The 104970-nt window shown below is 72.0% G+C and carries 91 protein-coding genes and 2 pseudogenes (1 of these 93 running past the window's edge); 29 read left to right on the top strand and 64 right to left on the bottom strand.

Annotation, left to right across the window (positions count from 1 at the left end):
* Positions 1-104: 104 nt before the first annotated feature.
* On the top strand, positions 105-422 hold the full coding sequence (locus BUE41_RS21475; RefSeq protein WP_268794522.1) for an SDR family oxidoreductase: 318 nt from the start codon (positions 105-107) through the stop codon (positions 420-422).
* 174 nt (positions 423-596) lie between these two features.
* Here BUE41_RS21475 and BUE41_RS21470 read toward each other — a convergent pair whose 3' ends face one another.
* The 4 genes from BUE41_RS21470 to BUE41_RS21455 are packed head-to-tail and all read right to left on the bottom strand — an operon-like array spanning position 597 to position 6042.
* Complete coding sequence (locus BUE41_RS21470; protein WP_084755551.1) at positions 597-1538, bottom strand: SMP-30/gluconolactonase/LRE family protein; 942 nt, start codon at positions 1536-1538, stop codon at positions 597-599.
* On the bottom strand, positions 1535-2716 hold the full coding sequence (locus tag BUE41_RS21465; protein WP_073458944.1) for an acyl-CoA dehydrogenase family protein: 1182 nt from the start codon (positions 2714-2716) through the stop codon (positions 1535-1537). The genes BUE41_RS21470 and BUE41_RS21465 overlap by 4 nt, the downstream gene beginning before the upstream one ends.
* A gap of 12 nt (positions 2717-2728) precedes the next feature.
* Positions 2729-4849: a CoA transferase gene (locus tag BUE41_RS21460; RefSeq protein ID WP_143172282.1), complete on the bottom strand. Its 2121-nt coding sequence runs from the start codon at positions 4847-4849 to the stop codon at positions 2729-2731.
* A gap of 14 nt (positions 4850-4863) precedes the next feature.
* Positions 4864-6042 (bottom strand): acyl-CoA dehydrogenase family protein, encoded by a 1179-nt coding sequence (locus BUE41_RS21455; protein ID WP_073458942.1) that lies wholly within the window; start codon positions 6040-6042, stop codon positions 4864-4866.
* Positions 6043-6574: 532 nt separating this feature from the next.
* Here BUE41_RS21455 and BUE41_RS21450 point away from each other — a divergent pair.
* The 5 genes from BUE41_RS21450 to BUE41_RS21430 all read left to right on the top strand — a co-directional run bounded on the left by BUE41_RS21450 (position 6575) and on the right by BUE41_RS21430 (position 12028).
* Positions 6575-8185, top strand: a complete 1611-nt coding sequence (locus BUE41_RS21450) for an ABC transporter substrate-binding protein (RefSeq protein WP_073458941.1) — start codon at positions 6575-6577, stop codon at positions 8183-8185.
* Positions 8186-8251: 66 nt separating this feature from the next.
* The gene (locus tag BUE41_RS21445; protein ID WP_073458940.1) at positions 8252-9193 is read left to right on the top strand and encodes an ABC transporter permease; all 942 of its coding nucleotides are present in this window, start codon (positions 8252-8254) and stop codon (positions 9191-9193) included.
* The gene (locus tag BUE41_RS21440; RefSeq protein ID WP_073458939.1) at positions 9190-10095 is read left to right on the top strand and encodes an ABC transporter permease; all 906 of its coding nucleotides are present in this window, start codon (positions 9190-9192) and stop codon (positions 10093-10095) included. The genes BUE41_RS21445 and BUE41_RS21440 overlap by 4 nt, the downstream gene beginning before the upstream one ends.
* Positions 10092-11162 (top strand): ABC transporter ATP-binding protein, encoded by a 1071-nt coding sequence (locus tag BUE41_RS21435; protein WP_234997462.1) that lies wholly within the window; start codon positions 10092-10094, stop codon positions 11160-11162. Before BUE41_RS21440 ends, BUE41_RS21435 begins: the two co-directional genes overlap by 4 nt.
* The gene (locus BUE41_RS21430; protein WP_073458938.1) at positions 11159-12028 is read left to right on the top strand and encodes an ATP-binding cassette domain-containing protein; all 870 of its coding nucleotides are present in this window, start codon (positions 11159-11161) and stop codon (positions 12026-12028) included. The genes BUE41_RS21435 and BUE41_RS21430 overlap by 4 nt, the downstream gene beginning before the upstream one ends.
* Before the next feature lie 28 nt (positions 12029-12056).
* On the opposite strand, the gene BUE41_RS21425 is transcribed toward BUE41_RS21430, so the two are convergent.
* The 14 genes and pseudogenes from BUE41_RS21425 to BUE41_RS21355 all read right to left on the bottom strand — a co-directional run bounded on the left by BUE41_RS21425 (position 12057) and on the right by BUE41_RS21355 (position 26387).
* Complete coding sequence (locus BUE41_RS21425; RefSeq protein ID WP_084755547.1) at positions 12057-14258, bottom strand: molybdopterin-containing oxidoreductase family protein; 2202 nt, start codon at positions 14256-14258, stop codon at positions 12057-12059.
* Positions 14259-14271: 13 nt separating this feature from the next.
* The gene (locus BUE41_RS21420) at positions 14272-15486 is read right to left on the bottom strand and encodes a cytochrome P450 (protein ID WP_084755546.1); all 1215 of its coding nucleotides are present in this window, start codon (positions 15484-15486) and stop codon (positions 14272-14274) included.
* 84 nt (positions 15487-15570) lie between these two features.
* Entirely contained in the window at positions 15571-16008 is a 438-nt protein-coding gene (locus BUE41_RS21415; RefSeq protein ID WP_073458936.1) for a Zn-ribbon domain-containing OB-fold protein, read from the bottom strand.
* Between the two features lie 2 nt (positions 16009-16010).
* The gene (locus BUE41_RS21410) at positions 16011-17165 is read right to left on the bottom strand and encodes a thiolase domain-containing protein (RefSeq protein ID WP_073458935.1); all 1155 of its coding nucleotides are present in this window, start codon (positions 17163-17165) and stop codon (positions 16011-16013) included.
* A 22-nt stretch (positions 17166-17187) separates the two neighbouring features.
* On the bottom strand, positions 17188-18147 hold the full coding sequence (locus BUE41_RS21405) for an SDR family NAD(P)-dependent oxidoreductase (RefSeq protein WP_084755544.1): 960 nt from the start codon (positions 18145-18147) through the stop codon (positions 17188-17190).
* 22 nt (positions 18148-18169) lie between these two features.
* Positions 18170-19435, bottom strand: coding sequence for an amidohydrolase family protein (locus BUE41_RS21400; RefSeq protein WP_084755540.1), 1266 nt, complete (start codon positions 19433-19435; stop codon positions 18170-18172).
* A 45-nt stretch (positions 19436-19480) separates the two neighbouring features.
* The gene (locus BUE41_RS21395; RefSeq protein ID WP_073458933.1) at positions 19481-20590 is read right to left on the bottom strand and encodes an alcohol dehydrogenase catalytic domain-containing protein; all 1110 of its coding nucleotides are present in this window, start codon (positions 20588-20590) and stop codon (positions 19481-19483) included.
* A 19-nt stretch (positions 20591-20609) separates the two neighbouring features.
* A complete protein-coding gene (locus BUE41_RS21390; RefSeq protein WP_073458932.1) occupies positions 20610-21551 on the bottom strand; it encodes an amidohydrolase family protein in 942 nt (313 codons plus the stop codon).
* A complete protein-coding gene (locus BUE41_RS32480) occupies positions 21544-23052 on the bottom strand; it encodes an aldehyde dehydrogenase family protein (protein ID WP_268794521.1) in 1509 nt (502 codons plus the stop codon). The genes BUE41_RS21390 and BUE41_RS32480 overlap by 8 nt, the downstream gene beginning before the upstream one ends.
* 100 nt (positions 23053-23152) lie before the next feature.
* A pseudogene (locus tag BUE41_RS32475) lies at positions 23153-23509 on the bottom strand (aldehyde dehydrogenase family protein); the annotation flags it as partial.
* Between the two features lie 337 nt (positions 23510-23846).
* Positions 23847-23954: pseudogene (locus BUE41_RS32115) on the bottom strand (hypothetical protein); the annotation flags it as partial.
* Positions 23955-23966: 12 nt separating this feature from the next.
* The gene (locus tag BUE41_RS21365) at positions 23967-25076 is read right to left on the bottom strand and encodes an NDMA-dependent alcohol dehydrogenase (RefSeq protein ID WP_073458931.1); all 1110 of its coding nucleotides are present in this window, start codon (positions 25074-25076) and stop codon (positions 23967-23969) included.
* Positions 25073-25897 (bottom strand): enoyl-CoA hydratase-related protein, encoded by an 825-nt coding sequence (locus BUE41_RS21360; protein WP_073458930.1) that lies wholly within the window; start codon positions 25895-25897, stop codon positions 25073-25075. Before BUE41_RS21360 ends, BUE41_RS21365 begins: the two co-directional genes overlap by 4 nt.
* 49 nt (positions 25898-25946) lie before the next feature.
* Positions 25947-26387 (bottom strand): cupin domain-containing protein, encoded by a 441-nt coding sequence (locus tag BUE41_RS21355; RefSeq protein WP_143172281.1) that lies wholly within the window; start codon positions 26385-26387, stop codon positions 25947-25949.
* Between the two features lie 285 nt (positions 26388-26672).
* Here BUE41_RS21355 and BUE41_RS21350 point away from each other — a divergent pair, with 285 nt between their 5' ends.
* Positions 26673-27359: a TetR/AcrR family transcriptional regulator gene (locus tag BUE41_RS21350; RefSeq protein ID WP_084755538.1), complete on the top strand. Its 687-nt coding sequence runs from the start codon at positions 26673-26675 to the stop codon at positions 27357-27359.
* On the opposite strand, the gene BUE41_RS21345 is transcribed toward BUE41_RS21350, so the two are convergent.
* On the bottom strand, positions 27350-29149 hold the full coding sequence (locus tag BUE41_RS21345; RefSeq protein ID WP_073458927.1) for a flavin-containing monooxygenase: 1800 nt from the start codon (positions 29147-29149) through the stop codon (positions 27350-27352). The genes BUE41_RS21350 and BUE41_RS21345 overlap by 10 nt on opposite strands.
* Positions 29150-29158: 9 nt before the next feature.
* The gene (locus BUE41_RS21340) at positions 29159-30778 is read right to left on the bottom strand and encodes a flavin-containing monooxygenase (protein ID WP_084755536.1); all 1620 of its coding nucleotides are present in this window, start codon (positions 30776-30778) and stop codon (positions 29159-29161) included.
* Positions 30779-31169: 391 nt separating this feature from the next.
* On the opposite strand from BUE41_RS21340, the gene BUE41_RS21335 reads away from it, so the two are divergent.
* The 4 genes from BUE41_RS21335 to BUE41_RS21320 are packed head-to-tail and all read left to right on the top strand — an operon-like array spanning position 31170 to position 35150.
* The gene (locus BUE41_RS21335) at positions 31170-32159 is read left to right on the top strand and encodes an LLM class flavin-dependent oxidoreductase (protein WP_073458925.1); all 990 of its coding nucleotides are present in this window, start codon (positions 31170-31172) and stop codon (positions 32157-32159) included.
* On the top strand, positions 32156-33115 hold the full coding sequence (locus tag BUE41_RS21330) for a cyclase family protein (RefSeq protein ID WP_073458924.1): 960 nt from the start codon (positions 32156-32158) through the stop codon (positions 33113-33115). Before BUE41_RS21335 ends, BUE41_RS21330 begins: the two co-directional genes overlap by 4 nt.
* Positions 33116-33127: 12 nt before the next feature.
* The gene (locus BUE41_RS21325; protein ID WP_073458923.1) at positions 33128-34135 is read left to right on the top strand and encodes an alpha/beta hydrolase; all 1008 of its coding nucleotides are present in this window, start codon (positions 33128-33130) and stop codon (positions 34133-34135) included.
* A 16-nt stretch (positions 34136-34151) separates the two neighbouring features.
* Positions 34152-35150 carry a TIGR03619 family F420-dependent LLM class oxidoreductase gene (locus BUE41_RS21320; RefSeq protein ID WP_073458922.1) on the top strand — a complete coding sequence of 333 codons (999 nt, stop codon included), beginning with the start codon at positions 34152-34154 and terminating at the stop codon, positions 35148-35150.
* Here the strand turns inward: BUE41_RS21320 and BUE41_RS21315 are convergent.
* Genes BUE41_RS21315 through BUE41_RS21265 form a run of 11 tightly spaced genes read right to left on the bottom strand, consistent with a single transcriptional unit; the run spans position 35113 to position 47142 of the window.
* The gene (locus tag BUE41_RS21315; RefSeq protein ID WP_200804051.1) at positions 35113-36801 is read right to left on the bottom strand and encodes a flavin-containing monooxygenase; all 1689 of its coding nucleotides are present in this window, start codon (positions 36799-36801) and stop codon (positions 35113-35115) included. The two genes, BUE41_RS21320 and BUE41_RS21315, sit on opposite strands and share 38 nt — an antisense overlap.
* A 20-nt stretch (positions 36802-36821) precedes the next feature.
* On the bottom strand, positions 36822-37835 hold the full coding sequence (locus BUE41_RS21310; protein WP_234997461.1) for a cyclase family protein: 1014 nt from the start codon (positions 37833-37835) through the stop codon (positions 36822-36824).
* Positions 37832-38668, bottom strand: coding sequence for a coniferyl-alcohol dehydrogenase (locus BUE41_RS21305; RefSeq protein ID WP_073458920.1), 837 nt, complete (start codon positions 38666-38668; stop codon positions 37832-37834). The genes BUE41_RS21310 and BUE41_RS21305 overlap by 4 nt, the downstream gene beginning before the upstream one ends.
* Positions 38665-39324 (bottom strand): SRPBCC domain-containing protein, encoded by a 660-nt coding sequence (locus tag BUE41_RS21300; protein WP_073458919.1) that lies wholly within the window; start codon positions 39322-39324, stop codon positions 38665-38667. Before BUE41_RS21300 ends, BUE41_RS21305 begins: the two co-directional genes overlap by 4 nt.
* 46 nt (positions 39325-39370) lie before the next feature.
* Positions 39371-41005 (bottom strand): class I adenylate-forming enzyme family protein, encoded by a 1635-nt coding sequence (locus BUE41_RS21295; protein WP_073458918.1) that lies wholly within the window; start codon positions 41003-41005, stop codon positions 39371-39373.
* Positions 40992-41852 carry an enoyl-CoA hydratase-related protein gene (locus tag BUE41_RS21290; RefSeq protein WP_073458917.1) on the bottom strand — a complete coding sequence of 287 codons (861 nt, stop codon included), beginning with the start codon at positions 41850-41852 and terminating at the stop codon, positions 40992-40994. The genes BUE41_RS21295 and BUE41_RS21290 overlap by 14 nt, the downstream gene beginning before the upstream one ends.
* A 42-nt stretch (positions 41853-41894) precedes the next feature.
* The gene (locus tag BUE41_RS21285; RefSeq protein WP_073458967.1) at positions 41895-42707 is read right to left on the bottom strand and encodes an enoyl-CoA hydratase-related protein; all 813 of its coding nucleotides are present in this window, start codon (positions 42705-42707) and stop codon (positions 41895-41897) included.
* An 11-nt stretch (positions 42708-42718) separates the two neighbouring features.
* On the bottom strand, positions 42719-44323 hold the full coding sequence (locus tag BUE41_RS21280) for an FAD-binding protein (RefSeq protein ID WP_073458916.1): 1605 nt from the start codon (positions 44321-44323) through the stop codon (positions 42719-42721).
* A gap of 56 nt (positions 44324-44379) precedes the next feature.
* Positions 44380-45588, bottom strand: coding sequence for a CaiB/BaiF CoA transferase family protein (locus tag BUE41_RS21275; RefSeq protein WP_073458915.1), 1209 nt, complete (start codon positions 45586-45588; stop codon positions 44380-44382).
* Positions 45589-45634: 46 nt separating this feature from the next.
* Positions 45635-46774: a thiolase family protein gene (locus BUE41_RS21270; protein ID WP_073458914.1), complete on the bottom strand. Its 1140-nt coding sequence runs from the start codon at positions 46772-46774 to the stop codon at positions 45635-45637.
* Positions 46774-47142 carry a Zn-ribbon domain-containing OB-fold protein gene (locus BUE41_RS21265; protein ID WP_159444944.1) on the bottom strand — a complete coding sequence of 123 codons (369 nt, stop codon included), beginning with the start codon at positions 47140-47142 and terminating at the stop codon, positions 46774-46776. Before BUE41_RS21265 ends, BUE41_RS21270 begins: the two co-directional genes overlap by 1 nt.
* A 354-nt stretch (positions 47143-47496) precedes the next feature.
* Here BUE41_RS21265 and BUE41_RS21260 point away from each other — a divergent pair, with 354 nt between their 5' ends.
* Complete coding sequence (locus BUE41_RS21260) at positions 47497-48990, top strand: aldehyde dehydrogenase (RefSeq protein ID WP_143172280.1); 1494 nt, start codon at positions 47497-47499, stop codon at positions 48988-48990.
* 73 nt (positions 48991-49063) lie between these two features.
* Here BUE41_RS21260 and BUE41_RS21255 read toward each other — a convergent pair whose 3' ends face one another.
* Both BUE41_RS21255 and BUE41_RS21250 read right to left on the bottom strand, forming a co-directional pair.
* On the bottom strand, positions 49064-49627 hold the full coding sequence (locus BUE41_RS21255) for a nuclear transport factor 2 family protein (RefSeq protein ID WP_073458912.1): 564 nt from the start codon (positions 49625-49627) through the stop codon (positions 49064-49066).
* Positions 49628-49678: 51 nt separating this feature from the next.
* Positions 49679-51007, bottom strand: coding sequence for an MFS transporter (locus BUE41_RS21250; protein ID WP_073458911.1), 1329 nt, complete (start codon positions 51005-51007; stop codon positions 49679-49681).
* Between the two features lie 152 nt (positions 51008-51159).
* Here BUE41_RS21250 and BUE41_RS21245 point away from each other — a divergent pair, with 152 nt between their 5' ends.
* The 6 genes from BUE41_RS21245 (at position 51160) to BUE41_RS21220 (ending at position 58979) form a co-directional block, all read left to right on the top strand.
* Positions 51160-52674: a flavin-containing monooxygenase gene (locus BUE41_RS21245; protein WP_084755526.1), complete on the top strand. Its 1515-nt coding sequence runs from the start codon at positions 51160-51162 to the stop codon at positions 52672-52674.
* Entirely contained in the window at positions 52671-53426 is a 756-nt protein-coding gene (locus BUE41_RS21240) for an SDR family oxidoreductase (RefSeq protein ID WP_073458910.1), read from the top strand. The genes BUE41_RS21245 and BUE41_RS21240 overlap by 4 nt, the downstream gene beginning before the upstream one ends.
* Before the next feature lie 27 nt (positions 53427-53453).
* Positions 53454-54335, top strand: a complete 882-nt coding sequence (locus BUE41_RS21235; RefSeq protein WP_073458909.1) for an SDR family NAD(P)-dependent oxidoreductase — start codon at positions 53454-53456, stop codon at positions 54333-54335.
* 16 nt (positions 54336-54351) lie between these two features.
* Entirely contained in the window at positions 54352-55932 is a 1581-nt protein-coding gene (locus BUE41_RS21230; RefSeq protein WP_073458908.1) for an ABC transporter substrate-binding protein, read from the top strand.
* Between the two features lie 96 nt (positions 55933-56028).
* Positions 56029-57999, top strand: a complete 1971-nt coding sequence (locus BUE41_RS21225) for a TRAP transporter permease (RefSeq protein ID WP_073458907.1) — start codon at positions 56029-56031, stop codon at positions 57997-57999.
* The gene (locus tag BUE41_RS21220) at positions 57996-58979 is read left to right on the top strand and encodes a TAXI family TRAP transporter solute-binding subunit (protein ID WP_073458906.1); all 984 of its coding nucleotides are present in this window, start codon (positions 57996-57998) and stop codon (positions 58977-58979) included. The genes BUE41_RS21225 and BUE41_RS21220 overlap by 4 nt, the downstream gene beginning before the upstream one ends.
* Positions 58980-59087: 108 nt before the next feature.
* Here BUE41_RS21220 and BUE41_RS32110 read toward each other — a convergent pair whose 3' ends face one another.
* From BUE41_RS32110 to BUE41_RS32100, 3 genes are read right to left on the bottom strand one after another with little or no spacing between them, the layout of a single operon-like run.
* On the bottom strand, positions 59088-59588 hold the full coding sequence (locus BUE41_RS32110; protein WP_234997459.1) for a transposase: 501 nt from the start codon (positions 59586-59588) through the stop codon (positions 59088-59090).
* Between the two features lie 44 nt (positions 59589-59632).
* Complete coding sequence (locus tag BUE41_RS32105; RefSeq protein ID WP_234997457.1) at positions 59633-59908, bottom strand: IS110 family transposase; 276 nt, start codon at positions 59906-59908, stop codon at positions 59633-59635.
* The gene (locus tag BUE41_RS32100; RefSeq protein ID WP_234997456.1) at positions 59909-60142 is read right to left on the bottom strand and encodes a hypothetical protein; all 234 of its coding nucleotides are present in this window, start codon (positions 60140-60142) and stop codon (positions 59909-59911) included. It lies immediately after the preceding gene.
* 585 nt (positions 60143-60727) lie between these two features.
* Here BUE41_RS32100 and BUE41_RS30885 point away from each other — a divergent pair.
* Both BUE41_RS30885 and BUE41_RS21210 read left to right on the top strand, forming a co-directional pair.
* The gene (locus BUE41_RS30885) at positions 60728-60895 is read left to right on the top strand and encodes a hypothetical protein (protein WP_159444943.1); all 168 of its coding nucleotides are present in this window, start codon (positions 60728-60730) and stop codon (positions 60893-60895) included.
* Between the two features lie 213 nt (positions 60896-61108).
* On the top strand, positions 61109-61312 hold the full coding sequence (locus tag BUE41_RS21210; RefSeq protein ID WP_073458905.1) for a DUF1918 domain-containing protein: 204 nt from the start codon (positions 61109-61111) through the stop codon (positions 61310-61312).
* A gap of 3 nt (positions 61313-61315) precedes the next feature.
* Here the strand turns inward: BUE41_RS21210 and BUE41_RS21205 are convergent, their stop codons facing one another.
* Positions 61316-62458 carry a site-2 protease family protein gene (locus BUE41_RS21205; protein ID WP_073458904.1) on the bottom strand — a complete coding sequence of 381 codons (1143 nt, stop codon included), beginning with the start codon at positions 62456-62458 and terminating at the stop codon, positions 61316-61318.
* 93 nt (positions 62459-62551) lie between these two features.
* Positions 62552-63064: a GAF domain-containing protein gene (locus BUE41_RS21200; RefSeq protein WP_073458903.1), complete on the bottom strand. Its 513-nt coding sequence runs from the start codon at positions 63062-63064 to the stop codon at positions 62552-62554.
* A gap of 230 nt (positions 63065-63294) precedes the next feature.
* On the opposite strand from BUE41_RS21200, the gene BUE41_RS21195 reads away from it, so the two are divergent.
* Positions 63295-63573 carry a DUF1876 domain-containing protein gene (locus tag BUE41_RS21195; protein ID WP_073458902.1) on the top strand — a complete coding sequence of 93 codons (279 nt, stop codon included), beginning with the start codon at positions 63295-63297 and terminating at the stop codon, positions 63571-63573.
* Between the two features lie 14 nt (positions 63574-63587).
* On the opposite strand, the gene BUE41_RS21190 is transcribed toward BUE41_RS21195, so the two are convergent.
* The gene (locus BUE41_RS21190; RefSeq protein WP_073458901.1) at positions 63588-64250 is read right to left on the bottom strand and encodes a phosphoribosyltransferase; all 663 of its coding nucleotides are present in this window, start codon (positions 64248-64250) and stop codon (positions 63588-63590) included.
* 201 nt (positions 64251-64451) lie between these two features.
* On the opposite strand from BUE41_RS21190, the gene BUE41_RS21185 reads away from it, so the two are divergent.
* Genes BUE41_RS21185 through BUE41_RS21175 form a run of 3 tightly spaced genes read left to right on the top strand, consistent with a single transcriptional unit; the run spans position 64452 to position 69363 of the window.
* On the top strand, positions 64452-67073 hold the full coding sequence (locus BUE41_RS21185; RefSeq protein WP_234997454.1) for a cation-translocating P-type ATPase: 2622 nt from the start codon (positions 64452-64454) through the stop codon (positions 67071-67073).
* On the top strand, positions 67073-68314 hold the full coding sequence (locus BUE41_RS21180) for an acyltransferase family protein (RefSeq protein ID WP_073458899.1): 1242 nt from the start codon (positions 67073-67075) through the stop codon (positions 68312-68314). The genes BUE41_RS21185 and BUE41_RS21180 overlap by 1 nt, the downstream gene beginning before the upstream one ends.
* A 2-nt stretch (positions 68315-68316) precedes the next feature.
* Entirely contained in the window at positions 68317-69363 is a 1047-nt protein-coding gene (locus tag BUE41_RS21175) for an NAD(P)-dependent alcohol dehydrogenase (protein WP_073458964.1), read from the top strand.
* An 847-nt stretch (positions 69364-70210) separates the two neighbouring features.
* Here the strand turns inward: BUE41_RS21175 and BUE41_RS21170 are convergent.
* The 25 genes from BUE41_RS21170 to BUE41_RS21050 form a co-directional block, all read right to left on the bottom strand.
* A complete protein-coding gene (locus tag BUE41_RS21170; protein WP_073458898.1) occupies positions 70211-70579 on the bottom strand; it encodes a spore germination protein GerW family protein in 369 nt (122 codons plus the stop codon).
* Positions 70580-70667: 88 nt separating this feature from the next.
* The gene (locus BUE41_RS21165; protein ID WP_084755520.1) at positions 70668-71969 is read right to left on the bottom strand and encodes an acyl-CoA dehydrogenase family protein; all 1302 of its coding nucleotides are present in this window, start codon (positions 71967-71969) and stop codon (positions 70668-70670) included.
* Between the two features lie 502 nt (positions 71970-72471).
* Positions 72472-72990, bottom strand: a complete 519-nt coding sequence (locus BUE41_RS21160) for a peptidoglycan-binding domain-containing protein (protein ID WP_143172279.1) — start codon at positions 72988-72990, stop codon at positions 72472-72474.
* A 240-nt stretch (positions 72991-73230) separates the two neighbouring features.
* The gene (locus BUE41_RS21155; protein ID WP_073458896.1) at positions 73231-75171 is read right to left on the bottom strand and encodes a primary-amine oxidase; all 1941 of its coding nucleotides are present in this window, start codon (positions 75169-75171) and stop codon (positions 73231-73233) included.
* 58 nt (positions 75172-75229) lie between these two features.
* Positions 75230-76474 carry an aminotransferase class V-fold PLP-dependent enzyme gene (locus tag BUE41_RS21150; RefSeq protein WP_159444942.1) on the bottom strand — a complete coding sequence of 415 codons (1245 nt, stop codon included), beginning with the start codon at positions 76472-76474 and terminating at the stop codon, positions 75230-75232.
* A gap of 93 nt (positions 76475-76567) precedes the next feature.
* Positions 76568-78028 carry an aldehyde dehydrogenase family protein gene (locus BUE41_RS21145; RefSeq protein ID WP_073458895.1) on the bottom strand — a complete coding sequence of 487 codons (1461 nt, stop codon included), beginning with the start codon at positions 78026-78028 and terminating at the stop codon, positions 76568-76570.
* A gap of 36 nt (positions 78029-78064) precedes the next feature.
* Entirely contained in the window at positions 78065-79567 is a 1503-nt protein-coding gene (locus BUE41_RS21140) for an amidohydrolase (protein ID WP_073458894.1), read from the bottom strand.
* Positions 79564-81066: a gamma-glutamyltransferase gene (locus tag BUE41_RS21135; protein WP_073458893.1), complete on the bottom strand. Its 1503-nt coding sequence runs from the start codon at positions 81064-81066 to the stop codon at positions 79564-79566. Before BUE41_RS21135 ends, BUE41_RS21140 begins: the two co-directional genes overlap by 4 nt.
* A gap of 3 nt (positions 81067-81069) precedes the next feature.
* Positions 81070-81708: a cyclase family protein gene (locus BUE41_RS21130; RefSeq protein WP_073458961.1), complete on the bottom strand. Its 639-nt coding sequence runs from the start codon at positions 81706-81708 to the stop codon at positions 81070-81072.
* Between the two features lie 17 nt (positions 81709-81725).
* On the bottom strand, positions 81726-82526 hold the full coding sequence (locus BUE41_RS21125; RefSeq protein WP_073458892.1) for a creatininase family protein: 801 nt from the start codon (positions 82524-82526) through the stop codon (positions 81726-81728).
* Between the two features lie 26 nt (positions 82527-82552).
* The gene (locus BUE41_RS21120) at positions 82553-83014 is read right to left on the bottom strand and encodes a cytidine/deoxycytidylate deaminase family protein (protein WP_200804050.1); all 462 of its coding nucleotides are present in this window, start codon (positions 83012-83014) and stop codon (positions 82553-82555) included.
* Complete coding sequence (locus BUE41_RS21115) at positions 83011-83775, bottom strand: amidohydrolase family protein (protein WP_073458891.1); 765 nt, start codon at positions 83773-83775, stop codon at positions 83011-83013. Before BUE41_RS21115 ends, BUE41_RS21120 begins: the two co-directional genes overlap by 4 nt.
* A complete protein-coding gene (locus tag BUE41_RS21110) occupies positions 83772-84764 on the bottom strand; it encodes an ABC transporter ATP-binding protein (RefSeq protein ID WP_084755513.1) in 993 nt (330 codons plus the stop codon). Before BUE41_RS21110 ends, BUE41_RS21115 begins: the two co-directional genes overlap by 4 nt.
* Positions 84761-85795: an ABC transporter ATP-binding protein gene (locus tag BUE41_RS21105; protein ID WP_200804049.1), complete on the bottom strand. Its 1035-nt coding sequence runs from the start codon at positions 85793-85795 to the stop codon at positions 84761-84763. The genes BUE41_RS21110 and BUE41_RS21105 overlap by 4 nt, the downstream gene beginning before the upstream one ends.
* The gene (locus BUE41_RS21100) at positions 85792-86541 is read right to left on the bottom strand and encodes an alpha/beta fold hydrolase (RefSeq protein ID WP_073458890.1); all 750 of its coding nucleotides are present in this window, start codon (positions 86539-86541) and stop codon (positions 85792-85794) included. The genes BUE41_RS21105 and BUE41_RS21100 overlap by 4 nt, the downstream gene beginning before the upstream one ends.
* Positions 86538-87566 (bottom strand): ABC transporter permease, encoded by a 1029-nt coding sequence (locus BUE41_RS21095; RefSeq protein WP_073458889.1) that lies wholly within the window; start codon positions 87564-87566, stop codon positions 86538-86540. The genes BUE41_RS21100 and BUE41_RS21095 overlap by 4 nt, the downstream gene beginning before the upstream one ends.
* Positions 87563-88456 carry an ABC transporter permease gene (locus BUE41_RS21090; RefSeq protein WP_073458888.1) on the bottom strand — a complete coding sequence of 298 codons (894 nt, stop codon included), beginning with the start codon at positions 88454-88456 and terminating at the stop codon, positions 87563-87565. The genes BUE41_RS21095 and BUE41_RS21090 overlap by 4 nt, the downstream gene beginning before the upstream one ends.
* The gene (locus tag BUE41_RS21085) at positions 88449-90023 is read right to left on the bottom strand and encodes an ABC transporter substrate-binding protein (RefSeq protein ID WP_200804048.1); all 1575 of its coding nucleotides are present in this window, start codon (positions 90021-90023) and stop codon (positions 88449-88451) included. The genes BUE41_RS21090 and BUE41_RS21085 overlap by 8 nt, the downstream gene beginning before the upstream one ends.
* A 403-nt stretch (positions 90024-90426) precedes the next feature.
* A complete protein-coding gene (locus tag BUE41_RS21080) occupies positions 90427-91368 on the bottom strand; it encodes an NAD(P)-dependent oxidoreductase (protein ID WP_073458886.1) in 942 nt (313 codons plus the stop codon).
* Positions 91365-92399, bottom strand: coding sequence for an ABC transporter permease (locus tag BUE41_RS21075; RefSeq protein ID WP_084755512.1), 1035 nt, complete (start codon positions 92397-92399; stop codon positions 91365-91367). The genes BUE41_RS21080 and BUE41_RS21075 overlap by 4 nt, the downstream gene beginning before the upstream one ends.
* Positions 92386-94026 (bottom strand): sugar ABC transporter ATP-binding protein, encoded by a 1641-nt coding sequence (locus BUE41_RS21070; RefSeq protein ID WP_084755510.1) that lies wholly within the window; start codon positions 94024-94026, stop codon positions 92386-92388. Before BUE41_RS21070 ends, BUE41_RS21075 begins: the two co-directional genes overlap by 14 nt.
* A 16-nt stretch (positions 94027-94042) precedes the next feature.
* On the bottom strand, positions 94043-95026 hold the full coding sequence (locus BUE41_RS21065) for a sugar ABC transporter substrate-binding protein (protein ID WP_084755508.1): 984 nt from the start codon (positions 95024-95026) through the stop codon (positions 94043-94045).
* 3 nt (positions 95027-95029) lie between these two features.
* The gene (locus tag BUE41_RS21060; protein WP_234997452.1) at positions 95030-96421 is read right to left on the bottom strand and encodes a M24 family metallopeptidase; all 1392 of its coding nucleotides are present in this window, start codon (positions 96419-96421) and stop codon (positions 95030-95032) included.
* 51 nt (positions 96422-96472) lie between these two features.
* Complete coding sequence (locus BUE41_RS21055) at positions 96473-97507, bottom strand: transketolase family protein (RefSeq protein ID WP_073458883.1); 1035 nt, start codon at positions 97505-97507, stop codon at positions 96473-96475.
* The gene (locus BUE41_RS21050; protein WP_073458955.1) at positions 97504-98334 is read right to left on the bottom strand and encodes a transketolase; all 831 of its coding nucleotides are present in this window, start codon (positions 98332-98334) and stop codon (positions 97504-97506) included. Before BUE41_RS21050 ends, BUE41_RS21055 begins: the two co-directional genes overlap by 4 nt.
* A 335-nt stretch (positions 98335-98669) precedes the next feature.
* Between BUE41_RS21050 and BUE41_RS21045 the strand changes: the two genes are divergently transcribed.
* The 5 genes from BUE41_RS21045 to BUE41_RS21025 form a co-directional block, all read left to right on the top strand.
* Positions 98670-99518 (top strand): LLM class flavin-dependent oxidoreductase, encoded by an 849-nt coding sequence (locus BUE41_RS21045; protein ID WP_073458882.1) that lies wholly within the window; start codon positions 98670-98672, stop codon positions 99516-99518.
* 28 nt (positions 99519-99546) lie between these two features.
* Positions 99547-100974 carry an aldehyde dehydrogenase family protein gene (locus BUE41_RS21040; RefSeq protein ID WP_073458881.1) on the top strand — a complete coding sequence of 476 codons (1428 nt, stop codon included), beginning with the start codon at positions 99547-99549 and terminating at the stop codon, positions 100972-100974.
* Positions 100975-101054: 80 nt separating this feature from the next.
* Positions 101055-101843 (top strand): FadR/GntR family transcriptional regulator, encoded by a 789-nt coding sequence (locus tag BUE41_RS21035; RefSeq protein WP_073458880.1) that lies wholly within the window; start codon positions 101055-101057, stop codon positions 101841-101843.
* A 164-nt stretch (positions 101844-102007) separates the two neighbouring features.
* Positions 102008-103465, top strand: coding sequence for a GntP family permease (locus BUE41_RS21030; RefSeq protein WP_073458879.1), 1458 nt, complete (start codon positions 102008-102010; stop codon positions 103463-103465).
* Between the two features lie 386 nt (positions 103466-103851).
* A protein-coding gene (locus tag BUE41_RS21025) for a PAS domain-containing protein (protein ID WP_073458878.1) crosses the window boundary here: on the top strand, positions 103852-104970 show its 5' portion. The gene runs 252 nt beyond the window's last position; only the first 1119 of its 1371 coding nucleotides appear in the window; its start codon is at positions 103852-103854; its stop codon lies off the right edge, out of view.

Genomic DNA, 104970 nt, shown 5'->3' with positions numbered 1-104970 from the left:
ACACCCATAGAGTGGGAAGTCATGTATAGTGACACCATCGCCCAACGGGGCGAGGTGGCCTGAACCTCAGCCTCTCGCGAACCCAGGACGGTTCACCGCTCTCGGTGGCCGACCCCCAGCCACCCGACTCGCCGCCTAACTGTCAACAACCTCCCGGGTCAGTACACCTAGGCCCACAGGTGCGGGTCAACGCCCTCGCCCCGGGTGGCATCGAGACGCCGATGTGGCCGAAGGACTCCGCCGCGCTGCGCGCGTCTGTCTCCGCCCGGACCATCCTCGCCCGGCCCGGACTGCCGGATGAGGTCGCCGATGTGTGTCTGTTCCTCGCCACGGCGACGTACGTGACCGGCCAGGTGCTCGCCGTCGACGGCGGGCTGACCGTGAAGGTGCTGCGGGACGTCACCGCGCGGACCGCGGTCTGAGGAGCACCTCCGCGCTCCCCGCGACCGTCGGGCTCGCGGCCTGCACGAACAGGGATCGCGCGACCACGCAGAGTGATCACGGGTGCGGTCGGACATGGACCGCGGCCGCCCGGTGATGCCGTCGAGGATCTGCTCGTGAGTCCCGGCCCCGACGCAGGGCCGGGACCCACGGCGTCAGGCCTGGAACGGAAGCCGCAGCCCCGGCCGGGGCCAGCGGCACGAGATCACCCGCCCGGTCAACGACAGCGTCAGGTACGCGGTGGTCATGCCGGGGCCGCCGAAGCAGATGTTGGTGACGGCACCGTCGGCGAGGGCGGGCGGTAGCAGGTGCTTCTCCAGGACGGTGCCGTCCGGATCCACGACGGTGATGCCCGACTCCAGCAGGGTCCCGACGCACACCGCGCCGCCCTCCTCGATGGCGAGCGAGTCCAGCTCCTGACCGTTGGGCAGGCCCACCACCAGCCCGTCCTCGTCCGAGCCGCCCTTGCGGATCAGGGGCGCGATTCCGTAGCCCGGGGACGGGACCAGGACGCCGGGTGCGGCGAGCCGGCGGCGCATGACCTGCCGGGTCTGGGTCTGCGCCCAGTACAGCGAGCTCCCGTCGGGCGAGATCCCGACCCCGTTGGGGGTGATCGCGTCGTCGATCATCCGCTCCACCCGGCTGCCGTCCGGCAGCGCGTAGTACAGCGCGCCGCCGCCGAGATCGGTGAACCAGAACCCGCCCGCGGCGTCGAAGACCAGGTCGTTCGGCGAGACGAACGGCTCGCCTGCGCACTCGGTGTAGAGCTCTTCGACGCTGCCCCGCGCGATGTCCACGCGCTGGATCCCCGCGGGTGCACCGTGTCCTCGGTTGCACAGGTAGAGCGCGCCGTCCGGGCCCAGCGCGGCCCCGTTCGGCTCCCCCGGGACCTCGGCCAGCGTCGACAGGGTGCCGTCCGGGGCGACCCGGGACACGCACCCACCGCGCAGCTGCACGAAGGCCACCGATCCGTCGTCCAGCACGACCGGGCCCTCCGGGAACGCCAGCCCCTCGGCGAGCACCCGGACGTCGCGCAGCTCGAGGAACTCCGGCGGTGCCGGCCACGGCCGCACCGGGCTCGGCGCGGCGGCGCTCATCCGGCCACCCGCAGCGCACCGCCGGCACGCCCGCCCGCGTTGATGATCGCGTGCTGGCAGACGCGGACGCGCTGCTCGGTCGGTGACCCGAAGATCTGGGCCGATGCCGCCCAGCGCTTGAACGCGAGGTGCACCGGGTTCTCCCAGGTGAACCCGATGGCGCCGTACACGTGGATGCAGGTCTCGGAGGCCTCGCCGAGCGCGTCGCTCGCCGCCGCCTTCGCCATCCGCGCCATCGGCTCGACGTCGTCGATCCGCGCCGTCCCGCGGGTCATGGCGGCGAACCCGGCCGCCGCCCGGTAGGTCATCGCCCGCGCGGCCTCCCACGCGACGAGCGCGTCCACGATCTGGTGGCGCAGCGCCTGGAAGGAGCCGATGGTCCGGCCGAACTGCTCCCGCTGCCCGGCGTAGGTCGCCATCCGCTCGATGCACGAGCGAGCCGCACCGATCATCTCGGCAGCGAGGACGATCGCCCCCAACGCGACGGTCTCGGTGAACACCCGCTGGGGCTCGGCGAGCCCCACCCACTCCCCCGTCGGGCCCGCCACGGTCAGCCCCCCGAGCGGCCGCAACACGTCCGCACCCTTCGCCGGGTGCAGCTCGACACCCGAGCCTTCCCGGGACAGGTCGAGCAGCAGCAGGCCGAATTCGGCGCCGCGGCGGGCGGGCACCAGGAGCAGCGCGGCGTCGAGCGCCTCGGCGACGTACCGGAACCGCCCGCTCGCGCCCGCACCGGTGATCTCGACGGGATGGATCTGGTGCAGGTCCCACGTCGCGTCCTGCGCCGGCCACACGACCGCCGCCGGCACGCCGTCCTCGACCACTCGGCGCAGCCGCCGGTGGAGCTCAGCGTCCCCGCTCGTCGCCAGCAGGTGGGCGGACATCGCGTCGCCGAGCAGGCGGGACGGCGCCGAAGCGGCGCCGAGCTCCTCGGCGGCGACGGCCGCCTCCACACACCCGCCGCCGTGACCGCCCAGCTCCTCGGGCACCAGCAGCGCCCCGAGGGCGATGTCGTGTTCGAGCACCGCGGCGAGCTTCGCGCCGGTGGTGCGGTCGCCGTCGGCCAGCTCACGGGCGTGGTCGTCGCTCCACAGCCGCGTGAGCAGCCGGCGCAGCTCCATGCGCAGGTCACGCTGCTCGTCCGTGCGGTCCTCACCGCCGAGTGCGATGTGCGGCACGTCTCCTCCACTTCACGGTCGCGCGGATGCGCGACGGTCGGCGGTGTGCGTCAGTTCCTCAGCCATCCACCGGTCGTCCTGGCCGAGCAGGGGGGCCGCCCGGTATCCGGTGCGCGGCCGGAGGGCCCGTTTCCACGGCAACGCGAAGATCGTGGCGGTGCCGATCTCGGCGTGATCGAGCCCGAGGAAGAACTCCCGAGCGGCGAGCTGCTCGTCGGTGATCACCTCGGTGGGCACGAGCGCTCGGCAGGCGGTCGCGAACCGGGCCGCCGCGGCGAGCACGTCGGCCGACTGCGGTGCGGTGCCGTCACGGACATCGAGGACGAACGCGTCGGCGGAGCGCACGATCGACAGCGCACCGACGTCCAGTCCGAGCTCGGCAGCGGCAGTCCGCACGTCGGTGGGTGCGGTGGTGGCGAGGGCGACGTCGCCGTCGGCGCAGCGCACCAGGAACTCGCGGCCGCGGACCGCACCCGCCTCGGCGGGGGGCACGGGGCGCGGTGGGGTGACGTCGTCCACCTTGGCGGCCACCACCTCCGCCATGGCGATGTCGAAGTCGCACGCCTCGCCGGGGTCGCCGAGCCACCACGCGGCGGCGAGCAGTGCGCCCCACACCGACGCGCAGTAGTCGGCGAACGACGTCAACACCCGCGCCTCGGGCCCGGCCGAGATCCGCACCGCCTCGAGGAACCCACCGAAGGCGTGCACGTTGGGGGCGTACGCCTTGTACGCCGCGCACGGGCCCGTGTGGCCGAAGCCGGAGACCGCCACCCGCGCCTTGCCCGCGTCGAGAAACATCTCGTCCGGCCGGATCGCCAGCTGGCCGAGGCGCCGCGCTCCGACGTTCTCCAGGAGCAGATCGGCCCATCCGCAGATCCGCCTCACCAGGCCGGGGTCGGAGCCGATCCCGGCGGACACGCTGCGCTTGTTGTAGTTGGCCATCGCGAAGTACGCCGCCCGCTCCGGCCCGGCTACCCCGCCGGCGAACGGCCCGTTGCGCCGATAGATGTCGAGGCGCTCCGCGTCCTCCAGCCGGACGACCTCGGCCCCCATCGCCCCGAGGATCGCCCCGGCAAGCGGACCGGCCAGCACCCCGGTGACCTCGGCGACCCGCAGGTCGCGCAGTGAACCGGGGCGGTCCGCCCACCGCTGCGGCGCCGGACGACGGGTCACGGCGGCTGGCAGCACGTGCGTGCGCGGGCAGTCGTCCGTGCTCCCGGTGGTCACGAAGCCGCGCACGCGGAACTGCTCGAGCGCGCGCGCTTCCTCCGGCGTGCGCAGCGCCACGGCGGCCACCCCGGCCTCCTGCAGCAGTCGCTCGCACTCGAGCTTCGACCGCCCGGCGGTCCACTCGCGCATCACCTGGTCGATGACGGGCCGGTTGGCCAGCCGCGCGGCCGGGGACGGGTACTGCTCGGCCAACTCCGGTCTGCCGAGTACCCCGGCGACCCGGACCCACTGGTGATCGTCGAGCACGACGATGCCCAGCTCTCCGTCGGTGCAGGAGAACAACCCGGACGGCGTCGCGTACCGGGCGGCGCCGGCCGGACCGCCGCATTCGTAGAGATGATGAGAGACCTCCTGCTGGATGGAGCAGAAGGCGGCAGCCTCCTGCACCGAGAGATCCAGGTGCAGCGCCGGCTCCCCGGCTCTCAGCTCGGACACGCCGTGCATGACCGCCAGCGCCGCCGTCTCGCCCGCGACCTTGAGCGCCTGCCGCCCCGGCATGGGGTGGTATCGGCCGGGAGGTCCGGACACGGTTGAGAGCAGCCCGCTGGCGGCGGCGCAGACCAGGTCCGAGCCGGGCCTGCCGCCGAGCGGCCCGTCGAGCCCGAACGCCGAGATCGTGATCCACAGCCCGGCCGCGCGTTCGGCGACGTCGGCGGCGAAGTGCTCCGGCACCCCGCAGTCGACGACGTCGCAGAGGACGATCGGGGCGTCGTCGAAGGCGCGGACGTCGATGCTCCCCCTCCCGGCGTCGACGGCCCGCACCGTCGCACCCAGTGCGCGCAGGATCCGCGTGGCGGTCGCGGCGGCCGCACCCGACCCGATCACGGTGATCTCGTCGAGCGTGCCGAGGAGATCGGCGCAGCGGTCGGTGGCCCGCTCGGGCACGGCTGCGGAGCTGCTCATCGTCGTACGGCTCGTCATCGCTCCAGCCCGAGGTACCTGGTCCCGATGATGTCGTGGTGGATCTCGGTGCTCCCACCGCCGAGGCGCGAGACCGGGGAGAAGAGGAACTCCTGGTAGAAGTCCCAGTTGGCGTCGTCGGCGCGGTAGCTGCAGACGTCGAGGCCGAGCAGGTCCACCGCGAGCCGGGTCAGGTCCCCGCCGAGCCGCGAGTTGAGGATCTTGGTGACCGACGGGGCGTGCGGGGCGAATCGGCCGGTCTCGCTGAGCTCGGTCGCGATGTCGTAGGTCAGGGCGCGTGCGCACTCGACCCGTTCGATCATGTGCCCCAGCGCCGCCTGGGTGGCGCGGTCGACGACGTCGCGGGCCACGACGGCCTCGACGAGATCGTCGACGTCGCGCCGGTAGAGCGCGGAGTTGGCGGCCCGGACCCGCTCGTGCTCCAGCAGCCGCTGCGAGGCCCGCCAGCCCTCGTGCTCGGGGCCGACGAGGTTCTCCACGGGCACCCGGGCGTCGGTGAAGAACTCCTGGCAGAACGTCACCGCACCGGTCATGGAGCGGATCGGGTGGATCTCGACGCCGGGGGTGTTCCGAAGATCGACCATCAACAGGCTCAGCCCGCGGCTGCCGCGCGACTCCGGGTCGGTCCGGGCGAGCAGGATCATCCACTCCGCCCGCATCGCGTGCCCCGTCCAGATCTTGCTGCCGTTCACGACGTAGTGGTCGCCGTCCCGGATCGCCGTCGTGCGCAGCGAGGTGAGGTCCGATCCCGCCTCCGGCTCGGAGAAGCCCTGGCACCAGTGCTCCTCCATCAGCGCGATCTTGCGCAGGTGGGCGTCCTTCTGCTCCTTCGTGCCGAGCTGGAGCAGGATCGGCGCGAGCATGTCGAGGCCGTTGGCGTTGCAGATGGGGACGCGGCGGTAGGACAACTGCTCGCGGACGAGCATGTTGTCCATCGGCGTCAGCCCGCGCCCGCCGTACTCCTCCGGCCAGTGGACAGTCAGCCACCCGTCCCGGGCCAGCCGGGCGTTGAACCGCCGGTTCCACTCGTACTCCTCGTCGGAGTCCCATTCGGGGGTGGAGCCGGACGGCCCTTCGTGTTCCGGCGGGAAGTGCTCGTCGAGGTAGCGGTTCAGCTCGTCGAGCATCTCGGCCTGCTGCGCCGTGAGGGCCAGTCCGGTGGTCAGGCTCCTCATGAGGCACGAACCTCGGGTTGGGTCGTCAACGTCGCTTCCTCACCTGGACGTCGCCGGGGGCCGCCGCACCAACCGGCATCTCGTTCCGTGATACGGAACACGTGTTCACCGATGAGAATGCTAGCCCCACCTGAGGTGATGTCAACCGCCTCGGATCAGAACCTCGCTGAGACCTGGGCCATCTCCTTGACAAGGCACACTCCGCCGACAACTATGTCTCAGAACACTTGTTCCGGTCGACGGAACACCGGGTTGGGAGCCGCTACGGCGAGACCCGGGGATCGGGTCAGACGGACGGTTCGCCCGGAGGGAACAACGATGATCCCGCATTCCACCGTCGATGGACGAGCACCGCGGTCACGAGGCGGCAGACCTCCCCGGACCGAGAACACAGTTCCTCGTACTCCCCTGCCGCCCCGGGGCGGGGCGTCCTGATCGCCCGCCCGCGACGCACGGCCCTCGTCGAGCCGGAACCCGGCACGAACCCTCATCGGCTGCCCACCCCGTTCTCGGGACGAAAAGGAACGTCGTCATGAGCACATCTCGATCCGGCCGCCGGTCCGACCGGCAGCCGTCGCGCCGCACGCGGATCCGCGCGGGCATCGTCCTGGCCGCGGCAGCGGCGCTGACGGTGGCGTGCTCCTCGTCCGGACCAGCGAGCACCCCGGAGACCAGCGCCGTGGACACCGAGGCGACGCTGCGCATCGGCTACGTCGGCCCGGTCCCGTCGCTCGATCCCACCCAGCAGCGGCTCGGTGGCGAGCAGGGCGCGACGTTCCTGCTCTACGACCGGCTCATGCAGCTGGGGAACGACTTCGAGGTGAAGCCCATGCTGGCGACCTCGTGGGAGTTCGCGCCCGACGGGTCGTACCTGGAGCTGAAACTGCGGGAGGGCATCACCTTCCACGACGGCACCCCGGTGGACGCCACCGCCGTCAAGGCGAGCCTGGAGCGCAGCAAGACCGCCCCCGGCAGCACCGTCGCGCAGAGCCTCTCCGACATCAAGTCGGTGGAGGTCATCGACCCGACCACCGTCCGCCTCGTGCTGGAGCCCGGCCGCGGCGCCGGCCTGCCCACGATCCTCACCTCGAACGCCGGCGAGATCATGAGCGCGAAGGCGATCGCCGACGGGCGCGACCTGGCGCTGGCCCCCGGGGACGCCGGCTCCGGCCCCTACCTGGTCAGCGAGTTCAAGCCGAACGAGATCGTGGTCTTCGAGCGGGCCCCGCGCCCGTACTGGGACTCCGACGCGGCGAAGATCAAGCGGATCGAGATCCGCTACATGCCGCAGGCCTCGGTCGGGCTCAACGCGCTGCGTTCCGGGCAGCTCGACATGGTCCTGACGACGGCGGCCGACGTGCAGTCGGTCCAGAAGCTCGCCGAGACCGGCGCGGTGAACAAGAGCGAGTTCAGCCTGCTCACCCCGTCGCACGCGCTGTTCATGCACACCGACCACCCGGCGTTCAGCGACCCGCAGGTCCGCGCCGCGATCAGCCAGGCCATCGACCGCGAGGCGATCTGCCGCGACCTGCTCGCCGGCAACTGCGACCCGCGGATCCAGCCCTACGCGAGCAACCACTGGGCGTACGTGAAGGAGCTCGACGAGCAGCTGACGTTCACCCCGGAGCAGGCCCAGCAGACGCTCGCCGACGCCGGCGTTGCCGGCGTCCGCTTCCCGCTCGTGTTCACCGCCGGGTCGTCGTACGAGTCGGTCGCGCAGGTCGTGCAGAGCCAGCTCGCCCAGGCCGGGATCACCGTCGACCTGATGCCGCTGCCCTCGGCCGAGGCCTTCACCGGCTTCCGCGAGGGCCGCTACCCCGCCTACCTCACAACGGTGACCGCGTCCGCCGAGCCCTCGCAGCTGATGGACACCCAGTTCCTGGGCGGTTACAACGCGGCCGACGCGATCCGCGACGTGGTGACGCCGATCGCCGAGCAGGCGGACAAGCCGGGACTGTCGCGGGAGGAGCGGGCGAAGCTCTACGGTCAGATCTGGGCCGAGGTCAACAAGGCGACCACGCTGATCCCGATCATCTCCAACAAGGTGGCGTGGGCGTACTCGCCGAAGGTGCACGGCGTCGACGAGATGCCGTGGTCCTGGTCAGGCGGGTTCGAGCTGCGCTACCTCACGGTGACCCGATGACCTCCTGACCCACCGCGGGGCTCGCCTCGTGCCCACCGTCAGCCACCGAGAGGAAGGAGGTCCGGCGTGGTCCCGCTCGTCGCGCGCCGCGTCCTGATCACCGTCCCACTGGTCGTCGTGGTGTCGTTCCTGGTCTTCCTGATGATCGACCTCGTCCCCGGCGATCCTGCCGTCAAGCTGGCCGGGGAGAACGCGAGCGCCGAGCGGATCGAGGCGATCCGTGAGCAGCTCCACCTCGCCGATCCACTGCTGACCCGCTACCTGACCTGGCTGGGCGGTTCGGTCACGGGCGACCTCGGACGGTCGTTCGTCACCAACCAGGAGGTGGGGGGGCTGCTCTGGACCGCGCTCGGGGCGACCGCCTCGCTCGTTCTGGTCACGGCGGTGCTGATGGTGGTCATCGGGCTCGTCCTGGGTATCACGGCCGCCGTCAACCACGGGCGCGCCGCGGACCGGATCGTCGTCGCCCTCTGCTCCGTGCTGGTGGCGACGCCGTCGTTCTGGCTGGCGCTGCTGCTGGTCGTGTTCTTCGCCGTCGACTACGCGATCTTCCCCGCGATCGGTTTCGTACCGCTCACCGAGGATCCCGCGCGGTGGCTCTACCACCTCGTCCTCCCGGGGCTCGCCCTGTCCGCGCGGCCGTCGGCGGAGCTCACCCTCCAGCTGCGGGCGGCGCTGACCGAGGTCCTCCAGCGCGACTTCGTCACGGCCGCCTCGGCGCGCGGCCTCACCCGGGCGCAGATCGTGGGTAAGCACGCGCTGAAGAACGCCGCCGTTCCCGCGGTGACCGTGCTCGGCTTCCGGCTGGCGGAGATCATCGGTGGCGCGGTCGTGATCGAGACCGTGTTCTCCCTGCCCGGCCTGGGTCCGCTCATGGTGCAGAGCGTGCTGGGCGGCGACGTGCCGGTGATCCTCGGGATCGTCGTGCTGACGATGCTCTGGGTCGCCCTCTTCAACCTGCTGACCGACCTGTCGTACCTCTACCTCAACCCGAAGGCCCGCACATGACCGGCACAGCAACCCCTGCAGCGGCCCGGACCACCCCGGAACCGGCCGCGCAGAGCCACCGGGTGTCGACGATGCGGCGGTTCCTCAGCGACCGCATGGCCGTCGCAGCCGTCGTCTACCTGGTCCTGCTGATCCTCGCCGCGGTCTTCGCGCCGGTGCTCGCCCCGGCCGACCCGATCGCCCAGGACTTGGCGAAACGGCTGACCCCGCCCGACGGAACGTACCTGCTCGGCACCGATGACCTCGGCCGTGACCAGCTGAGCCGCCTGCTGTACGGCGCGCGGGTGTCGCTGCTGGCCGCACTGGAGGCGGTGGCGGTCGGCGTGGTCGTCGGCGTGCCGCTGGGAGCGCTGGCCGGGTACGTCGGTGGCCGGGTCGACACGGTCATCGGCCGGGTCATGGACTCGATCATGAGCATCCCCGGGATCATGCTGGCGCTCACCGCGGTGGCCGTGCTGGGGCGCGACATCACGATCGCGATGATGGCCATCGGCGTGGTGCTGGTGCCGCAGTTCCAGCGCCTGGTCCGAGCGTCGACGCAGGCCCTGCGCAACGAGACGTTCGTCGAGGCGAGCCGCACCATCGGCTGCTCGCGCAGCCGGATCCTCCTGCGCCACATCCTGCCCAACGTCCTGCCGGTGCTCGTCGTCCAGATGTCCGTCATGCTCGGCGTCGCAGTCACCGCGGAGGCCAGCCTGAGCTTCCTCGGCGTCGGGGTGCAGCCACCCGCCCCGAGCTGGGGCTCGATGCTCAACAACGCCGTCGCCAACACGTTCACCGCGCCGTACCTCATCTACCCGCCGGGCCTGGCGATCACGCTGACCGTGCTCGCGCTGGCCCTGGTCGGCGACGGGCTGCGCAAGGCGACGAGCATCCGCCGGCGCTCCGGGGAGGGACGGTGACCCGCGGGATGAAGATCCTCCACGACACCGCGGCCGCCGGCGGGCACCCGGCGGACCCGAAGAGCCCCCTGTTCAGCGTCGAAGGGCTCAGCGTCGAGTTCGGCCCCCGACGCGCCCCCGTCCGGGTCCTCGACGACGTGTCCTTCGCGGTCGGCCACAACGAGACGGTCGGCCTGGTGGGCGAGTCCGGCTCCGGCAAGACCATGAGCTGCATGGCCGCGCTCGGGCTGGTGGAGGCCCAGGGCGGACGGCGCACGAGCGGCACGGTCCGGCTAGGCGACACCGAGCTGTCCGCGCTGTCGGACCGGCAGATGCGCCAGATCCTCGGCAACCGGGTCGGGATGATCTTCCAGCAACCGACCCGCAGCCTGGATCCGGCCTTCACCGTGGGCGACCACATCGTCGAGACGCTGCGCCGGCACCGCCGGGTCGACCGGCGCACCGCGCGCCGACGCGCCGTCGAGCTGCTCGACCGGGTGCGCATCGCGAACGCCGAGCGCCGCCTCGACGACTACCCGCACCAGTTCAGCGGCGGGATGTGCCAGCGGGTGATGATCGCCGTGGCCCTCGCCTGCGATCCTGAGCTGCTGATCGCGGACGAACCGACGACCGCGCTCGACGTCACCGTGCAGGCGCGCATCCTGGCCCTGCTCCGGGAGATCCGCGAGGACACGGGCATCTCGGTCGTCCTGGTCAGCCACGACCTCGGAGTGATCGCCGAGGTGTGCGACCGCGTCGTGGTCATGTACGCGGGACAGGTGGTGGAGCGGGCCACGGTGGAGGATCTGTTCCGCTGGCCGCTGCACCCCTACACCGCGGGCTTGATGGCGTCCATCCCGCACATCGGGCACGTGCGCATCAGGCGGAGCCGACGGCTCGAGGCGATCCCCGGCCGCGTGCCGGAGCCCGGCGCGATGCCGCCGGACTGCCGCTTCCACGACAGGTGCCCGCACTACACGGCGGACACCTGTGACGCACCGCCTGTTCTCGAACCCGTCGCGGGGGGCCGGGGGGTGCGGTGCCACCGCGCTGGAACATTGAGCCTGGAAGGAGTGCGGACCCGATGACCGAGCCCGCCGTCCGGACCGCTTCAGTCTCCGACGCAGCGCAGCACACCCTGCTGGACGTGCGCGGACTGGAGAAGTCGTTCGTCCGCTCCCGCAACTTCTTCGGCCGGGCCACCGCGCACCACGCGGCGGTGCGCGACGTGTCCTTCTCCCTCGCCAAGGGCGAGACGCTCGCGCTGGTGGGCGAGTCCGGCGCCGGCAAGTCCACGGTCGGCAGGCTCGTCCTGCGGTTGATCGAGCCGGACGCCGGCAGTGTCGTCTTCGACGGCACGGACGTCTCCACGCTGGACCGGCGCGACCTCGTCCGATTCCGGCGCCGCACGCAGATGATCTTCCAGGACCCGTACGGCTCCCTCGATCCGCGCATCGACGTGGGCACCTCGGTCGGCGAGCCGCTCCTGATCCACGACAAGCTGCCGCGCGCCGAGCGGGACCGGCGCGCCGAGGAGCTGCTGGACAAGGTCGGGCTCTCCCGGCGGACGGCCGCGGCCCACCCGAGCGAGCTGTCCGGTGGGCAGCTGCAGCGGGTGGCGATCGCGCGTGCTCTCGCGCTGGAACCCGACCTGATCGTCTGCGACGAGCCGGTGGCCGCGCTGGACGTGTCCGTGCGGGCGCAGGTGCTCAACCTGATGACCGACCTGCAGGAAGAGCTCGGGCTGTCCTACCTGTTCATCTCGCACGACCTCGCACTGGTCGAGGTGATCGCCGACCGCGTCGCGGTGATGCGCCAGGGCGAGATCGTGGAGATCGGCCCGGCGGAGCAGCTCTACAGCGCGCCGCGGCACGAGTACACGCGCGAGCTGCTCGCGGCGGTTCCGGTGCCGGTACCGCCGTCGCTGCGGACCGGCCGGGTCGCGCGGGCCTGACCCTCCCTGACCCTCCGTCGGGCCCCGTTCACCGCACCCGGGGCCGCTTCCGCCGGATGATCGTCACCTCGACGTTGCCGATCCGCGGCATCCCGACGTAGGGATCGGCCAGATCGGCGGCGTCCAGCAGCCGCCCGGTGCACGCGCCCATGCGCGGGTACTCGCTGTCCCGCTCCGGTGCGCCGCCGAAGCCGTGGGCCATGCCGACCAGCCCGCGGCGCAGCGTCGGATCGGCCCGGACCACCGCCGGGATGCCGGCCCGGGCCGAGCGCACCACGATCTCGTCGCCGTCGCGCAGCCCCAGCATCGCCAGGTCCTCCGGATGGAGGTGGGCCGGGTTGAACCTCGGGTGACGCAGTGCGGGCGGCGCCGGCTCCACACCGGTGGAGTTGTAGGTGTGCTGGACCCGCCGGTGCACGAGGCGGAACCCCGAGCCGTCCGGTCGCGGCCCGCCGCCGGTCGCCGCCGCGCGGACCTCGCGGTCCCACACCTCGCCCAGGTGACGCACCATCTGCTGATGGGCCACCTGCATGCGGTGGGTCACGCCGGGATCGGGTTCCTCGACGTACACCGCGGGCTCCGGGAACACGGCACCGTGCGGATGCCGCTTGACCTCGTCGAGCGGCACGCGGCCGCCGGCGGCGAGCACCTCGATCAGCTCCTCCGACGTCGGCTTGTGCTCCAGGTCGATCCGCCACGGCTCGACCTCGGCGGCGAACATGGCCGAGAGGTGCAGCTGCAGGCCCATCCGTCGGGCCAGCCCGTGGAAGAACTCCCACTCCTCGATGACGTCGGCGCCCGCCGGCGGTTCGGCCACGGCGGGCGTGTACTGGGCGTACGAGCGCTCCGGCCCGTACCAGGTCGGCATCAGCATCATCATGTCGGTCGGGAAGGTTGCCGACGCGACCTCGTAGAACATCTTGGGCGCAAGGACGTAGTCGGCCAGCCGCGCGGTCGCCGACATCCACGGGTCGATCTGCACGAGCAGGTCGAGCCGGTCGAGCGCCTCGATCACCTTCTGCTGGTCGGGCCACGCGGACACCGGGTTCCCCCCGCAGCTGATCAGCGCCCGCACGCGGTCCTCGCCGTCGAGCAGCATCTCGTCGGCGAGCACCCCCGTCGGCAGCCCGGCCGCGGTGGCCCCCAAGCCCGTCGCGCGCATCCGCACCCCGAACCCGTAGGCCGGCCGCGGCCCCGAGGGCTGGGCGACATAGCGCGGCGCCGCAACGAGCGTGGGTGCGCGCTCGACCCGCTCCCCCGCCCGCAGCCAGTGCCCGCACAGCGTCTCGAGCACCAGCACGAGGTACTCCACGAGCGTCGAGGAGTCGGCGAACCCTGGGCCCACACCGGCGGCGGCGTAGCCACGCCCGGCGGTCGCGAAGATGCGGGCGGCCTCGACGATCCGGTCGGCCGGGATCCCCGCCCACCTCCCGACGACGGCCGGCGTGAACGGGTCGACGGCCGCCCGCAGTTCCTCGACGCCGCCGACGTACCGGTCCACGAACTCCCGGTCACCGAGCCCCTCGACGAGGACGACGCGGATCATCGCCGCGAGGATCGCGACGTCGTGCCCGGGCATCGGCTGCAGGTGCAGCGTCGCCCGCCGCGCCAGCTCGGTCTCCCGGGGATCGATCACGATCAGCTGCATGCCGGCGCGTAGGCGTTCGCCGAGCCAGGTCGAGGGGGCACCGCACGGCACGCCGTAGTGGCTCTGGGCCGGATTGAGCCCGATCAGCAGGGCGACGTCCGCGCGGTCGTAGCCCTGCAGCGGCGCCTGCCAGGCGCCGAGCAGCGCGGCCGCGATCGGTTTGCCCGGCTTGTCCAGGGTCCCCGGATGGAAGGTCAGCGGGGACCCGAGCGCCTGCATGAACGCCAGCTGGACCGGCTGCGTGAGCGGGTTCGTGATGATCATCGAACCGAAGTACGACGCGACTGCACGCGGCCCGTGGTCGGCCACGATCGCCTGCAGGCGCTCGGCGATCTCGTCCATGGCGGTCTCGGAGGAGATCGGCAGGTAACGCCCGTCGGGCAGGCGTTTCCGCGGCGTCAGCAACCGGTCGGGATGGTTGTGGTAGTACGGCTGGGACCGCCCCTTGACGCAGGTGTAGCCGCGGAAGACCGGGTTGTCCCGGTCCCCCGCCACCGACACCAGCCGACCGTCCACCACCTCGACGACGGTCGGGCACATGTTCACGCACGCGCGGCATGTCGACGTGTGAGTCGCCACCATCTCCCCCGATCCGCTAGCCGAGGCGGACCGGCAGAGTCTGCACGTTGACCCCGACGTTGTTCACCGGCCCGACGCTGATGCGTGTCGGCTCCCCGACGATCTCGATGTCGGAGAACCGGTCGATCAACTGGTCGAACATCACGCTGATCTCCGACTTGGCCAGGTTCGCACCGAGGCAGTAGTGCGGGCCGCCGCCGCCGAACGTCACGTGCGGGTTGGGCGAGCGGCGGATGTCGAAGCGGAACGGATCGTCGAACACGCGCTCGTCCCGGTTCGCCGAGGGGTAGAACAGCGCGATCCGCTCGCGCGCGCGCAGCTGCACGCCGCCCAGCTCGACGTCGCGGGTGACCGTGCGACCGAACGCGAGGACGGGGCTGGACCACCGCAGGATCTCGTCCACCGCGCCGGGGAGCAGGGACCGGTCCGCGCGCAGCGCGGCGAGCTGGTCCGGGTGCTCGAGCAGCGCGATCAGCCCGTCGGTGATGGCGTTGCGGGTGGTCTCGCTGCCGGCGAAGGTCAGCGTCAGGAAGAACAGGTCGAGCTCCATGAGCGTCAGATCGCCGTTGGCGAGGATCGACCAGACGTCGTCGGTCGGGTCGGCTCGCTTCGCCTCGCCCAAGGCGCGCCCGTAGCGGAACAGCTCAGCCTCCGCCTCCTGCCGCTGCTCCCGCGTGATCCCCTCCTTCGGGTCGTACGAGCGGAGCAGGACGTCGATGATCCCGAACACCTCGTGGCGGTCGGCCTCGGGGATGCCGACGATGTCGCCGACGACGTGCAGCGGCAGCTGGTGGGCGACGTCGCGGACGAAGTCCACGGTGCCCTTCTCCGCGGCGGCGTCGAGGATCCGCGCGGCCCGTTCACGGATCTGTTCCTCGAGCCTGCCGACCATCCGCGGGGTGAACCCGGCTGAGATCAGCTTCCGCAGCCGCGCGTGGTCCGGCGGGTCCATCGCGGCCAGCACCTGGCCCCGCCGGTCCTCCGGCCACGGCACGATCGCCGGCCCGTCGGTCGCGGCGAAGGTCTGCCAGTCCCGGTTCGCCTCGCGCACCTCGGGATGGCCGATGACCGCCCAGAACTCGACGTCGGCGTCGAACGCCGGGACGTAGACCTTCGGATGGGCCAGGACGGATCCCGCGCGGCGCAGGTCCCGGTACAGCTCGTGGGGCCATCCGTCGCGGTAGAGCTCGGGATCGGTGAGGTCGATCGATTCCAGCGTGTTGGACGTCATGGCTCTCGCTCCTTCGCGTGCCGAGATCGGCGTCGAGTGCCTCGTTGCACCACCACCGCGCCCGGAGCGCCGTTCCCCGGGGCGTCAGTCCGTTCGGTGTCCGCCCGGTTCGCGCCGCGGCGCGAACCGGACGAGCGCCGTCCCCTCGCCGGTGGGCGCGAAGACCGCCTGCACGGCCATCCCGACCGTCACCGCGGCGGGATCGACGTCGACGATGTTGGTCAGCACCCGCGGGCCCTCGACCAGCTCGACGTAGGCCAGCACGTACGGGGCCCCGCGGTAGGCTCCTTCCCCCTTGTGGTTGACCGTGAAGCTGTAGACGGTGCCGTGGCCCGAGCCGGTGAACCACTCCGTCTCCCTGCTGCCGCACAGTGGGCAGTGCGACCGCGGGTACCAGATCACCGCGGCACAGGCGAGGCAGCGCTTCAACAGCAGCCTGCCCTCGGCGGCGGCGGTCCAGAACGGCTCGGTCTCGGGGGTGAGGGTCGGCGCGGGGGCGGGCAGCGTCCTCGGTTCGACCACGGCTACTCCTCGACGCCCAGGATCGCGGTCACGCTGGCCATCCGACTGCCCAGCGAGCCTCCGGTCCCGTGGACCAGCGCGATCTCGCAGTTCGGCACCTGGACGGCCGGGTGCGCCTCACCACGCAGCTGCCGGACCGCCTCGATGATCTTCGTCATGCCCCCGCGGCTGGCCGGGTGGTTGTTGCACAACCCGCCGCCGTCGGTGTTGACCGGCAGCCGTCCGTGCGGGGCCAGCAGGCCGCCGTCGGCGACGAACCAGCCGCCCTTCCCGCGCTCGGCGAATCCCAGGTCCTCCAGCGTGATCAGCACGGTGATCGTGAAGGAGTCGTAGATGGACGCGTAGTCCACGTCGGCCACGGTTACGCCGGCTTCCTCGAACGCCGTCGGCCCCGACCGGACCGCAGCCGTGTACGTCAGGTCGAGCCGTCCGTCGGAACCGTGCTTGAGCGCCTCGCCGTGTCCCAGCAGGACGGGGCTGCGCCGGCCCAGGTCCTTCGCCACCTCGGGCGCGGCGACGACGATCGCGCCACCGCCGTCGGTGACCACGCAGCAGTCCAGCCGGTGCAGCGGCTCGCTCACCCACGGCGACTCCAGCACCTCCTCGACTGTGACGGGCCGGCGCAGGAACGCGTTCGGGTTGTGCTGGGCGTGCAGCGACGCCGCCACCTTGATCTCCGCGAGCTGCTCGGCGGTCGTGCCGTACTCGTGCATGTGGCGACGAGCCGCCAGCGCGTACATCGCCGGGGTCGTCGGCCCGTAGACCGTCTCGAAAGGTGCCTCGGGCGCCGCCCAGATCGGCCGGAACGCCCCGGACCGCGGCAGACCGGCGAGCGTGATGAGCACGACCCGGCACTTCCCTGCGGCGATCGCCGCGGCCGCGTGGCCGAGCTGGGCGACCGGCGAGGAACCACCGATCTCCAGCGAGTCGACGAACGTCAGGCGGGAGAGCCCCAGGTACTGCGCCATCGAGATCGGGCCGAGGCCGGGGGCGTCCCCCGAGCAGCAGTACCCGTCCACGTCCTCCAGGCCCAGCCCGGCGTCGGCGAGTGCGCCGAGGGCAACCTCGGCGTGCACCTGCTCGACGGACTTGCCGGTGATGACCCGGTCGGGGTGCTCGTAGGCGCCCACGATGCGGGCGCCGGTGCGGCGGCTCATCGCGTGCGGCCCCGCCGCCCCGTCACGCCGGTCCGCCGGTCGAAGCGAGCTCGGCCTGGAGGGCCTCGATGCCCGTCCCGACCTTCGGCAGCCGGTTGACCGGCGCGTTCGGCTGGAACATGTTCTCGATCATGTGGAACGCCGTCCGCAGGTCCCACGGGCCGGGCGAGACGATCTCGTGGGTCACCTCGGGCACGTTGTACATCCCGATGAGGTAGCCGGCGGCCAGGAACACCTGGCCGGTGCACCAGTCGGAGCGCTCGCTCGCCAGGTAGGCCACCATCGGCGCCACGTTCTCCGGCGCCATCTCGCCGCTGCCGCTGCGCAGCGCCTCGGAGCGGCTCTCCTGGTTCGGGATGCTCTCGCCCATGCGGGTCGCCGCGGCGGGACTGATCGCGTTGACCGTCACCCCGTACTTGGCGAGCGCGTTCGCGCACGAGTAGGTGAGCCCGACGATGCCCATCTTGGCCGCGGCGTAGTTCGGCTGGCCGGCCACGCCGTGCATCCCCGAGCCGGACGTGAAGTTGATCAGCCGGAAGTGCCCGTCGGGCCGGCGCAGGCCGCGCCAGTAGCGGGACGCGTGGTGGGTGGTGTTGTAGGTGCCGCGCAGGTGGACGCGGATGACCGCGTCCCAGTCCTCGGGCGGCAGGTTGAAGATCATCCGGTCGCGGAGGATCCCGGCGACGTTGACCACGACGTCCAGCTTCCCGTACGTGTCGACGGCCTGCTCGACCAGCTCGCGCGCCCCGTCGTAGTCAGCGATGTCGTTGGTGTTGGCCACGGCCTCGCCGCCCGCCGCGCGGATCTCGCCGGCGACGGTCGCCGCGGGACCGGTGTCGACGCCGCTGCCGTCGAGCGCGGCGCCGAGGTCGTTGACGACCACCCGGGCGCCTTCGCGGGCCAGCACCCGGGCGACGCCCGCCCCGATGCCGCGGCCGGCGCCGGTCACGACCACGACCCGGCCATCGAGCAGTCCTGTCATGGATGTCCTCCTGTAGCTCGGGTCAGCGGCCGGTGGTCGGCTCGCTCAGTTCCTTCAGGACGCGCTCGATCCGGTAGAGCTTCGCGGCGTTGTACCGGAGGAACTTGTCCCGCACCGGCCGCTCGACGGTCGCGGTCAGCTCCAGCGCGCGCCTGCGGGAGTTCGGCCACGATCCGTCCGGGTGCGGGTAGTCGGCCTCGAAGCAGATCTGGTCCTCGCCGAGCACGTCGATGTGCTTGAGCATGTCGACGTCGTCGAAGACGCAGGCGTAGACGTGGTCGCGCAGGTAGTGGCTCGGCGGGTTCGGCAGCGGCGGGTCCGGGTTGCGGTAGTCGCGGCCCGGCGACCACAGGTTGTCCAGGCGGTGCACCAAGAACGGGATCCAGCCGGCCTGGGCCTCCGAGAACGCGATCTTCAGGTCCGGGTAGCGGATGAACGCGCCGCAGTAGAGCCAGTCGGTCAGGGAGAACGCCGAGTTGCTGAAGTGGTTGGCGATCCGCACCCCGGGCGGGGCGTCCGGCGAGGTGGTGTGCTGGGTCGAGCTCGACCCGATGTGCATGTTGACGACGGTGTCGGTCTCCGCGCAGGCCTGGAACAGCGGTTCCCAGTAGCCGGAGTACATCGACGGCAGGCCCAGCCGGGCCGGGATCTCCGAGAAGCAGACCGCTCGGCCGCCCCGCGCGGCGTTGCGCCGCACCTCCGCCGCGGCCAGTTCGACGTCCCACAGCGGGACGATGGTGGAGGCGATCAACCGTTCGCCCGACGGCGCCTGCCACTCCTCCAGCAGGTAGTCGTTGTAGATCTTGACGCACTCGAGCGCCAGCTTCTTGTCCTTCGCCTCGAGGAACACCTGCCCGCAGAAGCGGACGAAGTTGTTCGGGAACAGGACCTCGACCTCGATCCCGTCGATGTCCATGTCGGCCAGGCGCGCGTCACGGTCGACGACGCCCTTGCGGCACTCGTCGAGGGTGAGCGGGACGAGATCGACCTCGTCGGCCGCCATGCCCACCGACTGGAAGGCACGGATCAGCGGCACTTCGACGTCCTCGTAGACCCACACGTCCGCCCAGACGAGCTCGTCGCTGCCCGCGCCGCGCGGCACCTGCTTGCGCACCACGTGCGGCACCTTCTCCGGGTCGTTGCCCAGGTGGCTGGTCCACAGGTCGGGCGGCTCCACGATGTGGTCGTCGACCGAGACCAGCCCGGGCAGCTGCCTCAGCTCGTCCTCGGACGGCCCCGAGCCCTCCGTCGCGGTCGCCGAGCGGTCGTGCACGGTGGCACTCGTCATTGGTCGGGTCACCCCTTCGGTGGCACTTCGTCCTTGTCAGCCGGCTCAGAAGACGACGACGCCGCGGATGTTGCGGCCGGCGAGCAGGTCGTCCATCGCGGTGTTGATCTCCTCGAGCGGGTAGGTGCGCGAGACGAACCGGTCCAGCGGGAGCCGCCCCGCCCGGTGGAGATCGAGGTAGCGGAGCACGTCGCGGTGCGGGTCGAGGCCGCCGTACATCGTGCCGACGACGCTCTTCGAGTCGCGCATCAGCGACGCGGGCGGTGTGGGGATGTGGTCGAGGCTGCTCTCCGATCCGCCGACGACGACCGCCGCGCCGCCCTTGTCGAGGCTGTCGACGGCCGCGGCCAGGTGCTCGGGGAGGACGACGTCGATGCACAGGATCGCCTTCTCGACCCCGTAGCCGCCGGTGGCTTCGCGGATGCCGGCGACGGGATCGACCTCGCGGGCGTTGACGGTGTGGGTAGCCCCGAACGTCCGCGCCGCTTCCAGCTTGGCGTCGACGACGTCCACGGCGATCACGCTCGCCGCACCACCCGCGACCGCGCCTGCGACGGCGGCCGTGCCCACTCCACCGACGCCGAAGACCGCGACCGTGTCGCCGGGCCGGACCGCCGCGATGTTCAGCGCGGCCCCCACACCGGTCGACACACCGCAGCTGACCAGGCAGGCGACGGTGAGATCGATGTCCTTGGGGATCACCACGCACGCCGTCTCCGGGGAGACCGTGTACTGGCTGAAGCTGCCCAGCCGCATGCCGGTGCCGATCTCGCCCGACGCCGAGCGCATGCGGAACGTGCCGTCCATCATCGTGCCGTCCGCGACGCCGAGCCCCACCTCGCAGTAGGTGAACTTGCGCCGCTTGCACCGCAGGCAGCGCCCGCACGGCGCCACGAACGTCTGCACGACGTGGTCGCCCGGAGCGATCCCTGCGACGCCCGGGCCGACTGCCTCGACGACCCCGGCGCCCTCATGGCCGATGACCGCCGGCAGACGCATGACCCTCCGCCCCGACAGGAAGTGGTGGTCGGAGAAGCAGATGCCGGCCGCGGCCATGCGGATGAGGACCTCGCCCGGGCCGGGCTCGTCGAGCTCGATGCGCTCGACGCTCAGCGGTTTCCCGGTCTCCCGCAGGACCGCCGCGGTGGTTTCCACCAGTCACTCCTCGCTTCGCTCAGATCTTGAAGACCTCGAGGCAGTTGTCCCGCATGTAGCGGTTCTTGATCTCCTCGGACTTGAACTCGAGCGCCGCCCCTTCGCTCGCCGCCCGCTCGACGCTCAGCAGCGGGTAGTCCGACGCCCACATCACCTGCCGGCTGCCCCGGGTGTTCAGGTGGTGCAGGATCTCCTTCGGGATGTAGCGCGGCGCCCAGCCCGATGTCATGAGGTGGAAGTTCGGGTACTTCTGCAGCAGCGCGACGGTCTCCAGGTGCCAAGGATGGCCGATGTGCGTCCCGACCACGACCAGCTCCGGGAACGCGAGCAGCACCTCGTCGAGCCGACTGGGCTGTTGCAGCGCGGCCGGGCGCAGCGGGCCCGGCATCCCGAGGTTGACGGTGACCGGGACGCCGAGCTCGACGCACTTCGCGTAGATCGGGTAGCACAGCGGATGGTCGATCGCAGCCCCGGAGCCTGCGGGGAACAGCCGCGCCGCGACCATCCCCGCCTCCTTCACCGCGCGCTCGAGCTGGCGGACCGTCGTCATCGCGCCGAACGGGTCGAGCACGACGGTGCCGTAGATGCGCCCCGGGTACTTGTTCACAGCAGCGACCATCTCCTCGAGGAACCGGTCGAAGACCTCGTCCGGCATCCCGGGCGTCTGCTGGAAGACCCCGCGCGGGCGGGTGTGCGGATGGTCCCAGCTGGCCCGCGCGGAGAGCAGGGCCTTCTCCACGCCCGCCGCGTTCATGTGCTCGACGAGCTCGTCGACGGTGCTGCCGACCGCCTTGGCCTGCCCGTACGACTTGAACCACTTGCGGACGTTCGAGCTGAGCACATCCGGCTGAACGAGGAGGTCCTCGCCGGGGACCGGGATGTTCACCCACGCGTCGGCGTACCCGCCGACCACGGTGGCCGGCGTGGCGGACGCGCCCTGCGGCGCTGCACCTTCAGGCATGGAACAGGTCCTCCGGGAAGTCGTCGTTCTTGGCGAGCCGCCAGCGCGGGGGGCGCTTCTCGAAGAAGGCCGCGGCCCCTTCCTTCAGGTCCGTCTGCTCGGCGGTCCACGCGGCCAGCCGCCGCTCGACCAGCTCGGCCGCCGCCCGGTCGGGCTCGGTGAGGAAGCGGTGGACGAGCCGCTTGGTCAACGCGGCCGCCACCGGTGCCACGTTCGCGGCGATGTCGCGGGCGATCTCGAGCGCGCGGGAGAGCACCTCGCCCGCCGGGACGGCCTCGTTCGCGATCCCGAGCTCGGCGGCCTCTCGGCCGGTGAAGATGCGCCCCGTCAGCAGCAGGTCCAGGGCGGTACCGAGCCCGACCAGCCGCGGCAGCAGCCAGGTGGAGCCGAGCTCCGGCACCAGACCGCGCCTGCCGAACACGAACCCGTACTTGGCGTCCTCGGCCACGATCCGCAGATCCCACTGCAACGGCATGGTCATGCCGACGCCGACGGCCGGGCCGTTCATCGCCGCGATGATCGGGGTGTTCATCTCCCAGTACGGGAACTCGTCGCGACGGTCGTCCGAGTGCCCGGACTCGGCCTGCGCGTCCGGGCTGAGGTCGGCACCGGCGCAGAACCCGCGTCCCGCGCCGGTGACCACGACGGCCCTGATGTCGTTGCGGGCGTCGAGCGCGATCAACGCGTCCCGCAGTTCGACCCCCATCAGCGGCGTCCACGCGTTCATGCGGTGCGGCCGGTTGAGGGTCACGACGCCGATCTGGTCGGCGTCCTCCACGAGGATGGTCGAGTACACGCGCTCCCACTCCATCTGACGACGTCGTCCGGCCCCGCGCCCGCAGGCGGCGCTCCACGACCCCGCGACGTCCATTCTGTTCCGTCTCACGGAACGAGCGTTCAACTCGTCCCAGCCTAGTCGGCTGCCTCGCCCTGTCAAGGTGCACGGCAGCCGAATCCGCAGGTCGCGGGCCGTCAGACGCGGTGACCCGGCGGCAGGCCGATGGTCTTGACTCGAAGTACTCCGCCAGCCCTTCCGGGCCGTGCGCCCGCCCGATCCCGGAGTCTTGTAGCCACCGAACGGGAACTGGGGCGCCATCCCCAGGCTGTTCACCGCGACCAGCCCGGCGCGGACCTGGTTCACCAGCGCGATGCCGCGGTCCGGATCCTCGGTGAACACCGCCCCGGCGAGCCTGTACGACGAGTCGTTGGCGATGCGGACCGCATCGGCGACGTCGTCGTAGGGGATGACGATGCGGTCCGGGCCGGAGATCTCCTCACGAGCGATCCGCATGTCGTTGCTCGCGTCGACGAACAGCGTCGGCTCGACGGACCACCCCTTGGCGAAGCCCTCGGGTCGGCCGCCGCCGTAGGCGATCCGCGCACCCTCGGTCAGGCCGGCGGCGATGTAGCCCTCCACCCGCTCCCGCTGACGACTGCTGACCAGCGGGCCGACCTCGGTGGCCGGGTCCCGCGGATCGCCCACCACCACGTTCTCGAGCACGCCGACCAACGCGACGACGATCTCGGAGTAACGCTTGCGCGGCCACCAGGATCCGGGCCCACGCGGCACACGCCTCGCCGTTGTTCAGCAGGGCGCCGGTCAGCAGGATCTGCGCGGCCCGATCGGCGATGTCGACGTCGTCCAGCACGAGTGCCGCCGACTTCCCGCCCAGGTCCAGCACCACCGGCTTGATCATCTCGCCGCAGATGGCGCCGATCCGCCGACCCGCCGCGGTGCTCCCGGTGAACGAGATCATGTCCACCCCGGGATGGCGGACGAGCCGTTCGGAGGTCTCGCGGTCGGCCACGACGATGTTCAACACCCCCGGCGGCAGCCCCGCTTCGGCGAAGGCCTCGGCGATGATGCGGTCGTGCAGCGGCGTCTCCGGTGAGGGTTTGACCACGACCGTGTTCCCGGCGAGCAGGGCGGGGATCGTCTTGCTCAGCTCGAGTGCCACCGGCACGTTCCACGAGACGATGGCGCCGACGACCCGCGCGGCTCACGCACCACGAGCGCAGCCTCGGTACCCGCCTCGCGCAGCTCCGGTTCCGGCACCGGAAGATCCGCGAAGTACTCGAACGCGCCCGGTGCAGCCGGGCATCAGCCGGATCGGGGTGCCGTTCTGCTCGACGACCAACAGGCCGAGCTCCTCGGTGCGCGCCTCCAGGTTCTTGCCCGCCCGCAGGAGGATCTGCCGGCGCTTCACGGGCGACATCCGTGGCCACGGCCCGGTGTCGAAGGCCTTCGCGGGCGGCCGCGACCGCGCGGTCGATGTCCGCCGCGGTCCCGGCCGGGGTGGTGCCGACGACCTCCTCGGTGATCGGCGAGATCACGGTGAACCGGTCGGTGCCCGTGGACGGGACCCACTCACCACCGATGAACAGCGTGTCCTGTTCGATCATGCCGGCTCCTGGTCAGGCGTGGTCGTGGATGAGCACGCCGCGCACGTTGCGGCCGTCGAGCATGTCCCGGTACCCGTCGTTGACCTGCTCCAGCGAGTACCGGCGGGTGATCAGCTCGTCGAGCTTGAGGTCCCCGGTCTTGTACAGCTCGAGCAAGTTGGGGATGTCGTGCAGCGGATTGGCCCCGCCGAAGAGGGACCCGACGATCCGCTTCTGGAACGCGGGCAGCAGGCCGCCGTGGATCGCGGTCGTGTAGTTGCCCATCCCCGTGACGGTCACCTGGCCGCCCTTGCCGACGATCTCGAACGCGTTCGAGACGACCTCGGCGGTCATGACGCCCACGGTGCAGATGGCGTGGTCGGCGAGCAGACCCTGGGTCAACTCCTCGACCAGCTCGAAGGCCTTCCCGGCGTCGTCTGCGACGTGCGTGGCACCGAACTCCTGGGCCTTCTCCAGTTTGAGCGAGACGGGATCCACGGCCACGACGTGGCGGGCCCCGGCGTAGCGGGCCCCCTGCACGGCGTTGATCCCGACGCCGCCGACGCCGTACACCACCACGGTGTCGCCCGGGCGGACGCCCGCCGTGTAGACCGCAGAGCCCCACCCGGTGGTGACGCCGCAGCTGACCAGCGCGGCGAGTTCGAACGGGACGTCGTCCGGGATCTTCACGCACGAGGTCTCGTGGAGCACCGCGTACTGGGAGAACGAGCCCAGCACGCACAGGGCGCCGACGTCCTCCCCGGACTCGGTGTGGAACCGGAACGTCCCGTCCGGCAGGCACCCGACCTGGGCGTTCAGCCCGGAGTTGCAGAGGTTCTGCCGGCCGGTCGAGCAGTACCGGCAGGTACCGCACACCGGCACGAACGAGCACGCCACGTGGTCGCCGACCGCCACGCGGGTCACGCCCTCGCCGACCGCCTCCACGACCCCGGCGCCCTCGTGGCCGCCGACCATCGGCAGCCGGCAGGGCAGGTCGCCGGTCCGTGGGTGGTCGTCGGTGTGGCACAGGCCCGCGGCCATGAACGTGACCAGCACCTCACCGGCCTTGGGCGAATCGAGCTCGAGCTCCTCGATCTCGTACCACTTGCCGGTCTCGCGCAGTACCGCAGCTCGCGTCTTCATGTCCCCCTCGCTCCGTCGTGCGATCCGTGGTGCGTCGTCGCTCGCCGAAGACCTTCGGCGAGCTCGTGGTGGAAGTCCGGGGTCAGGTAGCTCGTCGTCTGCGCGGTAGCCGAGAACTCGGCCGACAGCAGCGCGCCCAGGCGTAGCCACTGGGCCAGCGACCGCTTCGTCGCCCGGTAGGCGTAGTCGGGCAGCCGCACGAGCTTGCGCGCGATCTCCTGCGCGCGCGGGACGACCTCGGCACGGGGCACGATCTGGCCGACCAGGCCCAGCTCGTGCGCGTCCTCGACGGAGAGCGGGTGGCTGCGCAGCAGGATGCGCCGGGCACGGGCGTACCCGACCAGCGCCGGCCAGAGCCACGTGCCGCCGTCCCCTGCCACCAGCCCGAGGCGGATGTGGGTGTCCTGGAAGCGGGCCTCGGGCACCGCGACCACCTCGTCGCTGAGGAACGCGAGCTGGCAGGCGACGCTGACGGCCGGCCCGTTGACAGCGGCCACCAGCGGTTTGTCGAACTCCAGGACGCGGCTGACGATCCCGCGCGCCTCTTCCATCTGCCGCACCACGCCGTACGGGTGCGCCGCGACGAGGTCGCGCAGGGCCTCCAGAGTGGGGCCGGTGAAGAACCGGTCGCCGCAGCCGGTGAGCACCACACCGGTGACCTCGGGGGCCCTGGCCAGGTCGTCCCAGACGTGCAGCAGCTCCCGGTGCATCGGGTGCTCGGCCTCGACGAAGTCCGGCCCGACCGGGTCCCCCATCCGCACGGTCGTGATGCCGTCGTCCTCGACCGAGACGGCGAGGAATCGGTACTGGTCGAACGTCATCGGTCTCCTCCCGCCGCTGCCTGTTGCCGAACAGGTGGCAGGCCGCGGATCAGGCGTTGGACATGAGCAGGTCGAGGAAGCGGGCGGGCTCGGTGGTGGGATTGCGCCAGGCGTGGTTGGCGGCCTGCAGGACGACGGCGTCACCGGCGGCCAGCTCTACGGTGTCGCGGTCGAGGTCGAGCAGGACTCTGCCGGAGAGGATGTAGATGAAGTCGGTCGTCTTCGTGACGTGGAACCCGCGCTCGTCCATCCCGTCGGCGACCGAGGTAGCGGTCATCCCCTTGCCCGGCGGCAGCTCGCTCAGGTACCACAGCGCGCCGCCCTCCGGCGGCTGCGCCGGCCGGTAGACGTCGGCGGGGTCGATCGCGTCCAGCCATGCGCGGATCCGTTCTGGATCCGCCCGGAACAGCAAGCCGGTCTCGGGAATCTTCTCGTCGGAGAAGACGTACGACTTCCCGGAACCGTCCACGGCCACCACTACCCGCCGCACATCAACTCCATCCTGTTCGACGCGACTCCGCGAAACATCAGGGGACACCGGAGCGCATGCCCGGTCGGCAGGGATACTCCGCCGGCCGGGCCGACGCCGGACCGGCGGGATGAATTTCCCCGAAACTAGACACGTCAGCGTGTCTTGTCAAGCGATTATCTGTCTTTCAGCATCCGTCGCAGACTACGCGAACCGCTCTCGGACAGCATTCACCGACACCGCGCCGCGAGAATTCTCGAAGTGCCCGATCCCGCGACCGGAGAAGACGGACGGTATACTCGATCCATGGCAGGTAAGGATTCGCCGGCTGCCGCCATCGCTGGCGCGAAGAAGAATTCTCCGTACCCGCGGAGCGTTCGCGAGGAGCAGCAGCTCATCACGCGCCGACGTTTGCTGGACGCCGCGCTCGGGGCTTTCGAGGCCAACGGCTACCACGGAGCCAGCGTCGAGGAGATCGTCAGCGCCGCCGGCGTCACCCGGTCGACGTTCTACCTCCACTTCAAGAACAAGGCCGAGGTGCTCCAGGTCCTCACCGACTCCGTGCAGGACAGCGTCGCTGAGCTCTACGCCGGGCTGGACGCGGAGATCTCCGGCGACACCGCCGACATCCGACCCGCCGTGCGGCAGTGGCTCGACAAGGCCATCGGCTGGTACTCCGAGCGCGCGCACCAGATCATCGCCGCGGTGTGGCAGGAGTTGTCCGTCGGCGCCGACGCCGAAGGGGCCCGCGGGATCACCGTGGACGAGCACCTCCCCCGCTACCTCGCGCTGTGGCCGGAGAGCGAGCGGGGTGCGGTGCGGACCCGGGTGATCCTGCTCAGCCACCTGCTGTCCCGGGCGGTCCTGCTGTCCCGGCGGGGCGCGCTCCCGGCCGACGAGTCCGTCGTGCTGGAGACGCTCGCCGATCTGTGGACCGCCGGCCTGGCCCGTCCGCAGGCCGGCGGTGCGCTCACCGGGCACGATCAGTCGTAGGCGAACTCGACGTCACGGGTCAGCTCGTCCGAGTTCCGCCAGCGGTCCAGGATCGCGATGTACTCCAGCGGACCGCCGCCGTACCCGCGGGACAGGATCGTGGGGCGGTCGAGCTCACCTTCGTTGTTGAAGTAGCTCGGAGTGCACTCCTCCTCGAACTTGCGCCGGTCGACCGCCTTCGCCTGGAGGGTGGCCGCCCACGCCTCCTCCGCCTCGCGGCGCACCTCCATCGACCGCACGCCGTCCTTGAGGCACCGCGAGATCAGCGCCGCGACGTGCAGGGCCTGCTCGTCGAGCATGTGCGGCACGTTCGTCGTCAGCGAGGCCTGGCAGCCCTGGCCGATGAAGAACATGTTCGGGAAACCGTGCGAGTACATGCCGTGCAGTGACGGGCACCCCTTCGCCCACCGCTGCGCCATCTCGACTCCGCCCCGGCCGACGACCTGGAACTCGCCCGCCTGGTGCGGCGGTACACCGACCCGGAACCCGGTGGCGTAGACGAGCACGTCGATCGGGTACTCGACCCCGTCGAACACGAGCGCGTGCTCGGTGATGCGGTCGAGACCACGACCGTCGGTGTCGAGCAGCCGGACGTTCGGGCGGTTGAAGACCTGCAGGTACTCGTCGCTGTACAGCGGGCGCTTGCAGAACAGGTTGTACCAGGGCTTGAGCGCCTCGGCGGTGGCCTTGTCCTCGACGATCTCGTCGATCCGCGCGCGGATCTCCTCCATCTTCTCGAAGTCGGCCAGCTCCAGCATCTCCGCGACGCTCGCCGCGTCGGTGCGCGATCCCTGGTAGCGGCCCATCCGCGACCAGACGTCCGTCCACCGGTCGTTCACCAGGTCCTCGTCCTGCGGGACGCCGAGCAGGATCGAGGTGAAGTTGAGCATCCGCTTGCGCTGCCAGCCGGGCTGCAGGCTCGCGGCCCACTCCGGATCGGTCGGCTTGTTGCCGCGGACGTCCACCGACGACGGGGTCCGCTGGACGACGACGAGCTCCTTCGACCACTCCGCCAGATGCGGGATGCACTGGATCGCCGACGCCCCCGTCCCGATGATCCCGACCCGCTTGTCCTGCAGCTTCGTGAGGTTTCCGTCCGCGTTCCCCCCGGTGACCGAGTAGTCCCAGCGGCTGGTGTGGAAGGCGGGCCCGCGGAAGTCCTCGATACCGGGGATCCCGGGCAGCTTCGGCCGGTGCATGCCGCCACTGCCCAGGCACAGGAACCGCGTCCGCATCGCGTCGCCCCGATCGGTCTCCACGATCCACTCGGCGGTGGTCTCGTCCCACCACACCCTTTTCACCACGGTCTGGAAACAGGCATCCGAATACAGATCGAAGTACTGCCCGATCGCCTGGCAGTGCCGGAAGATCTCCTCACCCTTGGCGTACTTCTCCGTCGGGATGTAACCGACTTCCTCCAGGAAGGGCATGTAGATGTAGGACTCGACGTCACAGCGGATCCCTGGGTACCGGTTCCAGTACCAGGTTCCGCCGAAATCCCCGCCCTTCTCGACGATGCGGATCCGCTTCACGCCCGCCTGCCGCAGCCGCCCGGCGGTGATCAGCCCGGAGAACCCGCCACCGAGGATGATGACGTCCACGCTGTCGGTCAGCGGTTCCCGCTCGATGCGCTCGGTGACGTAGGGATCCTCGGCGAACGCGGCGAACTTGCCCACCATGTCCACGTACTGCCGGGTGCCGTCCGGGCGAAGCCGCTTGTCCCGTTCCTCGCGGTACTTCCGGCGGAGGGCTTCCGTATCGATCGTCGGCTTTCCGGTCGGCTTCGACATCGCATTGCCTCACATTCGCGTCAACTGGTCCGGGTCGCTCACGCCGCTCCGGCTGTGCTGCTCTCGCCGTGCCGAGCCCGCGGATCGGGCGTCGTCGATCCCGCCCGCCCCGCGGCAGGAACCCAGACGCTCGGCACGGGAGGACAGGCGCGCGGTGGTCCGGGTCAGGACGGCGTAGGCGACCATGCCCTCGGCCCAGTAGATGACGTCGCGGCCCGTCCGCGCGCGGCCGTAGTTGTGCACGTCCCGGTACCGCGCGACGACGTAGCGCTGCATCCGGCGCTGGATGATGCGGTTGAACAGGTCCATCACCGGCTTGCGGACCTCGATCGCGGTCACCCCGCGCCGCACCATCCGCTTGATGTTGGCCATGACGAACTCGACCTGGCGCTCGTGCATGAACATGATCGGAGCGCCGTTGGTGTTGGGTCCGTACAGCATGTAGAAGTTCGGGAATCCCGCGACCGTGAGGCCCAGGTAGGCGTGCGGCTCGTCGCCCCAGACCTCGTGGATCGTGCGCCCGCCGCGGCCGACGATCTCCACGGTGTCCAGGAACGAGGCCGCCTTGAACCCCGTGCACATGACGAGGACGTCGACCTCGTGGCTCGTTCCGGTGTCGTCCACGACGGCGGTCTCGGTGACCTCGGCGACCGCGTGCGGGACGAGCTCCACGTTCTCGCGCAGCAGCGCCGGGTAGAACTTGCTCTCCTTGACCGGCCGCTTGCCCCCGAACGGGTAGTCGGGGGTCACCAGCTTCGCCAGGTCGGGCCGGTCGCGGAAGGTCTCCTCGATGAACTTCTCGCAGATCCGCTGCGCGGCGACGTTCGACGGCGTGCCCTCGATGAACGACTTGCCGAGGGTCTTCTCGTAGGTCAGGAACTGCTTCAGCCGCATCCACCGGCGGTAGCCGGGCCGCAGCAGCCGCGCGCGTTCCTCGGGGGTGAAGTCCCGGTCCAGCTTGGGCATCACCCATCCCGGCTGCCGCTGGAAGAGCGTCAGGTGCTCGACGATCGGCGCGATCGCCGGCACGATCTGGGCGGCGGTCGAGCCGGTGCCGACCACCGCGACCCGCTTGCCGGTCACGTCCACGTCCGGGTCCCAGCGCGCCGAGTGGAACTTCGGCCCCCGGAAGCGGTCCAGGCCCGGCCAGGTGGGGTGGTTCGGCTCGTTCAGCAGCCCGACCGCAGACACGACGACGTGGAACCGCTCCCGCTCACCGGTGGAGGTCAACACCTCGTAGGTGTGGGTGGCCTCGTCCCACTCCGCCCGGACCACGGCGGTCCGCAGGCGGATGTGCGGTCGCAGGCCGTAGGTGTCGGCGACGTTCTCCAGGTAGGCCTGCAGCTCGGGCTGGCGGACGTGCGTCCTGGTGAAGGCGTAGGGGTGGAAGCTGAACGAGTAGAAGGGGACGGCGGTGTCCACCTCCGCGCCGGGGAAGCGGTTGTCCCACCAGGTGCCACCGATCCCGTCGCTCTTCTCGAAGATCGTGAAATCGCACGATCCCTCGCGGCGCAGCGCCACGCCCATGCACAGCCCGCCCGCACCGGCACCGATGATCGCCACCCGCAGCCGCGGCCGTCCTCGACCGGCGGGCGGAGCGTTCGCCGCGTCGTCGCCCGGAATCGCCATGCCTCAACCCCCAGCAGCGGTGGAAGATCAGAAGATCAGAAGGTCAGAAGACAGTGTGTCTTCTGGCGAAGCTATATGTCTCTTGGGGTTCTGGTCAAACAACTGGCGTGCGCGAGGAACCCGAACCCGGACGAACCGGAAGGCCGGCCGCGGAGGGTTCTCCCGCAGGTCGACGGAGCACGAGTCTTACCGTTCCGTTTGACAGAACACTTGTTTCGCACTCGTGCCATTGATAGCGTCCCGTTCCCGCCGGCGTCAAGCGGCCGCACGGTCGTGCCACCGAGGAGGGAGACGCGGATTTGCGCAGGTTGCACGGGGTCGATGGGCTGACGAGACGCGGTGCCGACCGGCGGAGTGCGGTGCCGCCGGCAGTGCTGCACGGGGCCCGGCCGTGACCGGGCCGGCTCACGAGCCGTTCGCCGAAGGCAGCATCTCGCTCGGCCTCTACCTCGAGGACCTCGACGCCACGAGCGCCGTGCATGAGCTGCTGCACCAGGCGCGGCTCGCGGAGGAGGCGGGGTTCGACGGCGTCACGCTCAGCGAGCACCATGGCGGGTTCGAGGGTTACGTGCCCACCCCGGTGCTCGGCTGCTGTTGGCTGCTCGACGTGCTCGGCACCGCATGGGCAGCGCCGTGCCCTGTCATCCTGCCGCTGCGCCCGGTCAACCTCCTGCTGGAGGAACTCGCCTGGCTCGCTGCCCGACATCCCGGGCGGGTCGGGGCAGGGTTCGCGCCCGGATTCGCCGCCGACGACTTCGCCCTCGCCGGGGCTGCGCACGAGACCCGGCGTGCGGACTTCTACCGGGCCCTGCCGAAGGTCGTGGCCGCGCTGCGCGGCGAGGCGGGCGGCCCGCTCGGCGACGACCGCGCCGTCCGCGTCCTCGCGGATCGGCCCGTGCCCGTGCTGGGCGCGGTCGCCGGTCCGGTCGCCGCGGCCAAGGTCGCCGCGGCCGGCGCGGGATCACTCGTGGCCACGTTCAAGTCCCCGGCCCAAGCCAGGGAGCTCACCGAGATCCACAACGCCCGCGGCGGCACCGGCCCGCGGGTGCTGATCCGCCGGTGCTGGCTGGGCCCCCGGCCCGCGAGCCGCGGCTCGACGGCGCCGCGATCAGCCCCGCGGACCTGGGCGAACGGCGACCGGACCGACATGGTCCGGGCCGAGACCGGCGCTGAGCTGGCCGCCCAGCTGCACGCCAAACTCGTTGAGAGCGGCACGACGGCGCTCAACATCCGCCTGCAGCTGCCCGGCAGCACTGTCCAGACCACCCGTGACCAGATCGTGCGTTTCGGCACCGAGGTCCTGCCCGCCCTGCGGGAGCTGATCCGCTCCGCCCCGACGGCGAGCACGGCTCCGGTCCGCGCCGTCGGGAGCCCGCGATGACCTACCCGAAGTACGCCGAGCTGCCCTTCGTCGAAGGCACCACCGAACGCCACTGCTGGGGTGTCTTCGGCGCCGACGACGAGCTCGGCTGCCTGAACTTCATCACCCCTGAGAAGACCGCGGCGGCGTTCCGCTCGGTCCGCCACGGCGTCGTCGTGAACCTCGACCTGCCGCTGACCGAGCCCGCCACCGTGTTCTGGTCCAAGCGGGAGCCGCTGCAGCACCACGAGGTCCTCAAGCGCAACAGCCGCGACGACTACCTGGACAACTTCTACCTCCAGGGCAGCACCCAGTGGGACGGCCTGCGCCACCAGCGCTTCCGCCAGTTCGGCTACTACGGAGGCCGGCAGGAGTCCGACCTCGACGGGGGCGGGGTCCTCGGTATCGACCGCTGGGCCCGCACCGGGATCATGACGCGCGGTGTCCTCGTCGACCTGCCGCGCCACCGGTCGCGCCGAGGGTTGCCGCCGGTCCGGCCGGACGAGCGGTTCGCCGTCAGCGCGGAGATCATCGAGGAGATCGCGGCGGACGAGGGTGTGGCGATCGAGCCGGGCGACGTGCTGCTGCTGCGGACCGGCTGGCTGCCGTGGTACCTCGGGCTGGACGATGCGCGCCGTGATCAGCTGGTCGCGGCGTTCCGGGAGGACCGCACGGCGCTGCGCCTGCCCGGCCTGGACGCGAGCGTCGAGACCACGGCCTGGTTGTGGGACCGACGGATCGCGGGTGTCGTCGCCGACAATCCCACCCTGGAGGCGCTGCCCTACGACCGCTCGGTCGGCTGGGCCCACCACCGACTGCTGGTCCTGCTCGGTCTCCCGCTCGGTGAGCTCTGGGCGCTCGAGGACCTGGCCGTCCGCTGCGCGGAGCTGGGTACCTGGTCGTTCGCCCTCGTGTCCGCGCCGCTCAACCTGCCGCGCGGCTGCGCCTCCCCCGCCAACGCCTACGCCGTCTTCTGATCGGAGTCTCTCGTGTTCATCGAGGAGTTCGACGGGCTGGACCCCATGGAGCCCGATCCCGAGCTGTCCCGCGGCTTCGCCGAACGGGCGAAGATCCTCAACGGCCGGTGGTTCAGCGACATGACACCGGCCGAGGCACGCGCGACCTTCGCCCGCCTCCAGGCGCTGCACCGCGATACCCCCGAAGCCCGACGGGAGATCGGTGAGGTGTCCGACGCGGCGTTCGAGGCGGAAGGGCTGCGCGTCGGGGTGCGCGTCTACCGGCCGCGCACGCCGGGCCCGCACCCGGTGGTGGTCTTCTTCCATGGCGGCGGCTGGGTGTTCGGCAGCGTCGACACCTACGACCCGACCGCCCGGGCGATCTGCGAGGTCTGCGACGTCGTCGTGGCCAGCGTGGACTACCCGCTCGCTCCCGAGCACCCCTTCCCCACGCCGTTCCTGTGCTGCGTCGCGAGCGTCGAGTGGGTCAAGCAGAACATCGCGGCGTTCGGCGGCGACCCGGACGCGGTCGTCGTGATGGGGGACTCCGCCGGGGCGAACCTGGCCGGCGCGACCGCACTGGAGTGCACGAGACGCGGGATCGAGCTGACCGGTCAGGCGATCGTCTACGGCCCCTTCGCGCACATCGGTCTGGCCGAGGAGGTCGGGCTGCGCCCCTGGGCGGAGCGCGACCAACGGTTCGGGCCGACCCTCACGGCCACCTCGTGGTACTGGGGGAACTACCTCGCCGATGCCGCGCACGCCCGCGACGAGCGCGCCAGCGTGCTGCTGCAGGAGGACATGAAGGGCGCCCCACCTGCTGTGATCACCGCTGGGGTGCTCGACACGTTCTGCGAGGAGAGCCGAGCCTACGGGCACCGGCTCGCGGACAGCGGGGTCAAGGCGTCGATCACCCGCTACCCGCGCCTGCCCCACGGCTACCTCACGCACGTGTCGCTGCCCCGCGAGCACCGCAGCCAACTGGCGTACGAGGCCTCCATGCACACCCTGGGCAAGGTGCGGGAGCTGGCCCGGTCCTGACGGGCGTGGATCGCGCATGGCTCACCTCGCCGCACCGGTGCCGTCCCCGAGCCGGCCGTTCTTCTCGTTCGCCGTCTACCCGCCCGACCGCCTGACCGAGGTCGATGATCTCGTGCGGGTGGTCCGGGCGGCCGAGTCCGCCGGGTTCGACGTCGTGCAGTTCCCTGAGCACGTCCTGCCGCCCCGCGGCTCCGTCGCGCTGCTGGGCAACCGGACGTGGTGGGACCTGCCCACGCTGTTCGCGTTCCTCGCGGCCCGGACGAGCACGATCCGGTTCCTGCTCGGCGTGGCCGTGCTGCCCAACCACGAGCCGATCGGCTTCGCCAAAGCGCTGGCCACCCTCGACCAGCTGTCGGGCGGGCGGCTGCTGCTCGGCGTCGGATCCGGCTGGTACGCCGCGGAGGCGGACCGGCTCGGCTACCCCTTCGCCGAGCGCGGCGCGATCACGGACGAGTACCTGGCGGCCCTCGTCGAGCTGTGGACGTCCGACGACCCGTCGTTCGCCGGTCGGTACGTGTCGTTCTCGGACGTGTGCTTCGCCCCCCGGCCGCTGCAGCGCCCGCACCCGCCGATCCTGGTGGGCGGCACCGGGCCGCGAGTGGTGCAGCGGATCGCCCTGCACGGGGACGGCTGGCTGCCCATGGCGATCGACCGTGCCGAGGCGCTGCGGGTCTTCGACCGGATCCGCCGCGAGGTGCGGGCGGCGGGGCGGGACCCGCAGCGGCTGTGGTTCCGGCAGGAGGTCAGCTGGTCCGCAGGCGGTCTCGGGGCGCGCACGATCGCCCGGGTGCACCACGGCGGCACGGGGCCGGCCGGTCCCGCAGCGCCCGCGGGTGGCGCCGCCGTGCTCGCCGAGGTCCAGGAACTCCTCGCGAGCAGGGTCAACCTCGTTTCGGTCGCGTTCGCCTGGGAGACCGCGGACGAGCTGGTCGGCCAGCTCGCCGCGGTCGGCCGTGAGGTGATCGAGCCGGTCCGGCTCAGGGCTGGGGCACTCCCGTCGGGATGTCGGGAGTGAACGCGCCGAAGTCGATGTCCACCTCGGTCTCGCGGTCCCCCAGGCGGAACCCGGGGTAACCGCCCGCGGCGACCGCGTCGCAGATCTTGCGGAACCGGCCGAGGCCGCCGGCGTAGGGCATGAACGACCGGGGCTTCCCGTCGATGTTCGCCCCGACGTACCACGATGCGGCCATCGGGTAGAGGGTCCGGGAGGCGACCTCGCCGACGTGGTCGGTCCAGCGCTCCTCGGCCCGCGCCCCGGCCTCGATCACCGCGATGCCGTTCTTCTCCAGGTGCGCGAGGCAGTCGATCACCCAGTCCACGTGCTGCTCGATGGCGGTGGGCATGTTCGTGAGGACCGAGGGGCTCCCGGGCCCGGTGATCATGAAGAGGTTCGGGAAACCGGCCGTGGCGATCCCGAGGTAGGTGAGCGGTCCCTTCGCCCACTTCTCCTGCAGGGTCAGCCCGTCGCGGCCGACCGGGTCGATCGCCAGCAGGCTGCCGGTGATCGCGTCGAACCCGGTGGCGAACACGACCGCGTCCAGCTCCACCTCGGTCTCGCTCGTCCGGATGCCGCGCGGGGTGAACCGCTCGATCGGGGTCCGCCGCAGGTCGACGAGGGAGACGTTCTCCCGGTTGAACGTCTCGTAGTACCCGCTGTCCAGCGGGATCCGCTTGGTGCCGATCGGGTACGTCGTCGGGGTGAGCAGCTCCGCTGTCCGTGGGTCCTTCACGATCTCGCGGATCTTGCGCCGCACGAACTCGGCGACGGTCTCGTTGGCGGCCTCGTCGACGAGGATGTCGGTGTAGGTCCCCAGGAGCCGTCCGCCGCCGCGCTCCCACGCCTGCTCGAACGCCGCGATCCGCTCCTCCTCCGGCACCTCCAGGGCGGACCGGGTCGGCACCGGGTACGGTGTACCGGCAGCCGAGTGCCGGCAGCGCTCCCGGATCTCCCGGTACCGGGTCTTCAGGTCCTTGACGAAGTCGGGATCGAGCCGGTGGTTGTTGGCGGGCAGGGTGTACTGCGGCGTCCGCTGGAACACCGTCACGTGCGCGGCGATCCTGGCGATCTCCGGGATGCTCTGGATCCCGGTGGAGCCGGTGCCGATCACCCCCACCCGCTTCCCGGTCAGGTCGGCGTCTTCCGGCCACTCGCTGGTGTACAGCAGCTCGCCGGTGAACTCCTCGAGGCCCTCGAACCGTGGCTTGCTCGGCGTCGACAGGCACCCGACCGCGGTCACCAGGTACCGGGTCCGCACCTCGTCACCGGTGTCGGTCCGCACCGTCCAGACGTGCTCCTCGTCGTCCCACACCGCGCCGCTGATCCGGGTCTCGAACACGATGTCGCGGCGCAGGTCGAACCGGTCGGTGACGTGCCGCAGGTACGCGAGGTTCTTCTCCTGGCTGGGGTAGCGCTCCTCCAGCGGCCACTCCTGCTCCAGCTCCGGGGAGAAGGAGTAGGAGTAGTACATGCTCTCGGTGTCGCACCGCGCGCCCGGGTAGCGGTTCCAGTACCACACACCGCCCACGTCCGGCGCCGCCTCGTACACGCGGGTCCGCAGTCCCAGCTCGCGGGCCCGGTGCAGCAGGTACAGGCCGGAGAACCCGGCCCCGATGACGACGACGTCCCAGAGGCCGCCGGGCCCCGGGCGATCCTGGTCGTGGCTCACGTCCACAGCTGCTCCTGGTCCTACTTGATGGCGAGAGGATTGATCGGCGAGCCCACGGCGCCGGTGATCAGCAGGGGCTGGGCGACGAGCAGGAACTCGTAGACCCCGTCCTCGGCGCAGTCGTGGGCCAGGGTCTCCAGGTCCCACATCTCGCCCAGGAGCATCCCCATGTCGCGCAGCGCGAGCATGTGGAACGGCAGCGTCACGCCGGGGAACTCCTTGGTGCTCGTCTCCAGCGCCAGGTTGTCCGCCGCGATCGCCGCGACCTCGCGTTCATGCAGCCACTCCGCGCAGCGCCAGCTGATCCCGGGTCCCCCGGCCCCCGAGCCGCCGGTCGAGCGGAAGTACTGCCACCACCCGGTCCGCACGAGCAGGATGTCGCCGGTGCCGACGTCCACGCCCTGCGCCGCCGCGACGGCCTCCAGCTCCTCGGGCCCGATCACCGCGCCGGCCTCCAGGTGCGTGGCGCCGCGGTGGGCGACGACGTCCAGCAGCACCCCGCGGCCGACGACCATGCCGCGGGCGGCGACCTTGTCGATGCCGTTGCGAGTGGCGCCGAAACTGGTGACCGTGCCGGCCGGCCGGTCGTTGTAGAGCCGGTCCTCGTAGTAGACGTGGGCGAGCGCGTCCCACTGGGTCGCGCACTGCAGCGGCATCATGATGAAGTCGTCGTTGAACCGCATCGGGCCCCGCCACAGCTCGCTGACCTGGCGTTCCGCCTCCCCGCCCCAGCCGCCGAGCCGCTCGGCCACGTCGTGGTCGCCGCCGTCGAGCGTCATCAGGTGGACGGGGTTGCGCCGGTACCCGTGCGCACCCTGCGGGCCGTCGGCGTCGAACGGGACGCTCAGCGAGAAGACCGCGCCCCGTCGGGCCAGCGCCGTGGCGCGCGCGACGTGCGCGGGCGTGATGTGGTTGAGTGTGCCGAGCTCGTCGTCCGGTCCCCACCGGCCCCAGTTCGACACCTTCCGCGCGGCGGCCCGCAGCTCGTCGGGCACCGGGACGGTCCGCTCCGGCCGGCTCCCGGTCGCCGTCACGGCCACGTCCCCACCGGCACCGGCGCGCCGAGCGCGGCCACTTCCTCGGTGCTGATCCGGCCGCCGTCGCTCCAGATCACCTGCCCGGTCACGAAGCTCGCCCATCCGCTGTTGAGGTAGAGCAGGATCTGCGCCTGCTCCTCGGCGGTGGCGCGGCGGCCGACCGGCGCGAGCAGCGCATCGAGCCGGGCCGCGCCGTGGGCCTTCGCGGAATCGGCGAGCATCGGGGTGTCGGTCACGCCGGGACCGACGGTGTTGATGCGGACCCCCTGCCGCTCCATCAGCTCCCAGCACCGCAGCTTGGTGTAGAGCACGAGCGCCTCCTTCGAGATCCGGTAGCCGCCGCGGCGATCGAGGTAGCCGTGGTGCTGCTCGCACCAGCGCCGGCCATCGGCGAACCCGGTGGTGCGCACCAGCCCGAGCACGTCGGCGGCGTTCTCCCGGTAGCCGCGCCCGGCCGCGGAGGTGGTGCTCACGACCGCCCCGCCGCGGGCGATCCGCGGCGCGAGCTGTTCGACCAGCTCGCGCAGGCCGAGGAAGTTGACCTCGACGACGCGCCGGGGCGCGGCCGCACCGTCGGAGAGGCCGGCGCACAGGAAGAGCGAACCGATCCGCCGCGGCAGCTGCGCCACCGCAGCAGCCAGCGAATCGGGATCGCCGAGGTCGGCCTGCACGGACCGCGCCACGCCGTGGCGCGCCGGGCTCCGGTCGACGCCGACGACCTCAGCGCCCGCGTCCGTGAGCAGACCGGCGACCGCGGCGCCGATGCCCGAGGCGGCGCCGGTCACCACGATCGGTAGGTCCCGGTAGCCGTCCAGCACGGACGGCCTCACCGGACCGCCCTCCCCGCCCGGCCGAAGATCCCCCGGACCAGCCGGCCCAGCCGCGCGCGCGTGATCCGCAGGACCATCCCGAACGCGCCGATGGCCCGCGGGGCAGCGGGCGGCGGTGCCGCCCCGGCTGCTTCGGCTGCGCGGTACTGGCCCGCTGGGGGTTCGCCGGCATCGACGGTCGCAGCGTCCCCATCGGCGTAGCGCGCCTTCACCGCCTTGCCGAACTGCTGGAAGATGTCGTGCGCGACGTCGCCCACCATGCCCGCGGCGAAGTCGGCGACCATCCCGGTCAGCGCCACATCGCACTTCACCACGAGGGTGGAGCCGCCGCTCCCCCGCTCCAGCGCGGCCAGGGTCAGGTCGGCGCTGAGATCGCCCTCGCCGGAGGTCTCGCTCGCCGCCGCCTGGTAGGTGATCCGCCGGTCGGCCTCGACTAGCTCCTTCACCGTCATCGTTCCCCGGTAGCGGTAGCGGATCGGGCCGAACGCGAACACGACCTCGCCGGTCCGCACTCCCCCGTCGTCCGGGGCCCGCGGATCCAGGCTCGCGCCCGGCACGCACGGCGCGACCTGGTCGAGGTCGCGGAGCACGGCGAACAGCGCTGCGGGGTCGAGCTCCAGGTCGATGCGGTCCTCGACGGTGGTCGTCTCGCTCATGGTCCTCACTCCTGTCGGGCCGGCGGTCGGGGTTCGGGAGGCGGGCTCAGCCGGCGGCCGCCGCCACGATCTGCCGGAGGCGCTCGCGCGCGATCTTGTCGCTGCTGTTGCGGGGCAGCTGCTCGACGAAGAGCACCGAGGTGGGCTTCTTGTAGCCCGCCAGGTGCGCGCGGCAGTGCGCGATCACCTCGTCCTGCGTGAGGGACACCCCTGGCCGGACCACGACCACGGCCACGGGGGTCTGGCCCCAGCGCTCGTGCGGTCCGGCGACGACGGCGCACTCGGCGACGGCGGGATGGGTGCGCAGGACGCGCTCCACCTCGGCCGGGTAGATGTTCATGCCGCCGCTGACGATCAGGTCCGCCCGCCGGTCGACGACCCGCACGTACCCGTGGGCGTCGATCGAGCCGAGATCACCGCTGTGGTACCAGCCGTCCCGGAACGCCTTCGCGGTGGCCGCCTCGTCCCGCCAGTACCCGGCCACCAGGCTCGGCGAGCGCACCAGCAGCTCTCCGACGGACTCGCCATCGTGCGGCAGGGGCGCACCGTCGGCGCCGACCACCTCGACCTCGACACCCGGGACGGGTCGACCGACGGTGTCGAACACGGCCGAGCCGATCGGTGAGGCGCCCAGCACGTCCAGCGCCGACGTGGAGCACACCAGCCCGCCGGAGTTCTCGGTCATCCCCCATCCCTCGACGAAGCGGGCACCAGCGAGCTCCCCCAGCTGCTGCAGCAGTGAGCCGTCCACCTTGGATCCGGCGTGGAGGATCGACTGCAGGCTGCCGAGCCGGTCCGGGGCGCCGCCGAGGTGCTCGACGAGATCGCGGACGAACGGGGACGGGATCGTCGTATGGGTCGCGCGGTACCGCTCGACCACGTCGAGCAGGTCGTCGACGTGCCAGCCGGTCCCCATCAGGACCGAGGCACCGCCGGTGAACAGCGTCGGCAGCAGGTGCGCCGACACGCTCGAGGTGAACGACATCGAGTTGGTGTGCGCCCGCACTCCGTACGCGGGGAGGCGGGTGGCCGCCACCTGGCTGCGGCACACCGTCATCACCGACCGGTGGGTGAGCACGGCCGCCTTCGGGAAGCCGGTGGTGCCGCTGGTGAAGGCCATGATGTACGGAGCGTCGCCGGGCACCGCCGCGGCCGCCCGGGTGGCCGCGGCTGCGGCCAGCACGTCCTGGTACGCGGCGGCGCCCGCGACCCGCTCCGTGCCCGGGGTGAGCGTGAGCCGCAGCGGGCGGTCTGCGGCCGCCTCCTCCACCTTCGGCGCCGTGCCGTCGGTGAAGACGAGGGCCTGCACGTCCCCGCGGTCGAGTGCGTAGCGGGCCTCCTCCGCGGTGAACCGGGCGTTGACCGGCACCACGACCAGTCCGGCCTTGGCAGCGGCGAGGTACACCTCGAGGTACTCGGGGCAGTCCTCCATCCAGGCCCCCACCGGGGCGCCGGGGCGCAGCCCCGCCGCGGTGAACGCGTTGGCCAGCCGGTCGGTCCGCTCGTGCAGCTCCGCGTAGGTGCGCAGGCGCTCGCCGCGCCGCCCGACGGCCGGGCTCGCCGGAGACCGGCGCGCGATCGCCGCGAGCGCGTCGGCGATCGTCGGCTCGGCGGGCGCCGGGAGCGCGTTCGCCGGGCCTGCGCCGTTCGGGGATCCGACGATCGGGTCAGTGCTGGTCATCGGCCTGCCCGCCGGCCTGCTCGGCCTCGTCCCCATCGGGGATGCCCTCGGTCTGGAAGCGCGCGATCGCGGCCTTCATGCCGTGCTCGCGCAGCCAGCCGCGCAGCACCTCGCTGGAGGCGTCCTTGTGCACCATCGCGTCCCACTCGACGCCGGCCAGGACGGTGTCGCGGAACCCGATGCGGTCCCACACGCGGTTGATCGCGGCCTTCTTCAGCTGAAGGACGCTCGGCGCCATCCGGGCCATGTCGGTGGCCAGCCCCCACACCGTCTTCTGGAGCTCGTCGGCGGGCACCGCGAGGTTCGCGTAGCCCCACTCCGCCGCGGTCCTCCCGGTGATCTCGCTGCCCGCGACCATCGCCATCTGCTTGGCGCGGTGCGGACCGACCAGCAGGGAGAACATCGGGCTGATCCACCCACCGCCGGTGGGCAGCTTCGGCCAGCCGATGCGGCAGTCCTCACTGACGACGACCACGTCGCAGCACATCGGCAGCTGCACCCCACCGGCCATGCACACCCCGTGCACCTGCGCGATCACCGGCTTCGGGCAGTCCCACAGCCGCAGGAACATCTCCGCGTGCCCGCGCAGGCGCTGGCGGTCCGACCAGATGTCGCGGTCGGCTCCGCGGTGCTGGCCACGCTTGCGGCTCAGGTCGAAGCCGGAGCAGAACGCCCGGCCGTTCCCGCGCAGGATCGCGACGCGGGCCCGTGTGCTCTGCTCGAAGGCGTCGAGCGCGCGGTAGAGATCCGCCTTCATTTCCTCGCTGATCGCGTTGAGCCGCTCCGGCGCGTTCAGCGCGATGACGCCGACCCGCCCGTCTTCCGTGTACTCCACCTGCACCGTCATTCGTTCCCATCCCGTCGATCCGGACGAGCCGCGGCCCGCCGGTCAGGTCCCCGTGAACCGCGGAGGACGCTTCTCGCGGTAGGCGGCGACCGACTCGCGCGCGTCGTCGGACAGCGAGGTCAGCCGCGAGTTCACGGCCTCGTAGTGCATGACCCGGCGCAGATCGGCGCCGAGCGCGAAGTTCACGCTGTCCTTGAACTTCCCGTAGGCGAACGTGGGTCCCGCCGCGAGCCGCCGGCAGACCTCCTGCGTGTGCTCCTCCAGCTCGTCGGCGGGATGCACGGAGGTCGCCAGGCCCATGGCGACCGCATCGGCTCCTCCGACCCACTCCCGCAGGAGGGCGAACTCGCGGGCCTTCGCGCTGCCGAGGATGCTCGTGAGCAGGTAGGCCATCCCGAAGGTGCCGCTGACGGCGCGGGCCAGGAAGCCCATCCCGAGCCGCGCGTCCTCGGCGACGAACCGGACGTCGCAGGCGAGCGCGAGGGCGAGCCCGCCGCCGAGGGCCCAGCCCCGCACCATCGCGACGGTCGGCTTCGGCATCGAGCTGAGCAGCTCGATCGCTTCGAACCGGCGGTCGAGGACCCGCACCTGGTGGTCCATCCGCGGCCCCACGGCGTCGGTGGGCGAGCCGCGCCGCTCCCGGTCGGACATCAGGTCCACGTCCCCGCCCGCGCAGAAGGCCCTCCCCTGCCCGGTCAGGGCCACGCACCGGACCTCCGGGTCGTCGGCCAGCTCCCGCAGCCGCAGCACGAGACCGTCCATCAGCGCGGCGTTCATGGCGTTGAGCCGGTCGGGCCGGTTCAGCCGCACCCACGCCACGGAGCCGTCGCGCTCGACCAGGACCTCGTCACCCACGTCCGCCACCGTCACAGGTCCGCGGCCGCCCGCCGGGCGGCGTCCTGCGCGGCGCGCCACCCGAAGGCCATCGCACTGCCGACGGCGGTCCCGGAGTTGTAGCCGCCGCCGAAGATCAGGTCGGCGGCGGTGTGCCCGCAGGCGTAGAGGCCGGTGATCGGCTCACCCGTCACGCTGACGACCCGCCCGTCGGCGTCGATGACCAGTCCACCCCGGTTGCCGGCCGTGCCCAGGTGCAGCTGGATGGCGTAGAACGGCGGCTCGGACACGTCGCCCAGCACCGGGTTCGGGGTGTGCGTGGGATCGCCCCAGTAGCGGTCGTAGGCGTCTGCGCCGCGCTCGTGCTCCGTGTCGATCCCGGTGGCCGCAGCGGCGTTGAAGATCTCGACCTGCTCCTTGAGCCCCGCCGCGTCGACGCCGATGCGCTCGGCGAGCTCCTCGAGGCTGTCCGCCTGCGTGATCCAGCTCGGGACCGATGCGTCGGCTGCGACCTTCGGCAGCCCGTACTTGCGCCGGTACTGGCTGTCGGCGATGAAGTACGCCGGGAAGTTCTCGTACTCGCGGGTGCGGGAGTTGTAGCGCATCCACGCGTCGGTGAAGCAGAAGTGCGACGACTCGTTCCCGAAGCGCCGCCCCTTCCGGTTCACGACCATCGAGTGCGGCCGGCTCAGCGGTTCGAGGAACATCAGATAGAGGTCCTCGCCGTCGTGGTTCTCGTCCGGCACGTGGATCGTCGGGTCCCACTGGGCCTGGTCCATCAGGGCGGTCGCCGCGCCGATACGCATGGCCATGACGTGGCCGTCCCCGGTGTTGACCGGCGGGGTGAACGCGTGCACGTCGGGCACCGGCAGGTAGCGGGTGTTCATCTCCCGGCTCCACTCGAACCCGCCCGTGTTGAGCAGGACGCCCCGGCGGGCCCGCACCGTCGTGGGCACCCCGTCGAGCTCGGCCACGATCCCGGCCACTCGACCGTCCTCGACGACGAGTTCACGCACGGGGGCACCGAGGTAGTAGGGAAGCCCGCGTTCCAGGTAGGTCCGCCAGAGCCCGCCGATCAGCGCCCGCCCGCCGAGCCACGCCTGCGAGATCGGCCGGCCCGCGAGCAGCCGCTGGATGTCCTTCACGATCGACAGGTGCGGCGACCAGCGCACCTTCTGCAGATCGGCGAACTCCGCCTCGGCCGCCGCCAGCTTTCCGGCGATCGAGCCCGGGTGCGGCAGGACCGTGCGGCCCTCCAGCTTGGCACCGGGCAGCGACGGGTAGTAGTCCGGCTGGCCCGGCCAGACGATGAACTTCATGCCCGTCTGCTGCTCGACGTACTCGAGCACCGGACCGATCGTCTCCACGTAGGCCCGCTGCACCGCGCGGTCCCCGCGGCCGTGGGAGGCGTGCTCGAGGTAGAGCATCGCCTCGTCGAGCGAGTCCGACATCTGCTTGCGCCGCATGACGTGGTTCATCGGCGCCCACAGGACCCCGCCGGAGTAGGCGGCCCCGCCGCCGACCCGATCGCTCTTCTCGAACAGCGCGACCGTCAGACCGGCGTCGGCCGCGGCCAGTCCAGCGACCAGGCTGCCCGCTCCTCCGCCGACCATGATCAGGTCGTACTCGTCAGACATCCGTTCTCCGTTTCCGTGCTCTTCAGCGGGATCTCCAGCGGTCGCTCCGGCGGGCGTCAGCGGACCGCTCCCGCGGCGCGCAGCTCGTCGATCTGCCGGGCGGACAGGTTCAGGACCTCGGACAGGACCTCGTCGGTGTGCTCACCCAGCCGCGGCGGATACGCGGCCGAGTCGACCTCGCGACCGACGATCTTGACCGGGTTCCCGATCACGTCGATCCGCTCGCCCGGTCCGCTCTGCAGCTGCAGGATCATCGACCGGCTGTCCCGGCGCGCGGCGTCCAGCGCCTCGGGGACGTCCGTCACGAGCGCCGCCGGGACACCCCGCGCGTTGCAGCGCTTGACCCACTCGTGCGCAGGCCGCTCGAGGAACGCCGCCTCCAGTGCCGGCCACAGGTCGGTCGCGTTGCGCAGGCGGTCGTCGGCCGTGCGGTAGCGCGCGTCGTCGATCAGCTCCTCCCGCTCGAGGACGGCGCAGAGCTCTCGCCACATCCGCTCGGTGTTCGCCGTGATGACGAGCCGCTCCCCGTCGCCGCCGAGGAACGAGCGGTAGGTCGGGATCGAGGCGTGGCCGCTGCCCTGCGGCCCCGGCGGCACGCCGGTGCGGAGCGTGTAGACGCCCAGGTAGGACAGCATCGAGATGAGGCCGTCGAACATCGACACGTCGACGACCCGCGATCCGGCGGGCTCGGCCCGGGAGGCCAGCTCAGCCAGCACGCCGATCGCGGTGTAGAGCCCGGCCACCAGATCACCGGCCGGGATGCCGAGCCGCACAGGCTGCCCGCCCGGCTCACCGGTCGTCATCATCACCCCGGACAGCGCCTGCACGATCATGTCGTAGGCGGGCAGGTCGGTGCGGTCACCGGCCCGGCCGAACCCGCTGATCGACGACCACACCAACCGCGGGTGGGCCGCGCAGATCGCCTCGGCGTCGATCCCGAGCCGCTGCGCGACGCCGGGGCCGAAGTTCTCGACCACGACGTCCGCCCGGCCGGCGAGCGCCACCGCCAGGTCCCGTCCCGCCGGGGACTTCAGGTCGACCACGATCGACCGCTTCGTGCGGTTGACGCTGAGGTAGTACAGGCTCTCGCCGCCGACGTAGTGCGGCGGGATCGCCCGGGAGCTGTCCCCGCCGGGCGGCTCGATCTTGATCACGTCCGCGCCGAGATCGGCCAGCAGCTGGGTGCAGAAGGGCCCGGCCAGGAAGGTGCTGAAGTCGACGACGGTGAGCCCGCGCAGCGGACCGTTCCCGCTCCTGGCCGGCATCAGCGGACCACCTCACGGGCCGGGACCGAGGTCGGAACGGGCTGCGTCACGACGTCCCCTCGAAGATGTGGATCGAGCAGGCCCCGTGGTCCATGCCGCTGATCCCGCCGCCCGTGACGTGCGTGAGCCCGTACCGGGCGTTCGGCACCTGCCTGTCCCCCGCCGTCCCGGTCAGCTGCCAGAACAGCTCGACGACCTGGGCCGCACCGCTCGCCCCGATCGGGTGCCCCTTCGCCAGCAGTCCACCGCTGGGGTTGACCACGACGTCCCCGCCGTAGGTGCTGCGTCCGTCCCGCAGGAACGCCGTGCTCTCGCCGCGCTCGCAGAGCCCGAGCACCTCGTAGTACACGAGCTCGGCGATCGTGAAGGCGTCGTGCAGCTCGACGACGTCGAGATCGCGCGGTCCGATGCCGGCCTGGGCGTAGGCCTCCGCCGCGGACGACGCGCTGATCTCCGGCCAGATCATGTTGCGGTACCCGGCCGCGAACCGGCCGGAGTGCAGCACCGACGCCAGCACCTTCAGCGCGGGCCGGCCCGGATCCGGGGCCGCAGTGACGACGAGCGCCGCCGCGCCGTCACCGGTGGGGCAGCACTGCAGCATCGTGAGCGGATCGGCGATCGGCCGGGACGCGAGGACCTCGTCGATCGTGACGGTCGTGCGGTACTGCGCGTACGGGTTCTTGGCGGAGTGCGTGCGCGCCTTCACGCTCACCGCGGCCAGGTCCTCGATGCTCGAATCGGGCCGCTCGTGCAGGTAGCGCTGGGCGCGCATGGCGTACAGGGCCGGCATGACCATGCCTCGACGCACCTCCCAGTCCTCGGTGACCAGCGGGATCGTGCCGCCGTTGAACTGGGTGAGCTTGTCGACGCCGAGGACGAGGGCCGTGCGGTGACGACCGCTGCGCACGGCGGCGACCGCCTCGTGGAGGGCGGACGCCCCGCCGGAGCAGGCGTTGTCGACGTTGAGCACCGGGATCCCGCCGAGGTCGATCTCCTTGGCGATCCGCTGCCCGGCGAGCATGCCGCCGAACGAGTTGCCGCAGTACACGGCGTCGATGTCGGACGGCTCGCGCCCGGCGCTCGCCAGCGCGGCGCGCGCCGCCGGGGCGGCCAGGCCCGCGTAGGACGACTCCCGATGTCTGCCCATCGGGATCATCCCGGCCCCGATCACGTACGCGTCCGGCATCAGTCCGCACCTCCCGCCTTCGTGAAGGCCCATCCCTCGTCGGTCCGGACCACCTGCACCTCGTCCCCGATCACGACCTCGTCCGCGGGACAGGCGAGCGTCGTCAGCACGCGGACGTCGGCCGGCAGGTCCACGAACGCCAGCACGTACGGCACGGGCCGGCACGAGGAGACGTGCACGGTCGAGAACGCGTGCAGCGTTCCGACGCTCCCGAGCGTCACGTCCTCGAGCCCGTCGTGCAGGCAGTGCTGGCAGACGTCACGAGGCGGGAAGGCGCGCCGGCCGCACGCCGGGCAGCGGCTGCCCCGCAGCGCCGGCCGTCCCGACCCGTCCTCGGAGATCACCTCGACCGGGCGGAGGTCCCTCACGGGTTCGGGTGGGGAGCTCGCGGACCACCGGACGTCGGGCATCTGTTCGGTACCTCCACACCTGGGGAGCCACGGGCTGGTCATGCGCTCCGGTCGACGCGCGTGGGCCCCTCCGGTCGCCCCGCGCGCCGCCCGGGCCGCGCGAACCGCGGAACCATCGACCGCGATTGTTCAGCATGACGGAACGGTTGTTTCGTCTCGAGTGACACGCTAGTGTCCGGTTCGCAGTTGTCAAGCAGTCCGTTCGCCGACCCCGGGGTCCCCGCAGGCCCCGGCGGCGCTCCTGCGAACCGGACCAGGCCGAGCACTCTTCGCCTCCGGCCGGCTCGCGAGCTTCGACCCAAGAGGAGTCCGGTGACAGACACGATCACGGAGCTCGGCACGGGCGCCGGCGTCGCCCACCTGCAGGAGTTCTTCATCGACGGGAGCTGGACGGCACCCGCCACCGACCGCGTCATCGAGGTGATCCAGCCGGCGACCGAAGACGTGTTCGCCACGGTGGCCGAAGCAGCTCCCGCCGACATGGACCGGGCGATCGCCGCGGCCAGGCACGCCTTCGACGAAGGCCCGTGGAGCAGGCTGGATCCCGCCGAGCGCGGCAGGTACGTCCGCGCGATCGGCACCGAGCTCGCGGCGCGGGCGGACGCCCTCAGCCGGATCTGGACCTGCGAGATGGGGATCGTCCACTCCGCGGCGAGCGCGATGCTGCCCGGGGTGGCCGCAGCGTGGCACGACTACGCCGCCCTGGCCGACGAGTTCGCGTTCGTCGAGCGCCGCAAGCCGGTCGCCGGTCAGGTCGGTCTGCTGGCCAGGGAACCGGTGGGCGTCGTCGGCGCGATCATCCCGTGGAACAGCCCGCTCGCGATCATCACGCACAAGGTCGCCCCGGCGCTCGTCGCGGGATGCACGGTCGTGCTCAAGCTCGCGCCGGAGGCCCCGATCGAGGGGCTGGTGCTGGGCGAGGTCGCCGAGGCGGTCGGCCTGCCGCCCGGGGTGCTCAACATCGTCACGGCGGACCGCGAGGTCTCCGAGCAGCTCGTCCGCGACCCGCGCATCGACAAGATCGCGTTCACCGGCTCCACCGCGACCGGGCGGCGGATCGCGGCGCTGTGCGCGGACCGCATCGCGCGCTGCACCCTCGAGCTGGGCGGCAAGTCGGCGGCGGTGATCCTGGACGACTACGACATCGCCACCGCGGCCGCCTCGCTGTCGGCGTCGGCGCGACGCCTCACCGGCCAGGTGTGCTCGTCGCTCACCCGGGTCGTCGTCGGCCGCGAGCGCCACGACGAGCTCGTGGAGGCACTGGCCGAGAGCTTCCGGGCGATCCGGGTCGGCGACCCGTTCGACGAGGCCACCGACATGGGCCCGCTCGCCGCGGAGCGCCAGCGCGACCGCGTGGAGCGCTACATCGCACTGGGCCTTCGCGACAACGCCACCCTCGCCGCGGGCGGCCGCCGTCCGCCGCAGCTGCCCAAGGGGTACTACATCGAGCCGACGGTGTTCGGCGACGTCGACCCCGCGTGCCCGATCGCCCAGGAGGAGATCTTCGGGCCGGTGCTGAGCGTGATCCCGGCGAGCGACGAGGCCGAGGGGGTGCGGATCGCGAACGACACCATCTACGGGCTCAACGCGTCCGTGTTCACCAACGATCCCGAACGGGCGTACCGGATCGCCCGCCGCCTGCGCTCGGGCACCGTGGGGCACAACGCGCAGCGCGCCGACTACGGCATCGCCTTCGGCGGGTTCAAGCAGTCCGGCATCGGCCGGGAAGGCGGTCGGGAAGGCCTGCTCACCTACCTCGAGACCAAGGCGATCATCCTCGAAGGTGAGCCCGGCGCGGGGATCTGACCAAGCCCAGTGGCCACGGAGCGCGCCGGCCAGGACGCGGGGCGTCCCAGCCGGCGCGTCGTCGTGCCTCCCGTCAGCCGCCATCACCGGCGGCACGGCCGGCGAAGTCGGGCCGGAAGCCGTTGTGCCGCCTGCCCAGCACCTCGAACGCCGGGTCATCCCCCGAGCGCGCGCCGTCGGGCAGCCCGGCCACCAGCGTCCAGTCGTGCTCCACCGGCAGGCTGATGCCCCAGTCGCGGACGATGCGGCGGTGCTTGATCAGCCACCGGCCGTCCGTGCGGACGAGCCGATCGATGAAGCGCCCGCCCATCTGGTTGCAGATCTCCCGCCCGTCGTCGTCGACGGTCACCATCACCGCGATGTAGTAGGTCTCGGCACCGGCCGTGTCGCCGTCCACGCGGATGGTGGACTGGCCGAGGTGGTGGGAGATGCTGCGGCTGTTCTGCAGCAGCCGAGCGGTCATCACCTCGGCGTACTCCCGGCCCGGCGCTCGCACGACCCCGTGGTCGTCCCAACTGTCCTCCACGTACAGCTGCGCCATGGCCAGCTCGTCGGCCCGGTCGCAGGCGAAGCAGTAGTCCTGCAGCGTCTGGCGGATCCGGTGATGATCGAGCATCTCCTGCACATCGGCGTCCATGCCGTCCTCCTCATGTCAGGTCTGCTGGGCGGTGCGCGACTCTGGAGCCGCTCACACCGCACCGCCGTCCGAACCCGTGACCACCCGATCGGCGGGCAGACCGTCGGCGGCCAGCGAGCGCTCGATGTCGGAGGTCCGCGCCAGCACCGTTCCGCAGAAGCCGAGCAGGGCCCCGAGCCCGACCAACCACGGGACGAGATCAGCGTTGCCCGCCGCGGTGAGCGACTGCGCGACGAGCGGGAAGGTGCCCCCGAAGAGCACGACGGACACCGCGGTCGGGATACCTGCCCCGACCCCGCGCACGACGGCCGGGAACAGGCTGACGCCGATGACCGCGACCGGAGCGGTGATGATGCCGAGCCCGGTCAGGTAGACGAGCAGCCCGGCCACGACCGGCAGCGCCCCGGAGGTGACGGCCACGATCACGGGCACGGTGACCACGGCGAGCAGGGCGTTCCCGATCCGGGCGACCCGCAGGCCGCCGAACCGGTCGGCCACGGGCCCGGTGAGCGTGATGACGGCGATCAGGTACAGCGTCAGCAGCGGCAACTGCCCGGAGATGCTCGCCTTGTCGGCGATCCCCGCCTGGTCGAAGAAGACCGGCAGGTAGGCGGTGACGAAGTAGAGCCCCATCGAGGTCGGGGCGATCGTCAGGAAGACGGCGAGCAGCTGGCGCTTGTGGCGGCGCAGGATCGGCAGCTGCGGCGGCCGCTGCGTCGCGACCCTCTCGGTGAAGACCTCGCTCTCCGGGGCGAGCCTGCGGATCATGAGCGCGACGAGGCCGAGCACGGCGCAGGCGACGAAGCCCAGCCGCCAGCCGCCCTCCGCGACACCGTCGGGCCCGTAGACCACCAGCAGTGCGGCCACGCAGGCGAGCGTGAGCAGCTGGCCGACGGACACGGCGGCCATCGAGACCGCACCGAACAGGAACCGGTGGCGCGGCGGCGCCATCTCCAGCAGGTAGGTGCCCGCGGCGGACTGCTCCCCGCTGATCGTGAGGCCCTGGGCGAGCCGGGCGAGGACCACGACGATCGGCGCGGCGATCCCGATCGTCGCGTAGTCGGGCGTCACCGCGATCACCAGCGCAGCCAGCGACGTCACGGCGATCGACAGGAGCAGGGCGAACCGCCGCCCCCTGCGGTCGACGACCCGGCCCATCACCGCGGCGCCGAGCGGCCGGAAGACGAAGCCGACGGCGAAGACCGCGTATGCGTAGATCAGGCCGGCGACGGGATCCTCACCGGGGAAGAGCGCCCCGGCGAAGTACGGGGCCAGGCTGGCGAACAGCAGCCAGTCGAACAGCTCCACGACGTTGCCGACGCTCGCCGCGGCGAGTTCTCGATGCCGGGCCGGGCCCCGGATCGAGCGGAGGTCCCCCATCGCACTCCTCGTCGGATGTTCCTTGAAATGGAACAGATGTTCCTTCGATCACACTAGCCGCCACCGTTTCCGGTTGCTAGTCTCAATTCTGAACATACGTTCCGTCTCACGGAACATTGTCGTGGCAGTGCGGCCCGACGAGTGGAGGGTGGATGCAGGCGGCGACCGAAACCTCCGGCGCGACGCGCCCCCGACGCACGACCGAGCACCCCCGGCTGCGGGTGGCCGTGGTCGGGGCCGGGGCCGGGGGCATCTGCATGGCCGTCGCCCTGCGCCGCCTGGGCATCGAGGACTTCACCGTCTTCGAGAAGAGCGACGGGATCGGCGGCACCTGGTACGACAACACGTTCCCCGGTGCCGAGGTCGACACGCCGGTCCCGTTCTACTCCTTCAGCTTCCACCCCTTCGACTTCACCCGCACCCACGTCCGCCAGCCGGAGCTGCTGGCGTACCTGCGCAACGTCGTCGACCGCTTCCAGCTGTGGCCGCACATCCGGCTCGGGACGGCCGTCACCCGCGCGGTCTGGGACGAGCGGACCCACACCTACGAGGTCCACGCCTCCGACGGGTCCTGCGAGCGGTTCAACGTCGTCGTCACGGCCGTCGGGCTGCTGAACAACCCGAAGTACCCGGACTGGCCGGGGCTCGACCGGTTCCGCGGCGCGGCCTTCCACTCCGCCCGCTGGGACCACGACGTCGACCTGCGCGGCAAGCGGGTGGCGGTCGTCGGCACCGGCTCGACAGCCGCGCAGATCGTGCCGGCCATCGCACCGGACGTCGCGAAGCTCTACGTCTTCCAGCGCCAGCCCGGCTGGGTCCTGCCGAAGCCGGACCGCGAGTTCACCGCGGCGGAGCGCGCCAGGCTCAGCCGTCCGCTCTACCGCCGGTGGGTGCGCCTGCGGCAGGCGATGGTCTACCAGGGCGGGCGCTCGTTCATCGAGGGCACGAAGGCGAACGTGCAGGCCCAGCGGATCTGCGAGGAGTTCATCAGGACGACGTTCCGGGACCGGCCGGACCTGGCGAAGCTGGTGACTCCCGACTACCCGTTCGGCGGAAAGCGCCCGGTGAAGGAGAGCAAGTTCTACCCCACGCTCCTGCGGGACAACGTCGAGCTCGTCCCGCACGCCGTCACCACGGTCACCGAACACGGGGTGGTCGACGCGACGGGCGCCTACCACGAGATCGACGTCCTGGTCATGGCGACCGGGTTCACGGCGGCGTCGTTCCTGGCGACGCTCGACGTCGTCGGCCGCGAGGGCCGCAGCATCCACGACGTCTGGCAGGGCGACGCTCAAGCGTTCCTCGGCCTCACGGTGGCCGGGTTCCCGAACTTCTACATGCTCTACGGGCCGAACACGAACGGCGCCCCGATCATGTTCATGCACGAGCGCCAGACCGAGTTCGTGGTCGCCAACCTGAAGCGGATGCTGCGGCGGGGCGTCACGGCGATCGAGGTCCGCAAACCGGTGATGGACCTGTTCAACCTGCTCGTCCAGAAGCGGCTCGAGCGCAACGTCGTCGCCAGGTACCCGGAGGTGAACAACTACGGCCGCTCGCCCTCGGGGCGGAACGTCATCGGCTGGGGCGAGGGCATGAAGGTGTACGCCCTGCTCACGAAGACGACCCCGTTGATCTCGGCGTCGGCGCGGCGGATCGGGGAGCGATGATCGAGCAAGAGTTCGCGGGGAAGGTCGCGCTGGTCACGGGCGGCTCGCGGGGCATCGGCTTCGCCGTCGCCGAGCACCTCGCCCGCCGCGGCGCCCACCTCGTGATCACGGCGCGGAAGGAGGACGAGCTCGCCGCGGCCGCCGAACGGCTGGCGCAACACACGAAGGTGGTGGCCGTCCGGGGATCCGCCGAGGACGAAGCCCACCAGGCGGAGGCGGTCGAGCGCGCCGTCGCGGAGCTCGGCCGGCTGGACCTGCTGGTCAACAACGCCGGGTTCAGCCCGGCGTTCCAGCCGCTGGTGGACACCCCGATGCGGACGATCCGCACGGTCTTCGAGGTGAACACGTTCGCCGTCGTGGGCTGGACGGCCCGCGCCTGGCACGCCTGGATGGCCGAGCACGGCGGCGTGATCCTCAACGTCGCCTCGATGGGCGGGCTGCATCCCTCCCGGGGTCTCGGCGCCTACACAGCGAGCAAGGCCGCGGTCGTCCACCTCACCCGCCAGTTCGCCCAGGAGCTGGCTCCGGGGGTGCGGGTCAACGCGATCGCACCCGCGGTGATCCGGACCAGCTTCACCGCGCCGCTGCTCGACGGGCACGAGGCGCAGGTCGCCGCGAAGTACCCGCTCGGGCGGGTCGGCACGGCGGAGGACACCGCCGAGCTCGCGGCCTTCCTGCTCAGCCCGCGCTCCGGATGGATCACCGGCCAGACGGTCGCCCTCGACGGCGGCGCGCTCATCGCCGCCCGCTGACGTCCCGTCCCACTCACGGAGGTACGCGTGCCCACACAGCAGGAGGTGTTCGGCGGCGGGACCGCCGTGGTGACCGGCGCAGGCTCGGGCATCGGGGAAGGCCTCGCCCGCTACCTGGCCGGCCGGCTCGACATGCACGTCGTGCTGACCGACGTCGACGAGGTGGGGGTGCACCGGGTCACCGACGAGATCGTCCGGTCCGGCGGTCGCGCGCAGTGCCACGTCGTCGACGTACGGGACGCGGATGCGATGACCGACCTCGCCGAACGCGTCCACGACGCGCACGGCCCGGTGCGGCTGCTGATCAACAACGCCGGCGTCGAGCAGTTCGGCTACCTCTGGGACGTCCCGCTCGACCGCTGGCGCAGGGTGCTCGACATCAACATCAGCGGGGTGTTCCACGGCATCCGGGCGTTCCTGCCGCGGATGATCGCCGCGGCCGAGCGCAGCCATGTCCTGACGATGGCGTCCGTCGGGTCCGTGACCGCGGTGCCGATGCAGGCGCCCTACATCCTGAGCAAGCACGCGGTGCTCGCCATGACCGAGTGCCTCCACCAGGAGCTGGCCGAGATCGGCGCGAACGTCGCCGTCGCCGCCGTGCTCCCCGCGATGGTCGCCTCCAACATCTTCGAGCGGGCGGGCGGGGTGGACAGCGGGGACCTCGCCGCGGTCGAGCGGCACCGCGAGCGGATGCGCGAGGCGATGAGCCACGCCATCAGCCCGGCTGAGGCCGCCGAGCAGATCATGGAGCAGGCGGCCCGCGGGGAGTTCTTCATCGTCACCCAGCCGGAGATCGTCCTGTCCGCGATGGCCGAGCGCGCGAACCGGCTGCTCGGCCGCACTCCGCCCCCGCCGTTCCGCAGCCGCTTCCAGCAGCACGACACCCCGTCCGGCAGCCCGGTCGGCTGATCGGAGAGAGGCTCCCATGAACGTCCGCACCCTGCTCGCCGCAGCGGGCCGATGCGTCGCGCTCGTGACGGCTGCGGCGCTCGCCGTCGCGTGCTCCTCCCCCGGTCCGGCGGCCACCGATGCCGGCGCACCCGAGCTCGACCGCGAGGCGACGCTGCGCATCGGCCTGGCGGGACCTCCGCTCACCCTCGATCCCGCCGTGCTGCCCACCCAGGGCGCGCTGCCACCGACGTTCCTGCTCTACGACCGGCTCACCCGGCTCGAGGACGACCTGCAGGTCAAGCCGATGCTCGCGACGGCGTGGCGGTTCGCGCCGGACGGGTCGAGCCTGGAGTTCACCCTGCGGGAGGGGGTGCGGTTCCACGACGGCACACCCGTGGACGCGACGGCGGTGAAGACGACGCTCGAGCGCAACAAGACTCTGCCGGGCAGCACGGTGGCACCGCTGCTCGATGCCGTCACCTCCATCGACGTCGTCGACCCTGCCACGGTCCGGCTGAACCTGGTACCGGGCCGCGGCGCGGAGCTGCCGACCGTCCTCGCCTACGCCGGCGGGGAGATCATCAGCCCGAAGGCGATCGCCGACGGCCGGGACCTCGCGCTCGCGCCCGGCGACGCCGGTTCCGGCCCTTATGTGGTCTCCGAGTTCCGTCCCGGTGAAGCCATCACGCTCACCCGAGCACCCGGCGGGTACTGGGACGACGACGCCGCCAAACCGGCGACCGTCCAGATCGTCTACAGCGCGCAGGGCTCGACCCGGCTCAACGCCCTGCGCGCCGGGCAGCTCGACCTCGTCCAGCTCACCGGTCCGGACATCAAGACCGGGGAGAAGCTCGCCGAGTCCGGCGCGTTCTCGATCTTCAAGACCGAGGTGCTCACCCCGTACTCGATGTTCGTGCACGGATCCGCGCCGCCGTTCACCGATCCGCGCGTGCGGCAGGCCGTCTCGATCGCGATCGACCGCGAGGCGATCTCCCGCGACCTGCTGGGCGGGGACTGCACCCCGCGGGTCCAGCCGTACGCGCCCGGCCACTGGGCGCACGCCGACGGGCTGGAGGACCGCCTGGCCTTCGACCCGGACCGAGCGAAGCAGCTGCTCGCCGAGGCGGGGGTGACCGATCTGCGGTTCCGGCTCGCGTTCACCGCGGGATCGACCTTCGAATCGATCGCCCAGGCCATCCAGGCCCAGCTCGCCGCGGTCGGTGTGACCGTGGAGCTCACCCCGCTCCCATCCGCGGCGGCGATGGCGGGCTACCGCCAGGGCGAGCACCCAGCCTACCTCGGTTCGATGCCGACCGATGCCGAACCCGCGCAGCTGCTGCAGAGCACCTACTTCGGCGGCTTCAGCGCGGCCGAGGGGATCCGCGACCAGGTGGTGCCGATCGCCGCACGGGCCGCCGACCCGACCCTCTCCCCCGAGCAGCGCGGCGAGCTCTACCGGCAGATCTGGACCGCGTCGGCCGAACAGGCGTCGGTGATCCTGCTCTGCGCGAGCAAGCAGCTCTGGGCGTACTCGCCGAAAGTCACCGGCGTCGACTCCATGCCGTGGCGCTGGGCCGGCTCGATCGACGCGCGGTACCTCGGCGTCATGCGCTGAACCACGGCACTCGCTGACCAGGAAGGAGCGGTCGATGACCGCGCCACGGACCGGGATCGTCACCGACGCCGCCGGTGTCGGCCTCGTCAAGCAGAGATGATCGCCGGATCGCGCCTCGGTGGTGGCCCGGTCGAGCCACCCGCAGACGACGCAGGAACCCCGGGGTCACTCGGTCGCCGGTTCCTCACGGTCGCCTGCGCGGCGATCGCGCTCGCGTGGTTCGCCGTCCAGGTCGGGCTGAGCCTGGACCCGACGGCGGTACCCGCCGTGGAACAGCGCGCCCTGCACCTCGGTTTCGCGCTCCTGCTGGCCGGGTTCGTGCTGGCCGGCCGATCGCGGAGCCGGATCGCCGCAGCGGCGTGGATCGTGGCCGGGTCGGCGGGCGCGGCGGTGGAGGCGTACGCGCTGCGGGAGATGGCGTTCCAGGTCGTCTACGGCGGCCTGTACGAGTCGCCGGACCTGCTGGTCGCCGTGGCCGGGATCGTCATCCTGTTGATCGTCACCGGGCGCCTCATCGGCTGGGTGCTGCCGGTGCTGGGTGTGGTGCTCCTCGTCCTGCCGATGGTCGGCGATCGGCTGCCGTCGATCCTGCGGATGGCCAGCAGCGACCCCTCACGCCTGCTCAACCAGGTCTGGTTCGGTAACGACGGCGTCCACGGTGTGCCGTTGGACGCCTCGAACCGCTACATCTTCGTCTTCATCGTCTTCGGCACGTTCCTCACGGTGTTCGGGGCCGGGGACTTCCTGATGCGGGTCGTCCGGCGCGCCCTGGCGCGGGCGCGCGGCGGAGCCGGGAAGATGTCCGTCGCCGCCAGCGCGCTGTTCGGGCTCACCTCCGACAGCAGCGCGGCGAACGTCACGACGACCGGCGTCGTCACGATCCCGGTGATGAAGCGGTCCGGGTTCTCCGCCGACCGAGCCGCGGGCATCGAAGCCGCCGGCAGCGTCGGTGGTCTGCTCGTTCCGCCGGTCATGGGGTCCGTCGCGTTCATCATGGCCGGGCTCACGGCGATCCCGTACCACGAGATCGCACTGGCGGCGGCGGTGCCCGCTGTTCTGTACTACGCGACGCTCTACCTCGCCGTGGACCGCGTGGCCGCGCGCGACGGCATCCGCGGCGTCCCGGCCTCCGAGCCCCCCGTGGGGTTCCGGCAGAACCTGCTCGACGCGATCGAATACGTCGGCCCGCTCGCGATCCTGGTTCATCTGCTGGTCGTCGCACGCTGGGAACCGTCGCAGGCGGCCGGCTGGGCGCTGGTGCTGCTCGTCGCGATCCACCTCGTCCGGCACCGTTCCGTCGAGGCGGTGAAGGACTGTCTCCGGGCGGCGGTCCTGGGGCCGCACCGCGCCGTCGTCGTCGCGATCATCACAGCCGCCGTCGGCACCCTCGTCGGCCCGATCCTGATCTCCGGGCTCGGACTGAACCTCGTCACCGGCCTGGTGTCCGTCGGTAGCGGCAGTCTCGCCCTCCTGCTCGCCCTCACCGTCGCCGCGTCCGTGGTGCTCGGGTCCGGGCTGCCCGCTTCGGCGACCTACGTCCTGCTGGCCGTTCTGCTCGCCCCGTCGCTGGTCGAGCTCGGTGTTCCGCTGCTCGCCGCGCACATGTTCCTGATGTACCTCGGGAACGTGGCCGACCTGTCGCCACCGACGATGGCCACCGTCTACGTCGCATCCGGGATCGCCGAAGCCCGCCCGATGCGGACGTCCGGCTACGCGATGCTCTTCGGCATCGGAGGACTCGTCGTCCCGCTGTTGTTCGTGTTCCGGCCCGAACTGCTGCTCGTCGGCGGGGAGCCGCTCGGTCTCCTCGCCTCCCTCGCGGTGGCGGCAGTCGTGCTGTACCTGATCGTCTCCGGGACGATCGGCTATGCGCGTGGGCCGCGCGGCCCCGCCACCAGGTGCCTCCTGGTCACCCTCGGCCTGGCCGGTGTCAGCACCCACCCGTGGGTCTTCGTGCCCGCGCTCGTGCTCGGATCGGCCGTCGCACTGCTCCGGCCGGGTCCCACTCCCCCACGGGCCTTCTCCAAGAACACGTCGGAGCCGGTCGAAGGGAACACAACGCCATGAAACTGCCTGCGCGACTGATCGCGGCGCTCCTCACAGCGCTAGTCGTCGCCGTCACCACCGCCTGCGGCGGCCCGGACCAGAGCAGCGACCAATGCCGGGCCCCCGGTACCGTCAAGATCGGCTCGGGTGCCACCGGCGGGCTCTACTTCGCCCTCGCCGGGCGACTCACCGAGCTCCTGCACGATGCCTGCATCTCCGCAACCACGATCACCGGGAGTGCAGCGGGGTTCTTCCGCGACGGCGCGGACGTCGTCATCACGCAGACCGACCAGGCCTACGCCGCCGTCTCCGGCACGGGAGGCCAGGGGTTCCAGCCCGGTGAGCGGTTCGACTACGCCACGCTGGCGGTCGGCTGGGACAACGCGGGCATGATCGTGACCAGGCAGAACACCCCGATCGGCAAGGTCGGAGACCTCACCCCGGAGGACGTGATCGGTGTGTCGACCCAGGCAGCAGCCGACGCCGGCGCCGAGATCTTCCGGATGCACGGGGTCAACCCCCGCATGACGGTGATCGAGGACTACGAGCAGACGATCACAGCTCTGCGCCAGGGGCAGATCACCGCCATCCTGCGCCCGGTCGCGCACCCGCTGGCCGACTTCGTCCGCACCCACCGCGACACCCCGCTCAGAGCCGTCGCCTTCGACGCCGACGTCCTGCGCGCCGAGCTGGCGCAGGCGTTCCCCGACTACTCGCTCACGACCGTCCGCGCCGGCACATACGAATTCCTGACCACCGATTACCCGACCTGGTCACGCAAGACGGTCGTCGTCGCCCGCAAGGACCTGAACCCCGACGTGGCTGCGGAGATCGTGCGGACGCTGTACGAGCGGGCCGGTGAGCTCGCCGCCGCGGTCCCGTACGCGAAGGACTTCACACTCGACACGGTGGAAGCAGCGCTCCCGAGCGTCCGCGTCCCGTTCCACGCCGGTGCCGTCCGCTACTTCGCGGAGCACGGCGTCGATGTGCCGGCCGCCTGACCCGGTCGACAACGTCAGGCATCTGCTGCGTGCCGGCCACACCGAGGTCGCCGGTTCGTCCGCGGGGCAGCGACCCGGGCGACGTCGACCACGAACCAAGCTTCTATGTCAAGCCGCTCGTGTGAGTTGATGTTGATGGTCGGCGTGGAGGGCGTGGTAGACGACGTCGGCCAGGTGGCGTTTGAGGGCGCGTAGTGCGGCTTTGCTGGTGGCGTTGGGGTGGCGGTGGGTCCATTGCTCGCGCCAGGCCTTGGTGGCGGGGCGGAGGCTGAGTTGGGTGAGGGCGATGCGGTGTAGGCAGGCGTTGAGTTGCCGGTTGCCGCCGCGGTTGAGCCGGTACTGGGGCCGGTTGCTGCTCCAGACCGGGATCGGGGCGGTGCCGGTGTGCATGGCGAATGCTGCTGCGGAGCGGAATCGGGTGATGCCGGCGACCTCGCCGAGGATCTTGGCTGCGGACACCACGTTGATTCCGACGATGGCCAGCAGGGCGGGGGCGAGCGGGGTGATCAGCGCGGTGAGCTGGGTGTCGAGCCGGCGGATCTGCTGACCGCGCTGGCGGATGTCGGCGACCAGGTCGAGGGCGAGGTCGCGGCGCACGCCGGCCGGCAACGCGTTGAGCGTGGTGGCCAGCCGATCCAGCTGGCGTGGACCGGTCAGCCGGCCGGGGGTGTCCAGGTGGGGGGCGAGATCGTGCAGGTGCCAGCGCAGCTGGTTGATCGCCGCTGGTTGACTGTCGCGGTGCGTGTTGCGACCAGGTGACCACGACGGTCGGACAGCAGCCGCACGTCGACGGCGAGGTCGTCGAGGTGGGCGGTGGCACGATCCGGTTCGCGCACCGCCGCGCGGGCGATCGCGAGCGCGTCGATGGGGTCGGACTTGCCGCGGGTGCGGGCGCTGGCCCGGCACTGGGCCATCAATGTGGGCGGCACCTACACCACTGCCGCGCCCTGACCGATCAGGGTACGCACCAGTCGGCCGGCGATCCCGCGGCCGTCTTCGACCGCCCACCGCCGATCCGGGCCGAAGCGGGACGCCCAGGCCCACAACCGCAGCAGCCCCTGCGGATCGGAGCAGACGGTGAGCTGGCCCAGCTGACGTCCGGCCTCGTCGACGGCGACGGCGGTACGACTGCGCTTGCGCGGATCGATTCCGATGACCACCATGACAAGCGGGTGTCCTTCCGATCGGGGACAGGCATCCGGATCGGGTCGTCGGACACACCTCGGTCGAGGTCGGCGTCTTGCCCACGCTTCTCTCAAGTCAGGCCAGCCGGCCCGAGCCCTGATCACGCCGGACAATTCGTTCGCAAGCCAACCATCGAGGCGGCAGGCACTTTCTGAGTCACCACGTGATCAGGGCCGAACCCTAGCCGCTGACGATCAACGGCTGCAGCAAACCTGACACTGAGGCACTTTCGTACGGGATGGTGCTTACGAAAGTGCCGTTCGTAGGCTCTCAGCCCCGTAGCGCTACCGCTGGGTGCGCAGCAGGGATCGGTGTTAGCGTCGTTGTCGTGTCGCCGCCACCTGCCGTTCTCGACCCCGTGGCGCCGCGCAGCCCGGTCGCCGATTCTGACCACTTTCACCACGCCGCCGAGGGCGTCCGGCTCCCGGCCGCTACCGGCAGGGAAGGCGGCGTACCGACCTCGCACATTTCCCGCGAATGCGCCGTCTTTGGGCTCGTCGAGGAAATGCGCGGTCCCGCCGGGACCGGAGGAGGACCGAAGTAGAGCCCTCGCGCAGCTGAAGATGCTGCCGCTGGCCGAGGGCGTGATCATCCCGTTCGTCGCGAACCGCCTCGAGGGCGAGGGGGACGGCCGCCGCTTCGTCCCGACTGGTGAGATCGAGGACGGCGCCACCGCCATGCTCGACGCGCTCGCCAAGACGGTGCCCGTGCTGAAGCGGCTGCGCAGCTGACACCCGCCGGCGAGCGGCCGTCACCTCGGCGGTTCGGAGCTGCCGCCCCACGATCGGCGGCGGAGGAACCGAGCGCCATGAGCAGCGCACCTGACACCGCTCGAACGGGCGCCCACAATAGGCGTAGGGCCGGCGCCGTCCCCGGCGCTCCTTGCCGCCCGGACGGCACCGGTCGACACGTGCGACGTCCCGTGCGAGAGGAGGAGCATCGACATGCGGCAGGCTGCAGTGGGTGATCGCATCCGCGTCGAGGGGCCGGTCGTCGACGCCGCCCGGCGCGAAGGTGATGTCGTCGAGGTGATCAGCACCGGGGAGCGTCCGCTCTACCGGGTCCGCTGGCAGGACGGGCACGAGTCGCTGTTCTTCCCCGGCCCCGACGCGCACGTGGTGCCGAAGCCGGCGGAGGCGTCGGTCTGACCCTCACCGCTTCGCGCGGTCATCGGTGAGCAGCCCGCGCCGCTCCACCGTGCGCGCGAGGTCGTCGGGACCGACCACGCCGATCACGGCCCCGTCCTCGACGACGACCGCGAGGTCCCGGCCGTGGGTGAGCGGCCGGTCCAGCAGCGGGTCGAGCGGGGAGTCGGCGGTGAGCACCCACTCCCCCGGCACGGCGCGGGTCACCGTCCGCAGCGGCGTGGTGGGCCGATCGGCGGCCGGCACGCGAGCCAGGTCGCCCTGGCTCACCACGCCGACGAGCTCGCCCGTCGCCCCGACCACCGGGAATACCCGGTGGCGCGGCGCGTCGGGCGCGGTGAGCGCGCTGACCAGCTGCTGGACCGACAGCCACGCCGGCACCGTGACCGGGCGGCGCGTCATGATCTCGCCGACCTGCACGCCGGCCACGCGGCTGCCCATGAGGGCGCGGGCCGACTCGCCGGCGGCGGCGCTGGCGACGAACCACCCGACCAGCACCAGCCACAGCCCGTCCCAGCGGCCGTCGAGCGCCTGGAACAGCCCGATGCCGGCCAGGATCAGCCCGAGCACCTGACCCGCGCTGCCGGCGGCGCGGCTCGCCCGGTCGCGGTCACCCCACAGGCCCCACAGGAGGGCGTGGACGACGCGGCCGCCGTCGAGCGGGGTGCCCGGCAGCAGGTTGAACACCGCGAGGACGACGTTCATCACGGCCAGCCAGGCCAGGACGGCGGTGAGCAGGTCCGGGCCGCCCGCCGCCTCCGCGACCACCGCACCGGCGGCGAAGGCGGCGCCGAGGACGGCGCTGGTGAGCGGCCCGGCGAACGCGATCCCGGCCTCCGCGGCGGGCCGTTTCGGCTGTCCGCCGAGCTCGGACACCCCGCCGAGCAGCCACAGCGTGATCGCCCGGACCTCGGTCCCGGTCCGGCGGGCCACGAGCGCGTGGGCCAGCTCGTGCGCGAGCAGCGACAGCAGGAACGCGGCGGCTCCGGCGCACCCCCACAGCAGGTAGGCACCGAATCCGAGGCCCGGCGCGACGCCGGGCAGGTTCACCGCAACGACGGACCCGATCAGCAGGACCGCCACGAACACCGACCAGTGCAGCCCGATCGGGATCCCGCCGATCCTGCCCAACCGCACCGTGGCCCGCATGTCGTCCTCCCTGTTCTCCTCCCCCGACGCTCCTCCCGCAGCGGCGGTCCGGCCAGGGTCGAACGGCCCGCGGGGCGCGGCCCCGGAAGGTGATCAGGACCAGGGGCGGTCGACCCAGCGCGGCAACCCGCCGGCGCGCAGCAGCTGCACGACGGGGGCCGCGTGGGCCACGAACTCCGCCAGCAGCGCCTCGTCGTCGTCGGTGTGGTCGCGGCCGGCGGCGAACTCGACCAGCGAGGCCACACCGACCGTCTCCCCGTCGACCCGCAGCGCCATCCCGAGCACGGCGCTCACCGGGTAGCGGTCCAGGAAGCGCCGCTGCGCCGCGGAGGCGGCGGCCCGGCCGTCACCGTCGGTGGCGAGCCGGAACCGGGCGGCGGCGCGGCCGTCGAGGATCGGGCGCCACAGCCCGCTCTCGGCCCGGTGCGCGGTCACCTCCATGATCTCGGTCATCGCCGTCTTCATCCGCGGGTCCGGGTGGTGCGCAGCCACCGGGAACAGCCACTCGCCGTCCGACGACAGGGCGCGCAGCGTCGCGGCGTTGGCGGACGCGATCGCGAGCGTCTCGGTCATCGACCGCAGCAGGTCCCGCAGGGCGACGTCCACCTGGGTCCCGAGGTGGGTGCGCAACCACGCGTGCGCGGGAGACGCTGCTACCGGGGACCGTCTCGGAGCCATCCCCATGACTCGCCGCCTGCGGGCCCGGCGTTTCGGGGAGCGCGGGGCTTCTCGACCGCTTTCCTCCGTTCGGACGGCGGCCGCGGTACCAACGGCCCTCGCCGGATCGCTCGGGACGGTCCACCGTGGGCCGGGCAACCCCACGGAGGAGGAGCGCCATGGAGACCCAGCGCTGGACGGTGACGATCGACATCGACGAGCAGGCGGGACGCACCCACGCCACGGCGCGGCTGCAGACCCGGGACACGGACCGGTTGGTGGGCGTCGGGGAGGCCCGGCTCAACCCGGCCGACCGGGACGTCCCGGAGATCGGCGCCGAGCTGGCGGCCGGGCGCGCCCTGTCCGCGCTGGCCCACCAGCTCAACGACGTGGCCTGGCGGGACGTCGAGGACGCCGTACGGAAACTGCGCGCGGAGAGCGGCCCCACCGCAGGTTGACGGGCATCCGGAGCTCAGCGCCCGACGCCGCCGGCGTACCGCTCCGCCGCCCGTTGCAGCAGGTCCGCGACCTCCTCGTCGGCGGTGGCGGTGAAGTCGACGTAGAACTGTCCGACCGCTCCGAAGTGCCGCGGCGCCGCGAGGCAGACGACCTCGTCGGCCTCGGCGCGCAGCGCGGCGAGCGCAGCGGGGGCGGCGACCGGGGTGGCGAGCACGAGCCGCGCCGGCTGCTGGGCGCGCACGATCCGGCAGGCGGCCCGGGCCGTGGCGCCCGTGGCGATCCCGTCGTCGACCAGCAGCACCGTCCGGCCCGTGAGGTCCGGGGCCGGGCGGTCGCCGCGGAACGCGCGCGCCCGGCGTTCCACCTGCTCCTGCGCGACGCGCACCCCGAGCTCGAACACGGCCTCGTCGATGCCGGCGGCGCTCAGCACGTCCTCGTTGCGCACGACCACGCCGTGCTCGCCGACGGCTCCCATCGCGAGCTCGGGTGCCCGCGGCACACCCACCTTGCGCACGAGCACGACGTCGAGCGGCGCGTCCAGCGCCCGGGCCACCTCGTACGCCACGGCGACACCGCCGCGGGGCAGGCCCAGCACGACGAGGTCCTCGCCGGCGAAGCCGCCCAGCACGTCAGCCAGCCGCCGCCCGGCGTCGGCACGGTCGATGAACAGCTCCATCGCACCTCCTCGAACCGGCACGCCCTTCGGCACCGATGCTCGCACCTCTGGCGCCGGCCGGCAGGGCACAGCGCCCCCGGCGCACCCGGATCGAGGGTCCCGGCCGGGGCCGGAGGGCTCACCGGGGGGGTGACGTCCGGCCCCGCCACCGCACGGCGTTCACCCGTGGCCCGGACCGCGCCGGCGGGCGACCGTGCTGTCGTGAGCGAGCGACATGCTGGACGGAGCGCGGTCGTCAAGGAGGTACCGCCGGTGACCGCCGCCGGCGGGCTCTCGAGCACCGAGGCCGCCCGCCGGCTCGCCGCCGACGGCCCCAACGAGCTGCCGGCTCGCCGCCCACCCTCGCCGGTGCTGCTGGCGCTGCGGCAGCTCACGCACTTCTTCGCGATCATGCTGTGGGTCGCCGCCGGGCTGGCGTGGCTGGGCGGCCTGCCCCAGCTGGCGATCGCGATCGCCGTCGTCGTGGTGATCAACGGGGCGTTCGCGTTCGTGCAGGAGTACCGGGCCGACCGTGCCGGGCAACGGCTGCAGTCGCTGCTCCCCCAGCACGTCACCGTGCTGCGGGACGGGCGCCGCGTCGACGTGCCGGCCCGCGACCTCGTCCGCGGCGACGTCGTGCTGCTGGCGGCGGGCGACCGGATCTGCGCGGACCTCGCTGTCGAGCAGATCGACGGGCTGACCGTCGACGAATCGATGCTGACCGGGGAGAGCGTGCCGTTCCATCCGCCTGCCGGGTCGACGGTGTACGCCGGGACGTTCGTCGTGCAGGGCAGCGCCCGCGCGGTCGTGCTGGCCACGGGATCGGCGACCCGGCTGGCGCACATCGCCGCCCTCACCCGGGAACGCACCCGGCGGCCGGGCCCGCTCGCGGTGCGGCTCGCCCAGGTCGTGCGGGTGGTGGCGACGCTCGCGGTCGGCGTCGGCGCAGTGTTCTTCGCGGTGGCGCTGCTCTTGGGCATGGACGCGACCGCGGGCTTCCTCCTCGCCGTCGGGGTCACGGTCGCGCTGGTACCCGAGGGGCTGCTGCCCACCGTGACGCTGTCGCTGGCCCGTGCCGCGCACACCATGGCCGGCCAGAACGCGCTCGTGCGCCGGCTGGAGTCCGTGGAGACGCTCGGCTCGACCACGGTGATCTGCACGGACAAGACCGGAACGATCACCGCGGGCGAGATGAGCGTCGCGCGCGTGTGGACTCCCGCCGGGCAGGCGACGGTGGACGGCACCGGCTACCGCCCGGACGGCGCAGTGCACCCCGCCGGTCCCGATCCGGCCGCGACCCGGGCGGCGGTGACCGAACTGGCCCGCTCCGCGGCGCGGTGCGGCACCGGCCGCGCCGTCGACCACGACGGCACGTGGACCCCCGTCGGCGATCCGATGGAGGTCGCCCTGCACGTGCTCGCGCTGCGCTGCGGTGTCGACGTCGAGCGCGACGAGGCCGACCGGCCCGAATCGCGCCGCATCGCGTTCGATCCCGAGCGGCGCCGCACGTGCGTCGTCGTGGGCCCGCCCGGCGAGGAGACAGTAGTGGTCACCGGCGCGCCCGAGGCCGTGCTGCGGCTGTGCGCGGCGCCCGGCGCGAACGCGGCGGCGGACGAACTCGCGGCGGCGGGCCTGCGAGTGCTCGCCGTGGCGGCGGGCCCGCTCCCGCCCGGTGCCGCGCCCGACGCCCCGGCCGAGCAGGTGGAGGGCGCCCTCGCGCTGCTCGGGCTGGTCGGCCTGGAGGACCCGCCGCGCGCGGGCGTGGCCGAGGCGGTGGCGGCCTGCCGCGAGGCCCAGGTCAACCTGATGATGATCACCGGCGACCACCCGGCCACCGCGCACGCGATCGCCCGCGAGGTGGGGCTCGCCACGCCCGCGGGTCGGGTCCTGGTGGCCGCCGACCTACCGGAGGACGAGCACCGGCTGGGCGCGCTCATCGACGTCGACGGCACCGTGATCGCCCGCGCGACGCCGGAGGACAAGTTGCGCATCGCCCGCGCCCTGCGGACCCGCGGCCACGTGGTCGCGATGACCGGCGACGGCGTGAACGACGGTCCCGCGCTCCGGGAGGCGGACATCGGCATCGCGATGGGCCGCACCGGCACCGACGTCGCCCGTGAGGCCGCCGACCTGGTCCTGCTCGACGACCACTTCGCCACGATCGTCACCGCGATCCGCCACGGGCGGGCCACGTTCGCCAACATCCGGCGGTTCCTGACCTACCACCTCACCGACAACGTCGCCGAAACGGCGCCGTTCCTGCTGTGGGCCCTGTCCGGCGGCGGGGTGCCGCTCGCGCTGGGCGTGCTGCAGGTGCTGGCGATCGACATCGGCACCGACCTGCTGCCCGCACTCGCGCTCGGCGCCGAGCCGCCGTCGGCCACCGTCCTGAAGGGACCGGCGCGGACGGGTGGGCTCGTCGACCGGCGGGTGCTCACGCGGGCCTTCGGGATCCTCGGGCCGACGGAGGCGCTTGTTCAGCTCGGGGCCTTCCTCACGGTCCTGCTGGCCGGCGGCTGGACCTGGGGTGTCACCCCCTCCCCCGCGCTGCTCGCCGCCGCGTCCGGCACCGCGTTCACGACCGTCGTGCTCGGGCAGCTGGCCAACGCCGCGGCCTGCCGCAGCGAGCGACGGAGGGTCGGCCGCTGGACGCTGCACGGCAACCCGCTGCTGGCGGCCGCGCTCGCCGTGGAGCTGGTCGTGCTCGGCGTCTTCCTCTTCGTCCCACAGGTGGCGGGCGTGCTCGGCCATGCCGCGCCGACCCCGCTCGGGTGGGCGCTGGCCGCGCTCGTCGTGCCCGCCGTCCTCGTCGTCGACACGCTCGTCAAGCGCCGGAGCGGATGATGAGACCGCGCACGTACCCGCACCTGGACACCGTGCGCACGGCCCTGGTCGCCTGGGTGATCGCCGGCCACGCCCTGCTCGGCTACTCCGCGGTGGGCGGCTGGGCGTACGACGAGGTGCACGAGGTGACGTTCGCACCGCCCACCGAACTCATGCTCGCCGCGCTGCTCGGACCGTCCGGGCTGTTCGTGATCGGCACGCTGTTCTTCGTCTCGGGGATGCTGGCCGAGTCGTCGCTGCAGCGGCACGGCCCGCGCGGGTACGTGTCGGCGCGGGCGGTGCGGCTGGGCCTGCCGTGGCTGGTGTCGGCGCTGCTCGTCTGGCCGGCGGCGGTCTGGCTCGCCTACACCGCGGACGGCCGCGGCGTGACGTTCTGGTGGGTGCTGACGCACCGCGACCCACTGCTGGACTCGGGCTCGTTGTGGTTCGCGCTCGTGCTGCTGATGTACTGCGCGGCGTTCGCGGCCTGGTACGCGGTGCGCCCGGTGCCGCGCCGGGAGGGCTCGCCGCTCACCGGCCGGCGGGTGGCCCGGGTGGTCGTGCTGATCGCGGCCGCGTCGTTCGCGGTGCGGCTGGTGTTCCCGGCCCGCAGCGGCCAGCTCGCCGATCTGCACCTGTGGCAGTGGCCGCAGTGCGCGGGGATGTTCCTGTTCGGGATCGCAGCCGCCCGCCGCGGCTGGGCGGGGCACGTCCCGGACGGGATCCGGCGCGGGTGCGGGCTGGCCGCCGGGGTCACGCTCGTGGTGCTGCCGGGGCTGGCGCTGGCCACCGGGTTGCGGGACACCGCCCGCGACATGGGCCCGTACCTGGGTGGTTGGCACTGGCAGTCGGCCTGCACCACGGTGGTCGAGGCGCTCCTCGTCGTCGCTGGGTCGCTGTGGCTCGTGGGGATCGCCGAGCGGCGCGAGCGGGCTCCGCGCTGGAGCCGGGGCGCGTACGTCGCGTTCGTGGTCCAGGGCCCGGTGCTGCTGGCGTTCGCGGTGGCGCTGCGGCCGCTGCCGGCGCCCGCGGAGCTGAAGGCGCCGGTCCTGGCCGTCGGGGCGGTGGTGGTCTGCTTCGCCTTGGGCGTGCTCGTCACCGGTTCGGGCCGGACGGCCCGCGCCGCCCGGGACGTCCGTCCCCACCTCGACGCGGGAAGCCGGACGTCCGGCCGGTCCGGCCCGAGTCCGTCGACCCTGCCCGCAGCAGCCCCGTTCCCGAACGATCAGAGCGAGAACGCCGAACCGGATCGAGAGGGATGACCGTGCGTGCGCTGCGCCTGCTGGACTGGAAGTCCGAACCCGAGCTCGTCGAGGTCCCGCGGCCTGAACCCGGTCCCGGTCAGGTCGTGATCCGAGTGGGGGCCGCCGGGGTGTGCCACTCCGACCTGCACCTCATGCACGACTTCTCCCCCGGCATGCTCCCGTGGGAGCCGCCGTTCACCCTCGGCCACGAGAACGCCGGCTGGGTGCACGCGCTCGGCAACGGCGTGACCGGCCTGGAGATCGGGCAACCGGTCGCTGTGTACGGGCCGTGGGGCTGCGGCACGTGCGCGCGCTGCCGGCTGGGCATCGACACCTACTGCGAGGACCAGGCGAACGCGCCCGTGCCGAGCGGCGGGGGCGGGCTCGGCCTCGACGGCGGAATGGCCGAGTTCATGCTCGTGCCCGACGCTCGGCACCTGGTGCCCTTGCCGGACGGGCTGGATCCGCTCGACGCCGCGTCGCTCACCGACGCCGGGTTGACGCCGTACCACGCCGTTCGGCGGTCGTGGCCGAAGCTGGTGCCGGGGGCCACCGCGGTCGTCATCGGAGTCGGCGGGCTCGGGCACATCGGAGTGCAGATCCTGAAGGCGACCACAGCGGCTCGGGTCGTCGCGGTCGACACCCGTGACGCCGCCCTGCGGCTCGCTCTGGATCTCGGTGCTGATCACGTCGTGCCCGCCGGGGATGACGCTGCAGCCGAGATCCGGTCGTACACGGCGGGTCGAGGGGCGGATGTCGTCCTGGACTTCGTGGGGAGCGATTCCACGCTCGCCCTGGCTGCGTCGACCTCGCGGTCGCTCGGGGACCTGACCATCGTCGGGATCGGCGGGGGCACTCTGCCCGTCTCGTTCTTCGGGGTGCCCTACGAGGTCAGCGTGCAGACGACGTACTGGGGGACGCGACCCGAGCTGGTCGAGGTCTTGGACCTCGGGGCGCGGGGGTTGGTGAAGACCTCGCAGTCCGTGTACGGGCTGGATCAGGCCCTGCGGGCCTATCAGGACCTGCGGGAGGGGAAGATCGAGGGGCGGGCGGTCGTGACGCCGTAGGTACGGTCGGGGGCCGCGAGTCTCGCGTCCCGTCCGGCGAGTTCGGCGGTCGGTGTGGCGAGTTTCGCGTGCGGTGTCGCGGGTGATGCGGTCCGGGTGCTCGCGGGGGTCGACGGACGGAAGTCCGCGCGTCGCCGGGTGTACGGGGCTTGTCGGGGATGTCGGGGGTTCGTTGGGGCGTACGGGGGTTGGGCCCGGGGCGCTGCCCCGGAACCCCGCCGGGGCGCTGCCCCGGACCCGGTCCTCCCTCCGGTGGTACCCCGGGCCGCTCCACCGCCGCTCGGCCGCCGTGGTGGTGCCGCAGGGCCCTCGCGGGTGGGCGTCCGACCGACGGTGGAGCCTTCATTTCACTCGGTTGACCGCGTGCTGCTGCGCACAACCAGGGCAAAGCCCTAGGGCTCGGGGAGATCTGGGCGGGAAAGCCCGTGTTCCCGCCACGAAACGGCAGAAGATCCACGCTCCCGCACACCCCACCGTGCCCACCGCAGCTCCCGGAACCTCCGCCGCCCGGGGGCCCGGGAGATCGTCGGTGCCCGCCGCTACGTCCGGAAAGCCGCGGCACCCGCCTCGCTGGACGAGGCCTTCGGTGGATTCGCGGTCGCCACCCAACACGCCGACGCGGCGGTGGCGCGACAGGACCAGACCATGCTCGCCGCCGCCCACGCCCTGGTCGACGCCCTGATCGCTCGCGGGATCACCGATCCCGACGACGTCGAACGCGTGGTGACCACCGAACGACCGAGAAGGAAACGACGACCGAAACCCCGACCACCGTGAACCACACTCGGATCAGAGGCGCGAAACCCCGGCGCCGGGACACAGGTCACGGCGCCGGGGTCGGCGTGGATCACTTGTGCGCGGCTCGGGCTCTCAGCCAGCTGCGGAGGACGAGCAGGCCGACGGCGGCGACGATCTGCGCGCCGACGACGATGCGGTTGACGTCGACGGCGGGTTGCCAGGAGACGTTCCCGTCCTTGATCACGAACACGCCTGCTGGAGCGACGCCGAGGCCGAAGCCGCCCCCGGAGTTGGAGCTGCGGCCCTCCGGCTGGCCGTTCTCGCCGCCCGCGGGCTGCTCGCCGCCGCCCGCGCCACCGCCACCGGAGAGGCGCGACACCGGGATGACGGTGACGCCGTCGCTGTGGATCGGCTCGCCGAACACGCGACCGGCCGACATCGTCTCCCGAGCCTTCGACAACAGGTCCGAAACGGACATCCGAGACCTCCTTGCCGTTGTTCGTCGCGAACCATGATCGCGGCTGGCGAGCAGGCGGGGCAGGGCCGTTCGGCCCTGCCCCGCCGAATCAGCTGCCGGCGTACAGCTGCCGGGCGACCTCACCCGCGCGCTCGGCGGCGGCGAGGTCGAGGACGTCGGCGTAGCCGCCCGTTCGGGCCGGGTCGAGCTCGCGGATCCGGCGCAGCTCGAGACGGGCGATCTGGTTGCGGTGCACCTCGTCGGGGCCGTCGGCGAGGCGGAGGAACCGGGCAGTCGCGTACGCGGCGGCGATGCCGAAGTCGTCCGTCACGCCCGCGCCGCCGAACGCCTGCAGCGCCCAGTCCAGCACGCGGCACGCCATGTTGGGTGCGGCGACCTTGATCATCGCGATCTCGGTGCGGGCCGCCTTGTTGCCGAAGTTGTCCATCGCCCAGGCGGCCTTGAGGGTGAGCAGACGGGCCTGCTCGAGGAGGATGCGCGACTCGGCGATCCGCTCCATCGTGACCGTCTGCTCGGACAGCGGCGCACCGAACGGGGTGCGGGCGTCGGCCCGCCGGCACATCCGCTCCAGGGCACGCTCGGCGAGCCCGATCAAGCGCATGCAGTGGTGGATGCGCCCGGGCCCGAGCCGGCCCTGCGCGATCTCGAAGCCGCGCCCCTCCCCCAGCAGGATGTTCTCCACCGGCACGCGGACGTCCTCGAACACGACCTCGGCCGCCTTGTCCAGCTGGCCCAGGTAGCCGAAGATCGGCAGCGGCCGGATCACGCGGACCCCGGGGGTGTCGGCGGGCACCAGGATCATCGACTGCTGACGGTGTCGATCCGGCGAATCCGGATCCGTCTTACCCATCAAGATCAGAATCTTGCACCGCGGATCCGTGGCGCCGGTGGTGAACCATTTCCGGCCGTTGATGACGTACTCGTCGCCGTCCCGGTGAATGGACGTCTCGATGTTCGTCGCGTCACTGGAGGCGACCAGCGGCTCGGTCATCGCGAACGCCGAGCGGATCTCGCCGTCGAGCAGCGGCTGCAGCCACCGCTCCTTCTGCGCGGGCGTGCCGTAGCGGGCGAGCACCTCCATGTTGCCGGTGTCCGGCGCCGCGCAGTTGAACACCTCGGGCGCCATCGGCGAGCGGCCCATGACCTCGCACAACGGCGCGTACTCGAGGTTGGTCAACGTGCCGCCCGCCTCGACGGGCAGGAACAGGTTCCACAACCCGGCCGCCCGAGCCGTCACCTTCAGCTCGTCGAGGATCGGGGCGTGCCCGTACGGGCCGGCCAGCTGGGTCTGCTCCAGGAAGAGCCGCTCGTTGGGGTAGATGTGCTCCGCCATGAAGTCTTCGAGGCGCTCCCGCAGCTCGAGCACTTCGGGCGTGAATTGGAAATCCACCGGATTCTCCTCCAACCGTTTCCGCGGCCGCCGCACCGAACCTGCCCGAAAGGCCAGGAACGGCACGCGAGGCCTTCCTCCACGGTACGGGACACCAGCCTTCCCCACCTTTTCGGCAGGGTTGCGGGAAAGACTCGGCCTGACTGTCGACCTCGTCCGACGGTCGACGCACGGCGGCAGCTGCTCGGCGGGGTCGTCGGGGTGCACCGGACGCACGATCGTGAGGTCCTGCGACGGCCGGCCGAACGCCCGCGGGGTACCACACCCCAGATGCACCGAACGGCCTTTCGTCCGCTCGGAGTGGACCGCGGGGTGCGCGGAACCGCATCGCGCAAGAGTTGCGGCCGTCAACACTGCGCAATCATCCGGACCGACCAGAGTTGCGGCAGCATGATCGCGACTTTTCGGCGGCAGTACCCGTGCACTACCCGCGACGCCGCGGAGCACCCTGAACGCGCCGAGCCCCACGTGCTTCGCACATGGGGCTCGACAACGCGGTTGTTCAGCTGTTCATCGTGTTCATCTGGTTGTTGCCGTGGGCCAGGAAGTTCGCCAGGGCGGCCTGGGTGGCGGCGTTCATCTGGCCGGTCTGCGGCAGCCCCGCGTCCCGCTGCAGGTACGTGATCGCCTGCCTGGTCTGCGCGTTCATGATCCCCGTGATCGGGCCCTCGTAGTAGTTGAGCTGCCCGAGCTCCTTCTGCAGGGTCTCGATCGCCGCCGACGGCTTCACCGGCGGAGCAGGCGGCGTGGGCGGCGTGAGCGGGGTGACGTCGTGGTGGACAACGCTCCCCCCGGTGCTCGCCCCGGCGGGGGATGAGCCGTCGTCGATGATGATCGTGCTCGGCTGCGCGACCGGCTGCGGCTGCGTCGCCGCGGCGCTGTTGCCGCCCAGACCCAGGACGAGGCCGGTGGCGACACCCGCGCCGGCCAGCACGCCGGCGAGCGTGAGGGCGACGCCCTTGCCCCAGGTGTTCGTCGACTCGACAGCCGCGGGGGCGGGGGTGACGGTCGTGGTGGTCATCGGGATCAACTCCTTCGTCGTGGTTCCCGGGGTGTTTCCCCGGTGCCACAAACTTCCCGCGAACCAGCCGCCGCCACCGTCGGGCGGACGGCCGGTGCCGCGGTTGATCCCGCTGTCGGTCGATCGGAGGACCCGACCACCGATCGGTGCGGCCGTCGCGATCGGCGTCCGCGACGGCCGCCCCTCCACGTCCGGGTCCCGGCCTGGCCGGTGGGCCTTCGGCCAGGCCGGGCCACCCCGTCACGCCGTCGCCGCACCTCCCGCCGGCTCGGCGCTGCAGCAGTGCGAGCCGTCGGTGGAGTGGGTCGAGCGCGAGCGGGGCAGATCGAGGGACGGGTTGCGGTCGAAGAACCCGTCGGGCTCGAGCCGGAACCCGATCCGGTGGACCGCCATGATCGGCCACTCCTCGGGACGCGGATCGTGGTGCACACCGACGACCGGCCACAGCACCAGCTCCGCGCCGTCCAGGTCGCGGTCGGCCTGCTGCCAGACGTGGACGCCGTCGTCGCCGAGCGCACCCTGGTTCGGGTACTCGCCGGCGATGAACCGCTGCTGCGGGTCGTACGCGCTCGCCCACAGCTGCTTGGCGACGAACGGCGCCTTCCGCGCGGCGACGCTGCCCTCCCGGGCGTACAGGCGCGCAGTGTTCGGCAGCGCGATCCGGTACGCCGTGGGGTCGCCGAACCGGTTGACGCGCGTGGTGGACTCCACCCGCCAGTGCACCGCCCGGGCCGGGTCGGTGCTGCGCGCAGCCTCGCTCTCGCGGCGGATCGGCGTGCGCACCATCCGGCACGCGTTGCCGTACGGGTTGAGCGCGTCGTCCTGCTCGAGTTCGGCGTGCACCTCGAACAGCCTGTTGAGCGGACCGTCGACGGCCATGTCCAGGCGCAGCCCGAAGTAGTGCTGGTGGTTGGGCGCCTGCACGTTGGGCGCGACCAGCCGCCCGTACTCCGGCTTCTGCCCGTCGGCGATGCCCGAGACGGACATGATCCCGGTGAGCTTGATCTCCAGGTCGATCATGCCGTCCTGGTAGAAGTTCCAGTAGAAGCCGTAGTCGTAGTTCGCGACCGTGGCCCAGAACGACACCACCAGGCGGCGGCAGCGGCGCACCTCGCCGTGGCCGGTGCGGCTGTTCACGTGCTTCCACAGGACCGAGTAGTCCTCCTCGTGGAGGCACACCGCGTTCTTGATCGTGCGGGGCTCGCCGTGCCCGTTGATCACGCCCGCGTCGAAGTAGCGGATCTCGCCCAGGCAGTCGCAGCCCAGCTCGAGCGACGGGGCCAGCGGCCCGGCCCCGTACTCGCCCCAGTCGAAGAAGTTCTTCCGGTACGCCGTCGGGTCGGGGTCGAGGTAGGGCACGTACATGTCGCTCACCGCGGCGCGCTTCATGACGGGCCGGACATCGTCACCGTCCCGGTAGACGACGTCGTGCAGGACCATGCCCTCGCGGTGGGTGAAGCCGATCCGGAACTGCCAGTTCTGCCAGGTGACCTGGTAGCCGTCGATCGAGAAGCCGGGGCCATCCGGCTGGATGATCTCCAGCGGCGCCACCTCGCGCGGCGGCCCCCACACGCCCTCGGCGTAGTTGCCGTGCTCGGGGGCCATCGGGAAGACCCCGTGGTCCTCGATCTCGACGATCTCCAGCCGCTCCAGGTCGATGATCGGGACGAGGCCGGCCACCGGACGGGCGTAGCCGTTGTCGCGCTCACCCTCGGTCAGCCAGACCGAACCCCAGGCCAGCCTGCGGTCGGCGTACTCCGGCGGCTCGAAGCCGGTGATCGACTCCGGGTCGACCCACACCTTCGAGGGATCGTCGATGCCGCGCTTCTTCAGCGCTTGCTGGAACCGGGGATCCTCACGGCAGGCCTGGGCGGCCATGCGGGCCTCCTCCGAGGAGATGCCCACCCGCCGGTTGTCCACGGCCGACCACGACCCGAGGGAGGCCGTGCGATCCGTTCCGGAGGTCCACCCGGTGACCTCCCACGCCTGGTGCGTGTCGGGGTTGAGGACGACCGCCCGGACCGGGCGCCCCTGGTCGTCGGCGAGGGAGCGCGCCAGCGACTCCTCCACCGCGACGCCCCAGAAACGCGGCCGCGACCCGACCCGTGGATCGGCCTTGATGAGCTCGACCACCTCCGTCAGCTCGGCCTCGGTCAGGGGGTCGCTCCAGTGCCTGCTCATCCGTCTCCTCCCACAGTGGTGCCGAGGGGGCCGAACCGGTCCCGGCCGCCGCGGGTCGTCATCGCGTCCTCCCCGCCGGTTGCCGCGCCTCGCGCGCGATCGCCTCGACCACGTCCAGCATCGCGGCCACCTCGTGCTCGTCGTTGTAGACGTGCAGCGACGCCCGCACCACGGCGCCGAGCTTGCGAAAACCCAGGTCCCACTGCCCGTGCCCGGCCGGGACGGTCACCACCTTGATCCGGTGGCGCGCGAGCCGCTCCTTGACGCGATCCGGCTCCGCGCCGTCGACGGTGAACGTGACGATCGCCGACGCCGCGGCCTTGGGGTCCTGCACCGTGACCCCTTCGATGGCCGCGAGTCCGCTGCGCAGCCGCTCGGTCATCGTCGCGAGGTGCGCGGCCGTCGCCGGCACCCCGCGATCGAGCAGCTCCCGCAGCGCCACGCCGAGGCCGAGCCGCGCCGCGGTGGAGCACTCGAAGGTCTCGAAGCGGCGCGCGGTCGGGACGAGCTCCCACTCGTGGTCGCCCGTCCACTCCGCCCCGCGCACGTCGGGCGCAGCCGGTTCCAACTGTTCGATCAACCGCCGCCGCACGTACAGCACGCCTGTACCGCGCGGTGCTCGGAGGAACTTCCGGCCGGTCGTGGCCAGCGCGTCGCAGCCGATCGCGGCGACGTCCACCGGCAGCTGCCCGACCGACTGCGTGGCGTCGAGGACGTAGAGCGCGCCGTGTCGGCGGGCCAGCTCCCCGATCTCGGCGACCGGCTCCACCAGCCCGGACGAGGTGGGCACGTGCGCGACGCACACGACGTCGCGGCGATCGCCCGCCTGCGCGAGCAGGTCGCGCAGCACCGCGAGATCGACCGACCCGTCCTGGGCGGTGGGCAGCACCGACAGCTCGGCACCGACCCGGGCGGCGAGGCTCATCAGGTGCAGCGCGTGGCTGACGTACGTGGAGCGGCTGACGAGGAAGCGGTGCCCCGGCCCGACGTCCAGGGCGTCGACGACCACGCGCAGCCCGGTCGAGGCGCTGTCGACCAGCGCGATCTCGTCCCGGTGGCAGCCGAGGACGCGGGCGGCGAGGTCGTAGATCTCCTCCACCTGGGGCCGCACCGCCGCCGCGGCCTCGTAGCCGCCTTCCTCCTCCTCACGGCGCAGGTGGTCGACGACGGCGCGCACGACCCCGACGCTCGGCAGCGCCGAGCCTGCGGCGTTGAAGTGGCGGGTGAACGCCACGCCGCGGGTCCGGGCGCGCTCGAGAGCGACGTCGATCAAGTCCGCCGACTCCTGCCCCGGCACCGTCACCACACCACCCTTAGGATCCAAACTTTAAAAATATGGATCCATTGTAAGCCTAGATGTGTCCCTCGGGTTCGGATCTTCATGGTGGGCTGCGCCTCAGAGCCCGACGACCACGGCGCGCGACCGCGTGAACCCGAGCAGCGCCTCGTCACCCAGGTCACGGCCGATCCCACTGTCCTTGAACCCGCCGAACGGCAGCGCGGGATCGAAGACGTTGTAGGTGTTGACCCACGTGGTCCCGACCCGCAGCCGCGCCGCGATCCGGTGCGCCCTGGCCAGGTCCCGGGTCCACACCCCGGCCGCCAGCCCGTACGCGGAGTCGTTCGCGATCGCGACGGCCTCGTCCTCGTCGGCGAACTCCACCACGCACACGACCGGCCCGAAGATCTCCTCGCGGGCGATCACCATGTCGTTGCGCACCCCGGTGAACACGGTGGGCTCGACGTAGAACCCGACCGGGAAGCGCTCCTTCCGGGTGCCGCCGCCGACCAGCAGCTCAGCGCCCTCAGCAGTGCCCTTCTCGACGTAGGACAGCACGCGGGCGCGCTGCTCGGCCGACACCAACGGCCCGACCGAGATACCGCCGCTGAGCCCATCACCCATCGGGACCTCGCGCGCCGCGGTGGCGAACCGCTCCCGGAACTCCGCGGCGATCGACGACTGCACCAGGAGCCTGCTGCCCGCGGTGCACATCTGGCCGGAGTGCCCGAACGAGGCCCGAATCGCCGTGGTCACCGCCGCGTCGAGATCAGCGTCGGCGAACACGATGTTGGCGCTCTTGCCGCCGAGCTCCAGCGTCACCGGGGTGAGCCGGCGCCCAGCCGCCTCAGCCACCAGCCGGCCGACCTCCGTCGAGCCGGTGAAGCTGACCTTGTCGACCCCGGGGTGGGCGACGAGCGCCGCGCCGACCCGGCCGTCGCCGGTCACGACGTTGAACACCCCGTCGGGCACCCCGGCCTCGGCGACGAGCGCGGCGAGCCGCAGCATCGTGAGCGGGGTCTGCTCGGCGGGCTTCACCACCACCGAGCACCCGGCCGCGAGCGCCGGGGCGATCTTGAACGCCCCGGTCATGATCGGGAAGTTCCACGGCAGGATCAACGCGGCGACCCCGGCCGGTTCGGGCGTGACGTAGACGTGGTGCTGTCCGGGGGAGCTGACCGGGATCGTCCGCCCGTACAGCCGTCCCGGTGCGCCGGCGAAGTGGCGGAACGTGTTGATGCTGTTCTGCACGTCCTGGCGGGCGCGCTCGATCGGCTTGCCGTTGTCCCGGGTCTCCAGGACGGCCAGCTCCTCGTGGTGCTCCTCCAACAGCTCGGCGATCCGGGTCAGCACCGCGGTGCGGTGCAGCGGGGCCGGCCCGGTCCAGCGGCCCTCCTCGAACGCCGTCCGCGCGGCGCGCACCGCGCGGTCGACCTGTTCGGTCGTGGCCTGCGCCGCGCGCGTGAGCACCTCCTCGGTCGCGGGGTCGACCACTTCGAAGTGCTCCTCGCCCGGCACCCAGGAACCGTCGATGAACAGCCCGTGCAGCTCGGGCAGGGGCGGGAGTTCGGTGCGCACGTCGTCTTCAACTCCTTCACACGACCCGTCGGGTCGTCATGCAGCCTGTGGGAACTCGGTGACCCGGCCGGCGACGACCGTGGCCAGCACGCTCCCGTCGAGCAGCGCGCCGGGGTCCGGGTGCAGCGGATCGACGTCGATCACCGCCAGGTCCGCCGGACCACCGACCCGCAGCGGATCGGGGGTGAACATCGCCAGCGCCTCCTCGGCGCTCACGGCGAGCTCGGGGCCCAGCGGCTCCTCGTGCCCGCGCACCCGGCGGCTGCGGGCCTGCCACATCCCGAACAGCACACCGACCGGCGGGCCCGGGGCGTCGGACCCGCCCAGCACCGTGACGCCGGCGTCCAGCCAGCGCCGCAGCGGGTTGCTGGCGGCCACTTCCTCCTCGGGCAGCTGGTCGAGCAGGTCGGGGCCGACCTGCCAGTACAGCGCGGGGTGCGCCGAGACGGCGATGCCGTGCTCCGCGCAGCGGCGGATCGCCGCGTCGGTGGGCGCGAGGTAGGCGTGGATGAGGTGGACGCTGCGGCAGGCGCCGGTCTCGATCGCCACGTCCACGACCAGGTCGATCGCCGCGTCGCCCACCGCGTGGACGCCCAGCCCCTCCCCCGTCGCCGCCGCGTGCGCCGCGTAGGCGCGCAGCGTCTCGGTGGGGGTGGACTGCACGCCGCTGCTGCCGGTCCGCGGCCACGGCCGGTGCCGCATCGCGGTGCCCAGCGAGCCGCCGCCGTCGAGGAACAGCTTCGCCGGGCCCCGTGCCAGGAACGCCGGGTCGACCCCGGCGAGCGCCTGCGCGGCGCGGGCGTGCAGCGCCTGCGGGGCCACGTCGGGGCCGCCCAGCGGCATCAGCGTCATCCGCACGTGCACCTCACCGCGGCGGTGGGCGTCCACCCACACGTCGAAGTCGTCCGCGGTCACCGCAGGGTCCTGAGCGCGGGTGATGCCGTGCCGGCGCAGCTCCGCCGTTCCGGCCGCCACCCAGCGGCGGCGGGTCGCCTCGTCCGGCGCGGGGACGTGCCGGCGGACCCGGTCCACCTGGGCGTGCTCCTGGAGCAGGCCGTCGTGGTCGTCGCCGAGCCCGGCGATGCGCGCCGCCGTGCGGTTGATCAGCGCGTCGTGCCCGCGCCGATCCAGGAACACCGGTCGCCCCGGTACCGCCGCCTCCAGCTCGTCGGCCGTCGGCAGCCGCCCCTCGGCGAGATCGGTGATCGAGAACCCGGCATCGCCCTGGATCCAGGTGTCCCCCGGCTCGGCGTCGGCGGCGGCCCGCAGCCGCCGCTGGATCTCGCCGATCGACGTGGCGTCGTCCAGCACCAGCCACGAGAGGCTCCGGCCGAGCCACTGGGCGTGCACGTGGGTGTCGACGAACCCCGGCAGGACGTGCCCGCCGAGGTCCAGCAGTTCGGCGCCGGGCAGCGCAGCGGCGGCCTCCGCCGCGGTCCCCAGGGCCGCGATCGTCCCGCCCGCGATGCCGACCGCCTCCACGCGCGGGCACCCGGGATCACGCGTGTGGACGTCCCCGCGGATGATCAGGCCGCTCACGCCACGACCGCCCGTCCGTCCGCACGCGGGTCGCTCGCCGCGTCGAGGATGCCACCGCGCACCCGGGCGACCTGCACGTGCCCGGCGTCGTCGTCCGGTCCCGGCCAGGCGGCCACGTCCAGCCCCAGCTCGCGGGCGGCTTCGGCCGCCGCCTCGGGCGCTCCCGGCTCAGCCATCAGCGTCGGCCGCTGCCGGCCCAACTCGCGCGATCCGATCACCCAGCGCGGCCGCCCGACGAGCCCGGTCAGGTCGTCGGACGTCACCGTGCCGTCGGCCACCTGGGCGAGGATCCACGGCTGAGCCCGGCCGCCCTGGCAACCCAGCGCCACCACGATGCCGTCGGCCTGGCCGATCACCGGGCAGAGCGTGTGCGGCGGCCGCACCCCCGGGCCGACCACGCCGGGGTGGCCGGCCTCGAGCCGGAACGCGGAGCCGCGGTTGTGGAAGATCAGCCCGGTGGCGGGGTCCATGATCCCGGCGCCGAAGCTCTGGTAGACGCTCATGATCAGTGAGACCGCGGTGCCGTCGGTGCCGACGGCGGTCACCGCGACCGTGTCCCCGGCCGCGACCGGCACCGGGTGAGCGGCGCCCGGCTCGGACCGCCCGGCGAGCAGCGCGTCGACGTCGATCGGGCCGCCCCGCGGATCGCCGAGGTGGGCGTCGCGCGCCAGCTCGGCGGCGCGAGCGCTGCGCACCAGGGCGGCCGGGGTCCCGTCGGGGGCCCCGGTGAGCGCGGCGAGGAACAGCGCACCCTGGCTCGGGGGCGGCGCGACGAACCAGCGGCTCCCGGCGCGCTCGGCCGTCAGCGGCCGGGTGACCTCAGCTTCGTGCGCGGCCAGGTCGTCGGCGTCGACCGGGGAGCCGAGGGCGGCCAGCCCCGCGGCGACGTCGGCGGCGAGCGCGCCGCGGTAGAAGCCGTCGGGATCCTCTGCGACCCGCTCCAGCGTCCGGGCGAGCGCCGGCTGGACGAACCGCTCTCCCTCCGACAGTGACCGGCCGCCGGGCCGCACCAGCGCCGCGAGCCCGGGGTCGCGGTCGAGGACCTCGGCGCGGGACCGGATCGCGCGGGCCATCCCGGCGCTCACCGGGGCACCGTCCCGGGCCAAGCGGATCGCCGAGCGGAGCAGGTCGGCCCAGGCGAGCTGCCCCCAGCGCCGGGAGATCTCCCGCAGGCCCGCGACCGCGCCCGGCACCGTCACGGACAGCGGCCCGCCCGGCGGCATGCGGTCGCTCGCCGCGCGCAGCGCTGCGACGTCGATGTTCCGCGGGGCCGCGCCGGCGGAGAGCACCGCGTGCACCTCGCCGGTGCCGGCAGGGCGGGCCAGCGCGATCAGGTCGCCGCCCAGCGAGCACTGGTGGGGGTAGACGACCGCGAGGACGGCGGCCGCAGCGACGGCGGCGTCCGCCGGGGAGCCGCCCGCCGCGACCGCCTCGGCCGCGGCGTCCACCGCCGCCTGGTGGGGCGCCGCGACCGCGACCGAGTGAGCTTTCGTCGGCACCGCTCAGTCCTGGTCGATCAGCACGGTCCGGGCGAAGGCGCCGTCGGCGCCCTTCAGCTTCGCCGGGAGGCACACCATGAAGTGCTCCTGCGCGGGGACGTCGGTCAGCACCAGGTTCTCGACGATGATCACGCCCGCGCGCAGCAGGACGTCGTGGGTCTTCCAGGTGTCGGTGTGGGAGGGCGCCTCGATGGTGAGGTAGTCGATCCCGACCAGCTTGACCCCGTTGTCGACGATCCACTGCGCCGCGTCCGGCGTCACGCCCACCCAGTCGGGGACCTTCTCGGTCAGGTGCAGCGGGCCGCCCGGCGCGGAGTTGGTGGTCTTGAACAGGACGCGCTCCTTGCCGCGCACCCCCGCGGCCTCCAGGTCGTCGACGGTGATGTCGCCCTCGACCCCCAGCATGTCCACGACGGCGGTCTGCCCGACCAGGGTCTCCAGCTCGATCTCGTCGACCGCCTGCGCGCCGTTGACGAAGTGGTGCGGGGCGTCCACGTGGGTGCCGGTGTGCGCGCCGATGAGCCAGCGGGTGACGTTGGACGCGTCGCCGCGCTCGATCGACTCGACGATGTGGATCTCCGGCTTCTTGCCCCAGTGGAGCATGTCGGGGTGGATGGGGAGGGTGAGGTCGTAGATCTTCACGTGAGTCTCCTGTCGGGTCAGCTGGTGGGCCGGTGCGTCCGCGACGGCCACGGCTCCCGGACGGCGGCGGCCACCGCCTCCGCGGTGGTGCGCACGCACCGTTCGAACTCGTCCTTGCCGTGCTCGGCGGTGGCCAGGTGGACGTCGCGGCCCCACACTCCGACCTCGCTGACCTGGTCCATCCGGTAGTCCCAGAAGCTGTCGACGTCGAGGTGCGAGGTCGCCCGCTCCAGGTGGACCAGGTCGGGACGCAGGTGCAGCATCACCGAGGTCTCGAAGTAGTTGGCGTGCATCAGGCCGCGGCCGTAGGTGACGCGGCCGTCGACCTCGGGCCCGGGGTACATCGTCACGTAGGCGATCGCCCGCACCCGGACGTCATCGTGGGCGACGCGCAGCTTCTCCAGCGCCACGTCCAGAGCGCCGTGGTTCCAGATGTGCCCGGAGACGGTGATGAACTGCCGGACGCCGCTGGCGTAGAGCGACTCCAGGACGTCGTGGACGTAGGCGATCATCGTCTCCGGCTGGATCGTGATGTTGCCGGGGAACGCGCCGTGCGAGCCGGACACGCCGAACGACAGCGGCGGCGTCAGCGGCACGCCGGTCGCCGCGGAGACCGCCTCGGTCACCGCGGTGGTGATCAGTGTGTCGACGTTCAGCGGCAGGTGGGGGCCGTGCTGCTCGACGGCGCCCACCGGGATCATGATCGCGTTGATCCGATCGACGAGCTCGGCGATCGCCGGGTAGGTCAGCTCCTCCCAGCGGATCGGCCGCCCAGTCGGCTGCGGGTCCTGGCGCAGGACCACCTGCGGCTCACTCATGTCCTCTCCTGGAGTCGTCGTGCGGGTCACCAGGCCCGCCGGGTCTTGTCGGGCAGCAGGCCGAGGGCGGGCCGGGTGACGATGGCGTCGTCGTCGGGGCGGGTCAGCCAGATCCGGGCATCGGGGGCGTAGTCGCTGATCAACTCCCGACACACCCCGCAGGGCGCGATGATCCGGAACCGACCGGCCGGCTTGATCTGCACCGACACCACGGCCTCGATCGCGAGCGGGCCGTCCGGCACCGCGGTGCGCGCGGCGCCCATCGCGACACCCTCCGCGCAGATCGAGCTGCGCCGGCACGAGCCCTCCAGGTGCACGCCCCGGTGGACCGAGCCGTCGGCGAGCCGCAGCGCGGTCGCGACCTCGTGCCGTCCGCCCACCCAGACCCGCGCCAGCAGGTCCTCCGCGGCGCGCAGCAGCGCGACGTCCTGCGGCGGCATCTCGGCGGGCGGTGTGACGGCCTGCGGCCGCGCGTCCAGCACCGTCACTTCGCCAGCCCGAGGATCTTGGCCATGTTGCCGCCCTCGACGAGGGCGCGGTCGGCCTCGTCCGGGATCGCCTTGGCGATCTTCATCCGCTCCAGGTCGAAGTCCGAGCCCGGCCACTCGGTGCCCAGCAGGAGCTTCTCCGGGCCGAGCCGGGCGTAGGCGCGGCGGACGTCGGCGATCAGGGTCGCCGAGGTCTCCAGGTAGATGTGCGGGTTGCGCTCGGACACGATGATCGCCTCGGGCACGTTCCAGACCGCGCCCATGTGGGCGATGATCGTCGGTACGGTCGGGTAGTGCTTGGCGACCTCCTCGATCGCCAGCGGGTGGCAGAACGCGTCGTCGAGCGCGTTGATCAGCACCGGCATGCCCAGCTCGGCGCACTTGTCGAAGATCGGGTCGAGCAGGCCGTGGTCGGCGACGTGGTAGCCGTGCAGGCTGGGGTGCAGCTTGAGCCCGACCAGGCCCTCGTCGCGGATGCGCTGCAGCTCGTCGAGGCAGTGGTCGTCCTGCGGCAGCACCATGCCGAACCCGAAGAACCGGTCCGGGTGCTGGCGGACGAGCTTGATGATGTGGTCGTTCTCGATGCGCTGGGCCAGCGAGCAGATCATCGCCATGTCGACGCCGGCGGCGTCCATGCGGGTGAGGATCCGCTGGGGATCGAACGGCACGTACGGCGGCGGCGCCTCACCCCGACGCGCACCGGTCAGGTAGTCCGAGCGGCCCCGGACGTCCTGCGTCGTGTTGTAGGCGTCGATGATCACGAGAATCCCTTCGGGTAGTGGCAGCGGACCTGCCGCCCGGGCGCGATGTCGCGCATCTCGGGCCGGGCGGTGCGGCAGTGCTCGTCGGCGAGCGGGCACCGGGTGGAGAACAAGCACCCCGCCGGCGGGTGCACGGGGTCGGGGAGGTCGCCGCCCAAGACGATGCGCTCGCGGCTGCGGGTGCGCTCCACGACGGGCACCGCGGACAGCAGCGCCTCGCCGTAGGGGTGGGCGGGGCCGGAGAAGAACACGTCCCGGTCGGCGATCTCGACGATCTGTCCGAGGTACATCAGCGCGACCCGGTCGGCCACGTGGCGCACCACGCCGAGATCGTGCGAGATGAACAGGACCGTCAACAGGTACTCGTCGGCGAGATCGGCGAGCAGGTTGACCACCTGCGCCTGCACCGACACGTCGAGCGCCGAGACCGGCTCGTCGGCGACCACGAACCGCGGCCGCGACACCAGTGCCCTGGCGATCCCGATGCGCTGGCGCTGCCCGCCGGAGAACTCGGCCGGCCGCCGGTTGGCGGCCTCCGCGCCGAGCCCGACCCGCTCGAGGATCGTCAGCGCCTCCGCGCGCGCTTCCGCTCTGCTCATGCCGCGGGCGTGGCGCAGCGGCGCGGCGACGATGTCGACGACCTTGCGGCGCGGGTTGAGCGAGGAGAACGGGTCCTGGAAGACCATCTGCAGCTCGGCGCGGGTGCGGCGCAGCTCGACCCCGCGCAGCTTCAGCAGATCGACCCCGCGGTAGCGGACCTCCCCCGCGGTCGCGCGCTCCAGGCGCAGCAGCGTCCGGCCGAAGGTCGACTTGCCGCAGCCCGACTCGCCGACGAGGGCGAGCGTCTCCCCCTCGTGGATGTCGAGGCTCACCCCGCGCAGCGCCTCGAACGTCTCCCGGCCGCGCCGGTACTCGACCGTGAGGCCGTCGACCGCGACGAGCGCCGTGCTCGACGGTGTCCGGGTCGGCTTCCCCGCCACGGCGGTCACCGGTGGTCCTCCTTGGTGCACGCGTCGAGGTGGCCCTGCTCGCCGCCCCGCTGCCGCAGCTCCACCGGCTGCTCGCACTCCGGCCCGGCCAAGCGGCAGCGCGGTGCGAACGCGCAGCCCGGCGGGCGCTCCACCCCGGTCACCGCGCTGCCGGGGATGGCCGAGAGCCGCCCGGTCACCGGTCCGGTGAGGGAGGGGACCACGTCCAGCAGGCCGCGGGTGTAGGGGTGCTGCGGATCGAAGAGCACCTGGTCGCGGGTGCCGTACTCGACGATCCGCCCGGCGTACATCACCGCGATCCGGTCGGCGACCTCCGCGACGACGCCCAGGTCGTGGGTGATCAGGATGATCGACGTGTGGTGCTCGCGCTGCAGCTCCTTGAGCACCTCCAGCACCTGGGCCTGGATCGTCACGTCGAGCGCGGTCGTCGGCTCGTCGGCGATGAGCACGTCCGGGTTGTTGGCCAGGCCGAGGGCGATCATCACCCGCTGCCGCATGCCGCCGGACAGCTCGTGCGGGTAGGCCCGCACAGCGCGGTGCGGATCGGCCATGCCGACGTCGGTAAACAGCTCGATCGCGCGGTTCCACGCCGCGTCCTTGCCCACCGCGCGGTGCGTCGTGATCATCTCGGCGACCTGGGCCCCGGCGCGGTGCAGGGGGTTGAGCGCAGCGAGCGCGTCCTGGAACACCACGGCGATGCCGTTGCCGCGGACCTTGCGCAGCTCGCGGTCGGAGGCGCGGACCAGGTCCATGCCGTTGAACTCGACGCTGCCGGTGATCGTGGTGCGCGGGCCCCGGTTCAGGCCCACGAGCGCCATGGACAGCGCGGACTTGCCCGACCCGGACTCGCCGACCAGCGCCAGCACCTCGCCGCGGCGCAGGGTCAGGTCGACGCCGGCCACCGCGGGGAGCCGGCCGGCCCGGACGTCGAAGGTGACGTGCAGGTCGCGCACCCGCAGCACCTCGTCACCGGCGACGCGGCCGTTCGCTGCGGGCTCGCCGGTCTTGGACACGTCGGACACGGCGGTCACGATCCGCTCCCCGCCTCGACGGTGCTCGGCAGCGGGGCACCGGCGGCGACGGCGTCCGCGGCCGCGGCGACGACCCCGGCCACCTGGACCGGCTGCGTCCACGGCGTGTAGTGGCTGCCGGGGAAGGTGTAGACCGCGCCGCCGGTGCGCCGCGCCATGTCGCGCTGGGTGTCGGGGCGCAGCGTCTTGTCCGACTCCGCGACGACGTACCAGGTCGGCCGGGTGGCCCACGCCGGTTCGCCGGTCGGCTCGGTGAAGATCGCGTTCGCCGAGTCGCGCCGCTCGTCCGCGATCGTGTCCCGCATGTGCTCCGGCAGGTCGAAGGCGACCTCGGCCCAGTAGGCGGCCGATCCGTCGGAGCGCCACTCCCCGTTCGGACCGCGCAGCATGTACTTGGCGGCCTCGGCCGGCGGGTAGCGCTCCACGATCTGGTTGACCGACTCGCCCTCGGCGGGGGCGAACGCGGCGACGTAGACCAGGCCCGCCACCCGCGGATCGCGGCCGGCGTTGGTGATGACCGCGCCGCCGTAGGAGTGGCCGACGAGCAGGACCGGGCCCTCGGGCAGCTCGTCGATCGCCCGCGTCGTCGCGGCGACGTCGGCGGAGAGCGTCGTCAACGGGTTGGTGACGCACACCGTCGCGTGGCCGCGCTCCTTGAGCAACGGCTCGACCAGCGCCCACGTGCTCGCCGTGCCGCCCATGCCGTGGACGAACACGATGCCGACCGGGTGGCCGTTGGCACTCATGCGGTCACCTTTCGCAGACGGGGGTCGAGGACCAGGTAGAGCAGGTCGACCACGACGTTGACCATCACGAAGAGGAAGGCCACCGCGAGCGCGGCGCCCTGGACGATCGGGTAGTCGCGCTGGTGCACCGCGGAGACGAGCAGGTTGCCGACCCCGGGGTAGGCGAACACCATCTCGGTGATCAGCGATCCGCCGAGCAGCGCACCGAACTGCAGGCCGAGGACGGTGACGATCGGCAGCGCCGCGTTGCGGAGCACGTGGTGGCGCAGGACGGCGCTCTCGCTCAGGCCCTTCATCCGGGCGGTGCGGACGAAGTCGTCGCCCAGCACCTCCAGCACCGCCGTGCGCACGATGCGGGTGATGAACCCGGCCATCGACAGCGCCAGCGTGGTCGCCGGGAGGATCAGGTGCTTGACCCACGGCCAGACCAGCTCCGGCCGGTTCTGCAGGATCGCGTCGAGCAGCACGAAGCCGGTCGTGGGGTGGTAGCCGAGGCTGTTGGGCAGGCGGCCGATGATCGGCAGCCACCCCAGCACCACCCCGAAGACGACCACCCCGAGGATCCCCAGCGCGAACCAGGGCAGCGAGAAGCTGACCGTGGCACCGACGCGGATGGCCCCGTCGACGACGGTGTCCTTCTTCCACGCCGCGATGACCCCGGTCACGACCCCGATGAGGATCGCGATCAGCATCGCGGCGACTGTCAGCTCGATGGTGGCCGGCAGGGCCTCCCCGACCAGCTTGAGCACCGAGTTGGAGCCGTAGAAGGAGGTGCCGAAGTCGAGGGTGACCAGGTCGCCCAGGAACGTCAGGTACTGCTTCCACAGCGGCTGGTCCAGTCCCAGCGCGACCCGGATGCGTTCCTCGCTCTGGGTGAACTCCTCCGCGGTGGCGTTCATGTTCCCGCCCGCCGCCAGCGAGGTCGCCGGTGATCCCGGGATCCACCGCATCGCGAGGAACACGATCGTGGACAGCGCCAGGAGCACCGGGATCACGGCCAGCAGCCGCAGCAGCGCGCGCTTCACCGGTTGCTCCTCGGGTCGAGCACGTCACGGAGATCGTCGCCGACGAAGTTGCAGGCGACGACGAACACGAGCGTGGCCAGCGCGGGCAGCAGCACCAGCCGCGGCGCGTTGAAGAGGAACTCCTGCCCGGCGGCCACCATGTAGCCCCAGTCCGGGGTCGGCGGCTGGATGCCCAGGCCGATGTAGGACAGGCCGGCGGCGAACCCGGCGGCGGTGGACAGCGTCATGATCGACTGCGCGAGCAGCGGGCCCGCGACGTTCGGCAGGATCTCGGTGAGGATGATCCCGGGCGTGCGCGCTCCGCCGATCTGCGCTGCGCTCACGTAGTCCTTCGCCGACTCCCGTAGGGCCAGCGCCCGGGCGAGCCGGGCCAATCCCGGGGCGAGGGCGAGCCCGATGCCCAGGGTCAGGCCGGTCTCGCCCGCACCCATGCCGGCCACGATCAGGATGATCAGCAGGATCGAGGGGAAGGCGACCGCGAGGTCGATCAGCCGCATCAGCCACCAGTCCACGCGGCCGCCGAAGTAGCCGGCCACGAGCCCGATCCCGATGCCCAGGACCGCCGCCAGCGCGGTCGCCACCAGCGACACGACGAGCAGCGGTCGGGCCCCGTAGATCATGCGGGCGAGCACGTCGCGGCCGAGGTCGTCGGTGCCCAGCGGGTGGCCGGGCGAGCCGATCGGGAGGAAGGCCTCCCTGGTCTGGCGGAGCGGGTCGAGGTCGGTGACCAGCGGCCCGAAGAACCCGATGACCAGCACCGCCACCAGGATCGCCCAGCTGACCAGGGCAAGGGGGCGCCGGAGCAGGCGGTACCGCCGCCGCAGGGCGGCGGCGCGGCCCGAGGCCGGCGCCGCCGCCCGCGACACGCGGAGCGCGGACTGCTCAGACACGCGCGCCTTCCGGGAAGCACCGGAAGTTGGAGAGCGCGTCGACGTTGAGCCCCTTCACGTTCGCGCCGCTCACGGTGAAGTTGGTGGCGACCGCCAGCATCACCAGCGTCATGTACTCGGTCGCCCACTTGCGCTGGATCTCCGAGTACAGCTTGGTGCGCTCCGGGCCCGACGGCATGTTCTTCGCCTGGTAGAGCAGCTCGTCGAACACCTCCGCGCCCGCGAGGGTGCCCAGGCCGCTGGCCGCGTTGCTGTAGACCGCCTGCGACGGGCTGGCCATCGCACCGACCATGTTGTCCGGGTCGGGGACGTAGGAGTTGCGCTCCCAGATCATCAGCTCGTGGAACTGGCCGTTGGTGTCGAAGATCCGCGAGAAGTAGGTCGCGGGCTCGACCGTCTCGATCTCGGCCTTGAAGCCGACGTCCTCGAGGTTCTGCTTGACGATCTGCGCCGCCTTCGGGTGCCACGAGTCGCTGGCGGCGATGATGTGCAGGGTCCGGCCCTCCGCGCCGACCGACCGGACGAGCTCGCGCGCCTTGTCCGGGTCGTAGGCGGACAGGTCGGCCAGGCTCTCGTCGTAGCAGGGCTGCGCGGGCGGGATGGCGTAGCCCTTGGGCAGGCCGGCGATGCCGAAGAAGGCCTGGTCGATGATCGCCTGCCGGTCGATCGCGTAGTTGATCGCCTGGCGGACCTCGAGCTCCTTCAGCGCGGGCTTGCGCGCGTCCAGCATCATGATCGCGTCGAAGCCGAACGGCGTGTCGTACACGGTCACGTTGTCGTCGTTGCGCAGCCGCGGCGCCGCCGAGAACGGCGTGAACTGGGTGGCCGAGATGTCACCGCTGATCAGCGAGCTGACGATCGTCGAGGGGTCCTGGACCTGCTTGAGCACCAGCTGGTCGACGCCGGGGCGGCCCTTGTAGTACTCGTCGAAGGCCTCGAGGACGACCTGCTGGCCGGAGGTCGCGGACACGAACTTGAACGGTCCAGCACCGACGAGGTTCTTGCCGATGTCGGCGCCGTACTTCTCCAGCGCAGCCGCGGAGATGATCCGGCCGCCGATGTCGGAGAGCCGGGCGAGCGTGGTGCCGTCGGGGCGGGGCAGCTTCAGCTCGACGGTCATGTCGTCGATCGCGCGGATCGTCGCGTTCAGGGAGCTCAGCGGCCGGCTGGCACCCTTGGGCAGGGTCGGGTCGTCCTTGTTGAACTGCCGGTTCAAGCTGGCCACGACGTCCTTGGACGTGAGCTCGGTGCCGTCGTGGAACTTCACGCCCTTGCGCAGGTGGAAGGTGTAGGTGGTGCCGTCGGCGGAGATGTCCCAGGACTCGGCGAGGTCGGGCTGGACCTCCGTCGTCTCGAAGGAGATGAAGGTCAGGCCGCGGCAGATGCAGTCGACGGCCATCCAGTCGCCGACGGTGGTGTAGAACGCCGGGTCGTTGATCGCGCTCGTGCCGTCGATGCCCAGGGTGAGCGTGCCGCCGCTGCGCTCCCCGTCGCCGGAGCTCGAGCCGCCGTCGGCCACGCCGCAAGAGGCCATCAAGGAGGCGACGCCGGTCGTCGCCCCGATCATCGCCGCGGCGCGAAGCAGGCTTCGCCGCGACAGACCAACGCTTCCGATCTGCTCCACCATCGAGATCCCGTCCGTCGTCCGGTGACAGGCGCGGGGGTACGCCTGCCGGCTGCTGAGGTTGGATCCAATCTAGCGTTTTGGGATCCCAGCAGGAAGAGATCGGGTTAAGGTGGTGCAAACTCCGTGTTACGGACCTATCGGAACGCTACACACGGTGACCGGGCAGACCGGAACGTGGTTCGCCGGCCACGTTCCGGTCACGCCCGGTCCTCGGGGATCCTCGGCCACGGAGGTGGCCGGCGGGAGGGGTTGCCCGGCTTCGTCACACCCGGCGGGTGCCGGGCTTGGTCACATCCAGCGCTCACACCCGGCACTGCACTCATTTCCGGCGCGGAACAACGCATCACCGCCCCTCGGCAGGCTCGCCGTACTGCCGCCCCGGTGCCCGGTTCCGCCCGGACGGCGCTGCCAGGTGCAGGTAGATCGACGCCGCGTCCAGCTCGGCGAGCCCGGACTCGTTCGCCGCCCGGAAGGTGTCGTGGACCTGCGCCGTCACCGGCATCGCCACGTCGGTGCGCCCGGCGAGGTCGAGCCCGAGCTCGAGGTCCTTCTGCATGAGCCTGCTGCTGAACGCGGGCGTGAAGTCGAGCGACTCCAGCAGTGGGGCCTTGTACTCGATGAAGCGGCTGCTCATCGCCGTGCTGCGCAGGAACGCCAGCAGGTCGGAGCGCTCCACGCCGTGCGCCTCAGCCAGCACGCACAGCTCGCCGAGCACCTCGAGCGTCGCGGCGACCAACAGGTTGTGGCAGATCTTGACCAACCGGCTGGTGTCGCCGGGGCCGACGTAGACGAGCTTCGGGGCGATGGTGCGCAGCACGTCCGCGACGCGGTCGAAGGCCGCCCGGTCGCCGCTGACCGCCATCGCGAGACCACCGCTCGCGATCACGGGCGGACCGCCGGCGACCGGCGCCGCCAGGAAGTGGACGCCTGCCGCCGCGCAGCGTTCGCGGACCTGCGCCGACGTGCCGGGCGAGATGGTCGAGCAGTCGACGAGCACCGCGCCCGGGCGGGCGCCGGCCACCAGTCCCCCGTCGCCCAGGTAGACCTGGGCGACGTCGTCGTCCGTCCCGAGCATGGTGAGGACGACCGAGCACCGGCCGATCTCGGCGATCGAGCCGGCCACCGCACAGCCCGCGTCGGCGAACTCGGCGCACTTCGCCGTCGTCCGGTTGTACACGGTGACCGGCACCCCGGCGCTGACCAGGCGCCGGGCCATCGGCCGCCCCATGTTCCCCAGCCCGAGGAACCCGACCTGCGCCGTCTCGGTCTCGGCCGTGGCCGTCATGCCGCACCTCCCGCTCGTCGGAACCGCTGCCGGGCCTGGGCGATCCCGACCGCGGTGAGGAGCAGGACCCCGCTCGCGACGGTCTGGTAGTAGCTCGGCACGGCCAGCAGGGTCATGCCGTTGTTGAGTGTGCCGATGATGAGGACGGCGAGGAAGGTGCCGCGGATCCGTCCGCTACCCCCGGTGAGGGCGGTGCCGCCGAGCAGGACCGCGGTGATCACCTGCAGCTCGTACCCGGTGGCCGCGTGCGAGGCCGCCGATCCCGCCTGGCCGACCAGCAGGAGGCCGCCGACCGCGGCCGCCAGTCCGCTCGCGGCGAGGATGACGACCTGGTACCGGCCGAGCGGGATCCCGGCCAGCCGGGCCGCGCGCGGGTTCGCCCCGATCGCGTAGAGGTTCCGGCCGGCGACGGTGTAGCGGGCGACGAACGCCACCACCGCGAAGGCGGCGAACATGACCCACACGCCGTACGGGAGCGACAGGAACCGGCCGCTGCCCAGCCGGAGCAGGAACTCGTCGCGGACGAGGATCTCGCTGCCCTCGGTGAGCACGTAGGACAGCCCGCGCAGGACCGAGAGCATGCCGATCGTCGTGATGATCGGGTTCACGCCCAGCGCGACGCTGAAGACGCCGTTCACCGCGCCGGCGAGCACCCCCAGCAGCAGGGCCACCGCGATCGCGCCCGCCGTCCCCCACCCGTGGTCCTCGATCAGCCACACGCAGGCGATGGCGGAGAAGGCCGCCGCGGAGCCGACCGACAGGTCCAGGTAACCGGCGACGAGGACCAGCGTGCTGACGGCGGCCATGGTGCCGATCACGCTGACCGCCAGCAGGAGGTTGCTCAGGTTGTCGGCGTACAGGAAGTACGGCGATCGCGCGCTGAAGAAGACGCCCAGCGCGACGAGGACGGCCAGCAGCGCGAGGTCCTCGACGCGGTCCGCGGTGAACAGGCTGCGCAGCCGCCGTCCCCTGCTGTGAACGTCATCCGTGGTGGGCCCGGCCGGCACCGGCCGGTCGTCAAGCTGCGTCATCGCCGTGGTCCTCGTCGGTGAGTGCGGTGGATGTACCGTCGTCGGTCAGTGGTGCCTCGAGGGCGGCCGCGGTGAGCGCGGCCTCGGTGATCTCGGAACCGGTGAGTTCGGCGACCACCCGCCCCTTCGCCAGGACGTAGACGCGGTCGCAGACGCTCGCCGTCTCCTCGGGGTCCGCGCTGAACAGGGCCGCGGCCCGGGCCGTGCCCTCGGCGCGCACCCAGGCGCGCAGATCGCGGTGGATCTCGGTCTTCGCGCCGACGTCGACCCCCCGCGTCGGCTCGGTCAGCAGCAGGAACCGGGTGTCCGGCCGGTCCATCCACCGGGCGAGGACGATCTTCTGCTGGTTGCCGCCGGAGAGCTCCTTGGCGCACTGCGTCACCGACCGCATCGCCACCCGCGCGGCGCGCAGAGCCGCCCGCGCGCGGTCGTGCTCCCGGCGCGGGGCGACGACGCCGAACCGGCCGCGCCGGGACGCTCCGAGCAGGTAGTTCTCGGTCAGCGACAGCCCGAGGGCGAGCCCGCCCGCCTTGCGGTCGGCCGGCACGAAGCCCACGCCCGCGGCGATCGCGCGCCGCGGTGAGCCCGGCACCGACGTGGCACCCAGCATCGAGAACCGGCGGGCGGCGGCCGGGCACAGGCCGAACAGCGCCTCCGCGAGGGTCTGCTGGCCGGCGCCGAGCAGACCGAAGAAACCGACCACCTCGCCCGTGCGGACCCGGGCCGAGAGCTCCTCCACGACCCCGGCGGCGAAGCCCTCCGTCTCCAGCACGATCTCGCCGCCGGCGTCCGGCGCGGCCCGGTCGACCGGCTCCGGGAGGTGCCCCACGATGTCGGCCACGATCGACCGGTGGGTCGCCTCCGTCCGTTCGCAGTGCCGGACGAGCCGGCCGTCGCGCAGGACGGAGATCTCGTCCGCGATCGCGAGGACCTCGTCGAGGCGGTGGCTCACGTAGAGGACGGCGACGCCGCGGGCGGCGATCCGCCGGACCAGGTCCAGCAGGCGTTCGATCTGCGCAGGCGGGAGCGCGGCCGTGGGCTCGTCCATGACGAGGACCCGGGTGCCGCCGTGGCCGAGCGCCTTGGCGATCTCCACCAGCTGCTGGTCGGCGACCTCGAGGTCGCCCGCGCGGGCGCGGACGTCGATGTGCGGGCCGATGTCGCGCAGCGCCTCGCGCGCTCGGCGCAGCAGCTCCGCCCGGTCGACCACCCCCGTGAGCCGCAGCGGCAGCCGACCGATCATGACGTTCTCGGCCACGGGGAGCGCGGCGGCCAGCTCGAGCTCCTGGTGGATGACGCTGATGCCGTGCGCTGCGGCGTCGGCGGGGCTCCTCAGCTCGACGGGTGCCCCGTCGACGCGGAGCTGGCCCGCGGTCGGCGTCAGCGCGCCCGCGATGCAGTTGATGAGCGTGCTCTTGCCCGCTCCGTTCTCGCCGAGCAGCGCGTGGACGCGACCGGGCGTGAGGGCGATGTCCACCCCCTTGAGGGCGTGCACACCGCCGAACCGGACGTGCACGTCGCGAGCCTCGAGCACCGGGCCGGGCCGGTGGGTGCGCTCGCCGGCGGGGAGCGTGGAGAGCCCGCTCGGGCTCTCCACGCCGCCGCCCACATTCGTCGTCGAATGCATGTGGGCCGTTTCCCTGCTACTCGAAGTGCTCGTCGACGTTCGCCGGCGTGACGAACACGATCTTCGACGGCTGGGTGAAGGGCTCGACCGCCTCACCGTTGATCATCTTCTGGGCGATGGCGATGATCTCCTCTCCCCACGATCCGGGGAAGAGGCTGGTCGTGCCCGCGATGACGCCGTCCGGCCTGCGGATCTCCGGGATGATCGACTCCTCGCCGCCGGTGCTCGCGATCAGCAGGTCGTCGGCGCGGCCCGCGGCTCGGGCCGCGTTGGCGGCCGCGATGGAGATCTGGTCCAGGTGCGACCACAGGATGAGCTTGCGACCCGGGTTGGCGACCAGGAACGCGTTCACGACCTGGGCCGCGACCGCCGTGTCGCTCTTGCTCGACCCCTGGACGATCTCGATGTCGGGCAAGACCGATCGGATGCCCTCCTCGGCACCCGCACCGCGGTCGAGGTTGACCTGGCCGCCCTCGACGAAGTTGAGGACCATCGCCTTCGCGATCGCGTCGGCGCCCCACTCGGCGACGGCTGCCTCGGCCACCCCGGCCCCGCCGGTCGCCCCGACGGCCCGGTTGTCCAGCCCGAAGAGCGGCGCACCGGGCATGCCGTACTGGATGGCCAGCACCGGGACCCCGGCGTCCGCCATGATCTGACCGACCCGCTGGTTGCTGTCCGGGTTGAGGTTGTACTCGATGAACAGGTCGGGCTTCTTCAGCGCGGCGGTCCGCGCGTTCTCGACGGCCTTGGCCGCGTCCGCCTCGTTGTCGAGCATCTCGATGTCGAAGCCGGCCCTCTGAGCCGCCGCCACGACACCGTCGGCCACGGTCTGCGAGAACGTGATCTCGCCCGCGCCCTGCGCCATGATGATCAGCGGCTTGCCGCCGTCGCGGGCCCCGCCGGAGGCCGGCGCCTCCCCGCAGGCGGCCAGGACGAGCACCGACGCCGCGACGGCTGCCGCGGCGGCCACGAGGCGCCGAAGACGGATCGTTCGCACCATGGCTCAGACCCCGCCGGATCCGTTGGTGGCGGCCGCCCCGGACGCGTTGCCGCGCCCGGTCGGCGCCTTGATCTCGGGGAAGTCGACGCCGTTCCAGTACCGGGTCCCGGTCACCAGCAGCTCGTCCGCCGGGAAGCGGGTGATCACCCGCGCCCCGGTGGCGGTCACCTCGACCTCCTCCTCGATGCGCGCCGCCGAGGAGCCGTCCGCGGTCGGCCAGTAGGTCTCGAGCGCGAAGACCATGCCTTCCTTGATCTCGACCGGGTGCTCGAAGGAGTGGTAGCGGCTCATGAGGGGCTTCTCCCAGACCGACAGGCCCACGCCGTGGCAGTACTGCAGCCCGAAGGCCTCCTCCTCGCTGGCGAAGCCGAACTCCTGCGCGGCCGGGAAGTGCTTGACGATGTCCGAGGTGAGCACGCCCGGCTTCACCTCGCTGATGGCCAGGTCGATGTACTCGCGCGCCCGCTTGTACGCGTCGCGCTGCGCCGGGGTCGAGCCGCCGACGTTCAGCGTGCGGTAGTAGCAGGTCCGGTAGCCCATGTAGGAGTGGACGATGTCGAAGTAGGCGGTGTCCATCGGCCGGATCATCCGGTCGCTGAACACGTGCGGGTGCGGGCTGCACCGCTCGCCGCTGATCGCGTTGACCGCCTCCACCTCTTCGCTGCCCAGCTCGTAGAGGACCTTGTTGACCAGCGCGACGGCCTCGTTCTCCCGGGTGCCGACCCGCAGGAACCGGTAGAGCTCCTCGTAGGCGGCGTCGACGCACGCGGCGGCGTGGTCGAGCAGAGCGATCTCGTCGACGGTCTTGATCGACCGGGCGTCCAGCATCAGGCTCTGACCGTCGACGATCGTGAGGCCCTCGGCCTCCAGCGCCTTGAGCATGGGCAGCTCGACGACGTCGATCCCGATCGGCTCGTTCGCCAGCCCGTGCTCGCGGAGCAGGTCGGCGACCTTCTTGGCGTTGCCGCGCTGGACGCCCGCCTCCTCGTCGATCGCGCCGCGCCAGGTCGACAGGCCGGCCCGCCAGCTGTCGGTGGGCAGCCACGGAGCCTGCGTCTGGTGCAGCCGCGCGGCCGAGCCGATGTCCCACAGGATCGGCGCCTGCCCGCGCATGAGCAGGGCCATCCGGAAGAGCTTGTCCCGCGCCCAGTTCCCGATGTGGGTGGCGGTCGTGTAGCGGATGTTGTTCATGTCGAACAGCAGCAGAGCGCCGAGCTCACTGCTCTCGAGGGCGTCGAGGGCCCGGTTGAGCCGCTGGGTGCGCAGCCGGTCGAAGTCGATCCGGCGCTCCCAGTCGACGGCCATGGTGGTCCCCGGCGAGCCCACCGGAACGGAGTGGTTGCCGACCTCGCTCGGCCGCCAGCCCGTGAACAGGCTGGACTCGGTTGCAGTCACGTGGTTCTCCTCGTGGATCGGGGATGGTGAAGGGTCTGCTGCGCCGCCGGCTCAGACGGGCGAGTAGGCGCCGACCTCGTGGCGCACCTCGGCGACCTTCGGGAAGGGCGCGCTCCGCCCGCACAGGGCGGCCGCCGTGTCGACCAGGTGCTGGCTGCCGAGGCCGTAGTGCTCGAAGAGGTAGCGAGCGCTCGCGGCGCGGGCGAACGTGTCCTGGATGCCGACCCGGCGGAACGGGACCGCCAGGCCGGCCTCGGCGATCACCTCGGCCACCGCGCTGCCGAGGCCGCCGATCACGCTGTGGTTCTCCGCGGTGACGACCGCCTTCGACCGCCGCACCTCGCGCAGCACACCGGCGGTGTCGAGCGGCTTGAGGCAGGCGACGTTGACGACGTCGACGCTGATGCCGATCCCGCGGAGGGCGTCGGCCGCGGCGAGGGCGGTGGCGACCATCATGCCCGTCGCGAAGATCGTGAGGTCGACGGGCTCATCGGGTGCGGTCTCGCCGTCGACGACGACCACGTTGTCGAGGTCGAGCCGGTGGTCCTCGTCGAAGAGCACCGGGATCTCCCCGCGCTTCAGCCGCAGGTAGACCGGGCCGGGGATCTCGGAGATGGCGGTGACCGCCTGCGGGATCTCCCGGGCGTCGGCGACGTCGACCACCGTCATGTTCGGCAGCGCCCGCATCAGCGCGATGTCGTCGGTCGCCTGGTGGCTGGGGCCGCCGGGGGTGGACAGCCCCGGCATCAGCCCGACGATCTTCACGTCGAGCGCGGGGTAGGCGATCTGCATCGCGATCTGCTCGTAGGGGCGCCGGGTGGCGAACACGCCGAAGGTGTTCACGAAGACCTGGTGCCCAGCCCGAGCGAGACCGGCGGCCACCCCCATGAGGTTCTGCTCGCTCATCGCCCCGTTGAAGAACCGCTCACCGAGCTGGTCGCGGAACAGATCGGTCTCGGTCTGCCGCGTCAGGTCCGCACCGAGGCAGACCACGTTCGGCTTCTGCCTGGCCAGCGCGACGAGCGCGGACCCGTAGGGCTTGAGGACGGTGGTGTACGGCGCGCGCAGGGCCTTCACGGTGGTCATGCCCGCTCCCCCTTCCGGCTGGTCCACGGGGCGGGCGCGACCGTGCGCGCGTCGCGCTCCGCCTCGGTCAGGTGTGCGCGGGCCGCCTCGATCTGCTCCGGCGTGACCTTGAGGAAGTGGCCGTCGGCCTCATCCGGGAGGAGGTGGTCGAGGCCGGACAGCGTCCAGGTCTCGGCGACGACGACGGACGGCCGGGCCGAGCGCTGCGCCGCGCCCAGTGCGGCGCGCAGCCCACCGATGTCGTGGCCGTCCACGGCGTGCACGTCCCAGCCGAAGGCGGTCCACTTGTCGGTCACCGGCTCGAGGGTCGTGACCTGGTGCGTCGGGCCGTCGACCTGGCTGTCGTTGCGGTCGAGCAGGACGACCAGGTTGCCCAGGCCGTGGTGCGCGGAGAACAGGGCGGCCTCCCAGGTCTGCCCCTCCTCCATCTCGCCGTCGCTGACCACGGCGTAGACCCGCTTCGCGCTGCCGTTCAGCCGGGCGCCGAGGGCCAGCCCGGCCGCGACGGACAGCCCCTGCCCGAGGCTTCCGCAGGTGGCGGTGAGTCCTGGGGTGCCCTCGGTCCCGATGGACTCCAGCCGGGAACCGTCGACGCCGTAGGTCACCAGCTCCGCCGGGTCGATGCGGCCGATCTCGACGCCCGCGGCGTAGTGGACGATCGCGTAGTGCCCCGGTGAGACGACGAGATCGTCGTCAGGGGTGAGCGCATCGAGGTACAGCGCGGCGAAGATCTCCGCCGCCGACAGGGCCTGGCCCAGGTAACCGAACCCCTCCCTGGCGACCATGTCGACCGCCCGTCGGCGGATCCGCCAGGCCGCTCTCCGTATGTCGTCGTCGGTCCACCGCTGATCGCCGGCCGCCGGCGTCTCTGCGCGAACGGTGCTCGTGGACAACCTTGGCTCCAATCTGGCTTAGCCACTTGGCCGATATGGTGTGGGTCGTGTTACAGAGATGTCAACCACCCGAGCGAGATTCGCCGCTCGGTCGGATGCCGCAGCCGCGCCGCGACTGCTGGATCCGGCGATCGACAGAGTTGGGAAAACGCAGGTGAAAACCGGTTTGCACCGAACCCACGACGGCGCCCACCGGGAGCGGGGACCTTGCCGGCCCACGCGACAGAAGGCTAGATTGGCAAAGCCACTTTGCCAAAGGAGGCCCGGCGATGCCAGTACGTCTCGGACTCGGGATCCCCACGACCATCGGCCCACCCACCGCACCTGAGCTGTCCCGGTGGTGCCTGGAGGCCGAACAGCGCGGGGCCAGCACGCTCTCGTGCATCGATCGGCTCAACTACCCGAGCCTGGACGCTCTGCTGGCACTGGCGGCCGCCGCCGCGGTCACCCGCCGGGTGCGCCTGCTCGCGAGCGTCGTCGTCGCGCCGCTGCGCGGCAACGGCGAGCTGCTGCGCAAGCAGATCATCAACCTCGACCAGTTCTCCGGGGGGCGGTTCGACGTCGGCCTGGGCGTCGGCCGCCGCGCCGACGACTACGTCTGCTCGGACGTGGAGTTCGAAACGCGGGGAAAGCAGTTCGACGCCCAGCTCGACCGGTTCTTCCGCCTTCCCGAACCGGACCGAACGCCGGATCTGCCCTGCATCTTGTTCGGCGGACAAGGTCCGGCGACGCTGCGTCGGATCGCGCGTTGGGGCGGCGGATGGATTTCCGCGGCCGGGCTGGGTGGGCTCCGATCCGCCATCGCGTTCGCGCGGCAGGTGCAGGATGCGTGGGCCGGTGCGGACCGGCCCGGAAACCCCCGGCTGATCGCACTGGCGTACGGTGCAGTGGGAGAGCGCGCAGCCGACCACGCGCGCACCCACATCCACCAGTACTACGGATTCCTCGGCGCAGAAGGCGTCGAGCGGATCGTGGATCAGGTCATCATCGGACACGAACAGCTCGCCGATGCGCGAGGGCGTCTCACCGACGCCGGATTCGACGAGCTGATCGTGCTGCCGACCTCCAGCTCACTCGACCAGCTCGCGCTCCTCGACGGTTGCGCCGAGCACGGGTAGGCCGGTCGGCAGTTCGAAGGGAAAACACATGGCGTACGACGGCCCCACGGCCATGTACATCGACGGCGAATGGGTCGCCCGAGGGGAGAACGGCACCGCGCCGCTCACCGCACCGTTCGACGGACGGACCCTCGCGGTCGTCCCCGTCGGGGGGAGCACGGACGTCGACCGCGCGGTCCGCGCCGCCGGCGCCGCCCTGCGCAGCGGACTGCCGCTCCACCGGCGGCTCGAGGTCCTCGAAGCGGCGGCGGTCGCCATCGGCGCGCGCCGCGAGGAGTTCGCCCGGACGATCGCGCTCGAGTGCGCGAAACCCATCCGGACCGCCCGCGTGGAGGTCGGCCGCGCCGTCGACACGATCAGGTTCTCCGTCGCCGCCGCCCGCACGCTGGGCGTGGAGAGCGTCCCGCTCGACGCGACGGCGGGCGGCGCAGGCCGGACGACGTTCACGAAGCGGGTCCCGATCGGCGTCGTCGGCGCGATCGCCCCGTTCAACTTCCCGCTCAACCTCGTGGTGCACAAGGTGGCCCCGGCGCTCGCCGTCGGCTGCCCGGTCGTGCTCAAGCCGGCCACCCAGACCCCGCTGTCGTCGCTGCTGCTCGCCCAGGTGTTCCACGCAGCCGGCCTGCCCGCGGGCTGGCTCAACGTCGTCTGCGGATCGGGTTCGCAGGTCGGTCATGCCGTTGCCACCCACCCGGACGTCGCGTACGTGACCTTCACCGGGTCGCCCCAGGTCGGCTGGGGCATCGCCGCGGCGGCGCCCAAGAAGAAGGTGCGGCTGGAGCTCGGCTCGAACGCACCGCTCATCGTCGACCGGGAGTCGGACTGGGCGGCGGCGGCCGATCAGGCCGTCTTCGGCGGATACGTGCAGGCCGGCCAGTCCTGCGTCTCCACGCAGCGCATCTTCGTCCATGAGGACGTCGTCGACGCGTTCACCGAGCGGCTGGCCGCGGCGACCCGCGAGCTCGTGGTGGGCGACCCGCTCGACGAGGCCGTCGACGTGTCCGCCGTCATCAACGAGGGCGAAGCCGTCCGGGTGGAGAAGTGGATCACCGAGGCCGTCGCCGGCGGCGCCCGGCTCGTCGTGGGCGGCGACCGCTCGGGCGCGGTGGTCTCCCCCACGATCCTGCGCGACGTGGACCGGACGGCGAAGATCCAGTGCCAGGAGGTCTTCGGCCCGGTCGTGACGGTCAACACGTTCACGGACTTCGGTGAGGCCATCGCCGCCGCGAACGACTCCGATTTCGGGCTGAACGCGGGCGTGTTCACCACGAACCTGCAGCACGCGCTCCGGGCGATCGACGAACTCGAGTTCGGCAGCGTGTACATCAACGATGTCCCGACCGTCCGCGCCGATCAGCAGCCGTACGGCGGCGTGAAGGAATCGGGGAACACCCGGGAGGGCCCCCGGTTCGCGATGGAGGAGATGACCGAGTTGAAGTTCGTGACCATGCGGTGAAATCAAACCGGCGGGGCGAGGACGAACGGCCTCCCCAGCCGGCCTGGATCGCCGACGAATTTCGAGGACGAGGAGTGTTGATGGCGCGTGGCGTGCCGTCCAAATCGGAGAGGACCGCGGCCGCCCGCCGGGCGAAGGACGAGGAGTACCGCGAGAACTTCCACGTCGAACCCGTCAGCAGAGTCGCCGACCGCGTGGCGAACCAGGTTCGCGACTACATCGTCGAGAACGATCTGGAGATCGGCGCGCGGCTTCCGTCGGAGAGGCGCCTCGCCGAACTCGTGGGCAGTTCTCGCCCCACGGTCAGCCAGGCGCTGAGGAGTCTCGCCGTGACGGGGCTCATCGAGATCCGGCCGGGCTCGGGCGCATTCGTCCTGCGCAAACCGACGACGGCGGTCGGCACCGGCCTGCACATGATGATCGAGCTGGAGCCCGACAGCCTCGACGAGGCCGTCGAGATGCGGCACCTGCTCGAGCTCGCGGCCGCGAACCTGATCAGCGCGAAGCCGCAGCTGCAGGTGAGCCGGATCGAGGACGCGTTGGAGCGGCTGTCGGCTGCACGGGGAAGCGCGTCGGAGTGGATCGCGGTCGACACCAACTTCCACGTCGCCTTCGTCGAGCTCGCCGACAACCGCTACCTGACGAGCATCTTCGAGAGCGTCCACGACGCCGTCGTGACCAAGGCGTACGAGGACTGGATCGTCGCGGCGGAGACCCCGCCCTGGCTCGCCGGCGAGGAGTTCGGCGCGCAGATCGCGCTGCACGAACCGATCGTCCGCGCGCTGCAGGGCCGTGACCACGCACAGCTGGTCGCGGCCCTGCAGCGCCACCAGGAAGCGCTCGTGGCGCACGTGCGCCGCCGCCGCTGACGCGCGGGAGCAGCCGGCGCCGCTGCGGGGGTGCGCGCGAAGGGGCTGTTCCTGCGATTCTGAGTCCGACCACGCGCTACGACGAGAGGAAGCGCGACGATGCCCGTTCTGCCCACCGCTGCACGGCTGCCCGGCTCGGCTCCGATCGCCGACGGGGGTGCGTCGTGGAAGGAGTAGTCCCGGCCTACGGCGCAGGGCCGCTCCTGCTGATCGCACTCGGCGCCGTCGCCCTGCTGCTGGTGCTGATCATCGGGCTGCGGTTGCACGCGTTCGTCGCGCTGATCCTGGTCAGCTTCCTGACCGCGCTCGTCGCCGGGATCCCGGTCGGCGACGTCGTCAGCACCGTCCTCGAGGGCTTCGGAACCACGCTGGCCAGCGTCGCGCTGCTGGTCGGGCTCGGTGCCATGATCGGGAAGCTGCTGGAGGTCACCGGCGGCGCCCAGGTGCTCGCCGACACGCTCGTGGGGCGGTTCGGGGCCCGGCGCGCCCCGTTCGCGCTCGGCGTCGCGTCGCTGCTGTTCGGGTTCCCGATCTTCTTCGACGCCGGGTTCGTCGTGTTCCTGCCGATCATCTTCAGCGTCGCGCGCAGCTTCGGCGGCTCGGTGCTGCTCTACGCGCTGCCGTCGGCCGGCGCGTTCGCCGTCATGCACGCCTTCGTACCCCCGCACCCGGGACCGGTCGGCGCCGCCGGGATCCTCGACGCCGACATCGGCCTGGTGCTCCTCGTCGGCATCGTGCTCGGCATCCCGACCTGGTACATCGCGTCCTACCTGTTCAGCCGCTGGGCAGGCCGGCGCTTCGAGCTCCCGGTCCCGGCCGTCCTCGCCGGTGGCGGACAACCCGATGGGCGCGTGCACGGCGACGCACCGGACCCGGACGGCAACACCGACGAGCCGGGCGCGCCGGGGGTGCGCACCAGGGCGTCCGGCGCGCGCACCGCCCCTCGGTTCAGCACCGTGCTGGTGCTGCTGCTCCTGCCACTCGTGCTCATCCTGCTGAACACCGGGCTCAACACCCTCGCGACCGCCGGGGTCGTCGACGGCGGCGCGGCCACCGTCGGTGCGCTTCGCCTGCTCGGCCAGACGCCGGTGGCCCTGCTCATCACGGCGCTCGTGGCCATGGTGGTGCTCGGCCGGGAGCGGTTCAGCCGGGCGGAGGTGGAGACGATCGTCAACTCCTCGCTGGGCCCCGTCTGCGCGATCATCCTGATCACCGGCGCCGGTGGCGCGTTCGGCGGGGTGCTGCGCGCGAGCGGGATCGGCGACGCCCTCGCCGAGAGCCTCAGCGCGATCGGGCTGCCCGTGATCGTCGCGGCGTTCATCATCTCCGCTGCGCTGCGCATCGCGCAGGGTTCAGCGACGGTCGCGCTGACGACCACGGCCGGTCTCATCGCCCCCGTCGTGACGGCGGCGGGGTTGTCCCGGATCGACGTGGCCTGCGTGGTGATCGCGATCGCGGCCGGGGCGACCGTGCTGTCCCACGTCAACGACTCGGGGTTCTGGCTGGTCGGACGGTTCCTGGAGATGGACGTCAAGACCACGCTGAAGACGTGGACCGTGATGGAGACGCTCATCGGCCTCGTCGGCTTCGCCCTCGCCGCCGTCACGAGCGTGATCTTCTAGCGAATGCCCGCCCGACCACGGTGCGTCGCGAACTCCTTCTGGAGGAATGGCGACCCAGCTGAACGGTTGATCCGGACAGGGCTCTTCATCGGTGGAAATGCGTCATCTCGGCGATGGCTGTAGTGTCGGTCACATCCCTGACCCGACGGAGAGCCCCTCGGAAGACGGCCAGACCTGCGGCGCACGCACCGACCGACCGACCCTGGACTACCCCGTCTTCCGCACATCCGTGCACCTGACGTCGGAAACGGGCTGAGTGCGGACGCCCCACAGGGTCGGCTGCCCGATCACGCGGCGTCACCGATCGCGCACGGGCCGGGGTTGGCGATGCAGGATCGGCGTGGCCCCGCGGCCCGCGGGGCATCGTCCGCGCCTAGGATCGCAATATGACTGATCGGACTCGCGAGCGGATTGCTCCGAGCGGAGTTGAGCAGATCCTCCGCCCGGAGGAGCTGTTTTTCTCCACAACCGATCGACGCGGGCTGATCCGTACCGGCAATTCCATCTTCGTCCGGGTTTCCCGTTACTCACTCAGTGAGCTCACGGGAGCGCCGCACAACATCGTCCGCCACCCGGATATGCCGGCCGGTGTTTTCCAGATGGTGTGGGACCGGCTGCTCGCCGGGCAGCCGGCGGGCGCGTACATGCAGAACCTGTCGAAGGACGGCAGCCACTACTGGGTGTTCGCGACCATCACCCCGCTGGGCGACGGCTTCCTGTCGGTCCGGATGCCGACCCGCGCCCCCCTGTTCCAGCCGGTGCGGGAGCTCTACGACTACGTCAACGAGATCGAGGCGCGCGCGGCGAAGGACGGGCTGAACCGCCGGGACGTGGCCCGCGTCGGCCTGGATCAGCTGAACCAGCTCCTGCACTCCCAGCTCGGGTTCACCTCGCAGTCCGAGTTCTTCACCGAGGCGCTGACCGCGGAGGTCACCTCGCGCAGCCGGCTCGCGTCGTCGGCCTTCGCCCGCCCGTGGGCCCAGGGACCGGTCGCCGAAGTGCTCGCCGCCACCGGCACGCTCGAGAACCTCATGGCGAGCCTGGTGCAGCGCCTCGAGGGCTACCGGGCGATCAGCGATCGGCTCGTCGAGTCGTCCACCACCGTGCTCGGCGTCGCCCGCCGGCTGCAGAACGCCGTCGCCACCGCCCAGCAGGCGTCGGCGATGGTTGAGCGGGCCGCGGTCCTGCGCAACGTCGCCGAGGTGATGGCGACCCCGGCGCACAACGCCGTCCGCGCCCTCGAAGGCCTGGTCCCCCGCCTCGCCGCCCTGCGCTCCTACATCGCCGACCTGCGCTTCCGCATCGCCCTGGCGACGCTGCACAACGACATGGTCGCGTTGTTCGCCGCCGAGGTGGTCGACGGCACCGCGCCGCCCACCTCCCTCGGCGAGGTCCCCGCCCTGTGCGACGCGGTGCACGAGAGCGCGACGGAGATGTCGGTCAAGGCACAGCAGGTCAACCAGACGCTGCGGGACGTCGTGCACGAGGTCACCGAGGCCGGCGAG

The sequence above is a fragment of the Pseudonocardia thermophila genome, assembly GCF_900142365.1.
Lineage (GTDB): Bacteria > Actinomycetota > Actinomycetes > Mycobacteriales > Pseudonocardiaceae > Pseudonocardia > Pseudonocardia thermophila.
This window is presented reverse-complemented; position numbering and strand designations above follow the sequence as displayed.

What these genes read in the sequence shown, in the direction of transcription:
- BUE41_RS32100 (WP_234997456.1), bottom strand. Translation starts at nt 60,142, where the DNA reads ATGGTGGTCATCGGAATCGATCCGCGCAAGCGCAGTCGTACCGCCGTC.
- BUE41_RS21220 (WP_073458906.1), top strand. Translation starts at nt 57,996, where the DNA reads ATGAAACTGCCTGCGCGACTGATCGCGGCGCTCCTCACAGCGCTAGTC.
- BUE41_RS21160 (WP_143172279.1), bottom strand. Translation starts at nt 72,990, where the DNA reads ATGACCACCACGACCGTCACCCCCGCCCCCGCGGCTGTCGAGTCGACG.
- BUE41_RS21205 (WP_073458904.1), bottom strand. Translation starts at nt 62,458, where the DNA reads ATGCGGGCCACGGTGCGGTTGGGCAGGATCGGCGGGATCCCGATCGGG.
- BUE41_RS21290 (WP_073458917.1), bottom strand. Translation starts at nt 41,852, where the DNA reads ATGACGGTGCAGGTGGAGTACACGGAAGACGGGCGGGTCGGCGTCATC.
- BUE41_RS21320 (WP_073458922.1), top strand. Translation starts at nt 34,152, where the DNA reads ATGGCTCACCTCGCCGCACCGGTGCCGTCCCCGAGCCGGCCGTTCTTC.
- BUE41_RS21365 (WP_073458931.1), bottom strand. Translation starts at nt 25,076, where the DNA reads ATGAAGACGCGAGCTGCGGTACTGCGCGAGACCGGCAAGTGGTACGAG.
- BUE41_RS21245 (WP_084755526.1), top strand. Translation starts at nt 51,160, where the DNA reads ATGCAGGCGGCGACCGAAACCTCCGGCGCGACGCGCCCCCGACGCACG.
- BUE41_RS21460 (WP_143172282.1), bottom strand. Translation starts at nt 4,849, where the DNA reads ATGAGCAGCTCCGCAGCCGTGCCCGAGCGGGCCACCGACCGCTGCGCC.
- BUE41_RS21210 (WP_073458905.1), top strand. Translation starts at nt 61,109, where the DNA reads ATGCGGCAGGCTGCAGTGGGTGATCGCATCCGCGTCGAGGGGCCGGTC.
- BUE41_RS21410 (WP_073458935.1), bottom strand. Translation starts at nt 17,165, where the DNA reads ATGAGCCGCCGCACCGGCGCCCGCATCGTGGGCGCCTACGAGCACCCC.
- BUE41_RS21070 (WP_084755510.1), bottom strand. Translation starts at nt 94,026, where the DNA reads ATGCATTCGACGACGAATGTGGGCGGCGGCGTGGAGAGCCCGAGCGGG.
- BUE41_RS21085 (WP_200804048.1), bottom strand. Translation starts at nt 90,023, where the DNA reads ATGATCGGGGCGACGACCGGCGTCGCCTCCTTGATGGCCTCTTGCGGC.
- BUE41_RS21250 (WP_073458911.1), bottom strand. Translation starts at nt 51,007, where the DNA reads ATGGGGGACCTCCGCTCGATCCGGGGCCCGGCCCGGCATCGAGAACTC.
- BUE41_RS21240 (WP_073458910.1), top strand. Translation starts at nt 52,671, where the DNA reads ATGATCGAGCAAGAGTTCGCGGGGAAGGTCGCGCTGGTCACGGGCGGC.
- BUE41_RS21345 (WP_073458927.1), bottom strand. Translation starts at nt 29,149, where the DNA reads ATGTCGAAGCCGACCGGAAAGCCGACGATCGATACGGAAGCCCTCCGC.
- BUE41_RS21405 (WP_084755544.1), bottom strand. Translation starts at nt 18,147, where the DNA reads ATGACAGGACTGCTCGATGGCCGGGTCGTGGTCGTGACCGGCGCCGGC.
- BUE41_RS21275 (WP_073458915.1), bottom strand. Translation starts at nt 45,588, where the DNA reads ATGCCGGCCAGGAGCGGGAACGGTCCGCTGCGCGGGCTCACCGTCGTC.
- BUE41_RS21170 (WP_073458898.1), bottom strand. Translation starts at nt 70,579, where the DNA reads ATGTCCGTTTCGGACCTGTTGTCGAAGGCTCGGGAGACGATGTCGGCC.
- BUE41_RS21035 (WP_073458880.1), top strand. Translation starts at nt 101,055, where the DNA reads ATGGCGCGTGGCGTGCCGTCCAAATCGGAGAGGACCGCGGCCGCCCGC.
- BUE41_RS21390 (WP_073458932.1), bottom strand. Translation starts at nt 21,551, where the DNA reads ATGCCTGAAGGTGCAGCGCCGCAGGGCGCGTCCGCCACGCCGGCCACC.
- BUE41_RS21255 (WP_073458912.1), bottom strand. Translation starts at nt 49,627, where the DNA reads ATGGACGCCGATGTGCAGGAGATGCTCGATCATCACCGGATCCGCCAG.
- BUE41_RS21430 (WP_073458938.1), top strand. Translation starts at nt 11,159, where the DNA reads ATGACCGAGCCCGCCGTCCGGACCGCTTCAGTCTCCGACGCAGCGCAG.
- BUE41_RS21300 (WP_073458919.1), bottom strand. Translation starts at nt 39,324, where the DNA reads ATGAGCGAGACGACCACCGTCGAGGACCGCATCGACCTGGAGCTCGAC.
- BUE41_RS21350 (WP_084755538.1), top strand. Translation starts at nt 26,673, where the DNA reads ATGGCAGGTAAGGATTCGCCGGCTGCCGCCATCGCTGGCGCGAAGAAG.
- BUE41_RS21100 (WP_073458890.1), bottom strand. Translation starts at nt 86,541, where the DNA reads ATGAGTGCCAACGGCCACCCGGTCGGCATCGTGTTCGTCCACGGCATG.
- BUE41_RS21180 (WP_073458899.1), top strand. Translation starts at nt 67,073, where the DNA reads ATGAGACCGCGCACGTACCCGCACCTGGACACCGTGCGCACGGCCCTG.
- BUE41_RS21360 (WP_073458930.1), bottom strand. Translation starts at nt 25,897, where the DNA reads ATGACGTTCGACCAGTACCGATTCCTCGCCGTCTCGGTCGAGGACGAC.
- BUE41_RS21400 (WP_084755540.1), bottom strand. Translation starts at nt 19,435, where the DNA reads ATGACGAGTGCCACCGTGCACGACCGCTCGGCGACCGCGACGGAGGGC.
- BUE41_RS21225 (WP_073458907.1), top strand. Translation starts at nt 56,029, where the DNA reads ATGATCGCCGGATCGCGCCTCGGTGGTGGCCCGGTCGAGCCACCCGCA.
- BUE41_RS21065 (WP_084755508.1), bottom strand. Translation starts at nt 95,026, where the DNA reads ATGGTGCGAACGATCCGTCTTCGGCGCCTCGTGGCCGCCGCGGCAGCC.
- BUE41_RS21040 (WP_073458881.1), top strand. Translation starts at nt 99,547, where the DNA reads ATGGCGTACGACGGCCCCACGGCCATGTACATCGACGGCGAATGGGTC.
- BUE41_RS21125 (WP_073458892.1), bottom strand. Translation starts at nt 82,526, where the DNA reads ATGAGTGAGCCGCAGGTGGTCCTGCGCCAGGACCCGCAGCCGACTGGG.
- BUE41_RS21075 (WP_084755512.1), bottom strand. Translation starts at nt 92,399, where the DNA reads ATGACGCAGCTTGACGACCGGCCGGTGCCGGCCGGGCCCACCACGGAT.
- BUE41_RS21455 (WP_073458942.1), bottom strand. Translation starts at nt 6,042, where the DNA reads ATGAGGAGCCTGACCACCGGACTGGCCCTCACGGCGCAGCAGGCCGAG.
- BUE41_RS21295 (WP_073458918.1), bottom strand. Translation starts at nt 41,005, where the DNA reads ATGACCAGCACTGACCCGATCGTCGGATCCCCGAACGGCGCAGGCCCG.
- BUE41_RS21450 (WP_073458941.1), top strand. Translation starts at nt 6,575, where the DNA reads ATGAGCACATCTCGATCCGGCCGCCGGTCCGACCGGCAGCCGTCGCGC.
- BUE41_RS21055 (WP_073458883.1), bottom strand. Translation starts at nt 97,507, where the DNA reads ATGACCACCGTGAAGGCCCTGCGCGCGCCGTACACCACCGTCCTCAAG.
- BUE41_RS21270 (WP_073458914.1), bottom strand. Translation starts at nt 46,774, where the DNA reads ATGCCGGACGCGTACGTGATCGGGGCCGGGATGATCCCGATGGGCAGA.
- BUE41_RS21230 (WP_073458908.1), top strand. Translation starts at nt 54,352, where the DNA reads ATGAACGTCCGCACCCTGCTCGCCGCAGCGGGCCGATGCGTCGCGCTC.
- BUE41_RS30885 (WP_159444943.1), top strand. Translation starts at nt 60,728, where the DNA reads ATGCTGCCGCTGGCCGAGGGCGTGATCATCCCGTTCGTCGCGAACCGC.
- BUE41_RS21045 (WP_073458882.1), top strand. Translation starts at nt 98,670, where the DNA reads ATGCCAGTACGTCTCGGACTCGGGATCCCCACGACCATCGGCCCACCC.
- BUE41_RS21190 (WP_073458901.1), bottom strand. Translation starts at nt 64,250, where the DNA reads ATGGAGCTGTTCATCGACCGTGCCGACGCCGGGCGGCGGCTGGCTGAC.
- BUE41_RS21425 (WP_084755547.1), bottom strand. Translation starts at nt 14,258, where the DNA reads ATGGTGGCGACTCACACGTCGACATGCCGCGCGTGCGTGAACATGTGC.
- BUE41_RS21080 (WP_073458886.1), bottom strand. Translation starts at nt 91,368, where the DNA reads ATGACGGCCACGGCCGAGACCGAGACGGCGCAGGTCGGGTTCCTCGGG.
- BUE41_RS21280 (WP_073458916.1), bottom strand. Translation starts at nt 44,323, where the DNA reads ATGTCTGACGAGTACGACCTGATCATGGTCGGCGGAGGAGCGGGCAGC.
- BUE41_RS21440 (WP_073458939.1), top strand. Translation starts at nt 9,190, where the DNA reads ATGACCGGCACAGCAACCCCTGCAGCGGCCCGGACCACCCCGGAACCG.
- BUE41_RS21155 (WP_073458896.1), bottom strand. Translation starts at nt 75,171, where the DNA reads ATGAGCAGGCACTGGAGCGACCCCCTGACCGAGGCCGAGCTGACGGAG.
- BUE41_RS21330 (WP_073458924.1), top strand. Translation starts at nt 32,156, where the DNA reads ATGACCTACCCGAAGTACGCCGAGCTGCCCTTCGTCGAAGGCACCACC.
- BUE41_RS21195 (WP_073458902.1), top strand. Translation starts at nt 63,295, where the DNA reads ATGGAGACCCAGCGCTGGACGGTGACGATCGACATCGACGAGCAGGCG.
- BUE41_RS21470 (WP_084755551.1), bottom strand. Translation starts at nt 1,538, where the DNA reads ATGAGCGCCGCCGCGCCGAGCCCGGTGCGGCCGTGGCCGGCACCGCCG.
- BUE41_RS21340 (WP_084755536.1), bottom strand. Translation starts at nt 30,778, where the DNA reads ATGGCGATTCCGGGCGACGACGCGGCGAACGCTCCGCCCGCCGGTCGA.
- BUE41_RS21420 (WP_084755546.1), bottom strand. Translation starts at nt 15,486, where the DNA reads ATGACGTCCAACACGCTGGAATCGATCGACCTCACCGATCCCGAGCTC.